Source organism: Umezawaea sp., assembly GCF_036375055.1.
In the GTDB taxonomy this organism is placed as follows: Bacteria; Actinomycetota; Actinomycetes; order Mycobacteriales; family Pseudonocardiaceae; genus Umezawaea.
The window spans coordinates 1-92,281 of sequence record NZ_DASUSQ010000180.1; the positions used below are offsets into that span (position 1 = coordinate 1).

The following is a 92,281-nucleotide window of genomic DNA, read 5'->3' on the forward strand; positions in this document are numbered from 1 at the left end:
ACCGAGCCCGGCTGGCCGACTGACCCAGGCCTAAGTAACCGACCAACCCCAGGTAACCGCCGCAGCCCAGCCAACCAACGGGCCCAGGCAACCGCCGAAACCCAGGGGCGACCAGGCCCGGCCGATCGAACCCGGCTAGCCGACCGACCAAGCCTTGGTGATCAACCAAGCCTTGGTGATCCACCGAGTTCAGCCAGCCACCGCCGCCCGACCGCCGCACCCAGCCAACCAGCGACGTCCGGTTCTCCAACGACCGGAAGCATCCGGACCGCACCGCCCCCAGGCAACCAGCGACATCCGAACCGACGCACACGACCCAGGTGATCAGCCTTCACGCGGCCAACGGAATCCAGCGGCTCATCGCTCCAGAAAGCGCCGTGACCAACCGGAGCCGTCGCAGGTTCGGCAGAGCGGTCACCCGCCGTCATCGCCCGACCGCCAACTCGCTCCCCTACCCAGGACCCAACTTGCCCGCTCCTCACACGAAAGCACCCAACCCGCTCCCACGTGTACCGAGCAGACCCTCCCTCACCCCGATCCGAAGCGCCCTCCTCGTTGATCTTGGTTTGTCAAGGCATCTTTCCCGCCTTGACAAACCAAGATCAACGATCGAGACAATCGCGCGAGCGGGGTGAGGGAGACCCACCTGACCAACCCGACACAACACCCCAACCCGGTCCGCCCCGCTCCCGACACCAGCAGCCCAACCCGGCACCGACAACAGCGACTTGAGCCCACCCACCCACAACGGTCACCAACCGCCACATCCACCCAACCCGACTCCGGCACCCGACAACGGCGGCCCAACCCCACCCCGACGACAGCGACTCCAGGCCAACCACCCACCCACACCCGGCACCCACCCACACCCGCCACCGCACTCACACCCGCCACCGCACTCACACCCGCCACCCCGCCGCCACCTCACCTGTCACCCACACCCGCCACCGCACTCACCCGCCACCGCACCCGCACCAACCACGCCTAAAACCGCAACCACCCACCCCCTCACCCCCAACCCCCGGCAAAACCCCCACTTCCCGCGTAGCATTCAGTCCTCGTGCGGTTCATCGAAGGGCATCGCCCCAGCTACGACCTGACCTACGACGACGTCTTCCTGGTACCGGGCCGTTCGGCCGTGGAATCCAGGTTCGGCGTCGACCTCTCCACCTCCGACAACACCGGCGCGACCATCCCGGTGGTCGTGGCGAACATGACCGCCGTGGCGGGCAGGCGCATGGCGGAGACCATGGCCAGGCGCGGCGGCCTCGTGGTCCTCCCCCAGGACGTGGCGCCGGACGTCGTGGCGGGCATCGTCGCGTGGGTGAAGGACCGGCACCCGGTCTGGGACACGCCGCTCGTCCTCAGTCCGGACGACTCCGTGGCCGACGCCCTCAACCTGATCCACAAGCGCGCCCACGGCGCGGTGGTCGTCCTCGACCACGCCGGCAGGCCGGTGGGTGTCGTGGACGAGGCGGCGTGCTCGGGCGTCGACCGCTTCACCCGCCTGTCCGAGGTGGCGGACGAGCACGTCCTCACCCTCCCCCTGGACACCGCGCCCCGCGACGTCTTCGACCACCTGAACGGCCGGACCCAGCGGGTGGCCCTCGGTGTGGACGAGAACGGGGTCCTGGCAGGCGTACTCACCGCCCTGGGCGCGCTCCGGGCCGAGGTCTACAAGCCCGCGCTGGACGAGCGGGGTCAGCTGCGGGTCGCGGCGGCGGTCGGCGTGAACGGGGACGTGGGCGCGAAGGCGGCCGAACTGCTCAAGGCGGGCGTGGACACGCTGGTCGTCGACACCGCCCACGGCCACCAGGAGAAGATGCTCACCGCGCTCCAGGCGGTCCGCAGGCACGACCCGGCGGTCCCGGTCGTGGCGGGCAACGTGGTCACCGCCGAAGGTGTCCGCGACCTGGTGGAAGCGGGTGCGGACATCATCAAGGTCGGTGTCGGCCCCGGCGCGATGTGCACCACCCGGATGATGACCGGTGTGGGGAGGCCGCAGTTCTCGGCCGTCGCGGAGTGCGCGGCGGAGGCTCGGAGGCTCGGCAAGCACGTGTGGGCGGACGGCGGCGTGCGGCACCCGCGCGACGTGGCGCTGGCGCTGGCGGCCGGCGCGTCGAGCGTGATGGTCGGCTCGTGGTTCGCGGGGACGTACGAGTCGCCGGGCGACCTGCGCAGCGACGAGTCCGGCAGGCTCTACAAGGAGTCGTTCGGCATGGCGTCGAAGCGGGCCGTCAGCGCGCGCACCCGCACCGACAACGCGTTCGACCGGGCCCGCAAGGGGCTGTTCGAGGAGGGCATCTCGACGTCGCGGATGTGGCTGGACCCGGTTCGGCCCAGCGTCGAGGACCTGTTGGACGCCATCACGTCCGGCGTGCGGTCGTCGTGCACGTACGCGGGCGCGGAGGACCTGGAGGCGTTCCACGAGCGCGCCGTGCTGGGCGTCCAGTCGGCCGCGGGCTTCGCGGAAGGGCGTCCCCTGCCCGGCGGTTGGTAAAAACCGAACAATGTTCAGGTGCTGAAAGAAGAAGTGCGGCCGCGCTTACGCTGTGCGGCGTGGACGAAGCGGTAGAGGTCTCGGACCTCGTGAAGGTCTACAGGTCGGGTCAGAAGCCCGCTGTGGACGGATTGAGTTTCACGGTGCCGCCCGGCGAGGTGTTCGGTCTCCTCGGACCGAACGGTGCGGGCAAGACGACGACCGTCGGCGTGCTCACCACCAGGGTGCGGCTCACCTCGGGTCGCGCCCTGGTGTGCGGTGTGGACGTGAACGCCGACTCGCAGCGCGCACGGCAGCTGCTGGCCGTCGTACCGCAGCGCAACAACCTGGACCGGACGCTGAACGCCCGGCAGAACCTGCTGTTCCACGCGGCCTACCACGGCATCGGGCGGGCCGAGCGGGTGCGGCTGGCCGACGAGATCCTGGCCAAGATGGGCCTGGAGGACCACGCGAAGGCGCTGGTCGACACGCTCTCCGGCGGGCAGGCGCAGCGGCTGATGATCGCGCGGGCGCTGATGCACCGGCCGAGGGTGCTGTTCCTGGACGAGCCGTCGACGGGCCTCGACCCGCAGGCCCGGCTGTTCGTGCACGACCGGGTGGCGGCGCTCCAGCAGGAGGGCGTGACGATCGTGCTGACCACGCACGACATGGACGAGGCCGCGAAGCTGTGCGACCGGGTCGGCATCGTCGACCACGGGAAGCTGCTCGCGCTCGACAGCCCGGAGAAGCTGACGTCGTCGCTGCCCGGCAGCACCACCATCAGCGTCACCACCAACCCGCTCGGGACCGACCCCGCCGTGGTCACGGCCGCGCTGAGCGGTCTCGACGCCGTCGTGCGGGTCGAGGACGTGGCGGGCAGCAGCACGTTCCGCGTCTACGCCGACGCGACCGCCGCCGTCGCGCTGCCGCTCGTGCTGCGCACGCTGGAGGAGCTGGGCGTCGAGGTCAGCGACCTCGCGATCGGCAAACCGAGCCTCGAAGACGTGTTCATCCAGATGACGGGCAGGGAACTCCGATGAGCGCGACCCCGGCGTCGGTCTCGATCCGCACGTTCCGCGCGATCCTGTGGCGCGACGTGTTCGTCACCGGCAGCGAGATGCCCAGCTTCCTCGCGCAGGTGCTGATCCAGCCGTTCTTCATCCTCTTCATCTTCGGCAAGGTCCTCGGCGACATCGGGTTCGTGCAGGGCGACTTCGCCGCCGTGCTGCTGCCCGGCATCGTCGCCATGAACGGCTTCCTCGGCGCGCTCCAGAACACGACGCTGCCGCTGGTGCTGGACTTCTCGTGGACCCGCGAGATCGAGGACCGGCTGCTCGCGCCCATCCCGATCCCGCTGGTCGCGGTCGAGAAGATGGTGTTCGGCGGGCTGCGCGGCCTCCTCGCCGCGATCCTGATGGTGCCGATCGGGTTCCTGCTGCTCGACGTCACGTGGCCGGTGGCCGGGCTGCCGATGGCGTTCCTGGTGATCTGCCTCGGCTCGCTCGCGGGCGCCGCGGTCGGCATGGTCATCGGCACGTCCGTCCCGCCGCGCCGGATCAACATCATGTTCGCGGTCATCCTCACGCCGCTGCTGTTCACCGGCTCCTCGCAGTTCCCGTGGCAGGCGCTGGACCAGACCCGCTGGTTCCAGGTGGTGTGCGCGCTGAACCCGCTCACCTACGTCAGCGAGGGCATGAGGGCCGTGCTGGCGCCCGACGTGCCGCACATCCCCCTCGGCGTGTGCCTGCTGGTGATCGTGGCGTCCATCGTCGGCTTCGGCGCGCTCGGCATGAAGGGTTTTATGCGTCGCGCATTGGACTAAAAAGGGGGCAAAAGTCCTCGTTCATTTCACGGCACTCCGGGTATATATTGAGCCCTCATCGGGGAACAACACGTGCCACACGGGGGTGTCATCGTGCTCGAAGTCGAACTCGACATCTTATCCGGAATGCCCAATCCCACCTGGATCCTTTCCGAAGCCCACGAACGCGAACTGCTCGAACGCGTCGCGGCCGACCCCTCCCAACTCTCACCCGCCGCCACGGCCGACGAGCAGTTCAGCCTCGGCTACCGCGGCCTGATCATCCGCACGGTCAAGACCGACGGCGACGAGCGGTCGCTGTCGCTGCCCCAGGAGTTCCGCGTGGGCAGCAAGCCCGCGACAGAGCCCGCCGCCCAGTGGCTCCTCGGCACCGCGGAGAGCTACCGCGACAGCGGCGTGACCGACGTGCTCCAGGAGGCCGCGACGCAGGGGATCGCGCGGGTCGACAGCAGGACGGTCGACCCGACCCAGCCCGCGACCGGGTTCGGCGGCCGCGAGAAGCAGGACGACGAGGAGAACCCGGACAGTCCCGAGGGGGGCGGCGAAGGGTCCTCCACCAGGGGCGCGACCTGGTGGGCCTGCGGATCGAACTACTTCAGCGCCAACGCCGACCTGTTCAACCAGCCGGAGAACGTGACGCGCAACAACTGCTACTGCTTCGCCAGCAACCACCTGGCGGGCGTGCGCTACGCGCTGCCCGGCAGGCGTGGCGGGCGGCCCGCGACGTCCATCACGTGCGGCGGCTGCACCGACGGGCTGCGGGCGGACGGGTGGCAGGACGGCTGCCAGACGAACACGCTGACGATCGCGATGGTGATCTGGCCCAACGTCGACTACCACTTCTACCGCCTGGTGACCGGCGGCCCGAACTGGTGGTGGGGCCACAAGCCGGGCGGCACCCCGGCGAAGTACACCGACGACTGCGGTCACGCGATCTACCAGGAGAACGGCACGGGATACGCGCCGAACAACATCTGCCGCGGCAACTACACCAATTTTTGCGGGTACTTCTACCAGAACAACAGCACCGCGTTAGTGGCATAGGAGAATTCAATCGACACACGCCGATTCATGGCAGGAACACTTCTCGTGCTCCTCGCCTCGGCTTGCGCTTCGACACCGTCCGGGGAGGGCAGGACCGTGCCTGAGAAAACCGAGGTCGAACTCGACGTCTTCTCCGGCAGGCCCAACCCGACGTGGTCGCTGCCGGACGCGCAGGCGTCCACCTTCCGGGAGAGGGTGGACGGCCTCCCGGCGGCGACCTCGGGGCAGGTGGCGAACAACCTGGGCTACCGGGGCTTCATCGTGCGAGCGGGCGACGAGGTCGTCCTCGTGCAGAAGGGGGTCGTGCAGAAGACCAGGGGCGAGACGACCGAGTACGCCGCGGACCCGAACCGGGACCTCGAGCGGTGGCTGCTCGAATCGGGCAAACCCACCCTGGAACCCGAGGTCCTCACCTCGGTGGAACGCGAGCTGGGCGGCTGACGATCGGCCGAACGCGGAGGAGGGGGCGCCCACCGGTGCGGACGCCCCCTCCTCCGTCACGCCACTAGCTCGAGTAGTCCTCCAACATCTCGGTGACCAGCGCGGCGATCGGCGACCGCTCGGACCGGGTCAGCGTGACGTGGGCGAACAGCGGGTGCCCCTTGAGCTTCTCGATCACGGCGGCCACGCCGTCGTGCCTGCCGACGCGCAGGTTGTCGCGCTGCGCCACGTCGTGGGTGAGGACCACCCGCGAGTTCGTGCCCAGCCTCGACAGCACGGTCAGCAGGACGTTGCGCTCCAACGACTGCGCCTCGTCGACGATCACGTACGAGTCGTGCAGCGACCGGCCGCGGATGTGGGTCAGCGGCAGGACCTCCAGCATCCCGCGGTCCATGACCTCCTCGACCACGTCCTGGCTGACCAGCGCGCCGAGGGTGTCGAACACCGCCTGCGCCCAGGGCTGCATCTTCTCGCTCTCGGAACCGGGCAGGTAGCCCAGGTCCTGACCGCCGACGGCGTAGAGCGGGCGGAACACCACGACCTTGCGGTGGTGCCTGCGCTCCATCACCGCCTCCAGGCCCGCGCACAGCGCGAGTGCCGACTTCCCCGTCCCGGCTCGTCCGCCCAGCGAGACGATGCCGACGTCGGGGTCCAGCAGCAGGTCGAGGGCGATGCGCTGCTCGGCGGACCGGCCGTGCACGCCGAACGCCTCGCGATCACCCCTGACCAGCCTGATCTGCTTGTCCGGCGTGACGCGGGCGAGCGCGCTCGACGACCCCGCGAGCAGGCGCAGGCCGCTGTGGCAGGGCAGTTCCGCCACGTCGGCCAGGTCGTGCAGCGCCGGGTCGATGGTGTTGTCCCGGTAGAGCGCGTCCACGACGGTCTGGTCGACGTCCACGTCCGACATGCCGTTGTAGCCGGACAGGGTGACGTCGTGAGCTCGGTACTCGTCCGCGACGAGGCCGCAGGCCCCCGCCTTGACGCGCAGCGGCATGTCCTTGGTGACCAGGGTGACGGAACGTCCCTCGGCAGCCAGGTTCAGCGCGCACGCGAGGATGCGGGCGTCGTTGGAGTCGGTGCGGAAACCGGCGGGCAACACCTCCGGATCGGTGTGGTTGAGCTCGACGTGCAGGGTTCCACCGACATCGCCAATCGGCACCGGGGAGTCCAGGCGACCATGCCGCAAACGGAGGTCGTCGAGCAGTCGCAGCGCTTCTCGGGCGAACCAGCCCAGCTCGGGGTGGTTCCGCTTCCCCTCCAGCTCGCTGATCACCACGAGCGGGAGCACGACCTCGTGCTCCGCGAACCTCGTGGTCGCCATCGGGTCGGAGAGGAGGACGGACGTGTCCACCACGAACGTGCGGGTGGTGGGTGCGTCGCTGTCCGGAGAAGTAGTGCGCGGTGAGCCTGAGGAACGGCTCGCGGGTCGTCGTGCGTTCACGGCAACTCCCTCACGAACGCGGCACCCGCGTCCGTTCCTCGCTGGGCCAGGCACCAACCCCGATCGATCGACCGCCTACCTTCAGGCGAGCCGACCGCGAGAGCCGGGTGCCGGCCCCCTCGCGCCAGTTGCCACGATCAGGGCCTCCCTGCGCGGTCCGCAGTGGTCGCGTCCCGCCAGTTCGAAAGTTACCTTCGAAAGTGCTCCCTGTGCAGGGAGCCACACAGGTGATTCGTGAATTCCTCTTCTGCTCGCCGAACGGTCATCCGCCGCCGCAGTGGGTCATCAGGCGGCCGAAACGGACTCCACTTGGCCCAGCAGATGTGGCGTTCGCGCAGCTCAGGGCACGTTCTGTCACATCAGCCCCATGATCACGCGGAGTCACGGGGCAGCCAGGACACCCCTGTCTCGACTTCTTCCCGCAACATCTCCGGCACCAGAGGTTCATCGAGGACGGTCAGGTATCTGTCCGCAAGCGACACGCCCGGCGCCCTGGCGTCCAGGTACGCCCTGACGAGCCGCACCCCTTCGACGTAGGTGGTCGTGTACGCGCGCCACAGCGGGTCGGCCAGGAAGCGCACCATCTGCCGCGCCCTGCGCTCCGGGACGAGCAGCCAGCGGCACAGGTAGGCGATCACGTCGGCCTGGTCGGCGCGCTGGTCGTGCAGCATCAGGGCGGCGTCCTGCCGGACCGCGGCGAGCCCGGACGTGGCCGCCTCGACGCGTTCCGCCAGCGGGCCCTCCATCCGCAGGCCGAGGTCGCGCATGATCTCCTCGGTCCACGCCCCCCAGCCGTGGCCGACGAGCGCGTGCAGGCCGAGGTCGGCCATGCCCTCGGCCATCAGGCACTGGGGGGTGTTGATCAGGAAGATCGACTGCTCGGCGAAGCCCCGGCGGCCGACCAGGCCGACGTCCTTGCGGCAGTGCTCGGTGTGGTGGCCGGGGTAGGACTCGTGCGCGACCAGGTGCGGCAGGTTCGACATGCGGTGCCCGAGGTCGGCGTTGATCGCCACGACGGACCTGAGTCCGCCCAGGTAGTAGTTGAAGCCGCTCCACGGCTTGTCGCGCACGATCCGGTACTCGACGACCTCGCCGTCCGGGAGGCCGAAGCGCTCGCGGGCCAGGTCGCGCAGGGCGCTGGACAGGGCGTGCACGGCGCCGTCCAGCCGCTTGAGCGGCACCTCGTCGAGGGAGCGGAACTCCGCGAGCCGGTAGGCCAGGCTGCCCGGCCCCGGCAGCAGGTCGTCCAGTTGGGCGTGGGCGGCGCGGTAGGTGTCCTCGTTGCCCGGCCGGATCCGCACCTGGAAGTAGGCGGCCACCTCGTCGACGTAGCCGATGCGGACCCCCGCGAGCTTCCGCGCGGTGCACTCCAGCGCGACCAGGTGCGCGTCGAGGAACCGGCGACGCGGCTCGGCCAGTTCGCTGCCGACCAGTTCACGGCGCAGCAGGCCCGCGCGGGCGGCCAGCGCGGTCGGGTGCGGCCTCGGTTCGTCGTCCACCTGGCGACGCAGCCCCTGGTCCCCGGTGAAGGAGTCCACGAGGCCCGGCGACAGGCGGCCGAGTCTCAGCCCGAGCACCTGGTACTCGCGCACCAGCTGGTTGACGTCCATGAGCAGGGGAGCCTAGGAGGACCAGCGCGAACAGGACAATCCGCCGGGCCGAGGACCGGGGCGGGCCGACCGGTTCAGCGGGGCGGTGCGGCGCACCGCGCCTGGCCGGGACAGCTGCGGATCAGGGAGACCTTGGGCGGCCTGGTGATCAGCGACGGAGCGGAGGCGGCCCCCGAGGGCCACTGGATCGAGACGGCGATCGACGACGTGTTGTTGCCGTAGTCCTTCTCGACCAGCCTGCGGTCGTCGTTGACGGTGTTGACCACGTCGTAGACGCCCGAGGGCACGGCGGTGATGTCGAGCCACTGGAAGTCGACGTCCAGGCGGTAGTCGTCGCCGCTGCCGACCGAGATCCCCTCGACGACGTCCAGGGCGTCGACCTCGTGGTGCTTGCACATGTTGCCGCGCAGGAAGGTGGCCAGCTTCGCCGTCGGACTGGTGGTCCCGGTCGGCGTGCCGGGCAGGCTGCCCGCGTCGTGCGTCCGGTAGCGGTCGCCCAGGCAGAACCCGTTCTTGCGGTCCGCGACGAGGACGTCACCGGCGGGGTTGCGGAGCTGGAAGCGCTCGAAGTCCATCAGGTGCCAGTGCTGGTGGGACCGGGCGGGCTCGTAGTACATCGAGTTCGTGGTGGCGTGCTGGGCCGCGGCGAAGGAGTCCGGCAGGACGTCCGAGCCCCTGGTCTGGAACGCCTGGCGCACGGCCATGGTGGGCTGCTCGGTGTCGTCGCGGTGGCCGAAGATCAGCAGCGGGCCGTCGCCGACGTTGTCCTCGGAGCTGGTGAAGCGGAGCCGCACGGCCTGGGCCGGGCCGAAGCTCGCGCACGAACCGCTCGGGTTGGACGCGTCCAGGACCATGCACACGTCCCAGTCGCGGCACGTGCTCGGGTCGCCGCTGAAACCGCCGGGGCACCCCACGGGCGCCTGGCGCAGGTCCGGCAGCAGACGGCTGTCGTCCGCGCGCGCGGCGGGTGTCGTGATCAGCGCCGCGAACGCCAACGCGGCGACGACGACCCTCTTGGGCTTGCTGTCCGACAGCATCCGCGCTCCGCTTCCTCGACTGGTGTGACGACGTGGGCCGCGGCGCGCCACACCGCAGCGGGACCAGCGCCCGTCGTGGGTGACGTCCTTCGGTTGCCGCGGAAGGACTTCCACCGGGGTGGCCCGACTCCCGGTCTCGCCGGGAGGATCACGCCCGGTCCGGCGGCGCCCCGGACGCGCCGGGTGCCGCACCGCCGTTGGCCGACCCGTGCGTGGTCGGCGAACGGCCTTCACGCCGTCGACCGGCGTGGACGTTCCGCCCCCCGCAGAGCTGTGGTGCGGGACCCGGACGATCGGGCCCCGCACCACGGCTTGGCAAGCGCTGCAAGAGAGTCAGATCCGAGGCCGCCGGGGGGATGGCGACTGCTCAGTCTGCGATCAGTTGCTCTGGCCGGTGCCACCGGTGATGACGCCACCGGTGCTGCAGATGTCGGGCGAGACGCTCTCGGCCTCGTTGGAGCCAGGGGAGAGGACCGGCACGTCGAGGCCGTTCGCGACGTCCTCGATCGGCACCTGCACGCCGAGCACGTTGATGTTGTTGTCGCAGATGCCTGCGACGGCGTTCACGTTCTCCAGCACCTGGGTGTTGTTCAGGTTGACCAGGCCCACCTGGGCGAAGTCACTCTGGTCGACGCTGTGGCCGTTGCCCACGATGTCGTCGTGGTGCTCCTCGGCCGGGACGCCGGTCGTGGCGTTGGCCATTCCACCGAGCATGACCATGCCAGCCGCAGTGGCGGCAACAACGGAAGCCATCTTCTTGAGCACTGGATAAATCCTTAAGTGGTTGGTTCGCTAACGAATAAATCACTGAGGCCCACGACTAACCCGCTGGCCGCCATGACTCGTGGGAAACGGCTGTCGGGGACAAGGCCGTGATGGCGAACGTACAGGGCCCATGGTCCACTTTCCACCCCATGACCCCGATCGTGTACCACCTAATCGAGTGAAGGCAGGCGAGAACGGGAACAAGATCGAGACCAGCGCCACAGACGGCAGATCGGCGGCTCGCTCGAATTTGACATCAGAACTGGAAAGCACTGTTCGTCCGGCCACGACCTTCGCTTTCCAGCGAATCGGAACACGGTTGTGAGGAATCGTCACAGCGATTCCGGAGCCGGCCGCGCGGTCGTTCCCCGAAACGCGGGGCCCGCGGTGGTCCACCGCGGGCCCCGCGACCGGATCAGGCGTTCTTGCGGGTCCGGAACATCAGCATCAGCGTGCTGCCGCCCAGGAGCAGCAGCAGGCCCACGAGGGCCAGCCAGCCACCGGGCGCACCCGTGTGGGCCAGGCGGTCCGGCCCAGCGGCGACCCGGTCACCCGAGCCCCCGTGCCAGCGACCGCCCTGGTGGGTGGTGGAGGTGACGTGGGTCGGGGTGGTGGAGGTGCTGCTCGACGAGCTGTCGGTGACCACGCTCGGGGTCGTCGTGCTCGACGTGGTGCTGCTCGTCGTCCCCGACGTGGTGGTCGTCGTCGAGGTCGGCGTGGTGGTGGTCGTGCTGGGCGTGGTCGTGGTGGTGCTGGGGGTGGTGGTGGTCGTGCTCGGCGTGGTGGTGGTCGTGCTCGACGACGTCGTCGTGCTGGTGGTCGTGGTCGTGGTGCTCGGCGACGTGGTCGTCGTCTCGCACTGCGGTTCCCCGTGCTCCAGCGGCGAGTGGCCGGGCGGGCACTCCGGGGTCGTGGTCTCGCCGTGCTCCCAGTTCGAGTGCGGGGGCGGCGTGTGGACCGGGGGGTTGGGGTACCAGTCGCCGGTACCGCACTCCGGGTGCCAGGAGGGCTGCGAGTCGCAGTGCTCGACCCCTCGCTCGGTGGCCGGGGGTTGCGGCTGACCGCCGGACGACTCCGCGAACCCGGTGGTGGACCCGACGACGACGATCGCCAGAACGGCACTCGTCAGTTGAACAAACCTGAGCATTGTACGCAGTTTCCCAGCAGGCATGAGATTAGAATGGCAATTGAACCCGTTCGTCGCAGTCATTTACCGGCAAAGCCACCGATTCGAGTGTAAAACTCGTTCCAGAGAGTGACACTCGGTTGAGTCGCTTTGCCAACCGGTGCCGCTGGACGAGCGGCTCACGCGGTACCGCCGACGCGGGAAATCAGGACGAACGACCAGCCGCGGCGGGCAGTTCGGGACACCATCACCGAACTCGCACGCGGGGAATGGGCTTCGGGGACCTGTCAGCGCAGGTCAGAGCACCTGGAGAAACGGCGAAGCGGTGGTGCGGAACTCCTCGGATCGAGGAACGCACCACCGCTTCAAGGCCACATCAAGAACCTACGGCCACATCAGCGTCGGCCTCCGAATGAGGCCGCCTGAATGACGGTCAGTTGTTCTGACCGGTCCCACCGTCGATGATGCCACCGCTGGCGCACACGTCGGGGGACGCGCTGACGGCTTCGCTCTCGCCCGGCGAGAGGATCGGCACGTTGAGACCGTTGGCGACATCCTCGACCGGCACCTGGACGCCGAGCACGTTGATGTTGTTGTCGCAGGCGCCCACAACGGCGTTGACGTTGTGCAGCACGTCGGTGTTGTTCAGGTTGAGCAGTCCGACCTGACCGAACTGGCCGTGGTCGACGCTGTCCACGTTGCCCACAACGGGGGCCGCGGAAGCCGCGCCACCGAGCGCCATCAGACCTGCTGCGGTGGCAAGGGCCACCGTACCGAACTTCTTCAACACGGAGAACTCCCCAAAAAGAAATCTAGATACCGACCCAAAGGGCAATCGCTTGAGTAGAACCCCAACTTAGGAGCACCCAACGAAACTCGAACGAAAACCCAGAACTCAGGCCGTCCAAGGAAACGAACCGCACTAACTAACAGCGATACGATTGCCGTGGGACGAACATACATGCCCCCCAAGGACAAATCCACTCGGCAACACCATCGTGTGCGACCTACTCGCACAGTGAGTATTCGGCCACCTATTCGGGTGACCCAGGAGTGCCATAACGGCTGACGCAGTTATGTTTCGTAGCAGAATTGGCGGTTTCTTGAGTGGACCTGTTACCCGAACGCGACGAACGCTCCGGCAACCGGGCGTCGTCGTTGGCCGCCAGTACACGGCGGAGCGGGTTCCGGGCGTCTCGCCCACCGCGATCACCGCCGAAGGCGCGCGAACCGGTGGCGTCCGGGAGCACGGCGGACGCGGATCCGTTGTGGGACTTGGTGATCCGACCGGAACCGGGGAACCGGGCCAGCGGGCACCGGTGCCCGCTGGGAAGTCGTTCGCCGACCTGCCCCGCAGCGGGGGCGGGTCCGCCCGGTCCAGCGGGACCGGGGGCACGGCCCCGGCCCGGCGAGGGGCGGCCGCGCCTTCGCCTCGCGGAACCGGTCGCCGCCCGACCCGACCGCGGCCCTGCCGCTGGGCGCGCACGCGAACGGGGTGGCCGGGCGCGACGTGATCGTCGAGCGCCCTGCCACCCCGCGGGTCCGGTGCGGACCGCACGCCGGTGCCCGTCCGGGACACCGCCGCGCGGTCCGCGGGGTCAGCCGTCCGAACCGGCGGCCGCCACACCCGTGGACGTGGCGCCGTCGGGACCGGCCGTGTCCTGGCCCTGGACGTACGTGACCTCGCCGTCCTCTCCGACCGTCGCGTACAGCCACTCGCTGCTCACCCCGTCCGGACCCGCGACCGAGTGGAACTCGACGAGCGCGCCGCCCGCACCGGGGAAGCCGCCGTAGTAGTCGTGGTGGTGGCCCGCGGCCTCCACGATGTCCAGCGAGGCGCCGTCGGGACCCGCCGAAGCGTCGTACGCCTCGTAGGCGTCGGCCAGGGCGACACCGCTGGTGCCGAGGGCGAGGGGTGCGGCGAGCGCGCAGGCCGCGACGACACGACGGAGGGAGATCTTCACAACGACTCCTTGGATCTGCTGAGCGATGAGCGTTCTTCTTGTGCGACAAGGACATCCGGGCGGTGGGCGAACCGGCCGCCGCGTCGTCCCCCTTTGTCATGCTGCCGGTGCGCGCGGTGCCCGCACAGCGAACCGCCGTGACGCAGCTCACCCGAGAAGTCCGGCCGAAGCCCTCAAGTCGAACGAATCCCCCTCTGCCGCAGGAAGATCGTCCGCGGGGTGCGCGACGGCCGCCGGGCCGAGTTCACCTGTACGCATGACCCCGAACGAAGACGAATCCCGTTCACGACTCCGGTGGTGCGGTGGACAGGGTGTCCGACCGCCGTCGGCTCCGCGCGCGAGGGCGGGCCCGCGGTCCGGGTTCGCCCACCCCGGTCCCCCGCCGCCCAATTCCTGATTCCACTGCGCGAAAATCACCCCTTGATCACATTGCTTCACATCGGCAAGTAACGAGGCAACCGGCCGATCCCGCACACGCTCACCAGCACCAACCACTCGGCGCGACCCCCACACAGGTGACGTTTATCCACACCGTCACGCACAGTGCAGCAAAAACGAAAGACACGGGACAAAACCGACTTCGGAATACGTGGATCACACGATGTGGTGACCGGGGAAGCAATTCAGCTCGGGGCGGGTACCTTTCGAAATGTAGTTCTCGTACTCAACCTTGGAGGTTGTCCCACGATGCGCAGGATCAATCGCATGATCGTTGCGGGTGCCCTGTCCATTCCTCTCGCCCTGGCGGCGGGCGGCATCGCTTCCGCCGACACACTGGACACGGTCCGAGACGCGGAGTACTACGAGTCCACGAGCACGGTCGGTCCCGACGGCGCGTCGTCCCACGTGGTCTACAGCAGCGTGGACGACGACTGGGGCTGGGACGGCCACCACCACCACTACGGCTGGCACCACCACGGCCTGCTCACGGGCCTGCTCGGCGGCCTGATCTAGCACCCGAGCAGCGATCGCGCCGCTCCGACGCGTCCGGCCACCACCCGGTGGTCCACCGACGCGCCAGGGCCGCGGTCTACCTGGCGGTACACGGAGCCGATGAGGCCCCTGGAGCTTCAACCTCCAGGGGCCTCATCGGCTCTCACGCTACCAGTCCCGATTCATTCCCCGTTCCGGGGTGGTGGCGAAACATCTTCGAATTGAACCGACCACTCCGATCACGCCCATTGCCGACGTGAACCGGAAGAATCCGAAGCGCACGGGAAAGCCACCGCCTCACTCGGAAGAAGGCAGGCGCCCGAATCGCAGGCGAACTCCGGATGAGGAAATCGCGATTCGTCGTGCGGGGTGGCGCCACGTCCAGTAAAAGCGACCACCAGCCGAACGAGGGGCGTCCCGCTCCGAGCGGACCACCCCTCGTTCACGGTGCGGGAAGCGTCAGGAGCCGAACCGGCGGTGGCGGATCGCGTAGTCGCGCAGGGCCCGCAGGAAGTCCGTGCGGCGGAACGCGGGCCAGTAGGCCTCGCAGAACCAGAACTCCGAGTGCGCCGACTGCCACAGCATGAAGCCGGACAGCCGCTGCTCCCCCGACGTCCTGATGAGCAGGTCGGGGTCGGGCTGGCCGGAGGTGTAGAGGTGCTCGGCGATGTGGTCGACGTCCAGGACCTCGGCCAGCTCCTCGATCGTGCCGCCGGTCTCCACGTGCTGCTGGAGCAGCTTGCGGACCGCGTCCGCGATCTCCTGCCTGCCGCCGTAGCCGACCGCGACGTTGACCTCCAGGCCCGTGCGGCCCGTCGTGCGCAGGGCCGCGGCGGACAGCCGGGCCGCGGTCTCCGTGGGCAGCATGTCCAGCGCGCCGACGTGCCTGACCCGCCACGGATTGCCCGGTTCGGCCAGTTCGTCCACGATGTCCGCGATGATGTCGAGCAGCGGACCCAGTTCCTCGATGGGACGGTCCAGGTTGTCCGTCGACAAGAGCCAGAGCGTCACGACCTCGACGTTGGCGTCGGTGCACCACCCGAGCAGGTCGAGGATCTTGCGCGCGCCGACCCGGTGGCCGTGGACGACGTCGGTGAACCCGGCTTCCTTGGCCCAGCGCCGGTTCCCGTCCAGCACGACACCCACGTGGCGCGGACGCTGCTTGTCGACGAGCCACTTGTTCAACCGGTACTCGTAGACGCGGGACATCACGTCCCGGACTTGCTTGAGGAGCCCCACGACCAGAGAGCCTACGCCGCGTGAGCCGGGTCACGAGCGGGCGAGGGAGGCGTGAAGTTCACCGCACGACCACTGCGACACAACCTACGGTGCCGTAACCTCAAATGTGTGACCTCAACGACGCCCGCCCGCCAGCCTGTTCCGGCGCTGCGGCCCCGGATGCGCGGGTGGCTGCACGTCTGGTCCTTCTACATCTCCCTCGCCACGGGAGCCACGCTCATCGCCCTCGCCGCCTCGACGGTGTCGGCGAAGGCGGCCCTGGCCACCTCCATCTACGGCGCGACCGTCCTCGGCCTGTTCGGCATCAGCGCCATCTACCACCGCGTCGACTGGGTGAGCGTCCGCGCCCGCACGTGGATGAAGCGCCTCGACCACTCGATGATCTTCGTGTTCATCGCGGGCACCTACACGCCGTTCGCCCTGCTCGCGATGCCCCCGAACACCGGGAACGTCGTGCTGGCCGTGGTCTGGATCGGTGCCGTCAGCGGCGTCGTCCTCAAGCTGGCCTGGCCGCACGCGCCCAAGTGGGTCGGTGTCCCGATGTACATCGCCCTCGGCTGGGTCGCCGTGTTCGTGCTGCCGGACATCATGCACAACGCGGGCGTCGCCGCCCTCGTCCTCGTGATCGTCGGCGGCCTGCTCTACACCGTGGGCGGCGTGTTCTACGGAATCCGCTGGCCCAACCCCTGGCCAGGCGTTTTCGGCTTCCACGAGGTGTTCCACGCGGCCACCGTCGTAGCCGCCCTCTGCCACTACATCGCCATCTGGTTCGCGATCTACTCAGGCTGACGTCAGGGGCCTGGAGACGCTTGATTTCCAAGGTCAGGCCGTCTCCAGGCCGCCACTCCTGCGCTTTCCCCGGCCTGAACAGGCGATCGGTGGCCCTGCGGCTCTTGTCGTGGCTGGACGGCATCGGGTGCCGAAGCCCGTGCATCCCGTCTTCCTGCTCGCGGTACTCCAGGCCGGCCGTCTCGAACGCCGGACGCTCGTGGTGAACGTCTGCCGCCTGCACGCCCCCTCCGTCGTGAGGACCAGGCGGGAGTGCGTGCCCTGACCCGCCACCGCTGGCCGCAGGGATCAGCTTCGCACCGGGGTGGTGCCCTGGGACTGGTTGATCTTCGCCAGGCCGTCCACAGGCCGTGGGACGTCAGGAGGCGGCGAGAATCAGCGAGAACTAACGAGTGCTGTTTTCGCTGGTCGAAGCTTCGAACGACCGAAGCCGGGCGCGAGCCGCGAACGAGGCGTCAGGACATCGCCACCTGGTTCGCGATCTGCTCCTGACCTGGTCGGGCCAGGCCTTCGAGGGGACGCCGAGTTCGCAGCTCGGGCGACCGGTCTCGACACGACCCCCGCCGCTGACCGGCCCCCAGACCGGTCAGCGGCGTTCCCCATCCCCCTGGCCCCACGCACCGAGTGTGGACCAGAACGCCCCGTCAGCGGAGCACTACTTGGGGAATGCTTGAGGTTTGGACAGTGGCGTTCACACTGGTGAGCGCCACTTTCAGGTTGACTTGTCAGCCCAGATCCGGACCTTGGGCCCGGAGGTCGTCCACCTTCGACATCGCGTCGCGCAGCTCGCCCAGCCACGTGTCGGCGTGCTCGCCGACCAGGCGCACGGCCCAGGCCAGCGCCTCCGAGCGCGACCTCGCCACGCCCGCGGCGACGAGCGTGTCGAGCACCTTGCGCTCCGGCTGCCTGAGCCTGGTCATGACCGGCACGGACAGCGTGGTGAACAGCTCCTCGGTGCCGCCCAGCCTGGCGCCCCAGGCGACCTTGCGGCCGTAGCGGTGCTCGGCCTGCCTGGCGATCTCGATGCGCTCGTCCCTGGTCTGCTCGCGGTACCGGCTGATCCGGCCCGACTCGGCGGCGGAGCGCTCCGCGTCGTCGGCGAACTCGCCCTCCAGGTCGGGCAGGGTGCCGACGACGAGGATCTCCTCGCGGTCGACGACGACGTCCGGCGCGCCGGTGAACCAGCCGTCGGGCAGCCGCCCGGTGAACCACGCGGCGGCGTCGTCCGCCGACGGCAGGTCGGCCTGCTGCCACCCGCCCCTGCCCCGTCCGGGGCCCCATCCGCGTCCCATGTCGACCCCTCTCGTAACGTCGATTACTTGATTACAACGCTACGCCTGCAACGGTGGAAGTCGAGGGCGTTCGCTATCGGCGGAGGGCCTCCACCAGGTCGTCCACCGAGGTCACCGGCCGGTCGCACACGTAGCCGCGGCACACGTACGCGGCGGGACCGCCGTCGACCAGCGGGCGGTCGGCCAGCAGCGGGACCGAGTCCGGGTCGCCCGCGACGACCACGCCCCCGCCGTGGATCCCGACGCGGGCGGCGGACACGAGGTCGGGGGACGTGCCGACGAGGGCGACCTGGACCGGGCCCGCGTGCAGGGCTTCGGCGACGGCGAGCCAGTGGCCCGCGAACCTCGGCGCCCTGGCGGCGAGCAGGCCCGCCCGCGCGACGGCGTGCTCCGCGGCCGTGCGGTAGAGGCCGGCGCGCTCCGGACCCAGCGCCGACGCGGTCAGCAGCGCGGCGGCCAGGGAGGACGCGCCCGACGGGCTGGCGTTGTCGGTCGGGTCGGACGGACGGCGGACCAGCGCCTCGGCGTCGTCGGCGGTGTCGTAGAACGCGCCCGGCGCCTCCAGGTCGGAGAAGTGCACGAGCGCCTTGTCGAGCAGGCCGCACGCGGCGTCCAGCCAGCGCGCGTCGGCGGTGACCTGGTGCAGCACCAGCAGACCGTCGGCCAGGCAGCCGTAGTCCTCCAGCACGCCCGCCGCGGTGCCCGCCACGCCGTCGCGGGACGTCCGCAGCAGCCTGCCGTCGACCACGTGCACGGCCAGCAGGAGGTCGGCGGCCCGCGCGGCCGCCTCGACCCAGCGGGGTTCGCCGACCAGGGCGCCCGCCTCGGCCAGCGCCGAGACGGCCAACCCGTTCCACGCCGTCACGACCTTGTCGTCGCGGCCCGGCTGCGCGCGCCTCGCACGGGCCTCCGACAGGGCCGAGCGGACGCGGTCCCACCGCTCGCCGCTGACGGGTTCGGCCAGGCGCAGGGTGGACGTGCCGTGCTCGAAGGTGCCCTCCGGGGTGACGCCGAAGACCTCCGCCGCCCACTCGCCGTCCTCGCGGCCCAGCACCTCGACCAGCTGCGCGGGCGTCCAGACGTAGGTGAGGCCCTCCTCGCCGTCGGTGTCGGCGTCCAGCGACGCGGCGAACGCGCCCTGCGGGGTGGTCAGGTCGCGCAGCAGGAACTCGGCGGTGTCGCGGACGACCTCGCGGTAGCGCGGGTTGTCGTCGCGGCGGCTGAGGTGGGTGTACGCGCGGAGCAGCAAACCGTTGTCGTACAGCATCTTCTCGAAGTGCGGCACCACCCAGGAGGCGTCGACCGAGTACCGCGCGAAGCCGCCCGCCAACTGGTCGTACAGGCCGCCCGCGACCATCGCGTCGCAGGTGGCGCGGGCCATCGACAGCGCCTGGATCGAGCCGGTGCGCTCGTGGTGGCGCAGCAGGAACTCGACCACCATGGACGGCGGGAACTTCGGCGCGCCGCCGAACCCGCCGCGCTTGCGGTCGTACTCGCCCAGCAGCGACACCACCGCGCCGGACAGCACCTCCTCGTCCACTGTGGACGACTGGAGCGGACCGCCCCGCTGCGCCAGCTCCGCGGCGATGCCCGCCGCCGACTCGCGCACCTCGTCGCCCTGCGTGGTCCACGCCGACGCGATCGACTCCAGCACCTGGCGGAACGACGGCGACCCCGGCCGCGGCCGCGGCGGGTAGTAGGTGCCCGCGTAGAACGGTTCCGCGGCGGGCGTGAGGAAGCACGTCATCGGCCAGCCCCCGTGGCCGGTCATGGCCTGCGTGACCTCCATGTAGACCGCGTCCACGTCCGGCCGCTCCTCGCGGTCCACCTTGACGTTCACGAAGTGCTCGTTCATGTACGCGGCCGTGGCCTCGTCCTCGAACGACTCGTGCGCCATCACGTGGCACCAGTGGCAGGCCGCGTAGCCGACCGACAGGAGCACCGGCACGTCCCGCCGCACCGCCTCCTCGAACGCCTCCGGCCCCCACGGCTGCCAGTGGACCGGGTTGTCGGCGTGCTGGAGGAGGTACGGGCTGGTGGAAGACGCGAGCCGGTTCGTCATGCCGTCCACAGTAATTCGCCCGCGCCACCAGCGTCGTTCAGTCAGACTCCCCTGGTGCTCCTGACCATGACGACCACGCACCGGCCCGCGACCGACCTCGGTTTCCTCCTGCACAAGCACCCTGGCAAGGCCCAGTCCTTCCCCGCCGCGTCCGGCACCGCGCACGTGTTCTACCCGCGCGCGTCGGAGGCCGAGTGCACGGCGGCGCTGCTGCTGGAGGTCGATCCGATCGCGCTGGTGCGCGGGCGGGCGAGCAGCCTCACCCAGTACGTGAACGACCGGCCCTACGCGGCCGGGTCGCTGCTCGCCGTGGCCATGGGGTCCGTCTTCCGCACCGCGATGAACGGGCGGTGCGACGCGCGGCCCGAACTGGCCGCTCGGGCGATCCCGCTCCGCGTCGAGGTGCCCGCGCTGGGCTGCCCGGACGTCGACCTGCTCGGCAGGCTGTTCGGGCCGCTGGGGTGGACCGTCGACGCGGTCCCCGTGCCGCTGGACCCGGCCGTGCCCTCGTGGGGCGACTCGCGGTACGTGGACCTGGCGCTGACCGGTGAGCTGCGGCTGGCCGACGCGGTGAAGCAGCTCTACGTGCTGCTGCCGGTGCTGGACGGGTCGAAGCACTACTGGATCGACCAGGACGAGGTCGACAAGCTGATGCGGGCGGGCGAGGGCTGGCTGGCCGCGCACCCCGAGCGGGAGCTGATCACGCGGCGCTACCTGGGGCGCAGCAGGCCGCTGGTGCGGTCCGCGCTGGAGCGGCTGGCCGAGGCCGACGGCGTGCCGGAGGAGGCGCTGGACAACGCGCTCGACCCGCCGGTGGACGTACCGCTGCCGCTGGCCGTGCGGCGGCGCGAGAGCGTGCTGGCCGCGGTGCGGGCCTGCGGGGCGCGGCGGGTGCTGGACCTCGGGTGCGGCGAGGGCGCGCTGCTGCGGGAGCTGGTGAAGGAGCCCTCGATCACCGAGGTGCTGGGGGTCGACGTGTCGTCGAGGGCGCTCGCCGTCGCCGAGCGGCGGCTGCACCTGGACACCCTGTCGGACCGGGCCCGCGAGCGGATCACGCTGCGGCAGTCGTCGCTGACGTACGCCGACGCGGGGCTGGCGGGGTACGACGCCGCCGTGCTGATGGAGGTCGTCGAGCACCTCGAGGAGGACCGGCTGCCCGCGCTGGAGCACGCCGTCTTCGCGGCCGCCGAGCCCGGCACGGTCATCGTGACCACGCCGAACGTGGAGTACAACGCGCTGTTCGACTCGCTGCCGCCCAACACCTTCCGGCACGCCGACCACAGGTTCGAGTGGACGCGGGCCCAGTTCCGGGAGTGGGGTGACGGGGTGGGCCTGCGGTACGGGTACGCCGTCTCGTACCTCCCCGTCGGGCCGTCGGACCCCGTGCTCGGCTCCCCCACGCAGCTCGCCGTGTTCACGAGGAAGCGGGAGGCCCGATGGAGCTGACCATCCCCGACCTGTCGCTGGTCGTGCTGATCGGCGCGTCCGGCTCGGGCAAGTCCACGTTCGCGGCCAAGCACTTCCGGCCCACTCAGGTGCTGTCGTCCGACTACTTCCGCGGGCTCGTCGCCGACGACGAGAACGACCAGGGCGCGTCCGGCGACGCGTTCGACGTGCTGCACTACGTGGCGGGCAAGCGCCTGGCCGCGGGCCGGGTGACGGTGATCGACGCGACGAACGTCCAGCGGCACGTCCGGGCGCGGCTGGTCGCGCTGGCGCGCGAGCACAACGTGCTGCCGGTCGCCGTCGTGCTGGACCTGCCGGAGGACGTCTGCGTGGCGCGCAACGCCGCCCGGCCGGACCGCGACTTCGGCGCGCGCGTGGTCCGGCGGCACCAGGCCGACCTGCGGAAGTCGTTGCGGCACCTCAGGAAGGAGGGCTTCCGCAAGGTGCACGTGCTGCGCGGCGAGTCCGAGGTGGATTCCGCCTCGTTCACCTACGAGCGGATGCTGAACGACCTGCGGCACGAGACCGGGCCGTTCGACGTGATCGGCGACGTGCACGGCTGCCGCGCCGAACTGGAGGAGCTGCTGGCCCGGCTGGGGTACGCGATCACCCGCGACGCGCTGGGGCGGGCGGTCGACGCCGCGCACCCAGGGGGCAGGCGCGCGGCGTTCGTCGGCGACCTCGTCGACCGCGGCCCGGACACACCGGGTGTGCTGCGGCTGGTGATGGGCATGGTGCGGTCCGGGCACGCGTTCGCGGTGAGCGGCAACCACGAGCACAAGCTGGTGCAGGCGCTGCGCGGGAGGAAGGTGACGGTGGCGCACGGGCTCGCCGAGTCGCTGGCGCAGCTCGCCGGGGAACCGGAGGAGTTCCGCGCCGACGTCGAGTCGTTCTGCCACGACCTCGTGTCGCACTACGTGCTCGACGGGGGCGCGCTGGTGCTGGCGCACGCCGGGCTGCCGGAGAACTTCCACGGCCGCGCGTCCGGACGGGTGCGCAGCTTCGCGCTGTACGGCGACACGACCGGCGAGACCGACGAGTTCGGCCTGCCCGTCCGGTACCCGTGGGCCGACGACTACCGGGGCAGCGCCGTGGTGCTCTACGGCCACACACCGGTGCCGGAGGCGGAGTGGGTCAACCGGACGATGTGCCTGGACACCGGGGTCGTGTTCGGCGGCAAGCTGACCGCGCTGCGCTACCCGGAGGAGGAACTGGTCTCCGTCGCCGCGCACGAGGTCTGGTACGAGCCGGTGCGCCCGCTCGTCGGCACGCCGCCCGCCCGTGACGGGCAGGTGCTCACCCTGACCGACGTCACCGGGAACCGGTCGGTGGAGACCGGGCACCACGGCCGGATCGGCATTCGCGCCGAGCACTCGGCCGCGGCGCTGGAGGTGATGAGCCGGTTCGCGATCGACCCGCGCTGGCTCGCCTACCTGCCGCCGACGATGTCGCCGACCGCGACCTCGGCGCGCCCCGACGTGCTGGAGCACCCGGAGGAGGCGTTCGCCGGGTTCCGGAACGCGGGCGCGGGGCAGGTGCTGTGCGAGGAGAAGCACATGGGCTCGCGGGCCGTCGTGCTGGTGTGCCGCGACCCCGGCGTCGGACCCGCGCGGTTCGGCGTCGAGGGCGGTGGAGCCGTGCACACGCGCACCGGCCGCGCGTTCTTCCCCGAACCGCTGGCGGGCGCGTTCCTGGAGCGCGTGCGGACGGCCGCGACCGCCGCCGGGCTGTGGGCGGAGCTGGACACCGGCTGGCTGCTGCTCGACGCCGAGCTGATGCCGTGGAACGCCAAGGCGGACGGGCTGGTCCGCGAGCAGTACGCGGCGGTCGGCGCGGCGGCGAACGCCGTCCTGCCGAGGGCGGTGGACGCGCTGACCGAGGCCCGGTCGCGCGGGATCGACGTCGACGGCCTGCTGGCGCGCACGACGGCGCGGGCGGCCAACGGCGCCGCGTACCGCGAGGCCTACCGCCGCTACGTCTGGGACACCGACGGCCTGGACGGCGTCCGGCTGGCGCCGTTCCAGCTGCTCGCGAGCGAGGGCAGGACGTTCGAGGACCGGGACCACCGGTGGCACCTGGGGATCGCGGCCCGGCTGCGCGACGCCGACCCGGACCTGGTCACCCTGACCCGCAGCCTGCTCGTCGACACCGCTGACGAGCGGTCGGTCGCGGCGGGCACGGCGTGGTGGGAGGACCTCACGGCGGCCGGTGGCGAGGGGATGGTGGTGAAGCCGCTGGCGAACCTCGTGCGCGGGCCGCGCGGACTCGTGCAGCCGGGGGTGAAGGTCCGGGGCCGGGAATACCTGCGGATCGTCTACGGTCCGGACTACACGGAGACCGCGAACCTGGACCGGCTGCGGAAGAGGTCGTTGGGCGGCAAGCGTTCGCTTGCTCTCCGCGAGTACGCGCTCGGCCTTGAGGGGCTGCGGCGCGTCGCGGCGGGTGAACCGCTGTGGCGCGTGCACGAGTGCGTGTTCGCCGTACTGGCCCTCGAATCGGAACCGGTGGACCCGCGCCTGTGAACCTGATGATCCCCGACCTGTCGCTCGTGGTGCTGCTCGGCGCGCGGATGGCGGGAGCGCTGCCGGTGGACCGGCACGACGTGATCGACCGGCGGCTGCGGGCGGGTGGTGTGACCGTGGTCGACGCCACGGACGCCTCCCGTGCGCAGCGCGGCGAGCTGGTGGTGCTGGCCAAGCGGCGCAGCGCCACGCCGGTCGCCATCACCGTCGGCCTGACCGAGTGGTCCCTGCGGGAGCAGGGGTTCCGGCGCGTGCACGTGCTGGCCGACCAGTCGGCGGTGGACGCGGTGCGGCTGGTGGCGGAGCGGCTGCCGAACGACCTGCGGCACGAGACCGGGCCGTTCGACGTGATCGGCGACGTGCACGGCTGCCGGGTGGAGCTGGAGGAGCTGCTGCGGGAGCTGGGGTACCTGGTCCTGCACGACGAGCGCGGTCGGGCCGTGGACGCGCGGCACCCGGAGGGTCGCAGGGTCGCGTTCGTCGGCGACCTGGTCGACCGGGGCCCGGACACGCCCGGTGTGCTGCGGCTGGCGATGGGCATGGTCGCCGCGGGCAACGCGCTGGCCGTGCGCGGCAACCACGAGGAGAAGCTGGTGAAGGCGCTGCGCGGCAACGACGTGCGGCGCGACCACGGCCTCGCCGAGTCGATGGACCAGCTGGCGCGGGAGTCGGCGGGGTTCCGGCGGCGGGTGCTGGAGTTCTGCGACGCGCTGGTCCCGCACTACGTGCTCGACGGCGGCGCGCTGGTCCTCGCGCACGCGGGGCTGCCGGAGCGGTACCACGGCCGCGAGTCGTCGCGGACGCGCAGCCTGGCCATCTGGGGCGAGAACACCGGCCGGACCGACGAGGCGGGCAACCCGATCCGCTACCCCTGGGCCGAGGAGTACACCGGCGCGGCGACCGTCCTCTACGGACACACGCCGGTCGCGGAGGCCCGCTGGGTCAACGGGACCCTGTGCCTGGACACCGGGTGCGTGTTCGGCGGCAAGCTGACGGCGCTGCGCTACCCGGAGCGGGAGATCGTGTCGGTGCCCGCGCGCCGGACGTGGTTCGCCCGGCCGGGCGCGCTGCGCTAGGCGCGTTCGAGCCAGGCGTGGAACGGGTCGAGCTTGCGGAGTTCGGTGAACAGCCTCTCGCGGGCCCCGGCGCGCAGCCACGGGAGGGTGTGGTCGAGGTCCGCGGTGCCCCGCACGCGCCCGGACCGGAACAGCAGCACCAGCTCCGGGTTGAGGTAGCGGACGCCGTCGTCGACCCACGTCACCTCGTCCAGCGGGAACGTGACCGTCGGGTCGCGCGGGAACACCCACTCGCCGTGCCAGCGCCGGGTCGGCCGCACGTCGAGCTGCCACGGCGTACCGGGGCGGGCGCGGACCCAGAGCCGCGTCACGTCCGGCGGCAGCTCGTCGGGAGCGGGCCCGGCGACCCCGCCGGACACCGCCCACACCTCGGCCCCGGCGAAGTGGGCGCGCAGGGCGGGGACGTCGTCGGTGAACACCCCGACGACCAGCCGGTCGTGCGGCTCGCGGACGGCCGTGTAGCGCTCCAGCGCCCACCCGCCGCACACCCACCACGGCACGCCGAGGCCCTCGAACGCCAAGGCGCCCGCGGCGGGTTCCAGCACGTCCCAGTCGATCACGTCCACGGCGGGACAGGTTAGCCCTTGGGCTTGTCGTCGCCCTCGCCGTCGGCCGGCGCGGGGTCGTCGAAGCTCGCGGGCAGGTTGCGCAGGTGCTTGTTCATCGAGCGGACCAGGAAGAACACCGCGATGAAGAACAGCACGAGCAGCAGCAGGCCGAGCGGGGACGACTTGCCGAAGTCGTCCTTCTGCCCGCCGGGGTCGTTCGACGTCGGCGGCTGGGCCACGACGAGGGCCGTGGTGTCCTCGACGGGGATCCGCGCGAGCATCACGCGGACACCTTCTCCCGCAGACCGGCGAACAGGTCGTCCTCGGGCACGGTGCTGTCGACCAGCGAGCGGGCCAGCTCGTACTCCTCGGTCGACCACAGCCGCCGCTGCATCTCCAGCGGGATGAAGAACCAGCGGCTCTCCGGGTCGATCTGGGTCGCGTGGGCCTTCAGGGCCTCGTCGCGCTGCTCGAAGTACTCACCGCACTCGACCCTGGTGGTCACGCGGTCGAGCACGTCGGGGGTGTTCGGGTCCCACTTCGCGATCCACTCGGTGTACGGCGACTCCTGGCCGATCTCCAGCAGCGCGTTGTGGAACGTCATCATCCGGGCGCGCGAGAAGCCGTGCGAGTAGTACATCTTCAGCGGCTGCCACGGCTCGCCCGCCTCGGGGTACCGCTCCGGGTCGCCCGCGGCGTCGAAGGCCGCGACGGACACCTCGTGCGTGCGGATGTGGTCCGGGTGCGGGTAGCCGCCGTTCTCGTCGTAGGTGACGATGACGTGGGGGCGGAACTCGCGGATGACCTCGACCAGCTTCCCCGCCGACTCCTCGATCGGGACCAGCGCGAAGCAGCCCTCGGGCAGCGGCGGCAGCGGGTCGCCCTCGGGCAGGCCCGAGTCGACGTACCCGAGCCAGCGGTGCTGGATGCCGAGGATCTCGGCGGCGCGGGCCATCTCGCCGCGCCGGATCTCGGCCATGTTCTCCAGGACGTCCGGGCGGTTCATGGCGGGGTTCAGGATGCTGCCCGCCTCACCGCCGGTGCAGGTCACGACCATGACCTCGTGACCCTCCGAGACGTAGCGGGCCATCGTGGCCGCGCCCTTGCTCGACTCGTCATCGGGGTGCGCGTGCACAGCCATCAGGCGCAGCTTCTCGACCATGACCGGCGTGGTCTCCTCTTCGATTCACGGACCGCCCCACCAAGCGGGGCCGGATCGGCTCCTGCGACACTCAACGCGGACGTCGTGGCCCATTGTTCCCGCTGGTCCGCAGGCGGTGAACGGGTGGGGTGAGAAGGGGTGACCGGAGTGGCGCAGCGCACGCTGCCCGAGGGCCGCTACGGCAAGCAGGCCCGCAAGCCGCTGCCGAAGTGGCTCCGCTGGTCACTGCCCGTGCTGGGCGTGCTGGTCGGGGGCGCGGTCGCGCTGGTCGCCTACCAGAACCTCGGCAACCAGCCCGTCGAGGCGAAGCAGAGCGCGTTCGAGGTGCTCGACGACAGCACGGTCGAGGTGACGTTCGAGGTCGCCCGCGACCAGCCGGAGCGCCCCGTGGTCTGCGTCATCAGGGCCCGTTCCGACGACGGCGACGAGGCGGGCAGGCGCGAGGTGCTCGTCCCACCTGGTAGGAGCACCAGCGTCGCGAAGACGGTTCTGCGCACGTCGAAACCGCCGGTCACCGGAGAGGTGTTCGGCTGCTCCTACCAGGTACCCGCCTACCTGTCCACGAGGTAGCGGCCAAGCGGGTGATCTGCGGGTTTAGCGGCGGTGTCGGGAACAAAACGCCGTAGTCGAACGTTGTAAACGTGTTACTCTTGCAGCTCAGCACGGCCCCGGTGTGGGCCGTGTTTTTCCGTTCCGGGCGAGCTGGTGGCCTGGAAACTGCCAGTCCACGGGGTGGACTTGGAGCAAGACGAGGAGTTGGTGACCGTGAGCGACACCCAGGTGACCTGGCTGACCCAGGAGGCCTACGACCGGCTCAAGCACGAGCTGGACGAGCTGATCCAGAATCGCCCGGTCATTGCCACTGAGATCAACGCGCGCCGCGAAGAAGGCGACCTCCGGGAGAACGGTGGTTACCACGCGGCTCGTGAGGAGCAGGGCAAGCAGGAGGCCCGGATCCGGCAGCTGCAGGAGCTCCTCCAGGCGGCGAAGGTCGGCGAGGCCCCGACCACCAAGGGCGTCGCGGCACCCGGCACCGTGCTGACCATCCGGTACGACGGGGACGACGAGACCGAGGAGTTCCTGCTCGCCACGCGCGAGGAGGGCGCTCACGGCGCGATGGAGGTCTACTCCCCCGCGTCGCCGCTCGGGAAGGCGCTGCTCGGTGCGAAGGACGGCGAGACCGTCGAGTACGAGCTGCCGAACGGCAAGAGCCAGAAGGTCACCCTGATCAAGGCGGTTCCCTACTCCGCCTGATCCACGACGCACAGGGGCGGCCACCGCGCTGGTGGCCGCCCCTTTCGCGCGCCTTGTAAGATTGATTGACATCGTCAATTATTGACGTTCTTGGAGGATCCGGTGCGTGACGAACATCCCTTGGCGCAGGACCTGGGGTTCCTGCTGTCCCGAGCCAGCGGGGTGTTCGCCAAGACGGCCAGCGAGGCGCTCTCCCCGCTGGGGCTGCGCGTCCGCTCGTACTCCGTCCTCGCCTTCGCGAGCGAGGAGAAGACCGGCGTCACCCAGCGCAGGCTCGCCGAGCTCATGGGCCTCGACCCGTCGCAGCTCGTCGCGCTGGTCGACGAACTGGAGGGCAACGGGCTGGTGAAGCGGGTCACCGACCCGAACGACCGCCGCAGCAAGCTGGTCAGCGCCACCGCGAAGGGCGACCGGGTCCGCTCCGAGGGAAGCCGCCGGATCGCCGAGGCGCAGAGCGGGATCATGGCCGACGTGAGGCCGGAGACGCAGGTGGAGCTGAACACCCTGCTGCGGCAACTGGTGTTCCCCAACGGGTAGCCGCACCGGATACCGATGACAAACTCAATCGTTGACAACCACAACAGTTTGCGTCCACCCTGACTCCGGAGCCCCCGGCGGTCGAGGAGGACGGGACTGATGGATCTCAGCGGCAGGGTCGCGGTCGTCACCGGGAGCGGGCGGGGGCTCGGGTTGGCCTACGCCAAGGGGTTGGCCGACGCCGGGGCGGCGGTCGTGGTGAACGACGTGGACGCCGGTGCGGCCGGGGCCGCGGTGGAGGAGATCGTCGACGCCGGTGGGCGGGCGGTGGCCGAGGTCGTCGCGGTCGGGACGGCCGAGGCGGCGGACGCGCTGGTGGCGCGGGCCGTGGACGAGTTCGGTCGGCTCGACGTGATGGTCACCAACGCGGGCGTGCTGCGCGACCGGGTGCTCTGGAAGATGACCGACGAGGACTTCGACGCGGTGGTCGGGGTCCACCTGCGCGGCACGTTCACCTGCGCGCGGGCGGCGGCCGTGCGGTTCCGCGCGCAGGGCACGGGCGGGCGGCTGATCCTGGTCGGCTCCCCAGCGGGCCAGCGCGGCAACTTCGGCCAGACCAACTACTCCGCCGCGAAGGCGGGCGTCGTCGGGTTCGCCCGCACGTGGGCGATGGAACTGGCGCGCGCCAAGGTGACCGTGAACGCGGTCGTGCCCGTCGCCGCGACCGCCATGACCGAGACCATCCCCGCGCTCCAGCCGTACGTCGAGGCGCTGCGGTCCGGCGAGCCGGTGCCGCCGTTCGCCCGGCGGGTGCTGGCCTTCGGCACCCCCGAGGACGCGGCGGGCGTGGTGGTGTTCCTGGCCTCCGACGCCGCCGAGGACATCACCGGCCAGGCCGTCGGCATCGGCGGCGACCGGCTGTCGCTGTGGACGCACCCGACGCAGGTCGTGGCCGCGTACGCCGACGGCGGCTGGAGCGCCGACGCCATCGCCGAGACGTGGCCGACGGTGTTCGCGGCCCACGAGCAGGTCGTCGGCGAGCGGCTGCCGGAGCAGGCGTCGTGACGGGGCTGGACGTCGAGGCCCTGGTGGCGATCGACGTGCACACCCACGTCGAGGTCGACGGGCACGGCCACCTCTCGCTGCCGGAAGCCCACGTCGAGGCGTCGTCGAAGTACTTCGCGGCGGACCACCGGGCGCCGACGCTCGACGAAACCGCCGCCTACTACCGGGAACGGCGGATGGCGGCGGTCGTGTTCACCGTCGACGCCGAGGCCGCGACCGGTCACCGGGCCATCTCCAACGACGAGATCGTCGAGGCCGCGGCCGAGCACCCGGACGTGCTGGTCCCGTTCGCGAGCGTCGACCCGGCGAAGGGCCGCACGGGCGCCCGGCTGTTCCGCTCGCTGGTCGACCGGGGGGTGCGGGGCATCAAGTTCCACCCGTCGTTGCAGGGCTTCGCGCCGAACGACCGCAGTGCGTACCCGCTGCTGGAGGTCGCCGAGGAACTCGGGGTGCCCGCGCTGTTCCACACCGGGCAGACCGGCATCGGCGCCGGACTGCCGGGGGGCGGCGGGATCCGGCTCGGGCTGTCGAACCCGATGCTGCTCGACGACGTGGCGGTCGACTTCCCGGACCTGACGATCATCATGGCGCACCCGTCGTTCCCCTGGCAGGACGAGGCCCTGGCGGTCGCGACGCACAAGCCGAAGGTGTACGTCGACCTGTCCGGGTGGTCGCCGAAGTACTTCCCGCCGCAGCTCGTGCGGTACGCGAACACCCTGTTGCAGGACAAGGTGCTGTTCGGCTCGGACTACCCGCTCATCACGCCCGACCGCTGGCTGGCCGACTTCGCGGAGCTGGAGATCAAGGACCACGTCCGGCCGAAGATCCTCAAGGAGAACGCGGTCCGGGCGTTGGGCCTGGGACGGGAGGAGGAGCCGTGACCACCGTCGCGTTCGACGACCTGCCCGGACTCGCGGGGACCTCGCTCGGCGTCAGCGAGTGGCTGGACGTGACGCAGGCCCGCATCGACCTGTTCGCCGACGCCACCGACGACCACCAGTGGATCCACGTCGACCCGGAGCGCGCCAGGAGCGGGCCGTTCGGCGGGCCGATCGCCCACGGGTACCTGACCCTGGCGCTGGTCATCCCACTGTGGACCAACCTGTTCGACGTGCCCGACGTGACGACGAAGGTGAACTACGGGCTGAACCGGGTGCGCTTCCCGGCCCCCGTCCCGGCCGGTGCGCGGATCAGGCTGTCCGGGACGCTCGTGTCGGTCGAGCAGATCGGCGGTGGTGGCGCGCAGATCACCGCCGACGTGGTCGTGGAGATCGAGAACGGCACCAAGCCCGCGTGCGTGGCGCAGCCCGTGTTCCGCTTCTACCGCTGAGACGGGGTCCCGCGATGATCCACCGCAGCGCACTGTCCGATGTGGACATCCCGGACACCACCCTCACCGAGCACCTGCTCGACCGCGCGCACGGCGACCGGGTCGCGCTGGTCGACGCGGCCACCGGTGAGCGGATGACCTACCGCGCCCTGGCCGACGGGGTGGACGCCGCCGCGGGAGGGTTGGCCGCGCTGGGCGTCGGACCCGGTGACGTCGTGGCGCTGATCAGCCACAACCAGCCGGGGTTCGTGCTCGCGCTGCACGCCGCGCTGGCCGCGGGCGCGACCGTCACGCCGGTGAACCCGGCGTTGACCCACGGGGAGATCGCCGGGCAGCTGGCGGCCTCCCGCGCCGTCGCGGTGATCGCTTCCGAGGCGGCGGCGGGGAAGGTCGCCGGGGCGGCGGACGTCGAGCACCGGTTCGTGATCGGCTCGGCCGCCGGGTTCACGCCGTTCGGGTCGCTGGACGGGGTCGCGCCGGCCGTGGAGGTCGACCCCGCCACGGCGGTCGCGCTGCTCCCGTACTCCAGCGGCACCACGGGTCCGGCGAAGGGGGTGATGCTGACCCACCGGAACCTGGTGGCGAACGTCGAGCAGAACTCGGCCCAGTGGCGGGTGACCCCGGACGACGTGTTCTCGGCCGTGCTGCCGTTCTTCCACGTCTACGGGTTCTCGATCATCCTCGGCATGGCCCTGCGGCACGGTTCCACCGTCGTGACGCTGCCGCGGTACGAGCACGACGCGCACCTGCGGATGATCGCGGAGCACGGGGTCACCAGGGCGTTCCTCGCGCCGCCGATGGTCCTCGGGTTGGCGAACTCCGGTGCGGGCGGGCACGACCTCTCGTCGTTGCGGTTCGCCGTCTCCGGGGCCGCGCCGCTGGACGTCGCGGTGGCCCGGCGGGCGGAAGCGGTGCTCGGGTGCCCGATCCGGCAGGGGTACGGGATGACCGAGGCTTCGCCGGGGATCACGCTGGTGCTGGAGGACGGGTTCGCCGACACGCCCGCCGGGTCGGTGGGGACGTTGTTGCCGTCCACCGAGGCCCGGCTGGTGGACCCGAAGACCGGTGGGGATTCCCCGGAGGGCGAGTTGTGGGTGCGGGGGCCGCAGGTGATGGTCGGGTACCTGGACAACCCCGAGGCCACCTCGGCGACCGTCGTGGAGGGTGGCTGGTTGCGCACCGGGGACGTGGCTCGGGTGGAGGGCGAGCACTACTGGGTCGTGGACCGGTTGAAGGAGTTGATCAAGTACAAGGGGTACCAGGTCGCTCCTGCCGAACTGGAGGCCCTGTTGTTGACCCATCCCGACGTGCTCGACGCCGCCGTGGTCGGGGTGCCGCACGTCGAGGGTGGGGAGGCGCCCAAGGCCTTCGTGGTGGTGTCGCGGGTGGTGGACGCGGACGAGCTGATGGCGTGGGTCGCCGAGCGCGTGGCTCCGTACAAGAAGGTGCGGTGGGTGGAGGTCGTGGACGCCATTCCCAAGTCGCCCAGCGGGAAGATCCTGCGCCGGTTGTTGAAGTAGGGGTGCCGCCGGGTGGAGGGGCGGTCTCCACCCGGGGACGGGGTGGGACCGGGGCCCACGAGGTGGTCAGGTGATGCGCTCCAAGAGCGGGCGCACGCGTGGTGGCACCGGGGTGGAGAGGGCTATCGAGGTTGAGAGGCGTTCCACCCCCGGGACGTCGACCATTTCGTCGATCACGCGTTGCAGGTCCGCGTTGGAGCGGGCGACCATCCTGACGAAGAGGTCGCCCTGGCCCGTGGTGGCGTGGACCTCGCAGACCTCGTTGATGGCCGCCAGGCCGTTGGAGACCTCCTGCCTGCGGCCCTGTGCGATCTCCAGGACGGCGAACGCGGTGAGGGTGTAGCCCATCGCCGCCAGGTCCAAGGCCGGGGGGAAGCCGGTCAGGACGCCCCTGGCCACCAGGCGGTCCAGCCTGGCCTGGACGGTGCCCCTCGCCACGCCCAGGCGGCGGGAGCACTCCAGGACTCCCAGCCTCGGTTCGTCGGTGAGCAGGAGCAGGAGCCTCGCGTCCAGGGAGTCCAGCGGCTGGTCAGAGTGTTCTAGGTGCTCGCCCGAAGTCATGCATCACTATACAAAATGTCCAGCATTTTCACTGAGTGTTGCTCAGGATGCCCGGCACGACACATCCTATTCCTACCGAACTGACCACCACGGAGGGATCACCATGACCGGGACACTGGGGCGCGGCGACCAGCAGCTCGACGACGTGAGCTACGACCAGCTCCGGCAGCTCGTCGGGCTGGTCGACTACGACGCGACCAAGGACCCGTTCCCGGTGCGGTCCATGGACGCGGTGGTCTTCGTGGTCGGCAACGCCACGCAGACCGCGTGGTTCTACCAGGTCGCCTTCGGGATGCAGCTGGTCGCCTACGCGGGGCCCGAGACGGGGCAGCGGGACCATAAGTCGTTCGTGCTCAAGTCCGGGTCGGCGCGGTTCGTGGTCAAGGGTGGCGTGCTGCCGGACAGCTCGCTGCTGGAGCACCACCGCCGCCACGGCGACGGTGTCGTGGACCTGGCGCTGGAGGTCGACGACGTCGACCGCTGCGTGGCCCACGCGCGGGCGCAGGGGGCGACCGTGCTGGAGGAGCCGCACGACGTCAGCGACGACCACGGCACGGTCCGCACGGCCGCCATCGCCACCTACGGCGAGACCCGCCACACGCTGGTCGACCGGTCCGCCTACACCGGTCCCTACCTGCCCGGTTACGTGGCCAGGGAGAGCACGGTGGTCCGCCCGGCCGGTGCGCCGAAGCGGCTGTTCCAGGCGGTCGACCACTGCGTCGGCAACGTCGAGCTGGGCCGGATGGACCACTGGGTCGAGTGGTACAACCGGGTCATGGGCTTCGTGAACATGGCGGAGTTCATCGGCGACGACATCGCCACCGACTACTCGGCGCTGATGAGCAAGGTCGTCTCCAACGGCAACCACCGGGTCAAGTTCCCGCTCAACGAGCCCGCCATCGCGCAGCGCAAGTCGCAGATCGACGAGTACCTGGAGTTCTACGAGGGCGCGGGCGTCCAGCACATCGCGCTGGCCACCAACGACATCGTGGGCACGGTGACGGCGATGCGCGCGTCGGGCGTCGAGTTCCTGGACACGCCGGACTCCTACTACGACGACCCGGAGCTGCGGGCCCGCATCGGCAAGGTGCGCGTGCCGATCGAGGTCCTCAAGGAGCACCGCATCCTGGTCGACCGCGACGAGGACGGCTACCTGCTCCAGATCTTCACGAAGCCGATCGGCGACCGGCCCACGGTGTTCTACGAGCTGATCGAGCGCCACGGCTCGCTGGGCTTCGGCAAGGGCAACTTCAAGGCGCTGTTCGAGGCCATCGAGCGCGAGCAGGAGCGCCGGGGCAACCTCTGACGGTCGTCGGGCGGCTGAACGGCGGTACGACCGCTGGGCCGCCCGGCGAGTCCGCGCCACCTCTCGCCGACGAGCTTGGTACCCACCGCGTGGGGACGGGTACGCTCTGTCTTGGGGAACCTCACAGGGCATTCACATCGGGGAGGCGGCATGGCACCCGCAAGGCGCGTAGCCGCTGTGCTTCCGCTCTTCGGAGCGGTCGCCACGGCCGTGGCCCTGACCGGCGCGGCCTTTTTCACCGTGGCCCAGGCGGGCTGCCACGATTCCGGGCACTTCGAGCAGCGCGACGGCACGCTCCAGTTCATCGGCGGTTGCGTCGACGGCCAGGACCTGCCCGCGGTGCCGAAGACCGAGAACGCGCAGTACCACCTGCCCGGCGACAACCTGGTCAAGCCCTAGGCGTCACGACGACGAAGGCCCCCGCTCCACCCGAGCGGGGGCCTTCGTGGTGAGCGGGGTCAGTCCAGCGCGGCGACCAGGTCGGCGACCAGGTCGTCACCGGACTCGATGCCCACGGAGACGCGGATCAGGTCCGACGGCACCTCCAGCAGCGAGCCCTCGGTGCTGGCGTGCGTCATCTTGCCGGGGTGCTCGATCAGCGACTCGACGCCGCCGAGCGACTCGGCCAGCGTGAACAGCCTGGTGCGCGAGCACACGTCCAGCGCGGCCTGCTCGCCGCCGTGGACGGTGAACGAGATCATCCCGCCGAACCGGCGCATCTGCTTCGCCGCCAGCTCGTGGCCGGGGTGCTCCGGCAGGCCGGGGTACAGCACGGTCTTGACCTTCGGGTGCTTCAGCAGCGCCTGCACGACCAGCTCGGCGTTGTCCGAGTGCTTCTCCATGCGGAGTTCGAGGGTCTTGATGCCGCGCAGCGTCAGCCACGAGTCGAACGGGCTGGCGACCGCGCCCGCCCCGTTCTGGAGGAAGCCGAACTGGGCGTCCAGCTCGTCGTCGGAGGTGATGAGGGCACCGCCGACGACGTCGGAGTGACCGCCGATGTACTTGGTCGTGGAGTGCATGACCACGTCCGCGCCCAGGCCGAGCGGGCTTTGCAGGTACGGGGACGCGAAGGTGTTGTCCACGACGAGCAGCGCGCCCGCGGAGTGCGCGATCTGGGACAGGCCCGCGATGTCCGCGATGTTCAGCAGCGGGTTCGTGGGCGTCTCGATCCAGATGACCTTGGTGTTGGGCCGGACCGCCGCGCGCACCGCGTCCACATCGGACAGCTCGACCGGGGTGTGCTCGACGCCCCAGTGGCCCAGCACCTTGTCGATCAACCGGAACGTGCCGCCGTAGGCGTCGTTCGGGATGAGGACGTGGTCGCCGGGACGCAGCATCGCGCGGAGCGCGGCGTCGGTCGCGCCCATGCCCGAGGCGAAGGCGCGGGCGTGCCTGCCGCCCTCCAGCGAGGCGAGGCACTCCTGGAGGGCCGTCCTGGTCGGGTTGCCGGTGCGCGAGTACTCGTAGCCCTCCCGCAGGCCTCCCACGCCGTCCTGCGCGTAGGTGGAGGTCGCGTGGATGGGCGGGATCACCGAACCGGTGGTCGGATCGGGAGCCTGACCTGCGTGGATCGCCCTGGTCGCGAAGCCGTGGTGGGAGCTGTCCGTCATGTCACCAGCGTACGGGGCCGTTCGGGTGCACCGGACGGCAAGCGGCCCCCCGACCGGGGGTCGGGGGGCCGTTCATCCATTCCGGTCCGTCACCACTGCTGGGGCGGCTGCTGCTGGCCGTAGCCCTGCTGCGGGGGCTGCTGCCCGTAGCCCTGCTGGGGCTGCTGGCCGTAACCCGGCTGCTGCGGCTGCTGGCCGTAGCCGTAGGGCTGGCCGCCGGTGCCGGGGTACTGGGCGGGAGCGGCCGAGCCGTCCGCCATGACCACGACGGTGTTCATGATCTTGTCGGCCCAGGTCTGCTTCTTGGCCTCCCACAGCGGGGCGAGGTACCCGATGCCGCAGGGCAGGCCGTCGATGAAGTGGCAGAGGTGCCGCACGAAGGCGTTGCCGAAGCCGACCGGCTGACCGGTCTGCTCGCTGATCAGCTTGACGTTGGCGACCTTCTTGCCGAAGGACTGGCCGGTCGTGCCCGCCAGGTACCAGGAGTTGTACGCCATGAAGGCGAGCAGGCCGACGTAGCCGACGAGGTTCAGCAGCAGCGCCACGGTCACGTCACCCGTGGCGGCGCCGATCACGCCGACGAGCAGGCCCACCACGATGCCGGGGGCCACGTAGTCGATCAGGCCGCCGATCGCGCGCGAGCCCCACTCGGCGTAGTTGCCCGCCGCGGCGCCGTAGCCCGCCTGAGCGGGGTAGGCGCCCTGGGCGCCCCAGGCCTGCTGCTGCGGCTGGCCGTAGGCGGGCTGCTGCGCGCCCCACGGCTGTTGCTGCTGCGGCTGCCCGTAGGGCTGCGCGGGCTGGCCGTAGGGGTTCGACGGCGGCTGCTGGCCGTACGGCTGCTGCCCGTAGGGCTGGGCGGGCTGGCCGTACGGGTTCGACGGCGGCTGGCCGTACTGGCCGGGTTGAGCGGGCTGGCCGTACGGGGGCGGCTGCTGGGCGGGGAACCCGCCGGAGCCGGTCTGCGGCGGCTGGCCGTACGGGTTCGACTGCGGCGGCTGCCCCTGGCCGGAGACGACCTGCGTCGCCTCCGAGCTCGGCTGCGGCCCCTGACCGGGGGTGACGACCTGGGTCGCGTCTGCGGACGGGAACGCCGGGGGCTGTCCGCCGCTCGACACCACCTGCGTCGCGTCGCCGCTGGGAGCCTGCCCCTGGCTCTCCTGTGGTTGGCCGCCTTGGTTCTGGCCTTCTGGCGGCTGCGGAGCGTTCATCGGAGTGTCCAGCCCCTTTGTTCGGGTCGCGATCACGGATAGGTGCAGGCCACGCTAGCGGATCGACCGGGGCACGCCACCGGCAACCGGTGAACGTGCCGCCGGGGGGGACCGATCAGCGTCCGGCGAGGAAACCCAGGATGTCCTGCCGGGTAACGACACCCGCGGGCTTGCCGTCGTCCAGCACGAGCGCACCGTCCGCATGCGACAGTGCCTTCATCGCCACGCCCACCGACTCGCCCGCGCCGATCGTCGGCAGCGGGGCCGACATGTGCTTGTCCAGCGTGTCGGCGAGCTGCGCCTTGCCGGTGAACAGGGCCTCCAGCAGGTCGCGCTCGTTGACCGCACCGGAGACCTCGGCGGCCATGACCGGCGGCTCGGCGTTGACGACGGGCATCTGAGAGACGCCGAACTCGCGCAGGATCGCGACCGCTTCCGCGACGGTCTCCTTCGGGTGGCCGTGGACCAGGTCCGGGATGTGGCCGTCCTTGCGCCGCAGCACGTCGCCGACGGTCGCGCCGGACGAGTCGGGCGGCAGGAAGCCGTAGGACGACATCCACTGGTCGTTGAAGACCTTCGACAGGTAGCCGCGACCGCCGTCGGGCAGCAGCACGACGACGACGTCGTCCGGGCCGCAGCCCTGGGCGACCTTCAGCGCCGCCGCGGCGGCCATGCCGCAGGAACCGCCGACGAGCAGGCCCTCCTCGCGGGCGAGGCGGCGGGTGACGGCGAAGGAGTCGGCGTCGGACACGGCCACGATCTCGTCGCAGATGTCGCGGTCGTACGCATCCGGCCAGAAGTCCTCGCCGACGCCCTCCACCAGGTACGGGCGGCCCGTGCCACCGGAGTACACCGAGCCCTCCGGGTCGGCGCCGATGATCTTCACCTTGCCGCCGGACACCTCCTTGAGGTACCTGCCGGTGCCGGAGATCGTGCCGCCGGTGCCGACACCCGCGACGAAGTGCGTGATCCGCCCCTCCGTCTGGCGCCACAGCTCGGGCCCGGTGGAGTGGTAGTGGCTCAGCGGGTTCTGCGGGTTCGAGTACTGGTCCGGCTTCCAGGCGCCGGGGATCTCGCGCACCAGGCGGTCCGACACGTTGTAGTAGGAGTCCGGGTGCTCCGGGGCCACGGCCGTCGGGCACACCACGACCTCCGCGCCGTACGCCTTGAGCACGTTGCGCTTGTCCTCGCTGACCTTGTCCGGGCAGACGAAGACGCACTTGTAGCCGCGGCGCTGCGCGACGAGCGCCAGGCCGACCCCGGTGTTGCCGGACGTGGGTTCGACGATCGTGCCGCCGGGCCGCAGCTCACCGGAGGCCTCGGCCGCCTCGACCATGCGCAGCGCGATGCGGTCCTTCACGCTCCCGCCGGGGTTCAGGTACTCGACCTTCGCGAGGACCAGCGGCGCGGCGCCCTCCGTGATCGAGTTCAACTTCACCAGCGGCGTGTTGCCAACCAGGTCGACGACGTGCTCGACGTACTCCACCGGGAGAGTCCTTTCCCACTTTGCGAGATTACCGGCGAAGCCTAACTCGGCCGCGTCCTCAGGGTGCCCCGGTCGACGATCCCGACCAGGTGGCCTGCGGTCCACCGACCGGTGGTAACCCGGATTGCCCCGCCGCCGGGTCTTCGGCATCGTGAAAGCGGGCGGCGTTCATCACGAGTGGTGGCCCGGCTGAACAGGCGTTAACTAGGGTGGATCCACACGCTGCGGTGAACAAAGGAGTTCCGTAATGCCTGAGGCCGTCATCGTCTCCGCCGCCCGATCCCCCATCGGCCGAGCGGGCAAGGGTTCGCTGAAGGACATCCGCGGCGACGACCTGACCGTGCAGATGGTCAAGGCCGCGCTGGCGAAGGTTCCGGAGCTCGACCCGTCCACCATCGACGACCTGATGCTCGGCTGCGGCCTCCCCGGCGGCGAGCAGGGCTTCAACATGGGCCGCGTGGTCTCGGTCCTCGCGGGCTACGACCAGGTGCCCGGCACGACCGTCACCCGGTACTGCGCGTCCAGCGTCCAGACCACCCGGATGGCGCTGCACGCCATCCGGGCGGGCGAGGGCGACGTGTTCATCAGCGCGGGCGTCGAGACCGTGTCGAGCTTCGCCCGCGGCAACTCCGACGGCTGGCCCGACACGCACAACCCGGTGTTCGCCGACGCCGAGGCGCGGACCACGGCCACCGCCGAGGCGGGCGCCGACACGTGGACCGACCCGCGCGAGGCGGGCCTGCTGCCCGACATCTACATCTCCATGGGCCAGACCGCGGAGAACCTCGCCTGGGCCAAGGGCATCTCCCGCGAGGAGATGGACCAGTTCGGCGTGCGCTCGCAGAACCTCGCCGAGAAGGCCATCGCCAACGGCTTCTGGGCCCGCGAGATCACCCCCGTGACGCTGCCGGACGGCACCGTGGTGTCGGCCGACGACGGTCCGCGCGCGGGTGTGACGCTGGACGGCGTGGCGGGCCTCAAGCCGGTGTTCCGGCCGAACGGCAAGGTCACGGCGGGCAACTGCTGCCCGCTCAACGACGGCGCCGCGGCCCTGGTGATCATGAGCGACGTGAAGGCGCGCGAGCTGGGCATCACGCCGCTCGCGCGGATCGTGTCGACCGGCGTGTCCGGCCTGTCGCCGGAGATCATGGGCCTCGGCCCGGTCGAGGCGTCCCGCCGGGCGCTGGAGCTGGCCGGGATGTCGATCGGCGACATCGACCTCGTCGAGATCAACGAGGCGTTCGCCGCGCAGGTCATCCCCTCCTACCAGGAGCTGGGCATCGACCTGGACCGGCTGAACGTCAACGGCGGCGCCATCGCCGTCGGCCACCCGTTCGGCATGACCGGCGCGCGGATCACCACGACGCTGATCAACTCTCTCCAGTTCCACGACAAGCAGTTCGGTCTGGAGACCATGTGCGTCGGCGGCGGCCAGGGCATGGCCATGGTGCTGGAGCGCCTGAGCTAGCTCTGCGTGATCGTTCACCCCGAAGGGGACGTCCGCTGCTCCGATGCGGTGGTCGTCCCCTTCGCGCGTCAGAGGAGGCCCGCGAAACCGTCCCCACCTCGGAGTAGGGAGGCTTCACATGCCGTACGTCTGGTGGCACAGCGAGTACGACCGGCTGTGCCACGCGTTCAGGGCCGAGCACGCCACCACGACCGACCGCGGCTTCTACGAGGCCGTCTGCGAGCACAGCGTCCCGACCGAGAGGCTGGAGCGCGAACAGCACGGGCACCTGTGCGTGTCCTGCCTGATCAAGGTGGGGAGCACGCTGCCGGACGACGGGGGCGGCTGGCGCCCCTAGGGCGGTCACCGCACCAGGCACGAAGAAGGGCGCCCGACCAGTGGCCGGGCGCCCCGCACGCTCTTCGAAGAACCGCGATCAGTCCGAGTTGAAGTAGGACAGCAGTCGCAGGATCTCCAGGTACAGCCAGACCAGGGTCACGGTCAGGCCGAACGCGACCCTCCAGGCGAACACGGCGGGCACGCCCGCGCGGATCGCCTCGTCGGCGGCGTCGAAGTCCAGCAGGAAGCTGAACGCGGCGATGCCGATGCAGACCAGGCTGAAGATGATGGCGATGGTGCCACCGTCGCGCAGGCCGAGACCGCCCGGCGTGAGGAAGCCCGCGACCAGGTTGGCCAGCATGAGCACCGCGACGCCGATGACGGCACCGGTGATCCACTTGGTCAGCTTGGGCGTGACCTTCACGGCACCGGTCTTGTAGACCACGAGCATGCCGATGAACACGCCGATGGTGCCGATGATCGCCTGGATCACGATCGCGTTGCCGTTGCTGAACGCCCGGCCGACCAGACCGCTCACCGCACCGAGGAACACGCCCTCGGCGACCGCGTAGGCGAGCACGAGCGCCGGGCTCGGCTTCTTCTTGAAGATGTTGACCAGGGCCAACACGAAACCGATGATCATCGCCGGCAGCGCGAGGGCGTATGCCTCCATCACGAAGGTGATGGTGCCCGCGACCAAGAGGACGGCCAGGGTCGCGCCGGTCTTGGTCACCACGTCGTCGATCGTCATCGGGCGGTTGGCCGCCGATGGGGGTGCAGGGTCGTAGCCGGGGCCCGCTTGCTGCGGCGGCTGACCGAAGCCTGCGTAGTTGTTCCCGTAACCGCCGGTCGGCAGGTTGCGGAAAGCGGGGTTGCTGGTGGTACGCACCTCGTCCTCCTGTGGCGTGCTGACGCCGTCACGGGGTTCAACGACCACACGAGTCGATCGGTTCCCGTCGGGTAAAAGTGACTTTACCTGGACTGTCGATCGCGATACCGGGCAACGCCGACGGGGGAACGTAACGATCGACACAACCAGGTGAAGTTGATCGTGATCTGGACGCAACCCGCGGTACCGGACCGCCGTCCTTCCTGTCGTGGCGTGGAAACAGAATCGGATGGGCTGGGTGACGACCGGGATTGCCCTCGGGGTCACCGTCGCGGTGCTGGTGACGCTGGGTGGGACCGGCCAGGGCAGGGACACGCCGGACAACGCCGCGGTGGGCATGCCCGCCCCCAACCGCCAGCCCGTCACGGACGGCCCGGTCCCCGAGGTCCCCGCGCCCGCCGAGCCCCGCGCCGACTGGATGCGCAAGCTCGGCCCGAACGAGAAGCCGCCGCAGTTCGTCATGTTCTCGTTCGACGGCGCCGCGTCCAAGCCGCACTGGGACCGCGTCCTGCCCATCACCGAGCAGGCGAAGGCGCACGTCACGGGCCTGCTGTCGGGCGTCTACATGATGAGCGACGACCAGGGCCGCGAGTACACGGGTCCCGGCCACGACGCGGGTTTCTCCGCGATCGGCTTCGGCGGGTCGAAGCAGGACGTCGAGCTGCGCATCGGGTACCTCAACGACGCCATCGCCGCCGGTCACGAGCTGGGGACCCACTACAACGGGCACTTCTGCCAGGGCACCGAGCCCAGCGTCGGCACCTGGAACACCGAGCAGTGGAACACCGAGCTGGACCAGTTCTTCTCGATCATCGGGAAGGCGGGCGCCCAGGGGTTCAAGCTGGACCCGACCACCGTCCGCGGCGGTCGCACCCCCTGCCTGGAGGCCGACTTCAAGGCCGCCATCCCGGCGATGAGGTCGCACGGGCTCGTCTACGACACCAGCCAGGTCAGCCTCGGCGTCACCTGGCCCAAGATCATCGACGGGATCTACGAGTTCCCGCTCCCCGAGGTGCGCGTGCCCGCGTTGAACAAGCAGGCCGTGATGATGGACTTCAACCTCTGGTACGCGCTCAACGGCGCGAAGGAGGAGCCCGAGAGGGCGCCCGAGTTCACCTCCGTCGTGGTCGACACCTACCGCTCGGTGTACCGGGCGGCCTTCAACGGCAACCGGGCGCCGCTGACCATCGGCAACCACTTCAACGAGTGGGCCGGTGGGGCGTTCAGCGCGGCCGTGGAGCAGTTCATGGGCGAGGTCTGCGTGCAGGAGTCCACCGTGTGCGCCACCTACACCGAGGTCATCCAGTGGATGCAGCTCCAGGACCCGCAGGTCCTCGCGCAGCTGCGCAGCTTCCCGGCCGCTCGGAACTGAACCGGGCGGGGTTCCCGGTCGGCGTCCGAGCGGGCGCCGCGGACCGGGCCCAGCATTTAGGAAAGGATCTTTCCCATCTGGCGCTCCCACCGGGGACGACCTACGGTGGGGGAACCGCCGCGCGGCCACGGTGCTCCACCCGACCCGAGGAGTGCGCAGATGCCCGACACCGAGAACGTCCGCCGCCCCGCGCCCGAGGTTCCCGCCACCACCAAACCCGTCTGGGTGAAGCCCGACTTCCGGGACTTCGACACCCCGATGGAGGTCACCGCCTACGCGGCCCGCACCTGATCCGGTTCAGCGGACCCGGCCGTGGACCCTCGCACCGAGCGGGGTCCACGGCGTCCCGTCGGACTAGGAGCACCGCTTGGCAGCCCTGGCACCACCGGAGGAGTTCACCGCGGAACTGCGCGCGCTGGCTCCCCGCTACTGGCACGCCCACCCGTTCCACCTGCGCCTGCACGACGGCTCGCTGAGCGCGGGGGAACTGCGCTCGTGGGCCGCCAACCGCTGGTACTACCAGCGGTGCATCCCGCAGAAGGACGCCGCGATCCTGGCGAACTGCCCGCTGCCCGAGGTGCGGCGCCGGTGGCGGGAGCGGATCGTCTGGCACGACGGCACGCGGGCGGGCGAGGGCGGTGCCGAGGACTGGATCCGGATGGCCGAGTCCGTCGGGCTGACCCGCGAGGAGGTGCTGGACGAGCGCCACGTGCTGCCCGGCACCCGGTTCGCCGTGGACGCCTACGTCACGTTCGCCCGCACCAGGCCGTGGGTGGAGGCCGTCGCGTCCGGGTTGACCGAGATGTTCTCGCGCGGGCTGATGGCGCGCAGGCTCGCGGACATGCGCGCGCGGTACCCGTGGATCGCGGAGGAGGGCTTCGCCTACTTCACCAGCAGGCTCCGGGTGGTCGCCGGTGAGGGGAGGTCCACGGTGGACCTCGTGGTCGAGCACTGCACGACCAGGCAGCAGCAGGAGGCGGCCGTGGCCGCGCTGTCGTTCAAGTGCGACGTGCTCCGGTCGATCCTGGACACCGTCGACTACTACGCGGGTCGGGAGCGGCGGTGACGCCGGCGCACGACCGCGTCCCCCGCCTCCGGACGGGCGTGCGCGCGTCCTACGACCGGGTCCGGGAGAGCCACGTGCTGCTGTTCCCCGAGGGCGTCCTGGTGCTGAACCCGACCGCCGCCGCGGTCGTCGGCCTGTGCGACGGGCGGGCCACGATCGCGGACGTGGCGCGGACGCTGGCCGACGAGTTCGACGGCGTGCGGACGGCGGACGTCGCCGAACTCGTCGCACGCCTGGTGGAGCGCCGGGTGGTGGACCTCGATGGCTGAGGCGCCGTTCGGGCTGCTCGCCGAACTCACCCACCGCTGCCCGCTGCGGTGCGGCTACTGCTCGAACCCGCTGGAACTGGTGCGCCGCCGCGACGAGCTGAGCACCGAGCAGTGGTGCTCGGTGCTCGACCAGGCCCGCGCGCTCGGCGTCCTCCAGGTGCACCTGTCCGGCGGCGAACCTCTGGGGCGGCCCGACCTCCCCGACCTCGTGAGCCGCGCGAGCGGCCTCGGCTGCTACGTGAACCTGGTGACCAGCGGCCTCGGCCTGACGTCCGACCGGCTGGCCGACCTGGCTGCCAGGGGCCTGGACCACGTGCAGCTCTCGGTGCAGGACGCCGACCGCCGGGACGCCGACCGCGTCGCCGGGGTGAGGGCGCACCACCACAAGCTGGTCGCCGCCGACCTGGTGACCGGGCTCGGGCTCCCGCTCACGGTGAACGTCGTCCTGCACCGGCGGAACCTCGACCACGTGGCCGGGATCGTCGCGCTGGCCGAGCGCATGGGCGCCCAGCGGCTGGAGCTGGCCAACACCCAGTACTACGGCTGGGCGCTGCGCAACCGCGCCGCGCTGCTGCCGACCGCGGACCAGCTCGCCGCGGCGGCACCGGTCGTGGCCGCGGCGCGGGAACGGCTCCGGGGGTCGATGGAGATCGTCTACGTGGTCGCCGACTACCACGAGGCCCACCCGAAGCCGTGCATGCACGGCTGGGGCGCGCGGCAGCTCACCGTGTCCCCCGACGGGACCGTCCTGCCGTGCCCGGCCGCCTCGGTGATCACGGACCTGGAGTTCGACACCGTGCGGGACCGGCCGCTCGCCGAGATCTGGCACGACTCCCGGTCGTTCACCGCCTACCGGGGCACCGACTGGATGCGCGACCCGTGCCGGAGCTGCGCCCGCCGGGAGGTCGACTTCGGCGGGTGCCGCTGCCAGGCGTTCCAGCTCACCGGGGACGCGGCGAACACCGATCCCGTCTGCTCGCTCTCCCCGGACCGCGGGGTCGTGGACCTGGTCCTGGCGGCCGAGGCGCCTCCGGGGGCGGAGCCCGACCTGGTGCCGCGGAGGGCGGCGCGGTGAGGGCGGTCCTGCTCGGCACCGCGGCGGGCGGCGGGTTCCCGCAGTGGAACTGCGCGTGCGGGCCGTGCGAGGCGGCCCGTGCGGGCCGCCTCCGGTCGCGGACGCAGGACTGCCTGGCGGTCAGCGGCGACGGCGAGGACTGGTGGCTGTTCAACGCCTCCCCCGACGTCCGCGCCCAGCTCGTGGCGACCGCCGCGCTCGCCCCCGGCCCCGGTCCCCGCGACACCCCCGTCCGCGGCGTGGTCCTCACCGACGCCGAACTGGACCACGCGCTCGGCCTGCTGGCACTGCGCGGCGCGGCGGGCACGGAGGTGCGCGCGACCTCGACCGTGCTGGACGCGCTGCGCGGCGACCTGGACCTGCGGGGCGTCCTGGACGGGTACTCCCCGTGGACCTGGCGGGAGGTCGAGCCGCACGAGCCGTTCGAGCTGCGGGGCGGTCTGGTGGTCACCGCCGTGCCGGTCAGCGGCAAGCGGCCCAGGTACGCCGCGGCGTCCGCGGTGGGCTCGGACTGGGTGGTCGCGTACCGCGTGGAGGACCAGAGGACCGGCGGTGTCCTGGTCTACGCGCCCTGCCTGGCGACCTGGCCGCACGAGCTGGAACGGCTCCTCGCCGACGCCGACGTCCTGCTGCTGGACGGCACCTTCCACTCGGCCGGGGAGATGGGCGCCTCCACGGGCGGCACGCACGGGCAGGCCGCGATGGGCCACCTCCCGATCACCGCGAGCCTGCCGGAACTCCGCCGCCACCCCGGTGTCCGGCGGATCTACACCCACCTCAACAACACCAACCCGGTGCTGGACCCCGACTCCCCGGAGCACGCGGAGCTCGTGGCGGCGGGGGTCGAGGTCCCGCCGGACGGCACCGTCGTCGAGATCTGAAACCGGGGGGTTAAACCCACCGCGCCGAGGGGCCCCGGCACGCCAGACTCGACGCCATGACGGACACAGAGCTGCTGGGGAAGCTCCGCGACCGCGTGCGGCTGGTGCTGTGGAGCCTCGTCCGTATCCCGCTGGCGCTGGCCGGGCTGGTGCTGGTCCCGTTGCAGCTCTACGCCTACCCGCTGGTCCTGGTGACGGTCGGCGTGCCGGTCCTGCTCGGCGTGACGGCGCTGGAGCGGTCCGCGCTGCGGCGCTACCGGCGGTGGGCGGGCGACGTGCTCGGCACGGAGATCGCCTCGCCCTACCGCGTACCGCCCAGCCGCGGGCCGATCGCGAAGGTGCGGTGGATCGCCACCGACCCGGCCACCTGGCGGGACCTGGCGTGGATGGTCGTCAACGCCCCGCTCAGCATCGCGGCGGGCGTCCTGCCGCTCGCGCTGTGGGGGAGCGGGATCGCGGGTTTCGTGGCTCCGCTCGCCTGGCTCGACAACGCGACCGTCGAGTACGTCTTCCTGCGCGACGACACCCCCGGCGGCTACGCACTGGCGCCGATCATCGGCGGGCTGTTCATCGCGGCCGGGTGGTGGGTGACGCCGTGGGCCACGAAGGCGCACGCCGCGGTCGCCCGGTGGCTGCTCGCGCCGACCGCTCGGGCCACCCTGACCTCGCGGGTGCGGGAGCTGTCGGACTCACGGGCCGACACCGTGGACGCGCAGGCGGCCGAGCTGCGCCGCATCGAGCGCGACCTGCACGACGGGGCCCAGGCCAGGCTCGTCTCGCTGGGCATGAGCCTCGGCATGGCCGAGGACCTGATGGCCCGCGACCCGGACGCCGCGAGGGCGCTGCTGGCCGAGGCGCGCGAGTCGTCGACGCTGGCGCTGGCGGAGCTGCGGGACCTGGTGCGCGGCATCCACCCGCCGGTGCTCGCCGACCGGGGGCTCGACGGCGCCGTGCGGGCGCTCGCGCTGGCGCTGCCGGTGCCGGTGGAGGTCGACGTCGAGCTGCCCGGCAGGCCGCAGGCTCCGGTCGAGTCGGCCGCGTACTTCGCCGTGGCCGAGACGCTGGCCAACGTCGCCAAGCACAGCGGGGCCACGTCGGCGTGGATCCGGATCCGGCACGCCGACGAGCGGCTGGCGGTGATGGTCGGGGACGACGGCCGCGGCGGGGCCGCCGTCACGCCGGGCGGCGGACTTCGGGGGATCGAGCGCAGGCTCGCCGCGTTCGACGGCACACTCGGACTGGCCAGTCCCGTCGGTGGGCCGACCATCGTGACCTTGGAGCTGCCGTGCGAGTTGTCCTCGGAGAAGACCTCGTCCTCCTCAGGGACGGCCTGATCCGGCTGCTGGTGGCCTACGGCTTCGACGTGGTCGAGGCCGTGGACAACGGGCCCGCGCTGCTGGCCGCGCTGGTCGAGCACGAGCCGGACGTGGCCGTGGTGGACGTCCGGCTGCCGCCGACGTTCACCGACGAGGGCCTGCGGGCGGCCATCGCGGCGCGCAAGCAGGTGCCGGGGCTGCCGGTCCTGGTGCTGTCGCAGTACGTCGAGCAGCTCTACGCGCGGGAACTGCTGTCCGACCGCGGGGGCGGTGTCGGCTACCTGCTCAAGGACCGGGTGTCGGACGTGACCCAGTTCGTGGACGCGATCCGCCGGGTCGCGGCGGGCGGCACCGCGATGGACCCCGAGGTCGTCACGCAGCTGCTCGCCAGCCACGTCCGCGACGAGCCGCTCGGTTCGCTGACGCCCCGCGAGCGGGAGGTGCTCGCGCTGATGGCGGAGGGCCGGTCGAACGGGGCCATCGGGGCCCGGCTGTTCATCGGGGACAAGGCGGTCGGGAAGCACACCGCGAACATCTTCGGCAAGCTCGGCCTCCCGCCGTGCGACGACGACAACCGGCGAGTACTCGCCGTGCTCGCCTACCTGGACCGGGGATGACGGCCTTAACCGGCTAAGTAGCATCGGCCCATGACGGAGACGACCGAACTCGCGGACGAGCTGTTCGAGCTGGTGATGGCCATCGAGCCGTTGGAAGCCTCGCTCTACGGCATCGCCGGGCACGACCACCTCCTCGCCGACCTCACCGAGGCGGGCGGCGCCGCTCAGCGCGCCGCCGCGGTGGACATCGCCACCCGCGCGCGGGCGCTGCCCGACGAGGACCCGGTGACGCGAGCGGTCGTCGTGCAGCAGGCCGAGTCGCTGGTCGACAGGTTCGACACCCACTCCGTCGAGTACACGATCGCCGGGTCGTTCTTCGCTCCCGCGGGCGCGCTGCTGTCGCTCCTGCCGATGACCACCGTCGCGACCCCGGAGCAGCGCCGCGACTACCTGCTGCGGCTCGCCGCCGTGCCCGCGTTCCTCGACGTGCTGGCCGAGCGCCACCGGGGCGGTCTCACCGCCGGACGGCTGCCGGTCGCGCACCTGGTGCGCGACGCCGTCGCGTTCGTCGACCGCTACCTCGCCACGCCGCTGTCGGACGACCCGCTGGCCCGCAAGGACGGCCCGCCGGAGTTCACCGCCGAGCGCGACCGGCTGCTCGCCGACGTGGTGCGGCCCGCCTACGCCGGGTACCGGGACGTCCTGGAGCGCGAGGTGCTGCCCGCGGGCCGCCCCGAGGGCAGGCCGGGGCTGTGCTGGCTGCCCGACGGCGCCACCCTCTACGCGAGGCTGGCGCGGGTGCACACGACGACCTCGCGGACCCCGGAGGACCTGCACGAGACCGGTCTCGCGCTGATCGCCGACCTGGCGGAGGAGTACAGCGCCGTGGGGCTGCGGGTGTTCGGCACCGACGACCTCGCCGCGATCTTCGACCGGATGCGCACCGACCCAGCGCTGCGCTGGCGGGACGCCGAGGAGATGCTCGACTCCGCGCGGGGCGCCGTGCGGCGGGCCGAGCTGGCCGCGCCGCGGTGGTTCGGCACGCTGCCCGAGAGCCGCTGCGAGGTGGCGGCCGTCCCGGAGGCGGAGGCGCCGGGCGCGCCCGCGGCGTACTACTCCCCCACCGCGCTGGACGGCTCCCGCCCCGGCACGTACTACGCGAACACCTCGCGGGCCCAGGAGCGCTACCGCTACCAGGCCGAGGCCATCGCGTTCCACGAAGCCGTTCCGGGGCACCACTTCCAGATCACGCTGGCGCAGCAGATGACCGAGCTGCCGATGCTGCGCAGGCTCGCGAGCATCAACTCCTACCTGGAGGGCTGGGGCCTGTACTGCGAGCGGCTGGCCGACGAGATGGGGCTGTACTCCGACGACGTCGCGAGGCTGGGGATGCTGGCGACGGACTCGATGCGCGCGGGCAGGCTCGTCGTCGACACCGGCCTGCACGCGCTGGGCTGGAGCCGCGCGCAGGCCGTCGACTACCTCACGGAGAACACGCCGCTGGCCCTCGTGGAGATCGAGTCCGAGGTGGACCGCTACATCGCCGCGCCCGGCCAGGCGCTGTCGTACATGGTCGGCAGGCTGGAGATCCAGCGGATCCGGGCGGAGGCCGAGGCGGTCGCGGGAGACCGTTTCGACATCCGCGCGTTCCACGACGTGGTGCTCGGCGGCGGTCCGCTGCCGCTGGCGGTGCTGGACGAGGTCGTCACCGCGTGGGCGACGGCGGAACCGGTTACCACCTGACCAGGTGAAACCATCCACCGTTAATGTCCAACGCACGAATGCGCGGCCATCACCATTCTTTGCCGTTACGCGGGGTAACCCTATTTCTGCGGAGATAGCCCGTTCGAGTGATAGCCGCGTATCACTCGAACAGGCGGCACATACCACTGCCGCCAGTAGACATGGGATGATTTCTCAGCGGGTTTACGCTGGCCAGAAGGTTGTCTATGCTTATGAAGAGTGGTGCCCCCGACGGGAGTCGAACCCGTACCTTTGACCCTTTTAAGGGGCCTGCCTCTGCCGGTTGGGCTACGGGGGCAGCGGGCAGCTTAAAGGTCGTCCGTGGATTCGAGTAACGAGATCGACTCAAGACACCCGCACGGCTCAACGCGTTCCGCTATTACGGTCATTTACGTAATGGACCGACGACCGTCATCCCCAATACCGCTTCGTGATAGGCGTCACAGCCGAGCGCCCGTTCCACCAGTTCGTCGCGCAGCGCGGCCGTGAAGCCGACGCCCAGCCCCATCGCCGTCGCGACCAGGTAGGCGGTCTGCGAGAGGTGGCCGACGTCCATCTGCACGACGCGGTAGGCGCGCGAGGTGTCGTAGCGCCAGCGGGTGCGCTCCAGCACGGCCGTGTAGGCGAGCACCAGCGGTGCGTCACCGACCCACTCCTGGTCCCCCGCGGCCTCGACGATCTGCGCGGGCGTCCACTCCGGCCCGACGGGTTCGAGCACGTGCCGCGCGCCGTCGTAGTGGTACCAGCCCGGGGGCAGGCCGCAGACGTGGCGCGCGTGCGCGTACAGCTCGACGGGGTGGCGTCCGCCGCCGGACGGGCTCGTCTTGAACACCGTGCCGGTCCTGCCGATCCGCGACCGCATCGGCGACGGGCCGCCGAGCACGGCCAGCAGCTCGCCGACCTGCTCCAGGCTCACCCCGTCCGACCCGAACTCGCGGGTGGTCTGGCGGGCCAGCAGCACGTCCAGCACCGGCGCGGCGCCCCACGACGGCCGCGCGGGCAGCACCGGCAGCTCGACGGCGTCACCGCCGAGCGTCCGGAACGGGGTGGGCGGCGGGTTCTCGCCGAGCTTCACCTCCAGCGCGGCGTCGTGCTCGTCGGCGGCCTGGTACTCGGCGTCGCCCAGCGTGCGGCTGGCGAAGTGGAAGTGCCTGGCCGACGCGCCCCAGCTCGACCACGCCAGCAGCAGGTCGCGCTCGGCCTCGTGCTCCGGGGAGCCCTCGACGATCAGCACGCCCGCGTCCACCAGCTCGTCGAGCACGCGGCGCAGCACGGCCCGGTCCTCCTCGCCCAGCGGGGCGAGGAGTTCGTCGACCTCGGTGAAGGTGCTGAACTTGCGGCACAGCAGCTCGGCGGTCTCGCTGATCGCGAACTGGCGGTGGTGCAGGTAGTCGTCCCAGACGACGGCGCCGTTCTCGTAGAACAGCGTCGCGTGTTCAGCGACCTTTGCCCGCACCCAACAGCTCCTTGAAGCGCTGCGCGACCCAGTCGTGGACCGCGTCCGAGACCAGTGTGTCCTCCGCGCGGTGTTCGAACCACCGCCAGTCACAGTTCACGTTGACCTCCAGGAAGACGTGGTCCTTCGCCGTCACCAGGAGGTCGAACGCGGCCACCTCGACCCGCCAGTAGCGGGCTAAGGCGAGGAGTTTGGCGGACACGGTGTCGGGCACCGTCGTGGGTGTCACCCGGACCGCGTCCGGGTCGACCCACAGCTGGGCCGGGTCGAGCTTGTCGACCTGGTAGGCGATGCAGCGACCGCCCACGACGAACACCCGCAGCTCCGTCTCGGACGCCAGGTACTGCTGGACGATCACCGGCGCCGACTCGGGGGCGTCGCTGGAGCGGCTGGTCTCCAGCGGGCGCGGGAACAGGCCGTGCTGCACGCCGGGGCGCGGCTCCAGCAGGTGCCGCCCGGAGGTCTTCACGATGCAGTGCGCGCCGCCGGGCCTGGTGCGGCCGGGGCGGGTCGTCACGGCCGTGCGCGGGACGGTCAGGCCGAACGAGGCGGCGTCGGAGAGCTGCGTGAGGCGGTCGAGGTGGGCCGTGGACCGGGCCGGGTTGACGTGCGCCCAGTCACCGCGGGTCGCGAGCCAGTTCGACACCGCGCCCCACTGGTCGACGGCGTACGAGCCCGCGAGCGTGCCCGGTTCGACCGGGAGGGCGGAGAGTTCGAAGTGCCTGCGCCACACCAGGACCGGCCGGAGCAGCCACCGGTCCAGCTCGACCAGCGGCGCGTCGGTGTAGATCGTCAACGGCAGGTCGGTGCAGCGGTCGGCGTCGATGCGGGCCATCCGGACACCGCGTTCGGCGAGCGCGATGGAGAGTTCGTTCATCTCCATGTCCGCGCTGCGGGCGAGCACCAGGACGCACGGGACGGGACTGCCGTCGCCTTCGTCGACCATGCCCATCCGGTGGACCTGCTCCTGGAAGTCCAGGGTCTTGGGGGGTGACCGGAAGAGGTAGTTCTGGCCTTGGAGGAGGAGCGGAGTCGGCTTCACCGGAGTGGGACTCGGTTCGGGGAGGATTCTTACGGCTTCGAGCGGGGGTCTGTCGACCCCGCGCTCGGAAGCGGTCACGCTCAGTCGTCTTTCTTGCTTCGAAAACACTTCCCAGCCGTGACGTACTCGGCGGCGTACTCCGCCAAGGCGCGGTCCTCGATCTCACCGCGGCGAAGCTGTGCGGCCAGCTCCTCAAGGGACATCGCGGTCACCTCTTTCCCCAACGCGCGCATCACGCTTTCAGGTGATGCACAAGCAGTAGTCTCGGGTTCACGTAACGCAATGTCAAGATGAGCCCACCCAGATTGCTCCTTCTGGGGGCTCAAGTTACGGCACTAAGCCAGACGGGTGTCACCCGACTGCAACCGAACGGCGCAGTGCGAGCAACACCCGTCGGGGGACTCAGCTCTTCGACGCGCGGTCGAACTCCGCCTTGGGGTCGTTGATCTGACCCAGGGCGACGACCTCGCGGCCGTTGACGAACGCGAGCAGCCAGTCCATGAGAACACGGAACTTGCGGTTGAAGGTGGGCATCTTCGCGACGTGGTAGCCGCGGTGCGCCAGCCAGGCCAGCAGGCCCTTCATCTTGATGCCGTAGACGTCCGCGACACCCTTGTACAGGCCCAGACCCGCGACCGAGCCGATGTACTTGTGGAAGTAGTCCTTCTGCGGCTTGCCGCGCAGGCTCGCCACGATGTTGCCGACGAGCACCTTGCTCTGCCGCACCGCGTGCTGGGCCGACGGGCTGCACGTCGCCATCGGGTCTTCCTCGGTGCGCGACAGGTCGGGCACCGCCGAGCAGTCACCGGCCGACCAGACGCCCGCCAGGCCCTCGACCTGGAGCTTCGCCGTGCAGCGGACGCGACCGCGCTCGTCGAGCGGCAGGTCGGTGTTGCGCAGGACCGGGTTCGCCTTGACGCCCGCGGTCCAGATGATCGTGTCGCTGTCGAACTCGGTGCCGTCGTCCAGGACGACGTGACCGTTCTCCATGGTCTTCACGCGGGTGTCCAGGAAGACCTTCATGCCGCGCTTCTCGAGCTGCTGGACGGTGTAGACGCCCATCTTCTCGCTCACCTCGGGCATGACCCGCTTGGTGGCCTCGACCAGCACCCAGTTCATGTCCTCGGGCTTGAGCTGGGTGTAGTAGCGCAGCGCGTAGCGGGCCATGTCCTCCAGCTCCGCCAGCGTCTCGATGCCCGCGAACCCGCCGCCGATGACGACGAAGCTCAGCAGCCTCCGCCGCAGCTCCGGGTCGCGGGTGCTCGCGGCCTGGTCGAGGCGCGACAGCACGTGGTTGCGGATGTAGATGGCCTCGCCGATGGTCTTCACGCCGATGCCCTGCTCGGCCAGACCGGGGATCGGCAGCGTGCGGGCGATCGAACCCAGCGCGTTGACCAGCACGTCGTACTCGAGCTGCTCGACGTGGCCGTCAGCGGTCTCCAGCGTGATCGACTTGGCGGCGTGCTCGATCTTCGTCACGCGGCCGGTCACGACGTGGCAGCGGTTGAGGACCTTGCGGAGGGGCACCACGACGTGGCGGGGCTCGATGGACCCCGCGGCCGCCTCCGGGAGGAAGGGCTGGTAGGTCATGTGAGGCTGCGGGTCGACAACGGTCACCGACGCCTCACCGGAACGCAGTTTCTTCTGCAACCCCAGTGCGGTGTACATACCGACGTACCCACCGCCGACGATGACGATCCTCGTGGGTTGCGACTTCACAGCAGCCATACGCACATGGTCGCACCGCGACCCCCGTGTTCGCGCGTCCGAAGGCCCCGTTGTGACCACGGTCGCCGGGTGATGGCGAACACCCCCGCCGCTGACCTGCGGGAAGCGTCTCGGTTGGGCATAACCCCTGAGAGGATCGATCCAGTAGCTCAGGTTGAGCTGAGGTGTTCCTCAGCTCCTGGGGCGCATGAGGAGCACGGCCGCGGTGGCCAGTCCGGTGGCCGCGAGGAGGCCCGCGACCTCGACGGCGGGCTCGGTGCCGCCGCTGGGGAGGAACGCCGTCACGACCACGAGGGTGGAGGTGAGGAGCTGGGTCAGGGCGAACCTGCGGGCAGGCCCCTTCAGGGCGCTGAGGTGGAGGCGGGAGCGGGGTGGGGTGAGGGCCGTGAGGGCCGAGGTGAGGTGGAAGAGGTGCAGCAGGACGATCATGGCGAGGACCGCGGGGCGGAAGGGGCCGCCTTCGGTGAAGGCCAGGGCGGCGGCGGCTACTCCGATGCCGAGGGCCGGGGCCGCCGAGGCCGGGATGGTGATGGCCGCCAGGGAGATCAGGGCGTAGAGGGTGAGGGTTGGGGCTCGGACGCCGTCGTGGGCCAGGAGCAGGGCCGTCGCGGCGCAGGTGAGGGTGGAGAGGGCTCTCAGGGTCCAGGCCGGCAGGCCTGCCGGGAGGGTGGTGGGGTGGGTCATCGCGTGGGCCTCGGATGTGGGTCCGGTGGGGGCGGGTCCGGTGGGGGCGGGTCCGGTGGGGTGGCCGACTCGGGGACCCCTCGATCCGACCCTCGGTCGGGCTAAAAGGGCGGTCCCGAAAGCCTGCCCGATCATCGATTTCAAGGGTCAGATCCCCGAGAAGAATCGGCCACGCGGCGGTCGGTCTGCCGCGTTGGGTGGACTGGTGGATTCTTCGCCTGTGGTTTCACCTTCTCAGCCGGCTTGCCCCGCGTTTTGCCCTTTGCAGTGTCGTTGCCGCTGAGCGGCCTGATTTGTCCCAGGTCACCGCTGGGACGCCGTGCTGCTTCAGGGCTTTTAGCCTGGTTCGTTGTTCCAGTTTCAGCAGTTTTAGCGCTGGTTGGCCCCACGGGGTTTCCGCGTCCGGGACCAGGTCCGGTGGTAGTACGTCCACCGCCAGTACCAGGTTTCCCCTGCGGGCTGCCTGTACCGCTATCTCCACCACGTGGTCGTCCAGGAACGGGGACAGGATGATGACCAGGGCGCCGTGGGGGGTGCGGTGCAGTGTCGGACGGGGGGACCAGCCTGCTGAGCGGGCGCAGACGACCAGTTGGTTGCGGAGTGTGAGCAGTTGGCGTTTGCCCGTGCCCTGGCGGACGTTGAGTTGCGGGCGGCCCAGGTCTGCCAGGCCCACTCGGTCGCCCTGGTGCAGGTAGCCGGAGGCCAGTGACGCCGCTGCCCTTACCGCGGTGTCCAGGCTGCCGTTCGGTCTCGTGGTGTTGCCCGGCTGGCCTGTTGACCAGTCCGCGACCCTCCTGCCCAGGTCGTAGCGGGTGTCCAGGGCCAGCAGGACGTCCGCGTCCGCTTCGGCGTGGTGTTCTCGGACGTGCACGACCTGGCTGCGCAGGGAGATCCGCCAGTCGATGCGGCGCAGGCGGTCGCCCGGTTGGAAGGCGCGGATGTCGCGGAGTTCGGTCGAGTCGCCGGGGCGGCGGGTGCGGTGGACGCCCACCAGGCCCGCGGCTCGGGCGGGGAGCAGGCCCGCTGGTAGGGCGTCCACCGGGGGGAGGACCACGCGGCCCCGTTCCACGCCCACGACCGGGCCGTGGACCAGGAGGCCGTCCGGGCCCGCGAACAGGTGGTCCGCGCGCAGGTCCACGCCGTCGCCCCAGGCTTCTCGGCGGAGCTTCACGGCGATCGGGTCGGTGGTGGCGGGGAGCAGGTGGACCGGGCCCAGGGCGTCGCCCCCCGCGCCTGGTGCGGGCAGGCGGACGGCCAGGAACTCGGCGCCCTCGGCCGGGTCCACCTCGACGCCGGTGGTGGCCGAGCCGGGTTCCGCGGTGCGCGGCAGCGCGCGGACGGTGACGGTCGGGACGCCGCGGACGCGGACGGCCAGGGCCGCCAGGAGGGAGATCAGGAACGGGGTGCCGACCAGGACGAGTTCGACCTCGTGGAGCAGGCCGCCGAGGACGACGAGGCCGACGCCCAGCACGACGGCGCGGCCGTACGCGTCGGTGGCCCGCCACCCGGTCTCGCGGGTGAACGCGGCCCTGAGCCGGTCGGCCCGGCTCACGAGCGCGTGCTCGCGGGGCCGGGGACCTTGCCCAGCAGCTCGGTGACGACCTCCACGCCGGTGGTGCCGGACGTCCACGTCTCGGGCCGCAGGGTGAGCCGGTGGGCGAGGGCGGGGACGGCGCAGTCCTTCACGTCCTCGGGCAGCACGAAGTCGCGGCCGTCCAGGACGGCGAGGGCCCTGGCGACCAGCACGAGCGCCAGCGCGCCGCGGGGCGAGGCGCCGACCTCGACCGCCGGGTGCGCCCTGGTCGAGGAGGCCAGGTCGACGCAGTAGCGCAGCACGTCCTCGTCGACCGCGACCCGCTCCACGCCCGCCTGGAGCTCGGCGAGCCTGGTCGCCTCGAAGACCGGTGCCACCTCGGTCTGCTCGCGCTGCCGGACGAGCCTGCGGCGCAGCACCTCGACCTCCTCGGCGGCGGGCGGGTAGCCGATGTCCAGGCGCACCAGGAACCGGTCGAGCTGCGCCTCCGGGAGCGGGTAGGTGCCCTCGTGCTCCACGGGGTTCGCGGTGGCCAGCACGTGGAACGGCCGCGGCAGCGGGAACGTGCGGCCCTCCACCGTCACCTGCCCCTCCTGCATGGCCTCCAGCAGCGCCGACTGGGTCTTGGGCGGGGTCCGGTTGATCTCGTCGGCCAGCAGCAGGCCGGTGAAGACCGGGCCCGCGCGGAAGCTGAACTCGCGCTCGCCGGGGTCGTAGAGGAACGAGCCGGTCACGTCGGCGGGCAGCAGGTCCGGCGTGCACTGGAGGCGGCGGAAGTCCAGGTGCAGGGCCTGGGCGAGGCTGCGCGCCATCAGCGTCTTGCCCAGGCCGGGCACGTCCTCCAGCAGCACGTGGCCGCCCGCGAGCACGGCGGCCAGCGCCAGCCGCAGCGACCGCTGCCTGCCGACGAGCACGGTGCCGACGGCGTCCAGCACGGCCGTGCCCCCGGTCGCGATGTCCGCGACGCTCGTGGTGTCGGTGGACGTCACAGGGTCTCCAGTCTGTCGAGCAGCTCGGCAAGGGCACGCGGGTCCGGCATGGTGGCGTTCGGGTCGGTGAGCAGGCGGTAGACGTCCTCGCCGAGCAGGTCGCGCCCCTGCTCCAGCGTCGTGACGCCGCGCTGCCGCAGCCGGGCGTCGGCGACCGCGCGCAGCCGCGGTCGGACGCGCGAGAGGAACCGGTCGCGGTCGCGGGACGCCTCGTCGAAGCGGCTGGCCAGCGTCGAGGCCGCGACGGACGTGGCGCCAGGGGCGTGCGACGGCAGGGGCGACCAGGTGATGTCCGCGGCGCGCGGCAGCCGGGCGAGGAGCAGGGCGAGCGCGGCGACCGGCAGCGCGACCACCACCGCCCACCCGACCGGGCTGCCCAGCTCGACCAGCCCGAACCCGGTGACCGCACCGGCGGCCAGCGCGAGGAGGACGGCCCTGACCAGACCCACCAGCGGCGTCACGGGCGGTCCAGACAGGCCACGACGCGCTCCAGCGCCCGCTCGGCGGACGCGGCGTCCTCGTCCGACACCCGCTCGGGTGCGCCGAACCTGGCGCGCTGGTAGAGCCCGCGCAGCGTCGCCGCCGCCTCCGTGTCCACCTCGTAGCGGGCCAGCAGCGCGCCGGTGAACTCCGTCGGGGTCTCGTGGTCCTGCCGGGGCGCACCGCCCGCCGCGGCGGCCTCCTCCAGGTTCAGCCACGCCGCCACCACGGCGTCCGACGGCGGGCCGGGAGGTCTCCCCCGCAGCTCGACGAGGGCCTTGCGGGCACCGGTGAGCAGCAGTTCAGCGCCGGGCCGCCCGTCCTCGGCGTCGTCCGGCGCCACGGCCACCGCCCCGGACTCGCGCCGGACCCGCTCGCGGCGCGGACCGAGCATCATCAGCGCCGCGCCGAGCGACGCGACGACCAGCACGCACAGGAGCACGACCAGCAGCGCCACCAACGACCCGCCGACCACGCCGACGACCCCTTCGGCCCGGCTCTCCTCGGACTCGGCGGAGGCCGCGGGCGGGACCGGGGCGGGACCGATCAGCGTGCCGTCGAAGGGGATCGGCGAGGTCCCGCGCGCCGCGAGCGCGACGAGCACGAGCCCCGCTCCCACCAGGAGCGGCACGGGCCACCGGGTCCTCATGTGGTCAGGATGCACGTCGACCCCGACAGCCGCCCACGTTTTCCCCCGGTCGTCCGCCGTTCACCGGGGTTCCGGTCCGGCCACCCGCGACGCCCGCCGCAGCACGTCCTCGACCATCGCCGGGGTCAGCCTCCCGGTGAACGTGTTCTGCTGGCTCACGTGGAAGCAGCCGAACACGTGCAGCGGCTCCCCGCCGTCGAGCGCGGGCAGGACCACCTCGACGCCGTGGCCGAACTTCGGCCGCGGGCGCGGCACCTCCCAGAACGCGGTCAGGACCGGCAGGAGCGCCTGCCAGCCGAATCCGCCGAGGACCACCACCGAGCGGAGCGAGGGCCTCAGCAGTTCGAGTTCCGCGACGAGCCACGGACGGCAGTTGTCGCGCTCCTGGGGCGTCGGCTTGTTCTCCGGCGGCGCGCACTTCACCGGTGCGGTGATGCGGGTCCCGTGCAGCTCCAGGCCGTCGCCGACGTGGTGCGCGGTCGGCTGCGAGGCCAGTCCGACGGCGTGCAGGGCGGCGTAGAGCACCTCGCCGGAGCGGTCGCCGGTGAACATCCGCCCGGTGCGGTTGGCGCCGTGGGCGGCCGGTGCCAGGCCGACGATCGCCAGGTGCGCGTCGGCCGGGCCGAAGCCGGGGACGGGGCGTCCCCAGTACTCCTCGTCGCGGAACGCGGCGCGCTTCACGCGGGCCACCTCCTCGCGCCACGCGACCAGGCGCGGGCAGGCCCGGCACGTGGTGACCTCCGCGTCGAGTTGATCGAGAGCGAGCACTCCAGTCCCCTTCGAACGTAGGGTTCGACCATGACCGACAAGGACAACGGCACGGCCGAGGACGAGAAGAAGGACGAGAAGGACATCCCGTCCGACGACCTCGTCACGGCCACGCACAGCATCACCGTCAAGCGGCGCAAGCTGAACTACACCACCACGACCGGCCGCGTCGTGCTGCGCCAGGAGGTGCTCACCGAGGGCAAGTTCGACGGCCACCAGCCCAAGGCCGAGGTCTTCGTGACCACGTACACGCTGGACGGGGCCGACCCGAAGACGCGGCCGGTGACGTTCGCGTTCAACGGCGGGCCCGGCTCGTCGAGCGTGTGGCTGCACCTGGGCCTGCTCGGCCCGCGCCGGGTCGTGACGGGTGACGTCGGCGCGCTGACGCCGCCGCCGTACGAGCTGGCCGACAACGCCGAGACCCTGTTGGCCCACAGCGACCTCGTGTTCATCGACCCGGTCTCCACCGGGTACTCCCGCGCCGTGAAGGGCGAGAAGCCCGGCGAGTACCACGGCTTCCAGGGCGACATCGAGTCCGTCGGCGAGGTGGTCCGGCTGTGGACCTCGCGCAACGGCCGGTGGATGTCGCCGAAGTTCCTCGCGGGCGAGTCGTACGGCACGCTGCGCGCGGCAGGCCTCGCCGAGCACCTCCAGACCCGGTACGGCATGTACCTCAACGGGCTCATGCTGATCTCGTCCGTCCTGGACTTCACCACGCTGGACTTCAGCGAGAACAACGACGTCGCGTACGCCCTGTTCCTGCCGACCTACGCGGCCATCGCCCACTACCACGGCCTGCACGGCGACCGGGAACTCGCGGACGTGCTCGCCGAGGCCGAGGAGTTCGCCTCGCGCGACTACCCGTGGGCGCTCAACCGCGGCCACCGGCTCACCGACGAGGAGCGCGCGGACGTCGTCACCCGGCTCGCCGCCATCACCGGCCTGTCCGAGGACTACGTGGACCGGGTGAACCTGCGGGTCGAGCACATCCGCTTCTTCACCGAGCTGCTGCGCCACCAGCGCCGGATCGTCGGCAGGCTCGACGGCCGCTTCACGAGCTGGGACGCGGACTACGGCCAGGAGCAGATGTCGGAGGACGCCTCGTACGCGGCGATCCTGGGGCCGTACGCGGCGGCGCTGAACCACTACGTGCGGGCCGAGCTGGAGTACTCGAACGACCTGCCGTACGAGATCATCTCGCGGGCCGTTCACCCGTGGTCCTACAAGGAGTTCGAGGGCCGCGCGGTGTCGGTCACGGCGAAGCTGTCGGCCGCGATGCGCGCCAACCCGCACCTGAGGGTGCACGTGGCGTTCGGCTACCACGACGGCGCGACGGCGTACTACGCGTCCGAGCACGTGCTGGCGCACCTGGCGATCCCGGCCGAGCTGCGGGAGAACATCGAGTCGGCGTACTACCCGGCGGGCCACATGATGTACGTGCACGAACCCTCGCGCGTGCAGCAGTCGAAGGACCTGGCGGACTTCGTGAAGTCCGCGTCGAACCGCTGACCGGACGGGGGCGGCCGGTGGGAACCGGGCGCCCCCGACGGGGTCAGACGACCGAGCGCTCCTCGGCGAAGTGGCACGCGCTCGGGTGGTCCCCGGCGCGGACGATCAAGGCGGGCTCCTCGGTGGCGCAGATGTCCTGCGCCTTCCAGCAGCGGGTGCGGAAGTGGCAGCCCGACGGCGGGTCGACCGGCGACGGCACGTCACCGGTCAGCCGGATGACGTCGCGCGTGCCGCGCTGCGTCGGGTCCGGCACGGGCACCGCGGACAGCAGCGCCTGCGTGTACGGGTGCGTCGGACGCTCGTAGATCTGGTCCTCCGTCCCCGTTTCCACGATCTTGCCCAGGTACATCACGGCGACCCGGTCGGACAGGTGCCGCACCACGGACAGGTCGTGGGCGATGAACACGTAGGACAGCCCGAGGTCGGACTGGAGTTCGCCCAGCAGGTTCATCACCTGGGCCTGGATGGAGACGTCCAGGGCCGACACGGGCTCGTCGCACACGATCACCTTGGGGCGCAGCGCGAGCGCGCGGGCGATGCCGATGCGCTGGCGCTGACCGCCGGAGAACTGGTGCGGGTAGCGGTGGATGTGCTCGGGGTTGAGCCCGACGGTGTCGAGCAGCTCCTGCACCTTCTGCCGCCGCGAGCCCTTGGGCGCCACCTCGGTGTGGATCTCGAACGGCTCGCCGACGATGTCGCCGACGGTCATCCGCGGGTTGAGCGAGGTGTACGGGTCCTGGAGCACGATCTGGATGTCGCGCCGCAGCCTGCGCAGCTCGGCGCCGCGCATGGCGAACATGTCGCGGCCCTCGAACGTGGCGCCGCCGGACGTCGGCGGCTCCAGCCGCATCAGCACCTGCGCGAGCGTGGACTTGCCGCAGCCGGACTCTCCGACGACGCCGAGCGTCTCGCCCTTGTTCAGGGTGAACGAGACGCCGTCGACCGCCTTGACGTGGCCGATGGTGCGCTTGAACAGCACACCGACGCGGACCGGGAAGTGCTTGACGAGGTCGGTGACCTCCAGGATCGGCTCAGCCACGGCTGACGACCTCCTCCGCGAAGTGGCACGCGCTGGTGCGGTCGAGGCCGAGCCGGTGGTTGGCGGGCACCTCGGTCGTGCAGACGTCCACGGCGCGCGGGCAGCGCGGGTGGAACGGGCAGCCGGACGGGATGTTCGTCAGGCTCGGCGGCAACCCCTTGATCGTCTTGAGCTCCTGGCCCTTGAGGTCCAGGCGCGGCAACGACTCCAGCAGCGACTCGGTGTACGGGTGGCCGGGCGCGCGGAACAGCTGGTACACGTCCGCGTGCTCGACGATCCGGCCCGCGTACATCACCGCGATCCGGTCCGCCACGTCCGCGACGACGCCGAGGTCGTGGGTGATCAGGATCAGGCCCATGTCGCGTTCGCCCTGGATCTCCCGCAGCAGGTCCATGATCTGGGCCTGCACGGTGACGTCCAGCGCGGTCGTGGGCTCGTCGGCGATCAGCATCTCCGGGTCGAGCGCGAGCGACATCGCGATCATCGCGCGCTGCCGCATCCCGCCGGAGAACTGGTGCGGGTACTCGCCCACCCGGTTCTTGGCGTTGGGGATCTTCACCAGGTCGAGCAGCTCGATCGCACGGGCGCGGGCGTCCTTGCGGGTCATCCCCCGCCGCACGCGCAGCTGCTCCTCGATCTGGAAACCCACGGTGAACACGGGGTTCAGCGCGGACAGGGCGTCCTGGAAGATCATCGCGATGCCGTCGCCGCGGACGTCGCGGCGGCGGTCGTCGGACGCGGTCAGCAGGTCCTCGCCGTTGAACCGGATGGCGCCCTTCGTGACGAACGCGGGCGGGGTGTCCAGGATGCCCATGATCGTCTGCGCGGTGACGCTCTTGCCCGAGCCGGATTCGCCGAGGACAGCGAGGGTCTCCCCCGCGTTGACCTGGTACCCGACCCCGTTGAGCACCTTCGCGACGCCGTCGCGGGTGCGGAACTCCACGTGGAGGTCCTCGACCTCCAGCAGTGGTGCGGTCACGGTCGGAACTCCTATCGCGACTTGGGGTCGAGGGCGTCGCGCACGGCGTCGCCCAGGATGACGAAGGCCAGCACGGTGATCGTCACGAACCCGGCGGGGAACAGCAGCATGTGCGGCGCCGCCTGGAAGTAGTCGCGGGACTCGCTGATCATCACGCCCCAGGACACCACCGGCGGGCGCAGGCCGATGCCGAGGAACGCGAGCGTCGCCTCGGCGCCGATGAACGCGCCGAGCGCGATCGTGGCGTACACCAGCACCGGCGCGACGGTGTTCGGCAGCAGGTGCCGGAAGACGATCCGCAGCGGGCTCGCGCCCAGGCCGCGGGCGGCCTTCACGTAGTCCTGCTGCTTCGCGACCAGCGTCGCGGACCGCATGATCCTCATCGACACGGGCCAGGACAGCACGGCGATGGACAGCACCACCTGGGTGATGATCCGCACCGCGCTGGGGTTCTCCGTCGGCGAGTTGAACGTCGTCAGGATGACGATCGCGCCCAGCACGAACGGGACGCCCGCGAAGATGTCGCCGAAGCGGGACAGGAGGCTGTCGACCCAGCTCTTCGCGTAGCCGGCGAAGATGCCGACCACGGAGCCGATCAGCACCGTGAGCAGCGTCGAGAACAGGCCGACGAGCAGCGAGGCCCTGGCTCCGTAGACGGCGCGGGCGTACACGTCGTAGCCCTGCACGTCGTAGCCGAACCACGCGTCGGCGGACGGCGTCTTCAGGTAGTTGTCCAGGTTCGCGGCCCGCGGGTCCACCGAGGTGAACAGCGACGGGAACGCGGCCATGACCACCACGATGAAGATGATCACCAGCGAGATGATGAAGGTCGGTTTGCGGCGCAGCTCGCCCCACGCGTCGCTCCACAGGCTGCGGGGCTTGCCCTGCCTCTGCGACGAGTCGTCCACGTGGCTGAGGTCGCCCACGGCGGAGGCGGCGGCCTTCTCCAGCCCGGCGCCGCTGGCACCAGGGTCACTCATAGCGGATCCTCGGGTCGAGAACGGCGTACAGGAGGTCGACGACCAGGCTCATCAGCAGGTAGACGAGGACGAGCATCGTGACCACGCCGGTGACGGTGATGCCCTCCTTCTCCTGGATGCCCCGGAAGATCAGGCCACCGATGCCGTTGATGTTGAACACGCCCTCGGTGACGATCGCGCCGCCCATGAGGCTGCCCAGGTCGGTGCCGAGGAACGTGATCACCGGGATGAGGGAGTTGCGCAGCAGGTGCACGCCGACGACGCGGCGGGTCGGCTGCCCCTTGGCGATGGCCGTGCGCACGTAGTCCGCGTGCCGGTTCTCGGCGATGCTGCTGCGGGTCAGCCTGGCCACGTAGGCCATCGACGTGCTGCCGAGGACGAAGCCCGGCAGGATCAGCTGGGCGAACGTCGGGTCGGTCGAGTCCACACCCACGTCGAACAGGTCGAGGCCCTGCGGGCCGAGGTAGAGGCGCAGCACGAAGCCCGTGACGAACACCGGGAGCGAGATCAGGAACAGCGTGGACACCAGGACGAGGTTGTCCAGGAAGCCCTGCTTGCGCAGACCGGTGAGGACACCCGCGGTGATGCCGATCAGGGCCTCGATGAGCAGCGCGATGATCGCGAGCTTCACCGTGGTCGGGTAGGCGGTGGCGATCTGCTCGCCGACCGAGATGCCCGAGAACGTGTCGCCGAAGTCGCCGGTGACCACGTTGCCCATGTACTTCAGGTACTGGAGGGGGAGCGGGTCGTCGAAGTTGAACTTCTCGCTCATCGCGGCGATGTAGGACTCGGGGCACGGCCTCTGCCCGCACTTGCCCGCGAACGGGTCCTGCGGGATCGCCCAGACGAGGGCGTAGATGATGAACGTGGTCCCGATGAACACCGGTATGAGCTGGAGTAGGCGTCGCAGCACGTAGCGACCCATGCCTGTGGCTCCTTGCGTGGTGGGATGCGCCTGAACGCGGGTCCGGCTCCGCGGTGGTGCTCGCGGAGCCGGACCGTTGCTCGGTTAGCCGTTCGGGGTCAGCCCTTGACGCGGAAGGCGGCCAGTTCGCCGTCGCGCTTGAAGGTCAGCTTGGCGGCGCTCAGGTTCTTCGAGTAGCCGCCGATGCCCTTCTCGGTCCAGACCGGGATGGACGGCAGGTCCTTGGCCATCAGCCTGTGGGCCTCCTGGTAGACCTTGATGGCCTCGTTCTTGTCGGCCGTGCCGTCGGCCTTCGCCAGCAGCGCGTCCACCGCGGGGTTGCTGTAGGTGGTGTCGTTGGACGACCCGCCGGTCTTGTACATCGGGTTGAGGAAGTTCTCGATCGACGGGTAGTCGGCGGACCAGTCCGACCGGCTCATGCCGGTGAGCTGCTGGCCGTCGACGATCTGCCGGAACGCGCCGAAGTTGGTCGCGCCCACGAACTCGCAGTCCACGCCGAGCGCGTCCTTGATGGAGTTGCAGGCCGCCTCCAGGGGCTCCTTGCGGCCACCGTCGGCGTTCGACTGGATCGTCAGCTTGCCGGTGAAGCCCGACTTGGTGAAGTACTCCTTGGCCTTCTCCTTGTCGTACTTGCAGAAGTCGCCGCACACGTTGGGCTCGTAGCCGTCGATGCCCGGCGGGACCCAGCCGTCGACCGGCGCGTAGGAGTTGGCGAGCACCGTCTTCGTGATCTGGTCGCGGTTGATGGCCAGCGCGATGGCCTTGCGCAGGTCCAGGTTGTCGAAGCCCGGCACGTAGTACGGGACGCCGATGGTGCTGATGCCGAGCAGGTTCGCGTTGAGCACGCGGTCACCGAGGTCGGACTTGTGCTTGTCGCCGATCTTGGCCGACGGGGGCAGCGCCTCCATGAAGTCCAGCTTGCCGCCGACCAGGTCCTGGTACGCGGTCTCCTGGCTGGAGTAGATCTTGATGTCCAGGGTCTTGAAGTGGACCTTGTCCTCGCCCTGGTAGTCGGCGAAGCGCTCCAGCTTGATCAGGGCGTTCGGCGTGCGCGACACGAACTTCATCGGGCCGTTGCCGATCGGCTTCGCCTCGAAGGCCTTCGGGTCGGCGAAGAACGCGTCCGGCAGCGGCGAGAACGGCAGGTAGCCGATCTGGCTGGTGAAGACCGAGAACGGGCCCTTCAGCGTGACCTTGAACTCGTAGTCGCCCACGACCTCCAGGCCGGACATCTTCTCCGCGGTCGGGGCCGCACCCTCGGTGGCCGGGGAGACGTCGTCGTAGCCCTGGATCTGCGCGAAGAAGGGGGAGCCCTGCTGGGCGTTCGGCGCGTAGGCGCCGTAGTTCCACGCGTCGACGAAGTTCTTCGCCTTCACGTCGGTGCCGTCGTGGAACTTCCAGCCCTGCTTGAGCTTGATCGTGTAGACCTTGGCGTCGCTCGTCGTGATCGACTCGGCCGCCAGGTTGTAGGTCGAACCGTCCTCGGCCTTGAAGCCGACGAGGCGCGTGTAGAGCGCCTCCACGGCCTTCGAGCCACCGGCTTCGGTGGTGTTCGCGGGCAGCAGGTTCGCCTTGGGCTCAGTGCCGTAGATCGACACCGTGCCCTCCTCGTTGGTCCCTGCCGCACTGTCCGAACTCGTCCCGCCACCGCAAGCGGTCAGCGTCATGACGAGCGCGACCGGTAGTGCGAGCCACGAGATCGAGCGTGATCGCGACATACATCCCTCCCACCTAATCTGGCGACTCCGCGGCGGCGGAGTACCTCACCCCCCGAAGGGCGGATTCCCAGAACGTGAGAGGGACGGTAATGCGGCAATGTCGCAGGCCGCTGGATTGGGCTGTCACGAACACGTCACGATCAATACCAATTACCACTTCAGGCGAGCGCGAACGCTATGCCGTCCAGGATGTCGTGCTCGCTCGCGATCAGCTCCGTGACCTCGGTGTTCGCCGCCAGGTGGTCGGCGATCGTCCGCACGACCAGCGCCCCGCCGATGATCACGTCGACCCGGCCGGGGTGCATCGACCCGATGGCCGCGCGCTCGTCGCGGCTCATCGCGAGCAGCCGCCCGGTGATCTCCCTCACCCGGTCCAGCGAGATCCGGGTGAGGTGGACCTCGTCCGAGTCGTACGCGGGCAGGTCCTTCGCGATGGCGGCCAGCGTCGTCACGGTGCCCGCGACACCGATCCAGCCCCGCGCCTTGGCCACCGGCACGGCCGCGAACGCCTCCGCGAGCACGTCGGACGCCACGCGGACCGCCTCGTCGACCTCGGCGGCCGTCGGCGGGTCGGAGCGCAGGCAGCGCTCGGTCAGCCGCACGCAGCCGACGTCGACCGACAGACCGGCCTCCACGGAGCTCCGGACGCCGTCCCAGGTGCCCACCACCAGCTCCGTGGAGCCCCCGCCGACGTCGGAGACCAGGAAGGGGCCCTCCTCGGGCTCCTGGTCGGCCACGGCGCCGGTGAACGACAGGCGGGCCTCCTCGTCGCCGGTGATGACCTCGGCCTCCACGCCGAGCACCTCGGCGGTCATCGCGAAGAACTCGTCGCGGTTGGCGGCGTCGCGGGTCGCGGACGTGGCGACCATCCGCACGCGCTCGGTGCCCTTGCGCCGCAGGACCGCCGTGTAGTCCAGCAGCGCGGCCCGCGTGCGGGCGATGGCCTCGGGGGCGAGCACGCCCGTGGCGTCCACGCCCTGGCCGAGCCGGACCACGCGCATCTCGCGGTGCACGTCGCGGAGCCGGTGGGCGCCGTCGTCGCCCGTGGTCACGTCAGCGACCAGCAGGCGGATCGAGTTCGTCCCGCAGTCGATCGCGGCCACCCGTGCCATCGCAGTCCTCCTCGTGTGTGCTCGCGCAGGACGGTAGCCGCCGGGAGCGCCGCGAACGACCGGAGGGGAACCCAGCGGACGCTGGGTTCCCCTCCGGTACGGGGTTGGACGCGGTTACGCGGGCTTCATCGACGAGGACGCGGCCACCGAGCTGCCCGCGGCGGGCGACGAGCCGGACGCGGGTGAGGACCCCTCGGCGGTCGTGGTGGTCGTCGTCGTGGTGGTGGTGGGCGGCGGGGGCGTCGGGCAGCCCGGCGGCACCGAGATGGTCGTCGTGGTCGTCGGGGTGGTCGACGTCGTGGTGCTCGTCGTCGTCCCGCCGGTGGTCGTGGTGGTCGACGTCGGGAAGGTCGGGCAGCTCGGGATGAGCGTGGTCGTCGTGCCGCTCGTCGGCGGCGTCGTCGTGGTGGTGGTCGACCTCGACGTGGTCGTGCTGGACGACGAGGAGCTCGACTGCGGCGGGTTCGACGTGGACGACGAGCCGGGGTTGCCGGTGCCGGTGTCGCCCGTCGGCGGGACGTCCGGGTAGTCGTCGTAGTCGTACGGCGGGTAGTAGTAGTCGGCGTCCGAGCCGCTGAGGTCGGGCAGCGAGTCGACGCCCTCCTCGTACTGGATCGCCCACGCCATCACGGTCGCGACGTACTCGTCGGAGTGGTTGTAGCGGAAGATCGCCTGCGCCCGCTGCACCGGGTCGTCCATGTCGCCGCCGCCGGAGCACAGGTAGTTGCCCGCGCCGACCGTGGCGTCGTAGATGTTGTTGGGGTTGCTCTCGCCGTCGCCGTTGCCGTCCGCGGCGAACGCCGCCCAGGTGCCGGGGATGAACTGCATCGGGCCGACCGCGCGGTCCCACGTCGAGTCGCCGTCGAAGGCGCCGCCGTCCGTGTCGTGGATCGCGGCGAAGCCCTGGCCGTCGAGCACCGGGCCGAGGATCGCGGGGGTGGCGTTGCCCTTGGCGTCCACCCGGCCGCCGCGCGCGTGGTTCGACTCGATGCGGCCGATGGAGGCGAGCAGCGACCACGACATGTTGCAGCCGGGCTTGGTCGCGGCCAGGCGCTCCTCGGCCCGCTGGTAGGCCTCCAGCATCACACCGGGGATGCCGGGGACGCCCTCGCCGAGGTCGTCGAACGGGTTGAGCCCGCCGCGCAGCGACTCCAGGTCGTCGGCGTCGGCGAGGAACGCGGCGCTCAGCTCGTCGGTCTCGGGGAGCCTGCCGCCCGCGCCGAGCTGGTCGTCGGTGGCGCCGCGGGCGCGGATCGCGCTGAGCACGTCGCCGGGGCCCGGCGACTCGGCCGCGATGTCGGAGCGGTTGGACGCGTTGATCCAGTCGAGGGTGCCGGTCCCGGTCAGCAGCGTCGGCGTGAGCATCGCGCAGGTGACCGTCGCGGCGATGCCCCACTGGCGCGGAGTCATCGTCGCGGTGCCCGCGACGACCCTTCTCGCCTTGCGCTTGCGGCCCCGTTTTTTCCGCACTGCCACGAAACACTCACTCCCTGAGCCTCATCGCCACCCGCCGGACCCGGTCCGGCGAACCGCATCACGCTCTTCCCCATCCACAACCCTGCCTCATTGACATCGCCGTGTCACGGGAACTCGTTGCCAACAGGACACGACTTTGTCCAACGAACCGGCGGTGGAACGGTTGCGTGACGGGTTTTTCACCGTTGACGGTGATGCGCGCCACGACCGCGGGCGGTGGTCCGAACGGCCGAAGCCGCTCAGGAGCCGGGGGCCGCGCAGTCGCCGCTGGGCCAGGACTCGGCCAACCGGTCGAGCGCCTCGTCGCCGAAGGGGTTCACGCCCCGGCCGACGGACAGCGAGTGGGCCACGTGGACGTGCAGGCACTTGACCCGGTCCGGCATCCCGCCCGCGGTGACCTTCGTGCCGAGCGACTCGATCGCGTCCCGCTCCGCGAGGTACGCCTCGTGCGCCCGCAGGTACGCGGCGGCCAGCTCCTCGTCCTCGGCGAGCCGCTCGGTCATCTCGCGCATCAGGCCGGAGCCCTCCAGCGTGCTGACCAACGAGTTCAGCCGCGAGCACGTCAGGTAGTACAGCGTCGGGAACGGCGTGCCGTCCTCCAGCCGGGGGTTGGTCTGCACGACCGACGCGTGCCCGCTGGGGCAGCGCGCCGAGATCCTGCGCATCCCGCGCGGCGCCCGGCCGAGCTGGGACGCCACGAAGTCGCGGTCCTCCTGCTCGATCGTCATCTCTTCGCCACCGACTGCCACAACTGCTGGTACCAAGACGTGTTCGCGGCCGGCGCCTTGGCCGGCCTCTCCTGTTCGGGTGTGCGCTCCTCGTCACCGGGGAGCTGGACGATGTAGGGGGTCTCGCCGGGCCGCACGTAGTGCAGCCGCTTGCGCGCCTCGGCCTCGACCTGCGCCGGGTCGTTCAGCTCGGCCTGCCGCTGCTCCAGCTTCGCCACCTCGGCGGCGAGCTGGCCCTGCTGCGCGGTCACCTGGCGCAGCTCGTCGCGCTGCGCCAGGTACGTCCGCAGCGGCACGGCGATGCTGAGCGCGAGCGCGCACAGCACCATCGCGAGCAGCGCCGCACGGCGGGTGCCGGACATGCCGAACGCGCCGCCCGTGCCCGCTCCCGCGCGGGTGCGGGCCTTGGACGGCGCTGGACGGCGGGCGCGGTCAGGCCGGGCCGCCGACGGAGCTGGGCTCCGCCGGCGGCGCCGGTCCCGATCGGCTTGGGGCACGGGGCTCAGGCCTCCGGCGTGTACCGCGGGAAGGCCAGGTCGCCCGCGTAGCGAGCGGCGTCGCCCAGGGTCTCCTCGATGCGGAGGAGCTGGTTGTACTTCGCCGTGCGCTCGCCGCGGGCGGGCGCACCGGTCTTGATCTGGCCGACACCGGTCGCGACCGCGAGGTCGGCGATGGTGGTGTCCTCGGTCTCGCCAGAGCGGTGGCTCATCATCGACTTGTAGCCGTACGACGTGGCCAGCGAGACCGCGTCGAGGGTCTCCGACAGCGTGCCGATCTGGTTGACCTTCACCAGCAGCGCGTTGGCCGCGCGGCGGGAGATGCCCTCCTCCAGGCGCTCCGGGTTGGTGACGAACAGGTCGTCGCCGACGATCTGGACGCGCTCGCCCAGCTCGGCGGTCATCTGGACCCAGCCGTCCCAGTCGTCCTCGGACAGCGGGTCCTCGATGGAGACCATCGGGTAGGAGTTGACCAGCTCGGTGTAGTAGCCGGTCATCTGCTCGGCGCTGCGCTTCGACTTCTCGAACGTGTAAGCGCCGTCGGAGTAGAACTCCGTCGCCGCCACGTCCAGCGCGAGCGCGATGTCGCGGCCCGGCGTGAAGCCCGCCTTCTCGATCGCGACCAGGATCAGGTCGAGCGCGTCGCGGTTGCTCGACAGGTTCGGCGCGAAGCCGCCCTCGTCGCCGAGACCGGTCGCCAGGCCCTTGCCCTTCAGCACGGACTTGAGCGAGTGGTACACCTCGGTGCCCCAGCGCAGCGCCTCGCGGAAGGACTCCGCGCCGATCGGCGCGATCATGAACTCCTGGATGTCGACGTCCGTGTCGGCGTGCGAGCCGCCGTTCAGGATGTTCAGCATCGGCACCGGGAGGACGTGCGCGTTCGGGCCGCCGATGTAGCGGAACAGCTCAAGGCCGCTGGACGTCGCCGCCGCCTTGGCCACGGCGAGCGAGACGCCGAGGATCGCGTTCGCGCCGAGGCGCGACTTGTCCGGGGTGCCGTCGAGGTCGACGAGCTTCTGGTCGACCACCCGCTGTTCCACGGCTTCGATGCCCACGAGTTCGGGGCCGATCTCGTCCAGCACCGCGGTGACCGCGCGGAGAACACCCTTGCCGTTGTAGCGCTTGGGGTCGCCGTCGCGCAGCTCGACCGCCTCGTGCTCACCGGTCGAGGCCCCGGAGGGAACCGCGGCGCGCTCCAACGTCCCGTCGTCCAGCGCCACCTCCACCTCGACCGTGGGGTTGCCTCGGGAATCCAGGATCTCCCGTGCGCCGACCTGCTCGATGACCGCCACTTGCGCTCCCTATTCAGCTGCATGTCGTCTCGGCCCCGAGCCTACTTGTGCGGCTCCGGGCCTCGTCGCAGGCACGCGAAATGCCGTGGTGATCACCGGGGCGCGCGTCCGAATGGCGGACCTGTGCACGCGGCCGTCCGACCGGCAGGATCAGCGCGGTGACCGTTCACGTGCGAACAGGTGGGACCGACGGCCCGGCGCTCGTGCTGCTGCACGGGCTGGGCGCGACCGGCGGCGTGTGGCTCGACGCCGCGCGGGCGTGGCCGGGTGCGTGGCTGGTCCCCGACCTGCCGGGGCACGGCCGGTCGGCCCCGCTGGCGGGGTGCTCGTTCGACGCGCTGGCCGCCGCGCTCGCCCCGGTCGTGCCGGTGGACCGGCCCGTCGCGGTGCTCGGCCACTCGCTGGGCGGCGTGGTCGCCCTCGCGCTCGGCTCGGGCCGGTTCGGACCGGCGGTCGACGTCGTGTGCGGACTCGGCATCAAGGTCCGCTGGACCGAGCAGGAGCTGGCGAAGGCCGGTGAGCTGGCCGGTCGGCCGTCGAAGGTGTTCCCGTCCCGCGAGGAGGCCGCCGAACGGGCGCTGAAGGTCGCCGGGCTGTGGGGGCTCGTGCCGTCGGACTCGCCGCTGGTCGACGACGCGCTGGTGGAGACCTCGGAGGGGTGGCGGCTCGCCCTGGACCCGGCCGCCTACGGCGTCGGCGCCCCGGACATGGCCGCGCTGGTCGCGGCCAGCCGGGCGCGGGTGGTGCTGGCTGCCGGCGAACGCGACCCGATGTGCCCACCCGAGCACCTGCTCGCGGTCGATCCGGGAGGGGTGGTGCTGCCGGGCGTCGGGCACAACGCGCACGTCGAGGAACCCGACGCGCTGGTCCCCCTGCTGACCCGGCTGCACGCCTCACTGGTCGGGTGAAAGTCCACGCGACACGGAGTCGTGTCATCCGGACGGCTGTCGAGGAAGACGCGATCGGTGGGTAGCGTTGATCGAACCATGACCGACAGCACCTTCGAGGCGTTCCGCCGGGCCGAGGCGCTGCTGTCCGAACGCCGTCCCCTCGAGGCGTTGCGGGAGCTGCGCACGGTGCTCGACGTCGCGCCGGACGTCCCCAGCGTGCAGCTGCTCGCCGGGCGGGCCTATCTGGGGTCCGCCCAGCTGCACCGTGCCGAGGAGGCGTTCCGGAAGGTGCTGGAGATCGATCCGAGTGACCACTACGCGCGGTTCGCGCTGGGGAAGACGTTGCAGCGGCAGAGTCGTTTCCCGGAGGCTTTGGCCCAGTTGAGGATGGCCGCCGTGATGAATCCATCTCCTGAGTACCAGGAGGCCCTGGGGGAGGTTGCGGCTCGGATCGCCGTGGATCGGGATCGGCGGGAGCGGTAGGGGGTCACCCCGATTTGCGAATGTCTCCGTGGTTGCCCGGTTTGTCAAGGCGGGAAAGCTGCAATTCATCGACAGGCCGGGAAACGGCTGCTCACCGCCACGCCGGAAAGCGACAGCTCGTTGTTGTGCCCAGCCGCGGAAGTGGACCGGGGGCGGTTGCTCACCGCTGGGTCGGGGCCAAGGCGCGAATGGACCTGGGGCGTTGGCGGTGGCTTTGCGGGTGAACCGGACCCGCTGGTTCGATCGTCCCGGTCATTCGATCGTCACGCTGGCTCTGGCGTAGGCGTCCGCGCCGCTGAAGACGTTCTGGCCGTACTCGGTCGAGTTGTTGTACTGCCAGACCGCTGCCCACCAGCCCTCGCTGCTGCCCATGTCCCGGCTGCCCGAGCAGAGGTAGCGGGCTGTGGCCAGGGCCGCGTCGTCGATGTTCTGCGGGTCCGGCGGGCTGCCGTCACCGTTCGCCCGCTGCGCGTACTTGACCCAGGTCGTGGGGATGAACTGCATCGGGCCCACCGCTCGGTCCCAGGTGGTGTCGCCGTCCAGCCTGCCGCCGTCCGTGTCGTTGATGGCCTTCACGCCCGGTCTGCCGTCCAGCGGGATGCCGATGATCGGGAGGGTCGTCCTGCCGTCGTCGCCCAGTTTGGCGCCGTTGATGAAGCCGTGGTGCGACTCGACCCTGCCCACGCCCGCCAGCGTCGCCCAGGAGATGCGGCAGCCCGGTGACTGCGCCCTCATCACCAGGTCCGCCGTGGCGTAGGCGCGCAGCGCCCTGCGGGGGATGTCGGTCTTCTCGGAGACCTTGCGGGTCCACTCGTCCATCGGGTCGGCGGTGTCGGACTGGCCGCCGGACGGGGCGGCCTGGGGGACCCGGCCCGCTTCGTCCGGGACGTCCGTGCCCGGTTCCACCAGCTGGAACGGGACGGGGAACTCGGCCTTCGGGGGCACGTACGGCTTGCGGTCGAGTGCTGCCAGGCCCCACGCGCCCGCGGCGACGATCATCAGCAGGAGCAGGGCCAGGCCCAGTCGTCCAGCGAAGCCGCCTGCCCCGCCGCGCGGACGCGGCGAGGGGGTGAGCTTGGACGGCGGAGTCACGACCACGGCCCCAGGCTACGTGCCAAATCGGCCCGTGACCGGGATGTGATCAGTGTCGAACGGAGCAACCTCGTCCGCTCCGGCCGTTTTGCCTGCACCTGACGGGTGCGAGGGCGGTGCGGACGCGATTTCCGGAACCGGTTCGGGTTCGGGGGCCGCCGCGTTCCGCGGCGGCCCCCTCCCGCTCAAGCCAGGGGCGGGAGCTGCGGCGGGACGGCTGCGGGACGGGTGACCAGTGCCTCCAGCGCCAGTTCTACGGCCCGGTCGAGCTGCGGGTCGCGGCCCGCGACGCGGTCCTGCGGCGTGATCACCACCTCGACGTCCGGGTCGACGCCGTGGTTCTCCACGCCCCACCCGTGGCCCTCGAACCAGGACGCGTAGCGCGGCTGGGTGACCGGGGTGCCGTCGATCAGCGAGTACTGGCTGTCGATGCCGATGACACCGCCCCACGTGCGGGTGCCGACGATCGGGCCGATGCCCAGCTCCTTGATGGCGACGTTCACGATGTCGCCGTCGGAGCCCGCGAACTCGTCGGTCACCGCGACCACGGGCCCGCGCGGCGCCTCGGACGGGTAGCTGTCGGAGGTCGTGTAGCCGCGGGCGACGGACCAGCCGATGATCCGCCTGCCGAGCTTCTCCACGACCAGCTCGGACGTGTGGCCGCCGGAGTTCTCGCGCACGTCCAGCACCATCGCCTCGCGCTGGAGCTCGACCCGCAGGTCGCGGTGCAGCTGCGCCCAGCCGCCGCCCATCATGTCCGGCACGTGCAGGTAGCCGACGCGGCCCTGCGACAGCTCGTGCACGCGAGCCCGTCGACCGGCGACCCAGGCGTGGTAGCGCAGCGCGGAGTCGTCGTCGAGCGGCACCACGACCACCCGCCGCAGCTCGCCACCGCCGCCGGGGCGGACCGTCAGCTCCACGGGCTTGCCCGCGGTGCCGACGAGCAGCGGCGCGGGGCCCGTGAGCGGGTCCACCTGGCGGCCGTCCACGCCGACCAGCGCGTCACCGGGGCGGATCGCCACGCCGGGCGCGGCCAGCGGCGAGCGGGCCGCGGGGTCGGACGTCTCGCCGGGGATGATCCGGGTGATCCGCCACGCCCCGCCCTCGTCGCGGGCGACGTCGGCGCCGAGCAGGCCCTGCGAGCGGCCCCCGTACCCGCCGCCCCCGCCCACGTAGGCGTGCGACGTGCCGAGTTCGCCCTGCACCTCCCACAGCAGGTCGACCAGGTCGGAGTGGCTGCCCAGCCGGTCGACCAGCGGCCGGTAGCGGTCCAGCACGCCCTGCCAGTCGACGCCGCCCATGTCGGTGCGCCAGAAGTTGTCGCGCATCAGCCGCCCGGCCTCGGCGTAGGCCTGGTGCCACTCGGCGGCCCTGTCCACGACGACCCGCACGCGGGACAGGTCGATGTCGATCGAGTCGGACTCGTCGTCGGGCTCGACCTTGCGGTCGGTCGGCACGAGCCGCAGCGACGAGCCGTCGGTGACGACCATCCGCTGCCCGTCGCCGGTCACGGAGTAGCCGTCCAGGCCGTCGACGAGCACCTCGGCCTTGAGCTTGGCCAGGTCGAAGCGCTCCAGCACCGACCGCGGCGGTCGGGCGTCGGGGCTGGCCATGTTGTCGCCGAGCACGCCGACCAGCGGGCTGCGCCGCCACAGCAGGTTCCCCCTGGCCGCGGTGAGCTGCGCGTAGCGCGCGGCGGCCACCGGGATCGTCACCACGCGGTCCGCCAGGCCGTCCAGGTCCACGACGGTGATCGGGTTCTCGTCGTCGCCGTCCTTCGCCTTGTCCGACGGGTCGTCGTCGCCGATCGGCCTGCCGAGCCGGTACGGGTCGAACGGCGACGGCGTGGTCGCGGCGAGCGGCAGCAGGTACGGGCGGCAGCCGGTCGGGAACGACAGGTCGAACACGTAGGCGTCGTAGACGGGGTCGAAGCTGCGCACCGACAGGAACGCCAGGTACCGGCCGTCCTCGGTGAACGCGGGCGAGAAGTCGGTGAACCGCAGCGGCGTCACGTCCACGGTGGACAGGTCCGTCGTGTTCGCCATCCTGATGTTCTGCAACGGCCTCGGGCCGGGGTGCGACCAGGCGAGCCAGTTCGAGTCCGGCGAGAACGCCAGGTCGCTCACGAGCGGGTTCGCGCCGGACACGACCTCGCGCAGCTCGCCGGACTCCACGTCGACCAGCAGCAGCCTGCCGTCGTGGGTGGCGACCGCGATCCGGCGGCCGTCGGGCGACACCACCAGCTCCTCCACGTGCCCGAGCTGCCCGACCGCGACGCGGCGGGGCGTGTTGCCCGGTTCGACGCCGCCGACGGGCGCGAACTCCAGCCCGTCCTCCCCCTCGGCGTCGGTGACCCACACGACCTGGCCGGACTCGCCGATGACCCTCGGCAGCCTGGCGCGGACGCCGGGCTGCTCGGCCAGCGCGCGGGCGGGGCCGTCCCTGTGCGTCACCCAGTGCACGGTGCCGCGCACCTCGACCACGCTGGCGCGGCCCGTCCTGTCCGGCGACACGTCCTCGACGTTGTGGCTCGCGCTGACGTGCCGCGGCCTGCGGGAGTTGCGCGGCCCGCCGAGCCGGACGTCCAGCCGCCGCGGCTCGGCCTCCAGGCCGTCCAGCAGCCACACCTCGCCCGCGTGCTGGTAGACGACGCGGGTGCCGTCGGTGGTCGCGGCGCGGGCGTAGAACTCCTGCTCGGTGTGCCGCCGCAGGTCCGTGCCGTCCGGGAGGACGGAGTGGACACCGCCCACGCCGTCGTGGTCGGACAGGAACGCGAGCCTGCCGCCGACCCACATCGGCGAGGTGAGCGACGACGTCAGCTCGGGCAGGATCCGGTGGAACTCGTCGTCGCCGTCGAGGTCGAGCCACAGCTTGGCCGCCGACCCGCCGCGGTAGCGCTTCCACCAGGCCGGGTCGCGGCCGTAGGAGCTGGTGATCGCCCGCACCCCGTCGGGGCCGTGCGCGACGTCGCCGACCCAGCCGAACGGCAGCCGCCCGGCGGGTCCGCCGTCGAGCGGCACGGCGTGCGCCCACGACCGGTCCGACGTCGCCTCACGGGCGGCGGTCACGGCCACCACGGCGCCGTCCGGCGTCCAGTCGGCCACCCTGGTCGTGCGGTGCCCCCAGTGCGTCAGCCGCTGCGACTGCCCGCCCTCGACCGGCGCGACGTGCACCTCGGGAGCCCCGTCGCGGGTGCTGGCCCAGGCGAGGGTGGAGCCGTCCGGGGCGAACCTCGGGTTGCTGACCGGCACCTGGTCGGCGGTCACCCGCCACGCCCGACCGCCGTCGATCGGGGCCAGCCAGACGTCGTCCTCGGCCACGAACGTCACGAGGTCGTCGTGCAGGTGCGGGAAGCGGAGGTATGCGGGTTCGATCACACCTCGACGTTAGCGGGCCAGAACCGGCGCCAGTCCTCGGTGTCGAGAGTGGTGATTCCTTCGAGACGTGCCGCGGTCTCGGCCGCGCGGACGTTGCCCGCAAACGTGCGGGCCACCGCCCGGAGCTCGGTTTCGGGGTCCTCCCCCGCGAGCTTCGCCAGCGCCGCCACCACGAACAGGGTCGTGCCGGAGTCGTCGCCCTCGGGGAGGAGGTCGACCGGGAAACCCGCTCGCCCGGTGCGCTGCGCCAGCTTCGCGGCGAGCGCCACGGCGGGCTGGCCGAGCGCGACACCGTCCACACTGGACTCGCGCTGCTTCTCCTGCTGCTTCAGCTCCTCCCAGCGCACCTGCTGCGTCGAGGAGTCGCGCACGCCCGCCGAAGTACGCTGCTCGGCTGAGGCGGCATCCAATCCCGAGTCGCCGCCCGCGAACACGTGCGGGTGCCTGCCGACGAGCTTCGCCACCAGTTCGGCGGCCACGTCGTCCACGGTGAACGCGTCCGAGCCGTGCTCGGCGGCGACGCGGGCGTGGAACAGGACCTGGAGCAGCACGTCGCCCAGCTCCTCGCGCATGGCCGCGCGGTCACCGTCCTCGATGGCCTCCAGCAGTTCGAAGGTCTCCTCGACCAGGTACTGCCGGAGCGTGTCGTGGTCCTGCTCGGCGTCCCACGGGCACCCGCCGGGCGAGCGCAGCCGGTCCATCACGGCCACCGCGTCGAGCAGGCCCGCACCGACGGGCAGGCGGACCACGGGAGCGCCCTCGGCGGCCAGGGCCGCGGCGGCGGGGTCGGCGGCCGACACCGCGACGAGCACGACGGACTCGTCGCGGGCCAGCTTCACCAGCTGCTCGGGCGCGGGCGGCGGCTCGTCGACGCCGAACACGTGCACCGCGCCGCGCAGGTGCGGCAGCGCGGCGACCGGCAGCACGTCACCGGCGCCGCGCAGGACGACGGCGCACCCAGGGGCCAGCGTCACGGCTTGGGCTGCTGGACGGCGATCTGGAAGCCCGCCTTCTCGCCTTCGCTCGGCGCGAGACCCATCGTGGAGGTGTCCCACACGCCGTAGCGCGGGTTGACCCGGATGTTCAGCTCGTCGGACAGCGGCTGGAGCATCCGCAGGCCGATGCCCGCGAGCACGTCCGGCGTCAGCTCCTGCGACGAGCCCTCGGCCGACGGCCGCGCGTCCGTGGAGCGCTCCTTGACGTGCGCGACGATCCAGTTGCCCTGCTCGGGCGACGGCGGGAACGCGATCACCGTGTTCTCCGCCACGCCGAACAGCAGCGTGGTCGCGAGCTGCGGCGACTGCGCGGAGGACACCTGGGCGTTCTCCTCGCCCGCCTGCGAGTCCTTCTGCTTGGCGTCGCGGACGAACTGGGCCATCTTGCTCGGGTCGCGCGAGACCTGCTTGGCCTTGTCGATCGCCTCTTGCGTGTCGTTCGCGTAGAAGTAGTCGAACTTCACCGCGAGCTTGTCCGCGTACTTGCGGCCGATCTCGACCTGGAGGAGCTGGTCGCGGGCGCGCTCGTCGCGGAAGGTGTTCGCGTCGAAGAACGTGCCCTCGCTGAGCTGCTCGGCGCCGCCCGCCTGCTCCAGCAGGTCGCTCAGCATGTCCTCGGAGACGCTGACCTTCTCGCGGTCGGCGGCCCGCAGCGTCAGCTCGTGCTGGATCTTGAACGTGAGGATGTCGCGCGCGGTCTTGTCCAACTTCGCCTGCGGCGCGCCGCCCTCCTGCGTCCGCGCGTCCTCGGGCTGGCGGTCGAGGTAGCTCGACAGCCTCCCCTGGACGAGGTTGAGCGGGATCACGGTGTCGCCCACGATCGCGGCCGAACCAGCCTGCGCCGGACCTGAGCCGCAGCCCGCGAGGAGCAGCGCGGCAGCAGCGCCGAGCAGGGTGAATCGACGGTACCGGGACCTCAGCACAGTGCTCACGAAGCTACCTTCTCACGTCCCAGTGGTCACGCTCACAGCGCTACCCGCCAACGACTCCAGGAAGTGCCCGCACCAGTCGAGCAACTCCTGGTCGCGGAGCTGCGGTGCACCCATTCGGCCGCCCGCGGCGCCCTCCGTCGGCCGCGGCACGGACACCGTGGACACGGACTCCTTGTACACGGCCTTCGGGTGCAGCCTGCGCAGCCGGACGAGCTGCGAGTCCCTCAGCGGCAGCGGCGCGAACCGGATCGTGTTGCCCTGCGTCGCGACCTCGGTGACGCCGTGGCGGCGGCACGCCTGGCGCAGGGTGGCGACCGCGAGCAGCCGGTCGACCGGCAGCGGCGGCGTGCCGTAGCGGTCCTTCAGCTCGTCCAGCACGGCCTGGAGGGCGGCGGCGTCCCCGGCGGCGGCGATCTTGCGGTAGGCCTCCAGCCGCAGCCGCTCGCCCGGCACGTAGTCGTGCGGGATGTGCGCGTCGACCGGCAGGTCGATCCGGACGTCGGCCAGCTCCTCCTCGACCTCCGACTCGGCCCCGGCGTGCTTGCGGAACGCCTCCACGGCCTCGCCGACCAGCCGGATGTAGAGGTCGAAGCCGACGCCCGCGATGTGGCCCGACTGCTCCGCGCCGAGGATGTTGCCCGCGCCGCGGATCTCCAGGTCCTTCATCGCGACCGCCATGCCCGCGCCCAGCTCGGTGTTCTGCGCGATCGTGGCGAGCCGGTCGTGCGCGGTCTCGGTGAGCGGCGACTCCGGCGGGTACAGGAAGTAGGCGTACCCGCGGTCGCGGCCACGGCCCACGCGGCCCCGCAGCTGGTGCAGCTGCGAGAGGCCGAGCATGTCGCCGCGCTCGACGATCAGCGTGTTCGCGTTCGAGATGTCCAGGCCGGTCTCGACGATCGTCGTGCACACGAGCACGTCGTACTCGTTCTCCCAGAAGCCCTCGATGATCTTCTCGAGCTTGTCCTCGTTCATCTGGCCGTGCGCGGTCACGACCCGCGCCTCCGGCACCAGCTCGCGGATCTTGCGCGCGGCCTTCTCGATCGACGACACCCGGTTGTGCACGTAGAAGACCTGGCCGTCGCGCAGCAGCTCGCGCCGGATCGCCGCGCCGACCTGCTTGTCGTCGTAGCCGCCGACGTAGGTCAGGATCGGGTGGCGCTCCTCCGGCGGGGTCAGGATCGTCGACATCTCCCGGATGCCCGCGAGGCTCATCTCCAGGGTGCGCGGGATCGGCGTCGCGGACATGGTGAGCACGTCGACGTGCGTGCGGAGCGCCTTGATGTGCTCCTTGTGCTCCACGCCGAACCGCTGCTCCTCGTCCACGATCACCAGGCCGAGGTCCTTGTACCGCAAGCCCTTCTGCAACAGCCGGTGCGTGCCGATGACGACGTCGACCGAGCCGTCCTCCAGCCCCGCGACGGTCTGCTCGGCCTCCAGCGAGTCGGTGAAGCGCGACAGCCCCTTCACCGTCACGGGGAACGCGCGCATGCGTTCCGCGAACGTGTTCAGGTGCTGCTGCGCCAGCAGGGTCGTCGGCACGAGCACCACGACCTGCTTGCCGTCCTGCACCGCCTTGAACGCCGCCCGCACCGCGATCTCGGTCTTGCCGTAGCCGACGTCGCCGCAGATGACCCGGTCCATCGGGACCGACCGCTCCATGTCGGCCTTGACCTCGTCGATCGCCGCCATCTGGTCGATCGTCTCGGTGAACGGGAACGCGTCCTCCAGCTCCCGCTGCCACGGCGTGTCCGGCGCGAACGCGTGGCCCGGCGCGGACTGGCGGGCCGCGTAGAGCTGCACCAGCTCGGCGGCGATCTGCTTGACCGCCTTGCGAGCCTTGGTCTTCGTGTTCTTCCAGTCCGACCCGCCGAGCTTGTTCAACGTAGGCAGCTCGCCGCCGACGTACCGCGAGATGTCGTCGAGCTGGTCGGTCGGCACGAACAGGCGGTCGCCCGGCTGGCCGCGCTTGCTGGAGCCGTACTCCAGCACCAGGTACTCGCGGGTCGCGCCCGCGACCGTGCGCTGCACCATCTCCACGTACTTGCCGATGCCGTGCTGCTCGTGCACGACGTAGTCGCCGGGGCGCAGGGCCAGCGGGTCGACGCTGTTGCGCCGCCGCGACGGCATCTTGCGCATGTCCTTCGTGGACGTCCCGCCGCGACCGCCGGTCAGGTCCGTCTCGGTGAGCACCACCAGCGCCAGCTCGGGGATGGAGAAGCCCTCTTCGAGCGTGCCCCGCACCACCGTGACCAGTCCGGCCTTCGGCGGCTCGACCAGGCCGTCCTCCGCCAGCGTCGACGCCACGTCGGCGTCGCGGAGCTGCTGGGCCGCGCGCTGCGCCGTCCCCGTTCCGGGCACGACGAGCACCGCCGTGCCGCCGGTCGCGACGTGCGCGCGCAGGTCGGCGAACGCCCGCTCGATGTCGCCCTGGTAGGCCTCGACGTGCTTGAGGTCGAGGCGCAGCACGTCCTCGCCCTCGCTGGTGAGCTGGCTCAGCGTCCACCACGCCCGCCCCCTGGCGCGGGCCGCGTCCGCCGCCTCGGCCAGGCTCCGGTACGCCGACGCGCCGAGGTCGATCGGCGCCTTGCCGCCGCCCGCCGCAGCCATCCACGACGCTTCGAGGAACTCCTGGCCGGTCCGCACCAGGTCCTGCGCGCGGGCCCGGATCTTCTCCGGGTCGGCCAGCAGCACCCGCGTGCCGTCCGGGACGATGTCGGTGAGCATCTGGAGCTCGCCCTCGCAGAGCGCCGGGATCAGCGCCTCCATGCCCTCGGACGGGATGCCGTTCACGATCTTGTCGAGCATCTCCACCAGGTGCGCGTCCCCCTGGTGCTCGGCCGACAGCGCCGCCGCGCGCGCCTTCACGTCGTCGGTCAGCAGCATCTCGCGGCACGGCGGCGCGGTGAACCCGCGCACCTCCGTCGGCAGCGAGCGCTGGTCGGCCACCGAGAACGGCCGGATCTCGCTGACCTCGTCGCCCCAGAACTCGACCCGCAGCGGGTGCTCGGCGGTCGGCGGGAACACGTCCAGGATCCCGCCGCGCACCGCGAACTCACCGCGCTTCTCGACCATGTCGACCCGCGCGTAGGCCACGTCCACCAGCCGCTGCACCAGCTCGGCGAAGTCGAACTCCACCCCCACCTCCAGGTGGACCGGCGTGAGTTCACCCAGTCCGGGCGCCATCGGCTGGATCAGGCTGCGGACGGTCGTCACCACGACCCTCAGCGCCCCCGCCGGGTGCTCCTCCGGGTGCGCCAGCCGCCGCAGGACCTGCAACCGGGCACCGACCGTGTCCGCCCTCGGCGACAGCCGCTCGTGCGGCAGCGTCTCCCACGACGGGAAGTGCACGACCGAGTCCGGGCCGATCAGGTCGCACAGCTCGGAGGTCAGCTCATCGGCCTCGCGCCCGGTCGCCGTCACCACCAGCACCGGCCGGTCGGCACCCCGCGCCGACGCCAGCGCCGCGGTGACCAGCGGGCGCGCGGCGGGTGGGCCCTCCAGTTCCAGCGACGGCTCGTCCGCGGCGTCGACCAGCGCGCGCAGCGCCTTGTCGGACAGCACGGTGGTCAGCAGGCCGGACAGCGGGCCGGGCTGGGGCATTTCGGGGCTCCTGTGCGTGAAACGCGGACAGACCCCTGCCTGGGACTGATTGCTCCCAGGGAGGGGTTCTCGGCCTCCAGCGTAACTCGGTTGCGGCGCCCGGCACGCTGGAGTGGTGAAGCACAAAGAGGTCAGGGCCGACTACGACGATCGGCACATCACCGTCTACCAGGCGTATTCGCCCGCCATCGCGTTGCAGGCGCTGGAGGCGGGCACGTTCGTGCCCCCTTTCAAACCCGATCGGATGACATGGGTGAAGCCGTCGTTCCTGTGGATGATGTACCGCTGCGGCTGGGGCCTGAAGGAGGGCCAGGAGCACGTGCTGGCCGTGCGCGTGACCCGTTCGGGTTTCGAGTCGGCGCTGCGGGACGCCGTCCTCAGCCACGACCGCTCGGTCCGCAAGCCGGAGGTCCGCGTCCAGTGGGACCCCGAACGCGACCTGCACCACAACGCCCTCGACCACCGTTCCCTGCAACTCGGCCTGGCGGGCGCGACCAGCACCCGCTACGTCGCCGAGTGGATCACCGGGCTGACCGACGTGACACCGCTGGCGCGGGAGGTCCACGCACTGGTCCGCGCGGGCTCGCTCGACGAGGCCACCGCCCTGCTCCCGGTCGAGCGCCCGTACCCGCTGCCGGAGGACGTCCGCGAGCACCTCGGCGCCTCGGCCTGAACACCGACCACACCTCGAACCAGTCATTGTGGACACATGAGCAGACTCGTCGGGGTTCTGGTCTTGGCTCTCGCAGCCGGGTGCACGACAACGGCCTCCGGTGGTGGCGCGCCGCCCGCTGAAGCCCCGTCCGGTCTCAAGGTGGAGCAGGTCGTCGGCGGCCTGAGCCACGCCTGGGACGTGGGGTTCCTGCCCGACGGGCAAGTCCTGGTGACGCAGCGCCCCGGCAAGCTGACCCTCGTCGAGGACGGCAGGGCGACCGACCTCGTCGCCGACCTGGACGACGTGCAGCCGCGCGGCGAGGGTGGACTGATGGGTCTGGTGGTGCACCCGGACTTCGCCACCTCCCGGCTGTTCACCACCTGCCAGACCTCGCGCGAGGACGTCCGGCTCGTCACGTGGCAGCTGTCCCCCGACAACGCCAGCGCCGTGCGGGTCAAGAACCCGCTGCTGGGCGGGCTGCCGGTGGCCGCGAGCGGCAGGCACTCGGGATGCAGGCCGACGCTCGCCCAGGACGGGGCGCTGCTCGTCGGCACGGGTGACACGGCGCAGGGCTCGTTCTCGCAGGACCTGGCGAACCTGGGCGGCAAGGTGCTGCGGATCGACCTGGCGACGGGCGCGCCGCTGCCGGACAACCCCACGCCCGGCAGCCGGGTCCTCACCTACGGCCACCGCAACGTGCAGGGCGTGGCCGTGCACCCGAGGACGGGCCGGGTGTTCACCGCCGAGCACGGGCCGGACGTCGACGACGAGCTGAACCTGGTCGAGCCCGGTGCGAACTACGGCTGGGACCCGAGCCGGGGCGGCACCGAGCCCGGTTACGACGAGAGCGTGCCGATGACCGACCTCACCCGGTTCCCGGACGCCGTGGAGGCGGTCTGGAAGTCCGGTGACCCGACCGAGGCGATCTGCGGCGCGGCGTTCCTGTCCGGCGCGCAGTGGGGCGACCTGGACGGCGTGCTGGCGGTGAGCGCGCTCAAGGGCTCGAAGCTGATGCTGTTCACGCTGACGCCGGAGGGCGGCGTCCACTCGGTGGCGGTCCCGCCGGAGCTGGACGACACCAGGGGCCGTCTGCGCGGCGCCCGGCTGGGCCCGGACGGCGCGCTCTACGTCACGACGTCCAACGGCACCGACGACGAGCTGCTGAAGGTCACCCGCGGCTAGCGGATCGTGAGCCTCGGCTTGTGGTCCATGTGGGACAGGCCCCGCCACGCGAGGTTGACCAGGTGCGCGGCGACCTCGTCCTTCTTCGGCTTGCGCACCTCCAGCCACCACTGGCCGGTGAGCGCGACCATGCCGACGAGCGCCTGGCTGTAGAGCGCGGCGAGCTTGCGGTCGTAGCCGCCCTGGGAGAAGTGGGTGCCGAGGATGCTCTCGACCTGGGAGGCGATGTCGTTGAGCAGCGAGGAGAACGTGCCCGTCGCCGACGCGACCGGTGAGTCGCGCACCAGGATGCGGAACCCGTCCGACGAGCCCTCGATGTAGTCGAGCAGCGCGCACGCGGCCTGCTCCAGGAGTTCGCGCGGGTGCCCGCCGGACAGGGCGTTGACGATCTGGTCCATCAGGGCTTCCATCTCGCGGTCGACGACGACCGCGTAGATGCCCTCCTTGCCGCCGAAGTGCTCGTACACGACGGGCTTGCTCACGCCCGCGCGGTGCGCGATCTCCTCGACCGAGGTGACCTCGTAGCCCTTCTCGGCGAACAGGGCGCGCGCGACGTCGAGGAGCTGCTCGCGCCGCTCCTTGCCCGTCATCCGGACCCTGGCGACCGGAGCCGCGTCGGGGTCGCCCTTGCGCCGTCTCGCCGTCATCCCGGTCACCCTAGGCGCACGGCGACCTGGCAAAACGCGCGCCCCTCGCCACGCGACCCGTGGCGAGGGGCGCGCGGGGATCACGTCCGGCTGATGCGCCGGAGGCGCTGCTCGTCGGGCCAGCGGACGTTCGTCGCCCAGCCGAGCCGCTCGAACACGCGGATGAGCCGCGCGGAGATGTCGACCTGGCCGCGCCGCACGCCGTGGCGGGCGCACGTCGGGTCGGCGTGGTGCAGGTTGTGCCACGACTCGCCGAACGACAGGACCGCGAGCGGCCAGAAGTTGGCGGACTTGTCGCGGGCGGCGAAGGGTCGGTCGCCGATCATGTGGCAGATCGAGTTCACCGACCACGTGACGTGGTGCAGGAACGCGACCCGGACCAGCCCGGCCCAGAAGAACGCGCTCAGCGCGCCCTGCCAGGACAGCGTGACGAGGCCGCCGAGCACCGCCGGGGCCAGCAGGCTCACGACGGTCCACAGCACGAACCGCCGGTTGACCCCGACCAGGTCGTCGTCGGCGAGCAGGTCGGGGGCGAAGCGCCGCGCGTTGGTGTTGTCGCGGTCGAACAGCCAGCCCGTGTGGGCGTGCCAGAAGCCCTTGGCCAGTGCGGCGGGGCCGGTGCCGAACAGCCACGGCGAGTGCGGGTCGCCCTCGCGGTCGGAGAAGGCGTGGTGGCGGCGGTGGTCGGCGACCCAGTCGATGACCGGGCCCTGGAGGGCGGTGCTGCCCATGACCGCGAGCGCGATCTTCAGCGCCCGGTTGGCCTTGAAGGAGCCGTGGGTGAAGTAGCGGTGGTAGCCGACGGTGATGCCGAGGCCCGCCAGGCAGTAGAAGACGGCGAACAGGACCACGTCGACCCAGCCGAGGCCCCAGCCCCACGCGAACGGGACGGCGGCCAGCAGTGCCAGGAACGGCACGACGACGAACACGTGGACGGAGATCTGCTCGGCGGTGCCGCGCCGTCCGTCGATGATCGGTTTCGGACCGTTGCCGGTGGACCGGCCGATGGTGCTGGTCATGCGTCGTACCTCGGGGTGTGTGGGGTCGGGACTCAACCTACGCATCCGTAACTTACGGAAGCGTAGGTTAGGGCATCCTTGTTTGGCCAGTGGTCCCACCCCACCCGTCGCGGCCGGGACGTTCCGCCCGGACACCACGCGACCTGCGCGGTCATCATGTGCGGGTGGAGCAACCCAACGTCCGGCCGCGCCGCCGCCGGATCGCAATCCTCACCGCGCTCGGCGTGGTCGTCGTCCTGCTGCTGCTCACCGGCGCCGTGCTCGGCGGCGGCTGGTACTACAGCGGGCAGCTGCTCGAACCCGCGAACTCCCGCCCCGGCTACCCGGACACGTCCGCGGGACCCGTCGGGGACGCCGAGGAGCCCGCCGTGCTGCTGGAGCAGTCCGAGGACACCGTCCTGCCCGGCACGTGGGGACTGCTGTGGGACGGCGGGGCCGCCCGCGTCGGCCCGGTCGAGGGCCGTCCGGACGGCAAGGTGCGCCGCCCGCTGGTGGCGGGCACGGCCCCGCCCGCCGGTACGAAGGTGCGGATGGCCACCACCGTCTGGGCCACCGACCCGAAGGCCGCGCTCGGGCTCGACTTCACCGACGTGGAGGTCGAGACCGAGCTGGGCGCCGCGCCCGCGTGGTTCGTCCCCGGCACCTCGTCCACGTGGGTGGTCGCCGTGCACGGCCGCGCCGGGTCGCGCTCCGAGGCGCTGCGGGTGCTGCCGCGGCTGCACGAACGGGGCCTGCCGACGCTGGTCGTGACCTACCGCAACGACACCGACGAGGGCGCCCCCGCGTCCCCGGACGGCCTCTACCACCTCGGCGGCACGGAGTGGCGCGACGTCGAGGACGCCGTGGAGTACGCCAAGGCCAACGGCGCGGCGAACGTGCTGCTCTACGGCTGGTCGATGGGCGGCGCGATCATCGGCCAGCTGCTCGCGCGGTCGCCGGTGGCCCCCTCGGTCACGGGGGTCGTCCTGGACGCGCCGGTCACGAGCTGGACGAAGACCCTGGAGCTCCAGGCCGCCAACCGGGGCGTGCCGACGGCGATCGTGCCGGTCGCCGAACTCGTCTCCGACTGGCGGGCGGACATCGGCTTCGACCGGTTCGACCTGGTCGAGAACCCGCCCGCGGTGAAGCCGAGGACGCTGGTCTTCCACGGCGACGCGGACGGGACCGTGCCCGTGCGGGGTTCGCGGGACCTGGCCGCGGCGGCCGAGCGCCTCCGGTGGCCGCTCCGGTACGTCGAGGTGCCGGGCGCGGACCACACGGCGGCGTGGAACACCGACCAGGCGGCCTACGAGAGGAATCTGGGCGACTTCCTGACCAGCGTGATCAGCACCTCTTGACCTGGCACAACACGGTACGTCATGATCGAATTACACAATGGTGGCGGCCAGTTGAGTGGTCGTGCGACCAAGTGCGGCGCAGGCATGACAACATGTGTTCGCGCGGGCGGGGCTTGCCCCGCCCGATCCGCCATGGTGTAAAGGCAGCACCTCTGATTTTGGTTCAGATGGTCCAGGTTCGAATCCTGGTGGCGGAGCGGAACAGCCGGACCGGGGCCTCCGGTCCGGAGCCCTGCGGTTGTTGCATGGGGGTGTGGGTCGCTGCACGACGAAGCGGTCGATGAGCAGGACAACGTGTCGCCAGCGCTGCACGAGATGTCCGACGCCTGGCTGGTCGGCCGCGCGCAAGAACTCATGGCGATCGCCCAGAGCAGCCACCTCGCGGACCAGCTCGACGCCGCGAGCGAGGTCGACGAGATCCTCGAAGAGGCCCAGGGTCGCGGTGAGCCGCGGATCGTCGCACAGCTGCTCAGGGCCGCCGCCGTCGTCCGGCTCGTGACCCCCGGCCTGGTCGACCTGTCCGACCCCCTGCTCGACGAGATGCTCGCGCACACGCAGCGGCACGGCCTGGTCGTGCTGGAGGCCGAGGCGCACGCCCTGCGCGGTCGCCGGTTCCTGCTGGGCAACGTCGAGGACAAGGCGCTCACCGAGGTCGCCCGCGGGCTCGCGATGCTCGAGGAAGGCCTCACGCCGGACCCGGTGCTGGACAAGCGCACCTGGAACCGGCTGCTCGCCTCCGCGTTGCAGAGCACGGGCCTCGTGCTCACCCAGCTCGGCGTGTTCGCGCTCGCCGACGAGGTCCTGGCCAGGGCGAACGAGGCCATCAGGGAGAGCGCGGGCCCGCACCAGATCTACGTGCACCTGCTCAACCGCACCCGGCTCAAGATCGGCTGGGGGCTGCGGATCGAGCGGGTCGACAACTTCGACGAGGCCATGGCGCACTTCGCGATGGCCTCGGCCATCGCGAAGGCCGTGGAGGGCCCGTTCCGCGAGTCGCTGCACCCCGGCCGCCGCGACCGCTCGGCCGCCGACCAGGTGCCGGTGATCGGGGCCGCGCACGCGCTGGCCGAACCGTCCTCCGGTCACCTCGACCGGCTGTGGACGCTCCTGGAGCTGTCCATGTACGCCCGCGAGCTGATCATCGTGGCCATCGCGCTCGCCCGCTGCCTGGAGACCGAGCAGCGGGTCGACGAGGGCCTCAAGGTGCTCAGCGACGCGCGCAAGCGGCTGGAGCACGACACGTCCGAGCCGACGCTGATGCTGTGCCTGGTCCGCGAGTTCGCCCGCCTGTCGGACACCGCGGGCGAGGAGACCGTGTCCGCGCTCCAGAGCTACGCGACGGCGCTGGAGGTCGAGCTGTGGCAGATGCAGGAGGCGCGCACGTCGACCCTCATCACCCGCCGCGACCACGAACGGCTGACGCGGGCGCACGGCGCCATCGCGCAGCAGGCCTTGCAGGACCCGCTGACCGGCCTGCCGAACCGCCGGGCGCTCGACGAGAAGATGGCGACCCTCATCACCGGCCAGATCTACCCGCTGTCGATCGCGCTGGTCGACCTGGACGGGTTCAAGGTCGTCAACGACCGGTATTCGCACGCCGAGGGCGATGACGTCCTTCGGGTGATTGCGAGCACACTGCGCCAAGCCCTCCGGGGTGACGACATGGTGGCCCGCTACGGCGGCGACGAGTTCGTCGTCCTGCTGCCCGGCGCACCCCTCAGCGCCGCCCAGGCCGCACTGGGTCGAGCCGTGGATGCTGTGGCGGGCTTGCCTTTGGACCTCTCGCGCGGGGTCACCCTGTCCGTCGGCGTGATCTCCCTGAGGCCCCGCGAGACCGCGAACCAGGCCCTCTCCCGAGCCGACTCCGCGATGTACGTGGCGAAGCGCCAAGGTGGATCCCAGGTGGCCGCCGTAGCTGGAGAAGCCGACCCGGAGGCCTAGTATCGGCTCCTGGCGGGAGCCAGGTCCCTCCCGTCGCAGGCAAGTCTGAGAAGAACTGCTTCTAAGGGAGAGCGCTGATGCTCCAGGGTGGTAGCACCCCAGGCTCCGCAGGCCCCGTCAGCACCATCGTCCTCGCCGCGGGTGAAGGCACCCGCATGCGTTCGGGGACCCCCAAGGTGCTGCACCGGATCGCGGGTCGTTCATTGGTGGAGCACGCGGTGCGCGCGGCGGCCGGAACCGATCCTGACCACTTGGCCGTCGTGGTGGGCCACGGCCGCGCGGCCGTCACCGACCACCTGGACGCCCTCGGCGCGGCGCTCGACCGCAAGGTCACCGTCGCCGTGCAGGAGGAGCAGAACGGCACCGGGCACGCCGTCGGCTGCGGCCTGGCGGAACTGCCCGCCGACCTCACCGGCACCGTGCTCGTCAGCTACGGCGACGTGCCGCTGCTGGACACCGACACCCTGCGCGGCCTGCTGGCCGAGCACGTCGGGTCCGGCAACGCGGTCACCGTGCTGACGTCGGTGCTGCCCGACCCGACCGGCTACGGCCGGATCGTGCGCGACGCGGACGGCACCGTCCGGGCGATCGTCGAGCAGAAGGACGCCACCGAGGACCAGCTCGCGATCAGCGAGATCAACTCGGGGGTCTACGCGTTCGACGCCGAGGTGCTGCGCGACGGGCTCTCGCGGCTGTCCACGGACAACGCGCAGGGCGAGCTGTACCTGACCGACGTGCTGGGCATCGCGCGCGGCGACGGCAAGCGGGTCGGCGCGCTGATCGCGGCGGACCCGTGGCTGGTCGAGGGCGTGAACGACCGCGTGCAGCTCGCGAAGCTCGGCGCCGAGCTGAACCGCCGCCTGGTCGAGCACTGGATGCGCCAGGGCGTCACGATCGTCGACCCGGCCACCACGTGGCTGGACGCGGACGTGTCGCTCGGCCGCGACGTGCTCGTCGAGCCCGGCGTGCAGCTGCGCGCGGGCACCACCGTCGGCGAGGGCGCGACCATCGGCCCGGACACCACGCTCTCGGCGTGCGTGATCGGCGCGGGCGCGACCGTCGTCCGCACCCACGGCAGCCAGGCCGAGATCGGCGACCACGCGGGCGTCGGCCCGTTCGCCTACCTCCGGCCGGGCACGAAGCTCGGCGCGACCGGCAAGATCGGCACGTTCGTCGAGGTGAAGAACTCGGACATCGGCGTCGGCAGCAAGGTCCCGCACCTGAGCTACATCGGCGACACCACCGTCGGCGAGCACAGCAACGTCGGCGCGGCCAGCGTCACCGTCAACTACGACGGCGTGAAGAAGCACCGGACCGTCATCGGCAGCCACTGCCGCACCGGCTCGGACAACATGTTCGTCGCCCCCGTCACGGTCGGCGACGGCGCCTACACCGGCGCGGGCAGCGTCATCCGGCGCAACGTCCCGCCGGGCGCGCTGGCCGTCTCCGGAGGCCCCCAGCGCAACCTGGAGGGCTGGGTGACCAGCCGCAGGCCGGGCACCGCCGCCGCCGAGGCTGCGGAACGCGCCCAGGCGGCTCAGACTGTGGATCCCACCGATGAAGGGCCTCGACCGTGAGCTTCTCGATGTCCGTGTCCGGCACACCGAAGAAGAACCTGATGCTCTTCGGGGGCCGCGCGTACCCCGAGCTGACGGAGGAGGTGGCCAAGCACCTCAACGTGTCGGTCACCCCTCAGTCCGCCTACGACTTCGCGAACGGCGAGATCTTCGTCCGCTTCGAGGAGAGCGTGCGCGGCTGCGACGCCTTCGTCATCCAGAGCCACTGCGCACCCATCAACCAGTGGCTGATGGAACAGCTGATCATGGTCGACGCGCTGAAGCGCGCGAGCGCGAAGCGCATCACCGTGATCATGCCGTTCTACCCCTACGCCAGGCAGGACAAGAAGCACCGGGGCCGCGAACCCATCTCCGCCAGGCTGGTGGCGGACATGTTCAAGACGGCGGGCGCCGACCGCCTGGTCTCGGTCGACCTGCACACCTCGCAGATCCAGGGCTTCTTCGACGGCCCGGTGGACCACCTCTGGGCCATGCCGCTGCTGGCCGACCACGTCCGCGAGAAGTACGCGGGCAACGACCTCACCGTCGTGTCCCCGGACGCGGGCCGCACCAAGCTCGCGGAGAAGTGGGCCGACACCCTGGGCGGCAGCCCGATCGCCTTCATCCACAAGACCCGCGACCCGCTGCGCCCGAACGAGGTCGTGGCGAACCGGGTGGTCGGCCAGGTCAAGGACCGCACCTGCGTGGTCATCGACGACATGATCGACACCGGCGGCACCATCGTGAAGGCGGTGGAGCAGCTGCTCAAGGAGGGCGCGGCGGACGTCGTCATCGCCGCGACCCACGGCGTCCTCTCCGGCCCCGCCTACGAACGCCTGAAGAACTGCGGCGCCAGGGAGGTCATCTTCACCGACACCCTCCCGATCCCCGTGGAGAAGCGCTTCCCGACCATGACGGTCCTCTCCATCGCCCCCCTGCTGGCAAGGGTCATCCAGGAGGTCTTCGAAGACGGCTCGGTGACCAGCCTCTTCGACGGCAACGCCTGACCCGGCCACCACGCACACACAAGAGCGGCGCCCCAGGGCGCCGCTCTTGCTGCTTTCACCGAAGTGGCTCCTGAACCGGACCGGCGCACTGAACCGACTGGACGGAACCCGGCGGGACCCGGCGGGACTCGGCCGAACGAGAGCCGACCGGTCCACATCCACCACCACGTCCTCGAACTGGACCCACAACCCATCCGGCCCACCCCCGGTCCACCCCCGGCCCACATCCGCCACCACGTCTTCGGGCTGATCCCACAGCCCACCCGGCCTCCCCGGCCCCCGGCCCCCGGCCCAACCCCGTCCCCACCCGGACCCACTGCCCTTCCACCCCTTCCCCCCGGCCACCCCGATTGCTCTACCAACGTCGTGGCCGCGCACGCTTGTCAAGGCATCTTTCCCGCCTTGACAAGCGTG

General features: G+C 71.2%; 84 protein-coding genes, 2 tRNA genes and 1 pseudogene. 41 read left to right on the plus strand and 46 right to left on the minus strand.

Annotation, left to right across the window (positions count from 1 at the left end):
• The first annotated feature begins 1,060 nt into the window (after positions 1 to 1,060).
• The 5 genes from VFZ92_RS41680 (at position 1,061) to VFZ92_RS41700 (ending at position 5,786) form a co-directional block, all read left to right on the plus strand.
• A complete protein-coding gene (locus VFZ92_RS41680; protein ID WP_330883623.1) occupies positions 1,061 to 2,500 on the plus strand; it encodes a GuaB1 family IMP dehydrogenase-related protein in 1,440 nt (479 codons plus the stop codon).
• Between the two features lie 59 nt (positions 2,501 to 2,559).
• Positions 2,560 to 3,519: an ABC transporter ATP-binding protein gene (locus VFZ92_RS41685; RefSeq protein ID WP_330883625.1), complete on the plus strand. Its 960-nt coding sequence runs from the start codon at positions 2,560 to 2,562 to the stop codon at positions 3,517 to 3,519.
• Positions 3,516 to 4,301 (plus strand): ABC transporter permease, encoded by a 786-nt coding sequence (locus VFZ92_RS41690; RefSeq protein ID WP_330883627.1) that lies wholly within the window; start codon positions 3,516 to 3,518, stop codon positions 4,299 to 4,301. The genes VFZ92_RS41685 and VFZ92_RS41690 overlap by 4 nt, the downstream gene beginning before the upstream one ends.
• A 126-nt stretch (positions 4,302 to 4,427) precedes the next feature.
• Positions 4,428 to 5,345 carry a hypothetical protein gene (locus VFZ92_RS41695; protein ID WP_330883629.1) on the plus strand — a complete coding sequence of 306 codons (918 nt, stop codon included), beginning with the start codon at positions 4,428 to 4,430 and terminating at the stop codon, positions 5,343 to 5,345.
• 96 nt (positions 5,346 to 5,441) lie between these two features.
• Positions 5,442 to 5,786: a hypothetical protein gene (locus VFZ92_RS41700; RefSeq protein WP_330883631.1), complete on the plus strand. Its 345-nt coding sequence runs from the start codon at positions 5,442 to 5,444 to the stop codon at positions 5,784 to 5,786.
• A gap of 64 nt (positions 5,787 to 5,850) precedes the next feature.
• Here VFZ92_RS41700 and VFZ92_RS41705 read toward each other — a convergent pair whose 3' ends face one another.
• From VFZ92_RS41705 to VFZ92_RS41725, 5 genes are all read right to left on the minus strand, one after another.
• Positions 5,851 to 7,140, minus strand: a complete 1,290-nt coding sequence (locus tag VFZ92_RS41705; RefSeq protein WP_330883770.1) for a PhoH family protein — start codon at positions 7,138 to 7,140, stop codon at positions 5,851 to 5,853.
• A gap of 458 nt (positions 7,141 to 7,598) precedes the next feature.
• Positions 7,599 to 8,837: a DUF885 domain-containing protein gene (locus VFZ92_RS41710; protein WP_330883633.1), complete on the minus strand. Its 1,239-nt coding sequence runs from the start codon at positions 8,835 to 8,837 to the stop codon at positions 7,599 to 7,601.
• A gap of 74 nt (positions 8,838 to 8,911) precedes the next feature.
• On the minus strand, positions 8,912 to 9,874 hold the full coding sequence (locus VFZ92_RS41715; protein WP_330883635.1) for a lysyl oxidase family protein: 963 nt from the start codon (positions 9,872 to 9,874) through the stop codon (positions 8,912 to 8,914).
• A gap of 378 nt (positions 9,875 to 10,252) precedes the next feature.
• A complete protein-coding gene (locus VFZ92_RS41720; RefSeq protein WP_330883637.1) occupies positions 10,253 to 10,639 on the minus strand; it encodes a hypothetical protein in 387 nt (128 codons plus the stop codon).
• 415 nt (positions 10,640 to 11,054) lie between these two features.
• Entirely contained in the window at positions 11,055 to 11,285 is a 231-nt protein-coding gene (locus VFZ92_RS41725) for an LPXTG cell wall anchor domain-containing protein (protein WP_330883639.1), read from the minus strand.
• Between VFZ92_RS41725 and VFZ92_RS41730 the strand changes: the two genes are divergently transcribed.
• Positions 11,278 to 11,700: a hypothetical protein gene (locus VFZ92_RS41730; RefSeq protein ID WP_330883641.1), complete on the plus strand. Its 423-nt coding sequence runs from the start codon at positions 11,278 to 11,280 to the stop codon at positions 11,698 to 11,700. The two genes, VFZ92_RS41725 and VFZ92_RS41730, sit on opposite strands and share 8 nt — an antisense overlap.
• Positions 11,701 to 12,198: 498 nt before the next feature.
• Here the strand turns inward: VFZ92_RS41730 and VFZ92_RS41735 are convergent, their stop codons facing one another.
• Positions 12,199 to 12,555 (minus strand): hypothetical protein, encoded by a 357-nt coding sequence (locus tag VFZ92_RS41735; protein ID WP_330883643.1) that lies wholly within the window; start codon positions 12,553 to 12,555, stop codon positions 12,199 to 12,201.
• Positions 12,556 to 13,363: 808 nt separating this feature from the next.
• On the minus strand, positions 13,364 to 13,729 hold the full coding sequence (locus tag VFZ92_RS41740; RefSeq protein WP_330883645.1) for a hypothetical protein: 366 nt from the start codon (positions 13,727 to 13,729) through the stop codon (positions 13,364 to 13,366).
• 705 nt (positions 13,730 to 14,434) lie between these two features.
• On the opposite strand from VFZ92_RS41740, the gene VFZ92_RS41745 reads away from it, so the two are divergent.
• Positions 14,435 to 14,683 carry a hypothetical protein gene (locus VFZ92_RS41745; RefSeq protein WP_330883647.1) on the plus strand — a complete coding sequence of 83 codons (249 nt, stop codon included), beginning with the start codon at positions 14,435 to 14,437 and terminating at the stop codon, positions 14,681 to 14,683.
• A 438-nt stretch (positions 14,684 to 15,121) separates the two neighbouring features.
• Here VFZ92_RS41745 and VFZ92_RS41750 read toward each other — a convergent pair whose 3' ends face one another.
• Positions 15,122 to 15,901, minus strand: coding sequence for an isoprenyl transferase (locus VFZ92_RS41750; protein ID WP_330883649.1), 780 nt, complete (start codon positions 15,899 to 15,901; stop codon positions 15,122 to 15,124).
• Positions 15,902 to 16,060: 159 nt separating this feature from the next.
• On the opposite strand from VFZ92_RS41750, the gene trhA reads away from it, so the two are divergent.
• A complete protein-coding gene (gene trhA / locus VFZ92_RS41755; RefSeq protein WP_330883772.1) occupies positions 16,061 to 16,690 on the plus strand; it encodes a PAQR family membrane homeostasis protein TrhA in 630 nt (209 codons plus the stop codon).
• A gap of 725 nt (positions 16,691 to 17,415) precedes the next feature.
• Here trhA and VFZ92_RS41760 read toward each other — a convergent pair.
• Together VFZ92_RS41760 and VFZ92_RS41765 are read right to left on the minus strand one after the other, a co-directional pair.
• Positions 17,416 to 17,982 carry a hypothetical protein gene (locus VFZ92_RS41760; RefSeq protein WP_330883651.1) on the minus strand — a complete coding sequence of 189 codons (567 nt, stop codon included), beginning with the start codon at positions 17,980 to 17,982 and terminating at the stop codon, positions 17,416 to 17,418.
• A gap of 73 nt (positions 17,983 to 18,055) precedes the next feature.
• Complete coding sequence (locus tag VFZ92_RS41765) at positions 18,056 to 20,044, minus strand: thioredoxin domain-containing protein (RefSeq protein ID WP_330883653.1); 1,989 nt, start codon at positions 20,042 to 20,044, stop codon at positions 18,056 to 18,058.
• A gap of 54 nt (positions 20,045 to 20,098) precedes the next feature.
• On the opposite strand from VFZ92_RS41765, the gene VFZ92_RS41770 reads away from it, so the two are divergent.
• The 3 genes and pseudogenes from VFZ92_RS41770 to VFZ92_RS41780 all read left to right on the plus strand — a co-directional run.
• Positions 20,099 to 21,490 carry a 3' terminal RNA ribose 2'-O-methyltransferase Hen1 gene (locus VFZ92_RS41770; protein ID WP_330883655.1) on the plus strand — a complete coding sequence of 464 codons (1,392 nt, stop codon included), beginning with the start codon at positions 20,099 to 20,101 and terminating at the stop codon, positions 21,488 to 21,490.
• On the plus strand, positions 21,481 to 24,012 hold the full coding sequence (locus VFZ92_RS41775) for a polynucleotide kinase-phosphatase (protein ID WP_330883657.1): 2,532 nt from the start codon (positions 21,481 to 21,483) through the stop codon (positions 24,010 to 24,012). Before VFZ92_RS41770 ends, VFZ92_RS41775 begins: the two co-directional genes overlap by 10 nt.
• Positions 24,009 to 25,064, plus strand: a pseudogene (locus tag VFZ92_RS41780) (metallophosphoesterase); the annotation flags it as partial. The gene VFZ92_RS41775 and the pseudogene VFZ92_RS41780, both read left to right, overlap by 4 nt.
• 20 nt (positions 25,065 to 25,084) lie before the next feature.
• On the opposite strand, the gene VFZ92_RS41785 reads toward VFZ92_RS41780, so the two are convergent.
• Genes VFZ92_RS41785 through mca form a run of 3 tightly spaced genes read right to left on the minus strand, consistent with a single transcriptional unit; the run spans position 25,085 to position 26,798 of the window.
• Positions 25,085 to 25,654 (minus strand): hypothetical protein, encoded by a 570-nt coding sequence (locus VFZ92_RS41785; RefSeq protein ID WP_330883659.1) that lies wholly within the window; start codon positions 25,652 to 25,654, stop codon positions 25,085 to 25,087.
• An 11-nt stretch (positions 25,655 to 25,665) separates the two neighbouring features.
• On the minus strand, positions 25,666 to 25,917 hold the full coding sequence (locus VFZ92_RS41790; protein WP_414720125.1) for a hypothetical protein: 252 nt from the start codon (positions 25,915 to 25,917) through the stop codon (positions 25,666 to 25,668).
• Positions 25,917 to 26,798, minus strand: coding sequence for a mycothiol conjugate amidase Mca (mca, locus tag VFZ92_RS41795; RefSeq protein ID WP_330883661.1), 882 nt, complete (start codon positions 26,796 to 26,798; stop codon positions 25,917 to 25,919). The genes VFZ92_RS41790 and mca overlap by 1 nt, the downstream gene beginning before the upstream one ends.
• Positions 26,799 to 26,936: 138 nt before the next feature.
• On the opposite strand from mca, the gene VFZ92_RS41800 reads away from it, so the two are divergent.
• The 7 genes from VFZ92_RS41800 to VFZ92_RS41830 all read left to right on the plus strand — a co-directional run bounded on the left by VFZ92_RS41800 (position 26,937) and on the right by VFZ92_RS41830 (position 32,444).
• Complete coding sequence (locus VFZ92_RS41800; protein WP_330883662.1) at positions 26,937 to 27,368, plus strand: DUF4307 domain-containing protein; 432 nt, start codon at positions 26,937 to 26,939, stop codon at positions 27,366 to 27,368.
• Positions 27,369 to 27,554: 186 nt separating this feature from the next.
• Positions 27,555 to 28,052, plus strand: a complete 498-nt coding sequence (greA, locus tag VFZ92_RS41805) for a transcription elongation factor GreA (protein ID WP_330883774.1) — start codon at positions 27,555 to 27,557, stop codon at positions 28,050 to 28,052.
• 102 nt (positions 28,053 to 28,154) lie between these two features.
• Positions 28,155 to 28,589, plus strand: a complete 435-nt coding sequence (locus tag VFZ92_RS41810; protein ID WP_330883663.1) for a MarR family winged helix-turn-helix transcriptional regulator — start codon at positions 28,155 to 28,157, stop codon at positions 28,587 to 28,589.
• A gap of 99 nt (positions 28,590 to 28,688) precedes the next feature.
• Positions 28,689 to 29,594, plus strand: a complete 906-nt coding sequence (locus tag VFZ92_RS41815) for an SDR family NAD(P)-dependent oxidoreductase (protein WP_330883664.1) — start codon at positions 28,689 to 28,691, stop codon at positions 29,592 to 29,594.
• 5 nt (positions 29,595 to 29,599) lie between these two features.
• Positions 29,600 to 30,475 carry an amidohydrolase family protein gene (locus tag VFZ92_RS41820; RefSeq protein ID WP_330883776.1) on the plus strand — a complete coding sequence of 292 codons (876 nt, stop codon included), beginning with the start codon at positions 29,600 to 29,602 and terminating at the stop codon, positions 30,473 to 30,475.
• Positions 30,472 to 30,924, plus strand: coding sequence for a MaoC family dehydratase (locus VFZ92_RS41825; protein WP_330883665.1), 453 nt, complete (start codon positions 30,472 to 30,474; stop codon positions 30,922 to 30,924). Before VFZ92_RS41820 ends, VFZ92_RS41825 begins: the two co-directional genes overlap by 4 nt.
• Positions 30,925 to 30,938: 14 nt before the next feature.
• Positions 30,939 to 32,444 (plus strand): AMP-binding protein, encoded by a 1,506-nt coding sequence (locus VFZ92_RS41830; protein ID WP_330883666.1) that lies wholly within the window; start codon positions 30,939 to 30,941, stop codon positions 32,442 to 32,444.
• Positions 32,445 to 32,510: 66 nt separating this feature from the next.
• On the opposite strand, the gene VFZ92_RS41835 is transcribed toward VFZ92_RS41830, so the two are convergent.
• A complete protein-coding gene (locus tag VFZ92_RS41835) occupies positions 32,511 to 33,005 on the minus strand; it encodes an Lrp/AsnC family transcriptional regulator (RefSeq protein WP_330883667.1) in 495 nt (164 codons plus the stop codon).
• A gap of 103 nt (positions 33,006 to 33,108) precedes the next feature.
• On the opposite strand from VFZ92_RS41835, the gene hppD reads away from it, so the two are divergent.
• Together hppD and VFZ92_RS41845 are read left to right on the plus strand one after the other, a co-directional pair.
• A complete protein-coding gene (gene hppD / locus VFZ92_RS41840) occupies positions 33,109 to 34,311 on the plus strand; it encodes a 4-hydroxyphenylpyruvate dioxygenase (RefSeq protein WP_330883668.1) in 1,203 nt (400 codons plus the stop codon).
• Positions 34,312 to 34,461: 150 nt separating this feature from the next.
• The gene (locus VFZ92_RS41845; protein WP_330883669.1) at positions 34,462 to 34,710 is read left to right on the plus strand and encodes a hypothetical protein; all 249 of its coding nucleotides are present in this window, start codon (positions 34,462 to 34,464) and stop codon (positions 34,708 to 34,710) included.
• Between the two features lie 59 nt (positions 34,711 to 34,769).
• Here the strand turns inward: VFZ92_RS41845 and VFZ92_RS41850 are convergent, their stop codons facing one another.
• The 3 genes from VFZ92_RS41850 to VFZ92_RS41860 form a co-directional block, all read right to left on the minus strand.
• A complete protein-coding gene (locus VFZ92_RS41850; protein WP_330883670.1) occupies positions 34,770 to 35,921 on the minus strand; it encodes a cystathionine gamma-synthase in 1,152 nt (383 codons plus the stop codon).
• Positions 35,922 to 36,010: 89 nt separating this feature from the next.
• On the minus strand, positions 36,011 to 37,129 hold the full coding sequence (locus tag VFZ92_RS41855; RefSeq protein WP_330883671.1) for an RDD family protein: 1,119 nt from the start codon (positions 37,127 to 37,129) through the stop codon (positions 36,011 to 36,013).
• Positions 37,130 to 37,244: 115 nt separating this feature from the next.
• Positions 37,245 to 38,615, minus strand: coding sequence for a cystathionine beta-synthase (locus tag VFZ92_RS41860; protein ID WP_330883672.1), 1,371 nt, complete (start codon positions 38,613 to 38,615; stop codon positions 37,245 to 37,247).
• A 247-nt stretch (positions 38,616 to 38,862) separates the two neighbouring features.
• On the opposite strand from VFZ92_RS41860, the gene VFZ92_RS41865 reads away from it, so the two are divergent.
• Positions 38,863 to 40,083 (plus strand): acetyl-CoA C-acetyltransferase, encoded by a 1,221-nt coding sequence (locus VFZ92_RS41865; protein WP_330883674.1) that lies wholly within the window; start codon positions 38,863 to 38,865, stop codon positions 40,081 to 40,083.
• A 118-nt stretch (positions 40,084 to 40,201) separates the two neighbouring features.
• On the plus strand, positions 40,202 to 40,420 hold the full coding sequence (locus VFZ92_RS41870) for a hypothetical protein (RefSeq protein ID WP_330883676.1): 219 nt from the start codon (positions 40,202 to 40,204) through the stop codon (positions 40,418 to 40,420).
• Between the two features lie 78 nt (positions 40,421 to 40,498).
• On the opposite strand, the gene VFZ92_RS41875 is transcribed toward VFZ92_RS41870, so the two are convergent.
• Complete coding sequence (locus VFZ92_RS41875; RefSeq protein WP_330883679.1) at positions 40,499 to 41,290, minus strand: Bax inhibitor-1/YccA family protein; 792 nt, start codon at positions 41,288 to 41,290, stop codon at positions 40,499 to 40,501.
• 229 nt (positions 41,291 to 41,519) lie between these two features.
• Between VFZ92_RS41875 and VFZ92_RS41880 the strand changes: the two genes are divergently transcribed.
• The 9 genes from VFZ92_RS41880 to VFZ92_RS41920 all read left to right on the plus strand — a co-directional run bounded on the left by VFZ92_RS41880 (position 41,520) and on the right by VFZ92_RS41920 (position 49,569).
• Positions 41,520 to 42,662 (plus strand): polysaccharide deacetylase, encoded by a 1,143-nt coding sequence (locus VFZ92_RS41880; protein WP_330883681.1) that lies wholly within the window; start codon positions 41,520 to 41,522, stop codon positions 42,660 to 42,662.
• Positions 42,663 to 42,821: 159 nt separating this feature from the next.
• Positions 42,822 to 42,953 (plus strand): pyrroloquinoline quinone precursor peptide PqqA, encoded by a 132-nt coding sequence (gene pqqA / locus VFZ92_RS41885; RefSeq protein ID WP_330883683.1) that lies wholly within the window; start codon positions 42,822 to 42,824, stop codon positions 42,951 to 42,953.
• 76 nt (positions 42,954 to 43,029) lie between these two features.
• Positions 43,030 to 43,728: a pyrroloquinoline-quinone synthase PqqC gene (gene pqqC, locus VFZ92_RS41890; protein WP_330883685.1), complete on the plus strand. Its 699-nt coding sequence runs from the start codon at positions 43,030 to 43,032 to the stop codon at positions 43,726 to 43,728.
• On the plus strand, positions 43,725 to 43,997 hold the full coding sequence (gene pqqD / locus VFZ92_RS41895; protein ID WP_330883687.1) for a pyrroloquinoline quinone biosynthesis peptide chaperone PqqD: 273 nt from the start codon (positions 43,725 to 43,727) through the stop codon (positions 43,995 to 43,997). Before pqqC ends, pqqD begins: the two co-directional genes overlap by 4 nt.
• Positions 43,990 to 45,072, plus strand: a complete 1,083-nt coding sequence (gene pqqE, locus VFZ92_RS41900; RefSeq protein ID WP_330883689.1) for a pyrroloquinoline quinone biosynthesis protein PqqE — start codon at positions 43,990 to 43,992, stop codon at positions 45,070 to 45,072. Before pqqD ends, pqqE begins: the two co-directional genes overlap by 8 nt.
• Complete coding sequence (gene pqqB, locus VFZ92_RS41905; RefSeq protein ID WP_330883691.1) at positions 45,069 to 45,953, plus strand: pyrroloquinoline quinone biosynthesis protein PqqB; 885 nt, start codon at positions 45,069 to 45,071, stop codon at positions 45,951 to 45,953. Before pqqE ends, pqqB begins: the two co-directional genes overlap by 4 nt.
• A 56-nt stretch (positions 45,954 to 46,009) precedes the next feature.
• Positions 46,010 to 47,287, plus strand: coding sequence for a sensor histidine kinase (locus tag VFZ92_RS41910; RefSeq protein ID WP_330883693.1), 1,278 nt, complete (start codon positions 46,010 to 46,012; stop codon positions 47,285 to 47,287).
• Complete coding sequence (locus VFZ92_RS41915; RefSeq protein WP_330883695.1) at positions 47,239 to 47,886, plus strand: response regulator transcription factor; 648 nt, start codon at positions 47,239 to 47,241, stop codon at positions 47,884 to 47,886. Before VFZ92_RS41910 ends, VFZ92_RS41915 begins: the two co-directional genes overlap by 49 nt.
• 30 nt (positions 47,887 to 47,916) lie before the next feature.
• Positions 47,917 to 49,569, plus strand: a complete 1,653-nt coding sequence (locus VFZ92_RS41920; RefSeq protein WP_330883697.1) for a DUF885 domain-containing protein — start codon at positions 47,917 to 47,919, stop codon at positions 49,567 to 49,569.
• 220 nt (positions 49,570 to 49,789) lie between these two features.
• Here VFZ92_RS41920 and VFZ92_RS41925 read toward each other — a convergent pair.
• The 11 genes from VFZ92_RS41925 to VFZ92_RS41975 all read right to left on the minus strand — a co-directional run bounded on the left by VFZ92_RS41925 (position 49,790) and on the right by VFZ92_RS41975 (position 58,899).
• Positions 49,790 to 49,867, minus strand: a tRNA-Leu gene (locus VFZ92_RS41925).
• A gap of 87 nt (positions 49,868 to 49,954) precedes the next feature.
• Positions 49,955 to 51,025, minus strand: coding sequence for a SagB family peptide dehydrogenase (locus tag VFZ92_RS41930; protein ID WP_330883699.1), 1,071 nt, complete (start codon positions 51,023 to 51,025; stop codon positions 49,955 to 49,957).
• The gene (locus VFZ92_RS41935; protein ID WP_330883700.1) at positions 51,006 to 52,067 is read right to left on the minus strand and encodes a hypothetical protein; all 1,062 of its coding nucleotides are present in this window, start codon (positions 52,065 to 52,067) and stop codon (positions 51,006 to 51,008) included. Before VFZ92_RS41935 ends, VFZ92_RS41930 begins: the two co-directional genes overlap by 20 nt.
• 80 nt (positions 52,068 to 52,147) lie before the next feature.
• On the minus strand, positions 52,148 to 52,303 hold the full coding sequence (locus tag VFZ92_RS41940) for a hypothetical protein (RefSeq protein WP_170155645.1): 156 nt from the start codon (positions 52,301 to 52,303) through the stop codon (positions 52,148 to 52,150).
• A gap of 166 nt (positions 52,304 to 52,469) precedes the next feature.
• The gene (locus tag VFZ92_RS41945) at positions 52,470 to 53,795 is read right to left on the minus strand and encodes an NAD(P)/FAD-dependent oxidoreductase (RefSeq protein ID WP_330883704.1); all 1,326 of its coding nucleotides are present in this window, start codon (positions 53,793 to 53,795) and stop codon (positions 52,470 to 52,472) included.
• Between the two features lie 171 nt (positions 53,796 to 53,966).
• Positions 53,967 to 54,479: a hypothetical protein gene (locus VFZ92_RS41950; protein ID WP_330883707.1), complete on the minus strand. Its 513-nt coding sequence runs from the start codon at positions 54,477 to 54,479 to the stop codon at positions 53,967 to 53,969.
• A 226-nt stretch (positions 54,480 to 54,705) separates the two neighbouring features.
• On the minus strand, positions 54,706 to 56,031 hold the full coding sequence (locus VFZ92_RS41955) for a DUF58 domain-containing protein (protein WP_330883710.1): 1,326 nt from the start codon (positions 56,029 to 56,031) through the stop codon (positions 54,706 to 54,708).
• Positions 56,028 to 57,002, minus strand: coding sequence for a MoxR family ATPase (locus tag VFZ92_RS41960; protein ID WP_330883712.1), 975 nt, complete (start codon positions 57,000 to 57,002; stop codon positions 56,028 to 56,030). Before VFZ92_RS41960 ends, VFZ92_RS41955 begins: the two co-directional genes overlap by 4 nt.
• Positions 56,999 to 57,463, minus strand: coding sequence for a hypothetical protein (locus VFZ92_RS41965; protein WP_330883714.1), 465 nt, complete (start codon positions 57,461 to 57,463; stop codon positions 56,999 to 57,001). The genes VFZ92_RS41960 and VFZ92_RS41965 overlap by 4 nt, the downstream gene beginning before the upstream one ends.
• Entirely contained in the window at positions 57,460 to 58,131 is a 672-nt protein-coding gene (locus tag VFZ92_RS41970) for a DUF4129 domain-containing protein (protein ID WP_330883717.1), read from the minus strand. The genes VFZ92_RS41965 and VFZ92_RS41970 overlap by 4 nt, the downstream gene beginning before the upstream one ends.
• Positions 58,132 to 58,191: 60 nt before the next feature.
• Positions 58,192 to 58,899 carry a uracil-DNA glycosylase gene (locus tag VFZ92_RS41975; RefSeq protein ID WP_330883719.1) on the minus strand — a complete coding sequence of 236 codons (708 nt, stop codon included), beginning with the start codon at positions 58,897 to 58,899 and terminating at the stop codon, positions 58,192 to 58,194.
• A 30-nt stretch (positions 58,900 to 58,929) separates the two neighbouring features.
• On the opposite strand from VFZ92_RS41975, the gene VFZ92_RS41980 reads away from it, so the two are divergent.
• Positions 58,930 to 60,408, plus strand: coding sequence for a S10 family peptidase (locus tag VFZ92_RS41980; RefSeq protein ID WP_330883721.1), 1,479 nt, complete (start codon positions 58,930 to 58,932; stop codon positions 60,406 to 60,408).
• Positions 60,409 to 60,451: 43 nt separating this feature from the next.
• Here the strand turns inward: VFZ92_RS41980 and VFZ92_RS41985 are convergent, their stop codons facing one another.
• The 10 genes from VFZ92_RS41985 to eno form a co-directional block, all read right to left on the minus strand.
• Entirely contained in the window at positions 60,452 to 61,447 is a 996-nt protein-coding gene (locus VFZ92_RS41985) for a dipeptide ABC transporter ATP-binding protein (RefSeq protein ID WP_330883723.1), read from the minus strand.
• A complete protein-coding gene (locus VFZ92_RS41990) occupies positions 61,440 to 62,426 on the minus strand; it encodes an ABC transporter ATP-binding protein (RefSeq protein ID WP_330883725.1) in 987 nt (328 codons plus the stop codon). Before VFZ92_RS41990 ends, VFZ92_RS41985 begins: the two co-directional genes overlap by 8 nt.
• Before the next feature lie 11 nt (positions 62,427 to 62,437).
• On the minus strand, positions 62,438 to 63,406 hold the full coding sequence (locus VFZ92_RS41995) for an ABC transporter permease (protein ID WP_330883727.1): 969 nt from the start codon (positions 63,404 to 63,406) through the stop codon (positions 62,438 to 62,440).
• Entirely contained in the window at positions 63,399 to 64,331 is a 933-nt protein-coding gene (locus VFZ92_RS42000) for an ABC transporter permease (protein ID WP_330883729.1), read from the minus strand. Before VFZ92_RS42000 ends, VFZ92_RS41995 begins: the two co-directional genes overlap by 8 nt.
• Before the next feature lie 98 nt (positions 64,332 to 64,429).
• Positions 64,430 to 66,049, minus strand: coding sequence for an ABC transporter substrate-binding protein (locus VFZ92_RS42005; RefSeq protein ID WP_330883731.1), 1,620 nt, complete (start codon positions 66,047 to 66,049; stop codon positions 64,430 to 64,432).
• 158 nt (positions 66,050 to 66,207) lie between these two features.
• On the minus strand, positions 66,208 to 67,161 hold the full coding sequence (locus VFZ92_RS42010; protein WP_330883733.1) for a Ppx/GppA phosphatase family protein: 954 nt from the start codon (positions 67,159 to 67,161) through the stop codon (positions 66,208 to 66,210).
• A gap of 114 nt (positions 67,162 to 67,275) precedes the next feature.
• Positions 67,276 to 68,637 (minus strand): lytic transglycosylase domain-containing protein, encoded by a 1,362-nt coding sequence (locus VFZ92_RS42015; protein ID WP_330883735.1) that lies wholly within the window; start codon positions 68,635 to 68,637, stop codon positions 67,276 to 67,278.
• Between the two features lie 239 nt (positions 68,638 to 68,876).
• Complete coding sequence (locus VFZ92_RS42020) at positions 68,877 to 69,365, minus strand: DUF501 domain-containing protein (protein ID WP_330883737.1); 489 nt, start codon at positions 69,363 to 69,365, stop codon at positions 68,877 to 68,879.
• Positions 69,362 to 69,862, minus strand: coding sequence for a septum formation initiator family protein (locus VFZ92_RS42025; protein WP_330883739.1), 501 nt, complete (start codon positions 69,860 to 69,862; stop codon positions 69,362 to 69,364). The genes VFZ92_RS42020 and VFZ92_RS42025 overlap by 4 nt, the downstream gene beginning before the upstream one ends.
• Positions 69,863 to 69,867: 5 nt before the next feature.
• Positions 69,868 to 71,154: a phosphopyruvate hydratase gene (eno, locus tag VFZ92_RS42030; RefSeq protein ID WP_330883741.1), complete on the minus strand. Its 1,287-nt coding sequence runs from the start codon at positions 71,152 to 71,154 to the stop codon at positions 69,868 to 69,870.
• Between the two features lie 158 nt (positions 71,155 to 71,312).
• Here eno and VFZ92_RS42035 point away from each other — a divergent pair, with 158 nt between their 5' ends.
• A complete protein-coding gene (locus tag VFZ92_RS42035; protein ID WP_330883743.1) occupies positions 71,313 to 72,062 on the plus strand; it encodes an alpha/beta hydrolase in 750 nt (249 codons plus the stop codon).
• Between the two features lie 78 nt (positions 72,063 to 72,140).
• Positions 72,141 to 72,527, plus strand: a complete 387-nt coding sequence (locus VFZ92_RS42040; protein ID WP_330883745.1) for a tetratricopeptide repeat protein — start codon at positions 72,141 to 72,143, stop codon at positions 72,525 to 72,527.
• A 252-nt stretch (positions 72,528 to 72,779) separates the two neighbouring features.
• Here the strand turns inward: VFZ92_RS42040 and VFZ92_RS42045 are convergent, their stop codons facing one another.
• The 5 genes from VFZ92_RS42045 to mfd all read right to left on the minus strand — a co-directional run bounded on the left by VFZ92_RS42045 (position 72,780) and on the right by mfd (position 82,523).
• Positions 72,780 to 73,625 carry a lytic murein transglycosylase gene (locus VFZ92_RS42045; protein ID WP_330883747.1) on the minus strand — a complete coding sequence of 282 codons (846 nt, stop codon included), beginning with the start codon at positions 73,623 to 73,625 and terminating at the stop codon, positions 72,780 to 72,782.
• A 179-nt stretch (positions 73,626 to 73,804) separates the two neighbouring features.
• A complete protein-coding gene (locus tag VFZ92_RS42050; protein ID WP_330883749.1) occupies positions 73,805 to 76,996 on the minus strand; it encodes a S41 family peptidase in 3,192 nt (1,063 codons plus the stop codon).
• Positions 76,993 to 77,964, minus strand: coding sequence for a MazG family protein (locus VFZ92_RS42055; RefSeq protein ID WP_414720126.1), 972 nt, complete (start codon positions 77,962 to 77,964; stop codon positions 76,993 to 76,995). Before VFZ92_RS42055 ends, VFZ92_RS42050 begins: the two co-directional genes overlap by 4 nt.
• A 2-nt stretch (positions 77,965 to 77,966) precedes the next feature.
• Positions 77,967 to 78,923 (minus strand): hypothetical protein, encoded by a 957-nt coding sequence (locus VFZ92_RS42060; RefSeq protein WP_330883753.1) that lies wholly within the window; start codon positions 78,921 to 78,923, stop codon positions 77,967 to 77,969.
• Between the two features lie 12 nt (positions 78,924 to 78,935).
• Complete coding sequence (gene mfd, locus VFZ92_RS42065; protein ID WP_330883755.1) at positions 78,936 to 82,523, minus strand: transcription-repair coupling factor; 3,588 nt, start codon at positions 82,521 to 82,523, stop codon at positions 78,936 to 78,938.
• Positions 82,524 to 82,638: 115 nt separating this feature from the next.
• On the opposite strand from mfd, the gene VFZ92_RS42070 reads away from it, so the two are divergent.
• Positions 82,639 to 83,196, plus strand: coding sequence for a DUF4291 domain-containing protein (locus VFZ92_RS42070; RefSeq protein WP_330883757.1), 558 nt, complete (start codon positions 82,639 to 82,641; stop codon positions 83,194 to 83,196).
• Between the two features lie 36 nt (positions 83,197 to 83,232).
• Positions 83,233 to 84,360, plus strand: a complete 1,128-nt coding sequence (locus VFZ92_RS42075; protein WP_330883759.1) for a PQQ-dependent sugar dehydrogenase — start codon at positions 83,233 to 83,235, stop codon at positions 84,358 to 84,360.
• Here VFZ92_RS42075 and VFZ92_RS42080 read toward each other — a convergent pair.
• Positions 84,357 to 84,950 (minus strand): TetR/AcrR family transcriptional regulator, encoded by a 594-nt coding sequence (locus tag VFZ92_RS42080; protein WP_330883778.1) that lies wholly within the window; start codon positions 84,948 to 84,950, stop codon positions 84,357 to 84,359. The two genes, VFZ92_RS42075 and VFZ92_RS42080, sit on opposite strands and share 4 nt — an antisense overlap.
• Positions 84,951 to 85,087: 137 nt before the next feature.
• The gene (locus tag VFZ92_RS42085; protein ID WP_330883761.1) at positions 85,088 to 86,026 is read right to left on the minus strand and encodes an acyl-CoA desaturase; all 939 of its coding nucleotides are present in this window, start codon (positions 86,024 to 86,026) and stop codon (positions 85,088 to 85,090) included.
• Between the two features lie 164 nt (positions 86,027 to 86,190).
• On the opposite strand from VFZ92_RS42085, the gene VFZ92_RS42090 reads away from it, so the two are divergent.
• The 5 genes from VFZ92_RS42090 to VFZ92_RS42110 all read left to right on the plus strand — a co-directional run bounded on the left by VFZ92_RS42090 (position 86,191) and on the right by VFZ92_RS42110 (position 91,867).
• Entirely contained in the window at positions 86,191 to 87,363 is a 1,173-nt protein-coding gene (locus VFZ92_RS42090; protein WP_330883763.1) for an alpha/beta hydrolase family protein, read from the plus strand.
• A 126-nt stretch (positions 87,364 to 87,489) separates the two neighbouring features.
• A tRNA-Gln gene (locus VFZ92_RS42095) sits at positions 87,490 to 87,560 on the plus strand.
• A 97-nt stretch (positions 87,561 to 87,657) separates the two neighbouring features.
• Positions 87,658 to 89,304: a GGDEF domain-containing protein gene (locus VFZ92_RS42100; protein WP_330883765.1), complete on the plus strand. Its 1,647-nt coding sequence runs from the start codon at positions 87,658 to 87,660 to the stop codon at positions 89,302 to 89,304.
• A 77-nt stretch (positions 89,305 to 89,381) separates the two neighbouring features.
• Complete coding sequence (glmU, locus tag VFZ92_RS42105) at positions 89,382 to 90,881, plus strand: bifunctional UDP-N-acetylglucosamine diphosphorylase/glucosamine-1-phosphate N-acetyltransferase GlmU (RefSeq protein ID WP_330883768.1); 1,500 nt, start codon at positions 89,382 to 89,384, stop codon at positions 90,879 to 90,881.
• Between the two features lie 8 nt (positions 90,882 to 90,889).
• Positions 90,890 to 91,867: a ribose-phosphate diphosphokinase gene (locus VFZ92_RS42110; RefSeq protein WP_330883780.1), complete on the plus strand. Its 978-nt coding sequence runs from the start codon at positions 90,890 to 90,892 to the stop codon at positions 91,865 to 91,867.
• Positions 91,868 to 92,281 lie beyond the last annotated feature (414 nt).

What these genes read in the sequence shown, in the direction of transcription:
- VFZ92_RS41970 (WP_330883717.1), bottom strand. Translation starts at nt 58,131, where the DNA reads ATGAGGACCCGGTGGCCCGTGCCGCTCCTGGTGGGAGCGGGGCTCGTG.
- trhA (WP_330883772.1), top strand. Translation starts at nt 16,061, where the DNA reads ATGCGCGGGTGGCTGCACGTCTGGTCCTTCTACATCTCCCTCGCCACG.
- VFZ92_RS42110 (WP_330883780.1), top strand. Translation starts at nt 90,890, where the DNA reads ATGTCCGTGTCCGGCACACCGAAGAAGAACCTGATGCTCTTCGGGGGC.
- VFZ92_RS42075 (WP_330883759.1), top strand. Translation starts at nt 83,233, where the DNA reads ATGAGCAGACTCGTCGGGGTTCTGGTCTTGGCTCTCGCAGCCGGGTGC.
- VFZ92_RS41815 (WP_330883664.1), top strand. Translation starts at nt 28,689, where the DNA reads ATGGATCTCAGCGGCAGGGTCGCGGTCGTCACCGGGAGCGGGCGGGGG.
- VFZ92_RS41995 (WP_330883727.1), bottom strand. Translation starts at nt 63,406, where the DNA reads ATGAGTGACCCTGGTGCCAGCGGCGCCGGGCTGGAGAAGGCCGCCGCC.
- mfd (WP_330883755.1), bottom strand. Translation starts at nt 82,523, where the DNA reads ATGCCCCAGCCCGGCCCGCTGTCCGGCCTGCTGACCACCGTGCTGTCC.
- pqqE (WP_330883689.1), top strand. Translation starts at nt 43,990, where the DNA reads ATGGCTGAGGCGCCGTTCGGGCTGCTCGCCGAACTCACCCACCGCTGC.
- VFZ92_RS41690 (WP_330883627.1), top strand. Translation starts at nt 3,516, where the DNA reads ATGAGCGCGACCCCGGCGTCGGTCTCGATCCGCACGTTCCGCGCGATC.
- VFZ92_RS41745 (WP_330883647.1), top strand. Translation starts at nt 14,435, where the DNA reads ATGATCGTTGCGGGTGCCCTGTCCATTCCTCTCGCCCTGGCGGCGGGC.
- VFZ92_RS41760 (WP_330883651.1), bottom strand. Translation starts at nt 17,982, where the DNA reads ATGGGACGCGGATGGGGCCCCGGACGGGGCAGGGGCGGGTGGCAGCAG.
- VFZ92_RS41715 (WP_330883635.1), bottom strand. Translation starts at nt 9,874, where the DNA reads ATGCTGTCGGACAGCAAGCCCAAGAGGGTCGTCGTCGCCGCGTTGGCG.
- hppD (WP_330883668.1), top strand. Translation starts at nt 33,109, where the DNA reads ATGACCGGGACACTGGGGCGCGGCGACCAGCAGCTCGACGACGTGAGC.
- VFZ92_RS42085 (WP_330883761.1), bottom strand. Translation starts at nt 86,026, where the DNA reads ATGACCAGCACCATCGGCCGGTCCACCGGCAACGGTCCGAAACCGATC.
- VFZ92_RS42040 (WP_330883745.1), top strand. Translation starts at nt 72,141, where the DNA reads ATGACCGACAGCACCTTCGAGGCGTTCCGCCGGGCCGAGGCGCTGCTG.
- VFZ92_RS42010 (WP_330883733.1), bottom strand. Translation starts at nt 67,161, where the DNA reads ATGGCACGGGTGGCCGCGATCGACTGCGGGACGAACTCGATCCGCCTG.
- VFZ92_RS41850 (WP_330883670.1), bottom strand. Translation starts at nt 35,921, where the DNA reads ATGACGGACAGCTCCCACCACGGCTTCGCGACCAGGGCGATCCACGCA.
- VFZ92_RS41880 (WP_330883681.1), top strand. Translation starts at nt 41,520, where the DNA reads ATGGGCTGGGTGACGACCGGGATTGCCCTCGGGGTCACCGTCGCGGTG.
- VFZ92_RS41945 (WP_330883704.1), bottom strand. Translation starts at nt 53,795, where the DNA reads ATGGCTGCTGTGAAGTCGCAACCCACGAGGATCGTCATCGTCGGCGGT.
- VFZ92_RS41710 (WP_330883633.1), bottom strand. Translation starts at nt 8,837, where the DNA reads ATGGACGTCAACCAGCTGGTGCGCGAGTACCAGGTGCTCGGGCTGAGA.
- VFZ92_RS42000 (WP_330883729.1), bottom strand. Translation starts at nt 64,331, where the DNA reads ATGGGTCGCTACGTGCTGCGACGCCTACTCCAGCTCATACCGGTGTTC.
- VFZ92_RS41980 (WP_330883721.1), top strand. Translation starts at nt 58,930, where the DNA reads ATGACCGACAAGGACAACGGCACGGCCGAGGACGAGAAGAAGGACGAG.
- VFZ92_RS41775 (WP_330883657.1), top strand. Translation starts at nt 21,481, where the DNA reads ATGGAGCTGACCATCCCCGACCTGTCGCTGGTCGTGCTGATCGGCGCG.
- glmU (WP_330883768.1), top strand. Translation starts at nt 89,382, where the DNA reads ATGCTCCAGGGTGGTAGCACCCCAGGCTCCGCAGGCCCCGTCAGCACC.
- VFZ92_RS41870 (WP_330883676.1), top strand. Translation starts at nt 40,202, where the DNA reads ATGCCGTACGTCTGGTGGCACAGCGAGTACGACCGGCTGTGCCACGCG.
- pqqA (WP_330883683.1), top strand. Translation starts at nt 42,822, where the DNA reads ATGCCCGACACCGAGAACGTCCGCCGCCCCGCGCCCGAGGTTCCCGCC.
- VFZ92_RS41910 (WP_330883693.1), top strand. Translation starts at nt 46,010, where the DNA reads ATGACGGACACAGAGCTGCTGGGGAAGCTCCGCGACCGCGTGCGGCTG.
- VFZ92_RS41845 (WP_330883669.1), top strand. Translation starts at nt 34,462, where the DNA reads ATGGCACCCGCAAGGCGCGTAGCCGCTGTGCTTCCGCTCTTCGGAGCG.
- VFZ92_RS41855 (WP_330883671.1), bottom strand. Translation starts at nt 37,129, where the DNA reads ATGAACGCTCCGCAGCCGCCAGAAGGCCAGAACCAAGGCGGCCAACCA.
- VFZ92_RS41835 (WP_330883667.1), bottom strand. Translation starts at nt 33,005, where the DNA reads ATGACTTCGGGCGAGCACCTAGAACACTCTGACCAGCCGCTGGACTCC.
- VFZ92_RS41920 (WP_330883697.1), top strand. Translation starts at nt 47,917, where the DNA reads ATGACGGAGACGACCGAACTCGCGGACGAGCTGTTCGAGCTGGTGATG.
- VFZ92_RS42005 (WP_330883731.1), bottom strand. Translation starts at nt 66,049, where the DNA reads ATGTCGCGATCACGCTCGATCTCGTGGCTCGCACTACCGGTCGCGCTC.
- VFZ92_RS41865 (WP_330883674.1), top strand. Translation starts at nt 38,863, where the DNA reads ATGCCTGAGGCCGTCATCGTCTCCGCCGCCCGATCCCCCATCGGCCGA.
- mca (WP_330883661.1), bottom strand. Translation starts at nt 26,798, where the DNA reads ATGGTCGAGAAGCTGCGCCTGATGGCTGTGCACGCGCACCCCGATGAC.
- VFZ92_RS41765 (WP_330883653.1), bottom strand. Translation starts at nt 20,044, where the DNA reads ATGACGAACCGGCTCGCGTCTTCCACCAGCCCGTACCTCCTCCAGCAC.
- VFZ92_RS42080 (WP_330883778.1), bottom strand. Translation starts at nt 84,950, where the DNA reads ATGACGGGCAAGGAGCGGCGCGAGCAGCTCCTCGACGTCGCGCGCGCC.
- VFZ92_RS42020 (WP_330883737.1), bottom strand. Translation starts at nt 69,365, where the DNA reads ATGACGATCGAGCAGGAGGACCGCGACTTCGTGGCGTCCCAGCTCGGC.
- VFZ92_RS41790 (WP_414720125.1), bottom strand. Translation starts at nt 25,917, where the DNA reads ATGCTCGCGCGGATCCCCGTCGAGGACACCACGGCCCTCGTCGTGGCC.
- VFZ92_RS41950 (WP_330883707.1), bottom strand. Translation starts at nt 54,479, where the DNA reads ATGACCCACCCCACCACCCTCCCGGCAGGCCTGCCGGCCTGGACCCTG.
- VFZ92_RS41830 (WP_330883666.1), top strand. Translation starts at nt 30,939, where the DNA reads ATGATCCACCGCAGCGCACTGTCCGATGTGGACATCCCGGACACCACC.
- VFZ92_RS41695 (WP_330883629.1), top strand. Translation starts at nt 4,428, where the DNA reads ATGCCCAATCCCACCTGGATCCTTTCCGAAGCCCACGAACGCGAACTG.